Source organism: Stenotrophomonas sp. X (assembly GCF_055721025.1).
In genome coordinates, this window is the sequence record NZ_CM146756.1 from 874,666 (window position 1) to 989,452 (window position 114,787).

Below are 114,787 nucleotides of genomic sequence, written 5' to 3' on the forward strand. Positions count from 1 at the left end.
GCGACCGCGTGGTCGTCGCCAACGTGAACATCGTCAAGCGCCACACCAAGCCGAACCCGCAGGCAGGTGTTGCCGGCGGCGTGGTCGAGCGCGAAGCTTCGATCCATATCTCCAACGTGAACGTGCTGAACCCGGCTTCGGGCAAGGGCGAACGCGTTGGCTTCAAGGTGCTGGAGGATGGACGCAAACTGCGTGTGTTCCGCTCCAGCGGTGAGGCGCTCGACGCCTGAGGAATGTGAAGATGACTTCCCGTCTCGAAAAGATCTACAAGGAAGAAGTGGTGCCGGCGCTGATGAAGCAGTTCGGCTACACCAATCCGATGGAAGTACCGAAGCTCGTCAAGGTCACCCTGAACATGGGTGTCGGCGAGGCTGCCACCAACAAGAAGATCCTGGAAAACGCCGTCGCGGACATGACCAAGATTTCCGGCCAGAAGCCGGTTGTCACCAAGTCGCGTATCTCGGTTGCGTCGTTCAAGATCCGTGATGGTTGGCCGATCGGCTGCAAGACTACGCTGCGTCGCCACAAGATGTACGAGTTCCTGGACCGCCTGATCAACATCTCGCTGCCGCGCGTGCGCGACTTCCGTGGTGTTTCCGGTCGTTCCTTCGACGGCCGCGGCAACTTCAACATGGGTGTGAAGGAACAGATCATCTTCCCGGAAATCGACTTCGACGCCGTCGACGCGATCCGCGGTATGGATATCGCCATCACCACCACTGCGAAGACCGACGCGGAAGCGAAGGCGCTGCTGGCAGCGTTCAAGTTCCCGTTCCGTAACTGATCTGTCGAGGAAACCGAAATGGCAAAGACCTCCATGGTCAACCGCGACATCAAGCGGGAAAAGCTGGCCAAGAAGTACGCTGAGAAGCGTGCGGCTCTGAAGAAGATCGTGTCCTCCGTGGACGCGACCTACGAAGAGAAGATCGACGCCGCAACCAAGCTGGCCAAGCTGCCGCGCGATTCGTCGCCGAGCCGCCAGCGCAACCGTTGCGAGCTGTCGGGTCGTCCGCGCGGCGTGTACAGCAAGTTCGGCCTCGGCCGCAACAAGCTGCGCGAAGCCACCATGCGTGGCGACGTCCCGGGCCTGCGCAAGGCCAGCTGGTAATCCCAGCCGGCCCTGCGATCAGGAGCCCCCTCGGGGGCTTCTGAACCGGGGGAGGGAGGCGTTCAGCTTCCTTTCTGCGAAAAAACCCGAAGAGCCCGGCGCAAGTCGGGCTCTTTTGGCGTATACTCCCGCGTCTTGCCCTGCGCAAACGGGGTTGTAGGAGTGGGCCCCGGCCCGCTGCATCAAGGGACCTGGCCCGTTTCCAGGAGACAACAGATTTTCGCGAAAGCGGATATCGGTGCACTCAAAGGTACTCATATGAGCATGACTGATCCCATCGCCGACCTGCTGGTCCGCATCAAGAATGCGGCTGCGGTTGGCAAGCAGACGGTGAAAGCCCCGTCGTCCAAGATCAAGGTTGCGATCGCCCAGGTCCTGAAGGACGAGGGTTACATCACCGACCTGCGCGTGACCCAGCTGGAAAACAACAAGTCCGAGCTGGAAATCGTGCTGAAGTATTTCGAAGGCAAGCCGGTCATCGCGACCCTGAAGCGCTTCTCGCGTTCGGGCCTGCGCCAGTACCGCGGCAAGAGCGAGCTGCCGAAGGTCATGAATGGCTTGGGCATCTCCATCATTTCCACCTCCAAGGGCATCATGACTGATGCGCAGGCGCGCCAGCTGGGCGTCGGCGGCGAAGTCCTGTGCTTCGTGGCCTAAGGCGAAAGGAGTAGAACTATGTCCCGCGTAGCCAAGAAGCCCGTCACCCTGGGTAAGGTCGAACTGAACGTCCAGTCGGAAAGCATCACCGTCAAGGGCCCGAAGGGCACCCTGTCGCTGGTCAAGCCGGCCGGTATTGCCATCAACGTCGACAGCGGCGTTGCCACCCTGAGCACCGAGAGCGCCGACCTGGTCGCGCTGACCGGTACTGTGCGCGCGATCCTGGCCAACATGGTCAAGGGCGTGTCCGAAGGCTTCGAGCGCAAGCTGGAGCTGGTCGGCGTGGGTTACCGTGCTGCCATGCAGGGCAAGGATCTGAGCCTGTCGCTCGGTTTCTCGCATCCGGTCGTGTTCGTGGCGCCGGAAGGCATCACCATTTCCACCCCGACCCAGACCGAGATCCTGGTCCAGGGCGCTGACAAGCAGGTCGTCGGTGAAGTCGCCGCCAAGATCCGTGCGTTCCGCAAGCCGGAGCCGTACAAGGGCAAGGGCGTGAAGTACTCCGACGAAGTCATCATCCGTAAGGAAGCCAAGAAGGCCTAATTAGGCGCTTCCGCTTTCAAGGAAAAAACATCATGAACAAGAACATCGCCCGCCTGCGTCGCGCCAAGTCGACCCGCGCCCACATCCGTGAGCTCGGCGTCGCCCGCCTGTCGGTGCTGCGCACCGGCCAGCACCTGTACGCCCAGGTCTTCACTGCTGACGGTTCGAAGGTACTGGCTGCCGCCAACACCACCCAGACCGACGTCAAGGAAGGCCTGAAGAACGGCAAGAACGCCGATGCCGCTGCCAAGGTCGGCCGCATCGTTGCCGAGCGTGCCAAGGCCGCCGGCATCGAGAAGGTTGCCTTCGATCGTTCGGGCTACCGCTACCACGGCCGCATCAAGGCCCTGGCAGAAGCCGCCCGCGAAGCCGGCCTGCAGTTCTAAGGGATCAGGGCAGGGGGCCGATGGCCTCCTGCCCACCTGCTCGCCAGCCTGAGCGAGGCTGGACGGCGCCGCTCTTCTGCAGCGGCCCACCGGAACAACGCGTCACTCCACAACCATAAGCGGCCCCGAGCCGTACATACCCAAACAACCAAGGAATCAACATGGCAGAAGAGCGTCAGCAGCGGGGTCGCGATCGCGACCGTAACCGCGAAGAGAAGATCGACGACGGCATGATCGAAAAGCTGGTCGCGGTCAACCGCGTCAGCAAGACCGTCAAGGGTGGCCGCCAGTTCACCTTCACCGCCCTGACCGTTGTCGGCGACGGCGAAGGCAAGGTCGGTTTCGGTTATGGCAAGGCCCGCGAAGTGCCGGTCGCCATCCAGAAGTCGATGGAACAGGCCCGCAAGAACCTGGTCAGCGTTGACCTGAACAACGGCACCCTGTGGCACACCATCAAGGATGGTCACGGCGCAGCCCGCGTGTTCATGCAGCCGGCTTCGGAAGGTACTGGCGTCATCGCCGGTGGTGCCATGCGCGCCGTGCTGGAAGCCGTTGGCGTGAAGAACGTGCTGGCCAAGGCCACCGGTTCGCGCAACCCGATCAATCTGGTGCGCGCCACCGTGAAGGGCCTGACTGCTGCGCAGTCGCCGGCCCGCATCGCGGCCAAGCGCGGCAAGAAGGTGGAGGAACTCAACCATGGCTAATGAGTCCAACAAGACTGTGAAGGTCCGCCTGGTGCGTGGCCTGCGTGGCACCCAGTCGCGTCACCGCCTGTCGGTGCGTGCCCTGGGCCTGAACAAGCTCAACGATGTGCGTGAACTGAAGGACAGCCCGCAGGTGCGCGGCCTGATCAACAAGGTTCAGTACCTCGTCCAGGTTGAGGAGTAATCGACCATGACTCTGCGTCTCAATGAACTGAGCCCGGCACCGGGCGCCCGCACCGAGCGCACCCGCGTCGGCCGCGGTATCGGCTCGGGCCTGGGCAAGACTGCCGGCCGCGGCCACAAGGGTTCGTTCGCCCGCAAGGGTGGCGGCAAGATCAAGGCTGGCTTCGAAGGCGGCCAGACCCCCATGCAGCGTCGTCTGCCGAAGATCGGCTTCCGTTCGCCGATCGCCAAGGACACCGCTGAAGTGCTGCTGTACGCGCTGGACAAGCTGCCGGCCGGTGAGATCGACTTCGCCGCCCTGCGTGCTGCCAAGCTGGTCCCGAGCACTGCCAAGAAGGCCAAGGTCGTCGTCAAGGGCGAAGTGACCAAGGCGTTCACCCTGAAGGGTATTGCTGCCACGGCTGGTGCCAAGGCTGCGATCGAAGCTGCCGGCGGCAGCGTAACGGAGTAAGAAAATCATGGCGCAAGCTGGCATCGGTAACCTCGCGGGCGGAATGGGCAAGTTCACTGAACTTCGCCAACGTTTGCTGTTCGTCGTCGGGGCTTTGATCGTCTATCGCATCGGCTGCTACGTGCCGGTGCCGGGCGTCAATCCCGATGCCATGCTTGCCATGATGCAACAGCAGGGCGGCGGCATCGTGGACATGTTCAACATGTTCTCGGGCGGCGCCCTGCACCGTTTCAGCATCTTTGCGCTGAACGTGATGCCGTACATCTCGGCATCGATCGTGATGCAGCTGGCCGTGCACATCTTCCCCGCCCTGAAGGCGATGCAGAAGGAGGGTGAGTCCGGCCGCCGCAAGATCACCCAGTATTCGCGCATCGGCGCCGTGCTGCTGGCAGTGGTGCAGGGCGGTTCGATCGCGCTGGCCCTGCAGGGGCAGGTTTCGCCGTCGGGCGCTCCGGTCGTGTACGCCCCCGGTATGGGCTTCGTGCTCACCGCGGTGGTCGCACTGACTGCCGGCACCATGTTCCTGATGTGGGTCGGTGAGCAGGTCACCGAACGCGGTATCGGCAACGGCGTGTCGCTGATCATCTTCGCCGGTATCGTCGCCGGCCTGCCGGGTGCGGTCATCCACACCTTCGACGCCTACCGCGACGGTAACATCCAGTTCATCCAGCTCCTGCTGATCGCCATTGTCGTGCTCGCCTTCACCTTCTTCGTGGTGTTCGTGGAGCGTGGCCAGCGCCGGATCACGGTCAATTACGCGCGCCGCCAGGGCGGTCGCAACGCGTACATGAACCAGACCTCGTTCCTGCCGCTGAAGCTCAACATGGCCGGCGTCATCCCGGCGATCTTCGCCTCGAGCCTGCTGGCCTTCCCGGCCACCCTGGCGATGTGGTCCGGCCAGGCTGCCAACCAGAGCAGCTTCGGCCAGGTGCTGCAGAAGGTCGCCAATGCCCTGGGCCCGGGCGAGCCGCTGCACATGATCGTGTTCGCTGCGCTGATCACCGGTTTCGCGTTCTTCTATACCGCGCTGGTGTTCAATTCGCAGGAAACCGCCGACAACCTGAAGAAGTCGGGCGCTTTGATTCCGGGCATCCGTCCGGGCAAGGCCACCGCCGACTACATCGACGGCGTGCTGACCCGCCTGACCGCGGCCGGCTCGGCCTACCTGGTGATCGTCTGCCTGCTGCCCGAACTGATGCGCACGCAGCTGAATGCCTCGTTCTACTTCGGTGGCACGTCGCTGCTGATCGTGGTGGTGGTGGTGATGGATTTCATCGCCCAGGTGCAGGCACACCTGATGTCCCACCAGTACGAGAGCCTGCTGAAGAAGGCCAACCTGAAGGGCGGCAACCGCGGCGGTTTTGCCCGCGGCTGACAGGCCTGTTATACTTTCGTCTTCCTGACGTGATGGTCCCTCCGCTTCGCGGACTCCGGCCACACAAACGAAGGGCGGCCCCCGCAGCGGTTCCGGGTGGGGGTGTGATGAGGTGGTCCCGCGCTGGAGTAGCGCGGGCGGCCCCGGGGGAAACCCCAGGTCCAACCCCATCCGGCGCCGGAGCCTGGGCACACTCCCCAGGCCGGGTTCATGAAACCAATGGTTTCACGGGCTTCCATGTAAACCGGAATCTTGTTAGTATCGCTAGTTCACTTTTTTGATCCATCCTGCCGGATTGGCGTGCCCGAGGCGCGCTGTCGGCCATCACTCAGCTGGAGAACCGCGTCATGGCGCGTATTGCAGGCGTCAACCTGCCAGCCCAGAAGCACGTCTGGGTCGGGTTGCAAAGCATTTACGGCATCGGCCGTACCCGTTCGAAGAAGGTCTGCGAAGTCGCAGGCGTTGCTTCGACCACCAAGATCCGCGATCTGTCGGAGCCGGAAATCGAGCGCCTGCGCGCCGAAGTCGGCAAGTACATCGTGGAAGGCGATCTGCGCCGTGAGATCGGCATCGCGATCAAGCGCCTGATGGACCTGGGCTGCTACCGCGGCCTGCGTCACCGTCGTGGCCTCCCGCTGCGTGGCCAGCGCACCCGTACCAACGCCCGCACCCGCAAGGGTCCGCGCAAGGCGATCAAGAAGTAAGGGACTGAGAAATGGCTAAGCCCGCTGCTAAGACCAAGAAGAAGATCAAGCGCGTCGTCACCGACGGCGTTGCCCACGTCCACGCTTCGTTCAACAACACCATCGTCACCATCACCGATCGCCAGGGCAATGCTCTGTCGTGGGCGACCTCCGGTGGCGCTGGCTTCCGCGGTTCGCGCAAGTCGACCCCGTTCGCTGCCCAGGTGGCTGCTGAAAAGGCCGGTCGTGCTGCGCTGGACTACGGCGTGAAGTCGCTGGAAGTCCGCATCAAGGGCCCGGGTCCGGGCCGTGAGTCGGCCGTGCGTTCGCTGAACAACGTCGGCTACAAGATCACCAACATCATCGACGTGACGCCCATCCCGCACAACGGGTGCCGTCCGCCGAAGAAGCGTCGCGTCTAAAGGGAGCGATAAGAAATGGCTCGTTATATCGGTCCTACCTGTAAGCTCGCCCGCCGCGAAGGCGCCGACCTGTCCCTGAAGAGCCCGGCGCGTGCGCTGGACTCCAAGTGCAAGCTGGAGCAGAAGCCCGGCCAGCACGGCGCCACTGCCCGCAAGGGCAAGCTGTCCGACTACGCCACCCAGCTGCGTGAAAAGCAGAAGGTCAAGCGTATCTACGGCCTGCTGGAGCGTCAGTTCCGCAACTACTACAAGAAGGCCTCGACCAAGAAGGGCAACACCGGCGAGAACCTGCTGCAGCTGCTGGAAACCCGCCTGGACAACGTCGTCTACCGCATGGGCTTCGCCGTGACCCGTCCGGCTGCCCGTCAGCTGGTGTCGCACCGCGGCGTCACCGTGAATGGCAAGTCGGTCAACCTGGCTTCGTACCAGGTCAAGGCTGGCGACGCCATCGCTCTGTCCGAAAAGGCTGCCAAGCAGCTGCGCGTCCAGGAAGCCCTGACCGTCGCCGCCCAGCATGACCTGAGCCCGTCGTGGGTTGAAGTGGATTCCGGCAAGTTCACCGGCATCTTCAAGGCTGTTCCGGATCGTTCGGATCTGCCTGCGGACATCAACGAAGCGCTGATCGTCGAGCTGTATTCGAAGTAATTCACATTGGAGAGCCCCCGGCGACGGCCGGGGGTTCACTAGGAGAACCCGCAACATGACGGTTACCGCCAACCAGGTTCTGCGTCCTCGCGGTCCGCAGATCGAACGCCTTACCGACACCCGTGCAAAGGTCGTTATCGAACCTTTGGAGCGGGGTTACGGGCATACGCTGGGCAACGCCCTGCGTCGCGTGCTGCTGTCGTCCATCCCGGGCTTCGCCATCACGGAAGTCGAAATCGACGGCGTGTTGCATGAGTACACCACGGTCGAAGGTCTGCAGGAGGATGTGCTCGAAGTCCTGCTCAACCTGAAGGACGTGGCCATCCGTATGCACTCCGGCGACAGCGCCACCCTGTCCCTGTCCAAGCAGGGCCCGGGCGTTGTCACCGCTGCCGACATCAAGGTCGACCACAATGTGGAGATCCTGAACGGCGACCATGTGATCTGCCACCTGACCAAGGACACGGCAATCAACATGCGTCTGAAGATCGAACGTGGTTTCGGCTACCAGCCGGCTGCCGCGCGTCGTCGTCCGGACGAAGAAACCCGTGCCATCGGCCGCCTGGTCCTGGATGCCTCGTTCTCGCCGGTCCGCCGTGTCGCCTATGCCGTGGAAGCGGCGCGTGTCGAACAGCGCACCGACCTGGACAAGCTGGTCATCGATATCGAGACCAACGGCACCATCGACGCCGAGGAAGCCGTGCGCACCGCCGCCGACATCCTCAGCGACCAGCTGTCGGTGTTCGGTGACTTCACCCACCGCGACCGCGGTGCGGCCAAGCCGGCCAACAACGGCGTGGATCCGGTGCTGCTGCGCCCGATCGACGATCTGGAGCTGACCGTGCGTTCGGCCAACTGCCTGAAGGCTGAAAGCATCTACTACATCGGCGATCTGATCCAGAAGACCGAAGTGGAGCTGCTGAAGACCCCGAACCTGGGCAAGAAGTCGCTCACCGAGATCAAGGAAGTGCTGGCTCAGCGCGGCCTGTCGCTCGGCATGAAGCTGGAGAACTGGCCGCCGGCCGGCGTCGCCAGCCACGGCATGCTGGGTTGATATCGGCAATGCCTGAAGGCTCCACCGTTCGCGGTGGGGCCTTCAACGCAACACAACATGCCACGACGAACCCCAGGTTCGCGGGCAGGTCGTCCAGGACGGGCGGCCAGGACCATCCGCAGTCCGCGCAGCAACGCCAGGATGGCGACAACGATCCGCACAGCCTCATCATTAACCAAGGAATATCACCATGCGTCACCAGAAGTCTGGCCGTAAGTTCAGCCGCACCAGCGCCCACCGCGAAGCGATGTTCAAGAACATGGCCGCCTCGCTGTTCAAGCACGAGCTGATCAAGACCACCCTGCCGAAGGCCAAGGAACTGCGCCGCGTTGCCGAGCCGCTGATCACCCTGGCCAAGGTCGACTCCGTCGCCAACCGCCGTCTGGCCTTCGCCCGCCTGCGCGACAACGAAGCCGTGGGCAACCTGTTCACCATCCTGGGCCCGCGCTACGCGAACCGTCCGGGCGGCTACCTGCGCCTGCTGAAGTGCGGCTTCCGCGCTGGCGACAACGCGCCGATGGCCTACGTCGAGCTGGTTGACCGTCCGGTCGTGGCCGAGGAAGTGGCCGAGTAATCGGACCGCTCCAACGCGACACAGCGAAAGCCCGGCCTCTGCCGGGCTTTTGCGTTTCTGCGGGATCTGACCCGCACCGTTCCGACAGGCGTCACCTGTGGCGGTTCGAATGGCGCGCACTCTCGGTTACGCTTGGCGCCTTGATCCATTCGAGCGTTGACGATGAATCCACTGCGCTGGCCCTTCCGCGCCCAGTTCCTTCTGGGCTTCCTGATCTGCGCGGGCCTGCTGGGCTACGCGATCTTCCTGCAGCTGAAGATGGGCCTGGAGCCGTGTCCGCTGTGCATCTTCCAGCGGCTGGCGTTCGCCGCGCTGGGCCTGCTGTTCCTGATCGGTGCACTGCACGGGCCCTGCAACCGTCCTGGCCGGGCAACCTACGGCGTGCTCGCCTTCATTGCCGCCGCGGTCGGCGTAGGCATCGCTGCGCGCCACGTCTACGTGCAGATGCTGCCACCGGAGATGGGTGCGACCTGCGGCCCGCCGCTGAGCTTCCTGCGCGAGACCATGGGGCCGCTGGAAGTGTTCCGCACGGTGCTGACCGGTACCGGCAACTGCGGCAATATCGACTGGACGTTCCTGGGCCTGACCATGCCGATGTGGTCGGGCGTGTGGTTCGTGCTGCTGGCGCTGTGGGCGCTGGTGGTGTCGCTGCGCAAGGTCAAGCGCTGAACTAAGGCGGGGTCGGAGCCCTCTCCTGCGGAAAGGGGGGCCGACCCCAGGCACCCTGGCGTCCTCAGAAATCCTGCTGCAGGCTCAGGTAGGCGCCACGGCGCGGTCCCCACTGCGGGGCGAACACGCCGACGCCACCGCCATCGCGCAGTTGGTAGCTGCGGTCCAATGCATTGATGACCGCCAGCTGCACATGCAGCGGATGGTCGCTGTCGGCATTGAAGTCATGCCCGGCGCTGAGGTTCACCTGCAGGTAGGACGGCAGCTCGCCGCCGTTGGGCACGCCCTCGATGTCCGAACGCAGGCCGCTACCGAACACGTAGTTGGCGCCGACCCGGTTGTGGCCGGCGAAGGCGTAGCTGAAGCCGCCCGATGAGGTCAGCTTCTGGTCGTGGTCGAGGTGGATCCAATGGTTGGCCACATAGGCCAGCGCGTCCGGATCGAGGTTGTACTGGCCGGTGACGACCTGGGTGCCGATGGCCTTGTTGTACGCCGCGTTGACGTAGGCGCTGAACGGACCGTCGCTGTAGTCGGCACTGAACTCCAGGCCATGGATATGGCCGCGGCGGTAGTTGAACGTCGAATAGATGTAGGCGGCACCGAACTGGCCTTCGTCCTGCAGGCGTGCGACGCGTCGGTCATAGGCATCCAGGCCCAGGGTCAGGTGTTCGCCCACCTGCTGCGACACGCCGACGTCGTAGTAGTCGCTGCGTTCGGCCAGTGGCGTGTTGTTGCCGCCGCTCGGCTGCTGGTTGGTGGTGCCGTCGTACAGCGCGATATCGCTGCTGGCGATCAGCTCACTGGCCGGTGGCGTGAAGTAACGCGAATAGCCGGCATGCACGGTGGTGCTGTCGCTGGCATTCCAGGCCACGCCCACGCGGGGGCTGAGCTGGCCCTCGGTGTGGCCAAAGGCCTTGTAGCGATCTCCGCGCAGGCCGTAGTTGACGGTCCAGTCGTCGCCGATCTTCCATTCATCCTGCACGTACAACGCCTGCGTGCTGGCATGGAAGGCACTGTGGTCAGGTATCAGCAGCGGCGTGGTGCTGGACTGCTGGCCGGCGTCATCGACCGGGAACACCCAGCTGCTGTTGCTGGCCCGCGCGTTCTCGTAGTTGCCATACAGGCCATAGCGCAGCGTGTGGTCGCTGCCCAGTGGGGTGGAGAAATCGGCCTGCAGCGTGTTGGCGCGGTTGCTGCGCTGCACCTGCGAGGCGACGCCACTGAATACCAGGTCGCCGATGACATCCGGGATGAACGCCACATCGCTGTAGCGCTGCCCGGCTGACAGTTGGTAGGCGGTGCTGCCCAGCGCGCCCTGCAGCACCAGCATGCCGAAGCGGGTGGTCTCGCGCTGGGTTTCATCCAGCTGGCTGGAGTCGAAGGTGGTGGTGTCCAGGTAACCGAACTGCGGGGTCTGCCCGGGGTTGACCGGGATCTGGAAGCGATTGTTGGCGAAGCCGGCGAACACGCTCAGGCGCGTGTTCTCGTTGACCAGGTAGGTGAGGTCAGCGAACGCTTTGCCCTGGTGGGTGTCGTCGTGCAGCGGCTTGCGCGAGCGGGTCGGGTTCTCCAGGCCAACCTCGTTCTGGTCGTAGTTGCCGGTCAGGAACCAGCTCCATCGCCCCTGGTTGCCCCACCACGAGGCATTCGGATTGATCTTGCCGAACGAGCCTGCGGTCAGACCGGCGCTGCCGCCATTGCCGAGCTCGGCGCCATTGCGGGTGCTGATGTCGACCACTGCAGCGGTGCGCTCGCCGAACTGCGCCGGCAGCGCGCCATCCATCAGGCGGATGCTCTTGATGGTGCGTGCATCCAGTGTCTGGCCGAAGCCGGAGATCGATTCGGGCAGCAGCACGCCATTGATGCGGTACTGCAGATTGGCGTGGTCGCCGCGCACGTGCACGCCGCCATAGGAATCCTGGACCACGCCCGGGGCCTGCAGCAGTACCTGGCTGAGCGGCGCGGAGGCACCCAGCGGCTGCTTCTGGATGTCCTCGGCGGTGATCTGGTACTGGCTGCTGCCGATGTCCGGCGACAGCGCGTTGCGGGCCTGGTCGAGCTGGGCGTGGACGGTGACTGCGTCCAGATCCTTGACGGAGGAAGAGGTGTCGTCGGTCGTTGCGGCGAAGGCGGGCAGGCTGGCCAAGGCCAGGGCGAAGGCAATGCCGGTAGCGAGGGGTGAGGGCTTCATGGTGAGAGAGGGGGCGGCTGGGTGTGGAAGGGGCCGGTCCATGACGTGGAAGTGTTACTCCGTAACAAATCATGCGCCTGTCCCGTGCGGCTGGCCATGCTGGATCTGGCTGCTGGCGTTGGCCTTTCCCTGCCGTTCAGGTGGCCGGGGCGGCGGGGATGGGCCTTTGCGTCGGCGGCTGGCTCTGCGACCATGACCGCCCCCCACCCCGGAAGTCTGCAATGAGCCTGTCCGCCGTTCCGCCCGTCTCCGATCCCGCCGCGACCACCGCTTGCGCTGCCTGGTCGCCGGAGAGCTGGCGTGGCAAGACCGCGCTGCAGATGCCGACCTACCCGGACCCGGTGGCATTGGACGCCGCTCTGCACGAGCTGAAGCGGCTGCCGCCGCTTGTCACCTCGTGGGAGATCCTGGCGTTGAAGCAGCAGCTGGCCGAGGCCCAGGAAGGCAAGCGCTTCCTGCTGCAGGGCGGCGACTGCGCCGAGAACTTCAGCGACTGCGAATCGGGCACCATCTCCAACCGCCTGAAGGTACTGCTGCAGATGAGCCTGGTGCTGGTGCACGGCCTGCGCCAGCCGGTGATCCGCGTGGGCCGCTTCGCTGGCCAGTACGCCAAGCCGCGCTCGGCCGACACCGAGACCCGCGACGGCGTGACCCTGCCCAGCTACCGCGGTGATGTGATCAACGCACCGGCGTTCACCGAAGCGGCGCGCCTGCCGGACCCGAAGCGGATGCTGCAGGCCCACGCGCATTCGGCGATGACGATGAACTTCGTGCGTGCGCTGATCGACGGCGGTTTCGCCGACCTGCACCACCCCGAATACTGGAACCTGGAGTGGGTAAGCCACTCGCCGCTGGCGGCCGAGTACCAGAAGATGGTGGCCTCGATCGGCGATGCGGTGCACTTCATGGAGACCCTGGCCGGGGCCCGCGTGCACAACCTCAACCGCATCGACTTCTACACGTCGCACGAAGCGCTGCTGCTGCCCTACGAGCAGGCGTTGACCCGCCAGGTGCCGCGCCAGCAGGGCTGGTTGAACCTGAGCACGCATTACCCGTGGATCGGCATGCGCACGGCCGCGCTCGATGGCGCGCACGTGGAGTACCTGCGTGGCGTGCGCAATCCGATTGCGATCAAGGTGGGCCCGTCGGTGACGCCGGACCAGCTGCTGCGCCTGATCGATGTGCTCAACCCACATGACGAGCCGGGCCGCCTGAGCTTCATCCACCGGATGGGCGCAACGCAGATCGCAGAGAAACTGCCGCCGCTGCTGGACGCGGTCAAGCGTGATGGTCGCCGCGTGCTGTGGGTGTGCGATGCGATGCATGGCAATACCGAAAGCACCGCCAACGGTTTCAAGACACGCCGCTTCGACAACGTGCGTGGCGAGGTGGAGATGTCGTTCGATCTGCATGCGGCCGCCGGTACGCGCCTGGGCGGTGTGCATCTGGAACTGACCGGCGAGGACGTGACCGAGTGCATCGGCGGCGCGCGCGAACTGACCGAGCGCGACCTGGAGCGTGCGTATCGTTCGACGGTGGACCCGCGGTTGAACTACGAGCAGTCGCTGGAGATCGCGATGGCGATCGTGCGCAAGCAGGAGCAAGTGCGTTAAGTGCGTTGCGGCAGGGCTTGCAGCCCTGCACCTGCGGAATCAACGTCAACTGCAACGTCAAACGCGGGCATTCCGTGGGAAGGCGGGGCGGTATCGGAGTGCGGGGACGCCGCAAGTACGTCCTTGTAGGCTTGGCAGCCGCATCCATGCGGCTGACGCCCCGCACTCCGACACCGCCCCGCCTCTGACGAATTCCGGCGGCTGCGGGTAAGTGTCGACCTTGGTCGACACGGTAGATCCACGCCATGCGTGGATGCTTTTGGAATCCAATTCGAAATATTCGATTCCGATGGAGATTCATCCACGCATGGCGTGGATCTACTGCAGATCGCGGAGATCTGTCGTAGGCGGGGTGGGTCCGGTTGCGGGGGCGTGAGCCGCATGGATGCGGCGACCGAGCTTACATGGACGTACTTGCAGCGCCCCCCGCAACCGGACCCACCCCGCCATCCCACAGCAAACCCGCTTCTGCTTCGGCTGTTGCTGTTGCCGTTGCTGTTGCTTCGGCTTCTGGGCAGGTGCAGGGCTGCAAGCCCTGCCGATCAACACCCTCCTTACGAACGGCTGACGTGACGCTCATGTGCCATGCGCGAGGCTGTCCGTTCACGCTTTCACGTGGAGGTGGCAAGAGTGCCTTGGGAGCACATGCAGGCCTATGCATGGCCATTGGGTTTGGCCGCATTGGTGGGCGGCATCGGCGCGTGGCTGATCCTGTGGATCTACCATCGGCTGAAAGAGCGTGATCGGCGGCGCGCGCGCATCGGGCGTGTGCTCGGGCTGCCAATGGCCACCGCATGGCCGCTGCTGCTGTTGATCCCTGCATTGCAGGCCACGCCGCTGCAGGATCCCCTTCTGGGCAACCTGCAACGGGTGCTGCATATCGCACTGACCGCCTGCTTCATCTGGTTGCTGGTACGCGCAGTGGCAGCGGGTGAGCGGGCCATCCTGCGCAGCCATCCCATCGATGTCTCCGATAATCTGGAAGCGCGCCGCATCCAGACCCAGACGCGGGTGCTCAGCCGTGTGCTGATGGGCGGCATCATCGTGCTGGGTGCTTCGCTGGTGCTGTTGACCTTTCCCATGGTGCAGAAGATCGGCACCGCGCTGCTGGCCTCGGCGGGCCTCATCGGCCTGGTGGCCGGTATCGCCGCAAAGCCAGTGTTCGGCAATCTGATCGCTGGCCTGCAGATTGCAGTGACCCAGCCGATCCGACTGGACGATGTAGTGATCGTCGAGGGCGAGTGGGGACGCATCGAGGAGATCGGCAGCAGCTACGTGGTGGTACGCATCTGGGACGAGCGGAGGATGGTGGTGCCGCTGACCTGGTTCATCGAGAACCCCTTCCAGAACTGGACCCGGCGCAGCGCCGATCTGCTCGGTACGGCGTTTCTGTGGCTGGACTATCGTGCCCCGATCGCGGCGATCCGCGCCGAGCTGGAGCGCATCTGCCAGGGCGAGGCATTGTGGGATGGCCGGGTCTGCGTGGCCCAGGTGACCGAAACCAGCGAGCGTGCGATCCAGGTGCGCCTGCTGGTGAGTGCGCGCAGCTCTGGCGACGCGTTCGACCTGCGTTGCCTGGTACGCGAGCGCATGCTCGATTTCCTCGCGCGTGAGCATCCGCAGTCGCTGCCGCAGCTGCGTGCGCGGATGCAGCATGCTGACGAGCTGGACATGCCGCGTGGTCCACGTGCACGTACTGCAGATGTGCGTTCGCCGGGGGCTGAAGACGGTGAGGCGGCAATCGTGCCAGCGGAGCCCGACCAGCCGCTGTAGAGCCGAGCCATGCTCGGCTGCTTTCGATTTTCCGTTGAAGCCGAGCGTGGGCTCGGCTCTACAGAAACACGATCACGGCTCGCCGGCGTCGATCAGCGTGTCGGTGCCGAAGTGCGGTGGCCGCCGCGCGCGGGTGCGCTGTTCGTAGGCGTACGCCATTTCGATCAGCTTCGGTTCGCTCCAGGCGGTGCCCATGAACAGCAGGCCGACCGGCAGGCCATCGATCTGGCCCATCGGCACGCTGAGGCTGGGATAGCCGGCGACGGCGGCGGCACTGTAGCTCTCGCCGGGGAAGTCGTCGCCTTCGCTGCGGATCGGCCACGCCACGCCGGTGGTCGGCGCGACCAGGGCGTCGAGCTGGTGGGCGGCGAGGGCGGCATCGATGCCTTCCGGGCCCGCCAACCTGCGCGCATCGCTGCGTGCGCGGATATAGGCGGGGTCGGCCAAGCCGGCGGTAGCGTCGGCCTCCACCAGCAGTTCCTGGCCGAACAGGCCCAGTTCCTGCTTGCTGTGCGCCTGGTTGAAGGCGATCAATTCGGCCAGGCTGTGCAGGGGAGCGCGGTGGGCGCTGAAGTAACGCTCCAGCCCGGCCTTGAACTCGTACAGCAGTACCTTGAGTTCGGCGTCGGCCCAGGCGCCCTGGTTGGGCAGCTCCACCGGCACCACGACGGCGCCGGCCCGACGCAGCTCGGTGGCGGCGTGTTCGATCAGTGGCGGCATGCCGCGGTATTTCAGCAGCGGCGTCTGCAGCAGGCCGATGCGCTTGCCACGCAGTCCCTGCGGATCCAGCCGCGCGGTGTAGTCGTACACCGCACGGCCGGGCATGGTTGCGGTGGCCGGGTCGGCATCATCGCGGCCGGCAATTGCGGTCAGTACGGCGGCAGCGTCGGCGACGCTGCGTGTCATCGGCCCCGCAGTGTCCTGGCTGAAGGAAATCGGGATGATCCCATCGCGGCTGACCAGGCCAACGGTCGGCTTGAGGCCGACGATGCCATTGATCGCCGCAGGGCAGACGATGCTGCCGTCGGTTTCGGTGCCGATCGCCACGCTGGCCAGGTTGGCGGCGACCGCTACCGCGCTGCCGCTGCTGGAACCGCAAGGCGAGTGGCTGAGGCGATAGGGATTGCGGGTCTGGCCACCGCGCGCGCTCCAGCCGGACACCGAATCGTTGCCGCGGAAATTGGCCCATTCGCTGAGATTGGTCTTGCCCAGCACCACGGCCCCGGCCTCGCGCAGGCGCCGCACCAGATACGCATCGTCAGGGCGGAACCCCTGCAGGGCCAGAGAGCCGGCACTGGTGGCCATCGGCGCAGCGTTGATGTTGTCCTTCAGCAGTACCGGGATGCCGTGCAGCGGGCCACGCAGGCGTCCATCGCGGCGCTCGCGGTCGCGCGCCGCGGCTTCCTTCAGGGCATCGGGGTTGAGCTCGATCACCGCGCGCAGGCGGGGCCCGGCCCGATCCAGGGCGGCGATGCGCTGCAGGTAGGCCTGGGTCAGGGTGGTGCTGTCCAGTTCACCGGCGGTCATCCGCGCCTGCAGGTCGGTAACATCGGTTTCAGCGTACGGGAACGGCACGTTGCGGCTCGCAGGTTCGGCCGCATGCGCGCTGGGCGTGGCCGGGCTGCAGCCAGCCGAAAGCAGCGCAGGCAGCGCGGCGAGCAGGCAGGTCAGCAGAGGCGGCAAGGACGGGCGCATGGGGCGGCTTGGTCGGCTCCAATCCCCAGTGTAGCCGGTGCTCAGCGGTGGCGCTTGCGCAGGTCGCGGGCGAGAACGTAGACCACGATCAGGTTGATCGCCAGGATCGTCCACGACGGCCAGCCGGGGTGGCGGATGATCGCGAAGATGTCGAAGGGCAGGTACAGCGAGGCAGTCAGGCAGCCCAGCCAGGAGGCCCAGGCCTTGGCCCGCCACAGGCCCCAGGCTTCGACCAGGTGCAGCAGGCCGTAGCCGATCATCCCTGCCGCGGCCAGGTGGACCGCGTCGGGGTTGATCATATGCAGCAGCGAGGGCAGGGTGCCATGGTCCGGATCCAGGCTGAAACGCCGGATCAGGACCATGATGCCGTGCCGAAGCGGCTGCGGTCCGAGCACTTCCAGCCCGGTGGCGGCCAACAGCGCCAGCATCGCCTTGCTCGCTTCGAGCAGGGCGATGACGTGCAGACCCGGATGCCGGTGTGGATCCGGGTTGTAGCCGCTCTGGTTCACGGGGTGCTGGCTCAGCCGCCGCGCGAAGCCTTCTTGCGGTCGCTCTCGGTCAGGAACTTCTTGCGCAGGCGGATCTCCTTCGGGGTGATCTCGACCAGCTCGTCGTCTTCGATGAAGTCCAGGGCCTGTTCCAGCGAGTACTTGATCGCCGGGGTCAGCTGGATCGCATCGTCCTTGCCGGAAGCGCGCATGTTGGTCAGGGGCTTGGTCTTAATCGCGTTGACGGTCAGGTCGTTGTCCTTGGAGTGGATGCCGACCAGCTGACCTTCATACACGTTGTCGCCTTCGGCAGCGAAGAGCTTGCCGCGTTCCTGCAGCGGGCCCAGCGAGTAGGCCGGGGTGACGCCCGGCGCATTGGCGATCATCACGCCGTTGATGCGCTTGGCGATGGCGCCCTGTTCCTTCGGGCCGTAGTGGTCGAACACATGGAACAGCAGGCCCGAACCCTGGGTCAGGGTCTTGAACTCGTTCTGGAAGCCGATCAGGCCACGGGCCGGGATCTGGTACTCCAGGCGCACGCGGCCCTTGCCGTCCGATTCCATGTTCTTCAACTGGCCCTTGCGGGTGCCCAGCTTTTCCATCACGCCGCCCTGGTGGACTTCTTCGATGTCCACCACCAGCTGCTCGATCGGCTCCATCAGCTGGCCGTCGATTTCCTTGATGATCACTTCCGGGCGCGACACGGCCAGCTCGTAGCCTTCGCGGCGCATGTTCTCGATCAGCACCGACAGGTGCAGTTCGCCACGGCCGGAGACCAGGAACTTGTCGGCGTCTTCCAGCTGCTCGACCTTCAGGGCCACGTTGTGGACCTTTTCACGGTCCAGGCGGTCCTTGATCTGGCGGCTGGTCAGGAACTTGCCACCGGACAGGTCCTTGTTGCCGGCGAACGGTGAATTGTTCACCTGGAAGGTCATCGAGATGGTCGGCTCGTCGACGGTCAGCGCAGGCAGGGCTTCCGGGAAGTCCGGTGCGCAGATGGTGTCGGAGATGGTCAGCTCCTGGATGCCGGAGATGGCCACGATGTCGCCGGCCTCGGCCGAATCCTGCTCGATGCGCTCCAGGCCCATGAAGCCCAGCACCTGCAGCACCTTGCCGTTGCGCTTCTTGCCTTCACGGTCGATGACCGCGACCTGCATGTTCTTCTTCAGGGTGCCGCGCTGGATGCGGCCGATGCCGATCACGCCCACGAAGTTGTTGTAGTCCAGCTGGCTGATGCGCATCTGGAACGGGCCTTCCGGGTCCACTTCCGGCTTCGGCGCGTGCTGCATGATCGCTTCGTACAGCGGGGTCATGTCGCCGTCGCGCACGGTGTCTTCCAGGCCCGCGTAGCCGTTCAGGCCCGAGGCGTAGACGATCGGGAAGTCCAGCTGCTCGTTGGTGGCACCGAGCTTGTCGAACAGGTCGAAGACCTGGTCGATCACCCACTCCGGACGGGCGCCCGGACGGTCGACCTTGTTGACCACGACGATCGGCTTGAAGCCCATCGCGAAGGCCTTCTGGGTCACGAAGCGGGTCTGCGGCATCGGGCCGTCCATCGCATCGACCAGGATCAGCACGGTGTCGACCATCGACAGCACGCGCTCGACCTCACCGCCGAAGTCGGCGTGACCGGGGGTGTCGACGATGTTGATCCGGTTCTTGATGCCGGTCTTCTTGTCTTCCCAGGTGATGGCGGTGTTCTTGGCCAGGATGGTGATGCCGCGTTCCTTTTCCTGGTCGTTGCTGTCCATCACGCGCTCGGCGAGGACGGTGCGCTCGGACAGGGTGCCGGACTGCTTCAGCAGCTGGTCGACCAGGGTGGTCTTGCCATGGTCGACGTGGGCGACGATGGCGATGTTGCGAAGATTTTCGATGGACATACGAAAGGGGGCCAGTCGGCGCCGGATTTGGAAAAAGAAGTCCAACATTATACGTCGAACTTGACGATTCGCGAAAAGATGGATTTCACGCCGGCCAAACGGCCCATTCAGCTGGCTGTCCACCGCTTCGGCCGAGGTCGCCAGGACGGCCCCTCGGCTCACTTCCCCTGGCTGAAGGCGGGGGCTCCACCGATGGTCGAAGGCACCGCCGCCACGAGGCAGGTGTAAACTAGGTGGCTAGACGCATTCCCCTTTGCACCAAGGATCTTCATGTCCCTCATCGCCACTTTCGACACCACCCAGGGCCCGATCAAGGTCGAGCTGTTCGCCGACAAGGCGCCGCTGACCGTGGCCAACTTCGTGAACCTGGTCAAGCACGGCTTCTATGACGGCCTGATCTTCCACCGCGTGATCGCCGACTTCATGATCCAGGGCGGCTGCCCGCAGGGTCGTGGCACCGGCGGCCCGGGCTACAAGTTCGAAGACGAGAAGAATGGCGTGAAGCACGAGGTCGGCTCGCTGTCGATGGCCAACGCCGGCCCGAACACCAACGGCAGCCAGTTCTTCATCACCCACATCAAGACCGATTGGCTGGACGGCCGCCACACCGTCTTCGGCAAGGTCCTGGAAGGCCAGGCCATCGTCGATTCGGTCAAGCAGGGCGACGTGATCCATTCGATCACCCTGGAAGGCGACGTCGACGCCGTGCTGGCCGCCCAGGCCGACCGCGTCGCGGAGTGGAACAAGCACCTCGCCGCCTGACCCCCTTTCGAAACGGCCACCCACGGGTGGCCGTTTCCCTGTTCCCCGCCGCCCGCCCGGCCTGCGTGGCCATGCCCGCGGCGCCCCATCAAACGCTTGCAAGCAAGAGGAAACCCCCATGAAAGCACCCGTTCGTGTTGCCGTGACCGGCGCCGCCGGCCAGATCGGTTATGCCCTGCTGTTCCGCATCGCCTCCGGCGAAATGCTGGGCAAGGACCAGCCGGTCATCCTGCAGCTGCTGGAACTGCCGGTCGACAAGGCCCAGGCCGCCCTGAAGGGCGTGATGATGGAGCTGGAAGACTGCGCGTTCCCGCTGCTGGCCGGCATGGTTGGCACCGATGACGCCGAAGTCGCGTTCAAGGACGCCGACATCGCCCTGCTGGTCGGCGCACGTCCGCGTGGCCCGGGCATGGAGCGCAAGGACCTGCTGCTGGAGAACGCCAAGATCTTCACCGCCCAGGGCGCCGCGCTGAACAAGGTCGCCAGCCGTGACGTGAAGGTGCTGGTGGTCGGCAACCCGGCCAACACCAATGCCTACATCGCGATGAAGTCGGCTCCGGACCTGAAGCCGGAGAACTTCACCGCCATGCTGCGCCTGGACCACAACCGCGCGCTGAGCCAGCTGTCGGCCAAGCTGGGCAAGCCGGTCGGTGGCATGGAGAAGCTGGTGGTGTGGGGCAACCACAGCCCGACCATGTACCCGGACTACCGTTTCGCCACCGCCGACGGCGCCTCGATCGCCGATGCGATCAACGACCAGGAGTGGAACGCCAACACGTTCATCCCGACCGTCGGCAAGCGCGGCGCGGCGATCATCGAAGCCCGTGGCTCGTCCTCGGCCGCTTCGGCGGCCAATGCCGCCATCGACCACGTGCGTGACTGGGTGCTGGGCAGCAACGGCAAGTGGGTCACCATGGGCGTGCCGTCCGACGGTTCCTACGGCATTCCGGAAGGCGTGATCTTCGGTTTCGCGGTGACCACCGAGAACGGCAAGTACACCCTGGTCAAGGATCTCCCGATCGACGACTTCAGCCAGAAGTACATCGACAAGACCCTGGCCGAGCTGGAAGAAGAGCGCGCCGGCGTCGCCCACCTGCTGGGCTGATGCAGGCGGTACCGGCCACGGCCGGTACCTCCACCGCGATGGTGGGTACCGACCGTTGGTCGGTACGCTCACCGCAGAAGACGGGGAGGCTTCGGCTTCCCCGTTTTCATTTGGAATTCCTGGAATCGCATGATCCACCTGCACTACATCGACGACGCGCTGCTGGTGGCTGAAAAGCCCGCCGGCCTGCTGTCCGTGCCCGGCCGCAGCGCCGAGAACCAGGACTGCGTCGTCGCGCGCCTGCAGGCGCTGTACCCGGATGCGTTGACCGTGCACCGCCTGGACCAGGTGACTTCCGGGCTGCTGCTGCATGCGCGTGGCAAGGACATGCAGGCGGCGTTGTCGATGCAGTTCGAGCAGCGCCGGGTTGGCAAGCGCTATGAAGCGATCGTGGAGGGACTGCTTGAAGGCGATGCCGGCGACGTGGATCTGCCGCTGATTGTGGACTGGCCGAACCGGCCGAAGCAGACGGTCGATCACGAACGCGGCAAGCCGGCGCTGACGCGCTGGCGCGTAATGGCGCGTGATGTGGAAGCGCAGCGTACCCGCGTGGAGCTGGAACCGATCACCGGCCGCAGCCATCAGCTGCGCCTGCACACGGCCAGCCTCGGCCATCCCATCGTCGGTGATGTCCTGTATGGCGCGGCACCGGCGCAACGCGTGCACCTGCATGCGCGCAGCCTGCGGTTCACCCATCCGGTGACGGGCGAAACACTCGCGTTCGAGTCCGCGACTCCGTTCTAGGGGGCCGGCAGGGCTTGCAGCCCTGCACCCGCAGAATCAACGTCAACGTCAACGTCAAAAGCGGGCTATCCGTGGGTTGGCGGGACGGTGTCGGAGTGCGGGGACGCCGCAAGTACGTCCGTGTAGGCTTGGCAGCCGCATCCATGCGGCTGACACCCCGTACTCCGACACCGTCCCGCCTCTGACAGATTCCCGCGATCTGATGGATCCATGCTATGCGTGGATGGAATCTGTCAGATATCGAAATACATCCGGGGTCAGATCCGGCATGGCGGGCGTCGGATCGTGTCTGGGGCAGAGCCCCCTGGGTCAGGGGGCGGCCGCGAAGCGGCGGGGGTTTGGGTGTTGGTAAGTGGGGCCCGCGGTTCGCGCAGCGAAGCGTGGGAGCGGCAGCGCGCATGCGATGGCGCGTACCGAGGTGCAGGGCTGCAAGCCCTGCACAACAAACCCCACCCCCTACCAAGGTAGGGCGGCCCGCGCGCCAGCGCCGGACTATCCTCGAACCCATGACTTTGTCTGGGAGGGCTGCGTCATGAACTACGAGGAAACCTACCGTCGCTCGATCGACGAGCCGGAGGCGTTCTGGGGCGAGGAAGCCAAGCGCATCCATTGGCACAAACCGCCGCAGCAGGTGCTCGATTACAGCAACCCGCCGTTCCGGCGCTGGTTCGTCGGTGGTGAAACCAATCTCTGCTACAACGCCGTCGACCGCCACCTGGCAACGCGCGCCGACCAGCTCGCGCTGGTTGCGATTTCCACCGAAACCAACAGCACCCGCGAGATCACCTATCGCCAGCTGTATCGCGAAGTGAGCGACTTCGCCGCCGTGCTCAAGCATCTCGGCGTCGGCCACGGTGACCGCGTGGTGATCTACATGCCGAACATGGCCGAAGCCGTGTTCGCGATGCTGGCCTGCGCGCGCATCGGTGCGGTGCACTCGGTGGTGTTCGGTGGCTTCGCCGCGCACAACCTGGCGCTGCGCATCGACGATGCGAAGCCGAAGTTGCTGATCGCAGCGGATGCCGGCATGCGCGGCGGCAAGCTGATTCCATATAAGCCGATGGTTGACGCGGCCTGCGCCGAAGCAGCTTCGCCGCCACCACACGTGCTGATCGTCTCGCGTGGGCTGGATGCCGCCGAACCCCGCGTGCCGGGTCGCGACGTGGACTACGCCGCGCTGCGTGCACAGGTTGGTGAAGTCGATGTGCCGGTGCAGTGGCTTGAAGCGAGCGAGCCGAGCTACCTGCTGTACACCTCCGGCACCACCGGCAAGCCGAAGGGCGTGCAGCGCGATGTCGGTGGTTACGCGGTGGCGATGGCGCAGTCGATGGAGACCGTGTTCGACTGCAAGCCGGGCCAGGTGATGTTCTCCACTTCCGACGTCGGCTGGGCGGTGGGCCACTCGTACAACGTGTACGGCCCGCTGATCGGTGGCTGCACCTCGTTGCTGTACGAGGGGCTGCCGACGAATCCGGACCCGGGTATCTGGTGGGCGCTGTGCGAACAGTACAACGTGCGCACCATGTTCTCCTCACCCACCGCCATCCGCGTGCTGAAGAAGCACGACGCGGACTTCATCCATCGCCACGACCTGCGCGCCCTGAAGTACCTGTTCCTGGCCGGCGAGCCGCTGGACGAACCCACCGCGCACTGGATCAGCGAAGCGCTGGGCAAGCCGATCATCGACAACTACTGGCAGACCGAAACCGGCTGGCCGGCACTGACCCTGCTGCCGGGCCTGGAGATGAAGCCGGTGCGCTTCGGTTCACCGGGCTTCCCCAATCTCGGCTATCGGATGAAGGTGATCGACGAGAACACCGGCGAGGAAGTGGCGCCGGGGCAGAAGGGCGTGCTGGTGGTGTCGCCGCCCTTGCCGCCGGGTTGCATGAGCACGGTGTGGAACGACGACAGCCGTTTCCTGCAGAGCTACTTCAGCCACTTCAAGGAACTGCTGTACAGCTCGCTGGACTGGGCGATCCGCGATGACGATGGCTATACCTTCATCCTCGGCCGTACCGACGATGTGATCAACGTGGCCGGGCATCGTCTGGGTACGCGCGAGATCGAGGAGGCCATCTCCAGCCACCCGCGCGTGGCCGAGGCTGCCGTGATCGGGGTCAAGGACGAGCTGAAGGGGCAGGTGCCGCTGGTGTTCGTCACCCTCAAGCAGGGGCTTGAGGGCGAGGATCCGGCGCCGGTGGTGGCCGAGATGATGGCGACGGTGACGACTTCGCTTGGTGCGGTCGCGCGCCCGGCGCATGTGCACGTGGTCAACGCGCTGCCCAAGACCCGTTCGGGCAAGCTGCTGCGGCGCTCGTTGCAGGCGTTGGCCGAGCAGCGTGACCCGGGCGACCTGTCGACGCTGGATGATCCCAGCGCGCTGGAGGAAATCCGCCGCGCGCTGGGCCGCTGACCTGCTTCTGTAGAACTGAGCCGATACTCGGCTCCGCATGCCTTGCCAAAGCAGCCGAGCATGGGCTCGGCTCTACAGGGGAGGCCGTTGCTGCACCGCAGCTTCCTCCCTGCAACCGGTGCGCTAAGCTCGGTTGCAGGGGAGCGTGCCCGCCAGGGTGCGCCGGCATTGCGCATCGAGGGAGGGGGAGGCAATGGCATTGCTGCACGCCAAGACGGCGGCTGGCCGTCAGGAAATCGAAGACCGTGGCCGGCGCCTGCCGGCGGCACTGCGTTCAATCCTGCTGATGGTCGATGGCCATCGCGATGACACCGAACTGCGTGGCCTGTTCGATGGCCTGCGCGCACCTCCGGATGCACTGGAGCAGCTGGCCGCACAGGGACTGATCGAGGTGATCGGCGGGAGCGTAGAGGCCGCTCCGGCGCGTGGCATCAGCACCGGCCGCGAACAGGACCCGGCGCTGTACCAGCAGTTGTACGACGCGATGAGCGAGGCGGTGCGGCGCCATCTGGGGCTGAAGGGCTACTTCATGCAGTTGAAGATCGAACGCTGCACCGATGCGCTGGCGCTGGAACGCCTTTGCCCGGAACTGCTGGCGGCGGTGGGCAAGGCGCGCAGCCCGGCGCTGGCCCAGCGCTGGTGGCAGGAAACCCAGTCCGCCGTAGTAAACGCTGGCAAAGAGGTCGTGCAGGCCTGAGCCACCGCGTAAAGTGATCGGTTCACTTTCCCACAAGGAGTCCCGCGTGCAGGACGACCACGATGACACCGACACCCCCGGCTGGGACGCGATCAATGCGGCGCTGGCGCCGCTGTATGCCGGGCAGGAGCCGCGACACTACGGCACCGCGCTTCCCTACACGCTCGGCGGCCAGGATCCGCTGGATGGCATCAGCGTGTACTGGGCGGATGCGCCGGTTCCGCATTGGCACTACATCACCTACGGTTTCTCCGAGCTGTATGCCAAGGAGAGCAGTGATGCTGCCGCCAGCGGCTATGGTTTCGAGCTGACGTTCCGTCTTGCTGCCGAAGCCGCTGAGAACGCCGACAGCACGCCGCCGGTGTGGCCGATGAACCTGCTGCAGAACCTGGCGCGCTATGTGTTCGGCAGCGGCAACGTGTTCGAGGATGGCCACCATCTGAATGCGAACGGCCCGATCGCACTGGAGACCGACACGCGGTTGTGCCACTTGGCCTTCATTGCCGACCCGCAGTTGCCGGCACGCGACACCGCCAATGGCCACCTGCAGTTCCTGCAGCTGGTCGGGCTGACCGATGAGGAGATGGAGGCGGTCAAGCGCTGGTCGACGCGTGGCGTGCTGCAGGCACTGCAGCCGGCGATGCCGCTGTGGATCAGCGACCTGCATCGCGGCAACCTGCTGGAAGATCCGGCATTGGCCGAACGGGTGAGGGCCGGCAGCGAGCGCGAGGGCTCCAGCACCGGCATGCTGTTCGTCGAGACGTTGGACTGGCGGCAGGAGGCGGGCGTCACCACGCTGGTGCTCGGCGCGGGCCAGGTCGCCAGCGTGTGCGAACTGCTGCCGCTGCGCCTGCGCCACGGAAAGTCGCTGGAACTGGTCAGTCGCGAGCGGCAATGGGCGTTCATTCCAGCCGGGCATGGCGACGTGGGCGAACTGTCGGCGGACAGCGCGCGCTGGGCGCTAAGCGAGGCGGGGCTGCGGGCCCTGGCCGGCGTGCGTGCCGAACGTGGCATCTACCCGTTGACGGAGGCGCTGCGCATCGACGTGGTGCCGACCTATCTGCGCGATGCCAAGGGCGAAGTGATCCGCCAGATCGGCTGAGTGTGAGGATGCAACGGATGGGGTCAGAGCCGCCTGCGGTACAGGCGGATCCGACCCCGCGTTTGGCAACCAGCGGGGTCAGATCCGTTCGACACGCAAACGGCCCTGACCCCCGGGTCATCCTCAGGCCAGGCCTTCGGCCTTCAGCGCGGCCTGCACGCCGGCATCGGCGTCCATGCGTGCCTTGTAGGCGGCCAGGTTGTCCAGGCCGGACAGATCAACCTTGGTACCGGCGGCCCAGCGCAGGGTGATGTAGAAGTACGGGTCGGCGAAGCTGCGGAAGCCGGCCAGCCAGGGCTTGTCGGCCAGCTGCTTGTCGGCGGTCTCGAACAGGCCACGCAGGCGCTTGTGCGCGGCGGCGCGGATCGCATCGAACTGGCTCTCGTCGGCGATGAACTTGCTCGGCGCGAACAGCGGCGAGAAGGCCGGGTGCACGTCGGAATTGACGAAGGCCAGCCAGCGGGTGGCTTCGGCGCGCTGGCGCGGACTGCCATCACCGCCGAGGCCGGCCTGCGGGAAGCGGTCGGCGATGTAGCCCATGATCGCGGCGTTCTGCAGCAGCACGAAGTCGCCGTCGACCAGTGCGGGAACGGCACCGGCCGGGTTGATCTTGAGGAATTCCGGACCCTTCAGGGTGTCCTTGTTCAGCAGTTCAACCTCGAACGGCTGGCCGGTCCACTGCAGGGCGATGTGGTCGGCGGTGGAACAGGCACCGGGCTTGCTGTACAGCTTCATGGGAACTCCAGGTGATGCGGGCGGGAAACGCCCACTATCCCAGAGCCCGGCGGCGGCCGGCAACGCTGCCGCCAGCACGGATCGTTACGACTGCCGCGGCTTGAGGTTCTGCACCTTGTAGAAGGTGTGATCGCCGATGGTCGCCACCTGGTAGGCGTTGCGCCAGTTCGGGCTGGCGATGGACAGCGCGGCGAAGTGGCTGGCACCGGGCACGATCTCGCGGCGTTCGCCGGCCGGCAGCGCCCAGTTGCGCTCGGCGTCGAAGGCCACGTTCATCGCTTCGCTCCACGCCGCGTCATTGCCCAGCTGGGTGCCGGGGGAGACGATGGTCGGTGCGAACTGCTTGCGCGCGGTGACCACTTGGCACATCGAGTCGCCCCACAGGCCACTGTCGAGACGGCGCAGGGCAACCTCGGCAACGGCCTGCTGGCCGCGCAGGGTCTGGTCGCGGGCTTCCAGGTAGACGGTGGTGCTCAAACACAGTGAATCAGCGGCCGGCTGAGGCAGCAACTGCGACAGCCAGAGAATCCAGGCCAGTTTCATACAACTAACTCCTTGCTCCGTATGGGCCGCACCCTCCGGTTCCGGCCGCGGGGCGGCAGGAGGCGGGGGACGACTTGGCGTCATGGGGAGGCGGCCATCGGGGCCGCCCCGTGGGCAGCCCCAAAAGAAACGATCAGTACCGATCGTGGGGACTGCGCCGGCTCACCGGAAACTGGCTGGTGAGCGGAAAGATGGCGCAAGGTAGGGGGGCATAGCCGAACGCATCATGAACCGCTCGGCTTGACATTCAGGTTCAACCGGGGTGACGGAAATCACATTCCGTCCCCCATTCAGGCGCTCATCAGAGCGCGGCGGCGACCCGGCTGCCCTGGTCGATGGCGCGTTTCGCATCGAGTTCGGCGGCCACGTCGGCACCACCGATCAGCTGCGCGTTGATGCCGGCCGCCTGCAGTTCGGCCTGCAGCGTGCGGTTCGGTTCCTGCCCGGCGCAGATCACCACATGGTCGACCGGCAGCAGCTGTTCGCTGCCGTCCACGCGGATGCGCAGGCCCTCGTCGTCCACCCCCAGGTACTCGACGCCACCGAGCATGCGCACGCCCTTGGCCTTCAGTGTGGCGCGATGGATCCAGCCGGTGGTCTTGCCCAGCCGCGCGCCTGGCTTGCCCGGGCTGCGCTGCAGCAGCCACAAGCGCCGCGGTGACGGCTTGACCTGGGGCCGGCCCAGCGAGCCGCGTGCCTCGAAGCTGGCATCCACGCCCCATTCGGCCATCCAGCGCTGCGGATCCAGCGAGGGGGATTCACCGGCGTGGCTGAGGAATTCGCCGACATCGAAGCCGATGCCGCCGGCGCCCATGATCGCCGCATTGGCGCCCACTTCGACCCGTCCCAGCAGCACGTCCAGGTAGCTCACCACCTTGTCGTGATCGGCACCGGGGAAATCGACCTTGCGCGGGGTGATGCCGGTGGCCAGCACCACCTCGTCGAAGCCAGCCAGTTGGGAAGCCTCGACGCGGGTACCCAGGCGCAGCTGTACGCCGGTCTCCTGCAGCGCGTGGCGGAAGTAGCGCAGGGTCTCGTGGAACTCTTCCTTGCCGGGGATGCGCTTGGCCACGTTGAACTGGCCGCCGATCTCATCATTGGCATCGAACAGGGTGACCTGGTGGCCACGCTGGGCAGCGACAGTGGCGCAGGCCAGGCCGGCGGGGCCGGCACCGACCACCGCAACCTTCTTCGGCGTAGCCGTGGGACGATAGACCAGCTCGGTCTCGTGGGCGGCGCGCGGATTGACCAGGCAGCTGGCCAGCTTGTTCTCGAACACGTGGTCCAGGCAGGCCTGGTTGCAGGCGATGCAGGTGTTGATCGCCTCCGCGCGGCCGGCACGGGCCTTGTTCGGCCACTGCGGGTCGGCCAGCAGCGGGCGTGCCAGCGACACCATGTCGGCGCCGCCACCGGCCAGGATGCGTTCGGCAACGTCGGGCATGTTGATGCGGTTGGTCGCCACCAGCGGTACCTTCACATGCGGCTTGAGCTTGGCGGTGACGCCGGCAAAGGCCGCGCGCGGCACCGAGGTGGCGATGGTCGGAATGCGCGCTTCGTGCCAGCCGATGCCGGAATTGATGATCGTTGCGCCAGCCGCCTCGATCGCCTGCGCCTGCTGAACGATCTCGTCCCAGTCGCTGCCGTCGTCGACCAGATCCACCAGTGACAGGCGGTAGATGATGATGAAGTCCGGGCCGCAGGCCTCGCGGATGCGGCGCACGATCTCGACCGCGAAGCGCATGCGCTGGCGCGCGTCGCCGCCCCAGGCATCGGCGCGCTTGTTGGTGCGCGGGGCGATGAACTCGTTGATGAGGTAGCCCTCCGAGCCCATCACTTCCACGCCGTCGTAGCCGGCCTCGCGGGCCAGCTTGGCACTGCGAGCGTAGTCGGCGATATGGCGCTCTACGCCGCTGGCCGACAATGCGCGCGGGGTGAACGGGTTGATCGGTGCCTTCAGCTTCGACGGTGCCACCGACAACGGGTGGTAGGCATAGCGGCCGGCATGCAGCAGCTGCAGGCAGATCTTCGCGCCGTGCTGGTGCGCGGCGGCGGTGAGCTGGCGGTGCGGCCGCACTTCCCAGGGCCAGGACAGCTTGCCACCGAATGGCTTCAGCCAACCGACCACATTGGGCGCGAAGCCGCCGGTGACGATCAGGCCGACGCCGCCCTCGGCGCGCTCGGCGAAGTAGGCCGCCAGCCGCGGGAAGTCGCGGGCGCGATCTTCCAGGCCGGTGTGCATCGAACCCATCAATACGCGGTTGCGCAGCTGGGTGAAGCCCAGGTCCAGCGGGGCGAACAGGTGGGGATAGGCGCTTTCGTTGGCTGGCGACATGGTCGATACGCTTGCGTACGGAAGCGCGAAGCGTGCCGCGAAACGGCGGCCGGGGCAAGGGCCGCTTCTTTGGGAGGGCTGGCCGCTGTCTGACGGTTTGGCAGTGCCGGCCGCTGGCCGGCATTCCGGTCAACTCAGGGCGATTGCGGTTGCCGGCCAGCGGCCGGCACTACCGGCGCGGGCCGACCGATCCCGAACCAGCCCAGCGTCATTCCGCACAGCGGCCCGATCAGCAGGGCGAAGGCGAGGGTGCCGAGGCCGACATTGCCGCCCAGGCACCAGCCCAGCAGCAGTACGCTGCCTTCGATCAGGCTGCGCACCTTCCAGATCGGCCAGCCGGTACGGGCATGCAGACCGGTCATCAGACCATCGCGTGGCCCCGGGCCAAGGCGGGCACCGATGTACAGGCCGGTGGCCAGCGCCACCAGCAGCATGCCGCCACAGAACATCGCCAGCTGCCAGCCAAGGCCGACGGCCGGCGGCAGCAGCCACAGCCCGAACTGTGCGGAGGGGCCGATCAGCATCACGTTGAGCACGGTGCCGACGCCCGGCTTCTGCCGCAGCGGCCACCACAGCAGCAGCACCAATGCACCGATGGCATTGGTTGCCAGGCCGAATGACAGCGGCGTCTGCGCAGCGATGCCCTGCGACAGCACATCCCAGGGTGCCACGCCGATGGCGGCACGGATCATCAGCGAGGCGCCGAAGCCGTACAGGAACAGGCCGGTGATCAATTGCAGCAGGCGCAAGGGCAGGGCGGTGGGCATGGCGGTCCGGGGGGGCGAGGATCTGTTTCCACCGTATCGCTGTTTCTGCATCATCCATAGATACAGATGCCGGCCAATTCGTTGCTACAGGTAGCGTCGATCCTGCATGCGGGCGGTTGTTCAGGGCCGAGCCCGTGCTCTGCGGGTGGCGGCAGGCACAGCAGCCGAGCGTGGGCTCGGCTCTACATCACCGCGTCAGTCGTCCCAGCCGACCAGCGCCAGCTTGCCTACCGTGCGCCCGCTGGCCAGGCGCTGATGCGCGATGTCCAGGTTGGCCGCATTGATCGTGCCCAGCGTCTCCTTGAGCGTGCCACGCAGCTGGCCGGCATCGATCATGCTGGCCGCACGGCTGAGGATGCGGTGCTGTTCGATACAGTCGGCGGTGGCGAAGCGCGAACGCGCGAACATGAATTCCCAGTGGATGCCGATGCATTTGGCCTTGTAGGGATCGCCGATGCGCAGCGCATCCCGCGGCTCGACGATCAGGCCGACGTGGCCCTGCGGTGCCAGCAGCTGGCCCAGTTCATCCCAGTAGTGGTCGGTGTCGGCCAGATTGAGCGCGACCTGCACCGCATCGATGCCCAGCGCCCGCAACTGGGGCTGCAGTGGCTGCCGATGGTCGATCACATGCGTGGCCCCCATCTGCCGGCACCAGTCGATCGAGGCCTCGCGCGAGGCGGTGGCGATCACCTCGAAACCGGCATGGCGTGCCAGCTGGATCGCCATCGAGCCGACGCCGCCGGCGCCGCCGATCACCAGCAGGTGCTGGCCCACGTGGCGGCGGCCATCGAGCTGCAGCGGCATGCGCTGGAACAGCATTTCCCAGGCTGTGAGAGTGGTCAACGGCAGCGCGGCCGCTTCAGCGAAATCGAGCGTGGTCGGCTTGCGCGCGACCAGGCGCTCATCAACCCACTGGTACTGGGCGTTGCAGCCCGGCCGGGTAACGTCACCGGCGAAGTAGACCTCGTCACCGGAGGCGAACAGGCTGGCCTCGTCACCGATGGCTTCGACCACGCCGGCTGCGTCCCAGCCGAGCACCCGGGGAACCTCAAGGGTGGCCGGATCGGTGGCGGCCCGCTGCTTGCCATCGACGGGGTTGACCGAAACCGCTTCGATTCGCACCAGCAGATCGCGGCCGCGAGGAGGCAGCGGCGGCGGCAGCAGGACATCACGCAGGGCGGGCGCGTATTCACGACTCAGGGCGACGGCTTTCATCACGGCTCCCGCTGGGTTCGTGATCCCATCATAAGGTTCCTCACGTTTCCTCAGACGCGCTGAACCGTGTGATGCAGCACGTTGCGCAATATGTCGCTTCTCGCGCCTAAACCCCGTCAAACCCTTGCAGCGTGTGGGTCTTGCGGATTTTCATCATCCTGTATAGGGTTTCAACGTCGGACCGGTGGACGGTCGGGCGCAACACTTCACATGTTACGGGACTGTTAACATGGCCTTCACCCGCCTGAGCATAATGTTCGCGGCGGTGGCGTGCTGAATCGGCTGTCGAACATCGACGCACTAGTGCTGGCCCATGCCTCTACCGGTTTCATACCCCCGAAATAGGAGCTGTACTCAATGAACAAGAAGATCCTTACTGCCGCGCTGCTGGGCGGCCTGGCTTTCGCCCAGGCAGCTTCGGCGCAGGAGTTCGATGACCGCTGGTACCTGACCGGTTCGGCCGGCTTCAACTTCCAGGACAGCGACCGTCTGACCAATGACGCTCCGTTCGTGACCCTGGGCCTGGGTAAGTTCATCAGCCCGAACTGGTCGCTGGACGGTGAGCTGAACTACCAGAACCCGAACTTCGACAGCAACCAGGACCTGAACTGGTCGCAGTACGGCGTCTCGCTGGACCTGCGTCGCCACTTCATCAAGGAAGGCCGCGGCTGGAACCCGTACATCGTCGGTGGCCTGGGCTACCAGAAGTCGGAAGAAGAGTACGCTGCGCTCGACAACAACGGCCCGCGCCAGCGTAAGGACGGCAATGTTGCCGCCAAGCTGGGCGTCGGCCTGCAGACCACCTTCGAGAAGCGTGTTGCTGTCCGCGCCGAAGTGGCCTACCGCGCTGACTTCGACGACCAGAGCATCGCCGCACGTGACGAGAGCTGGTTCGGCGACGTGCTGGCTTCGGTCGGCGTCGTGATCCCGCTGGGCCCGGCTCCGGTCGCGGCTGCTCCGGCTCCGGCTCCGGTTGCCCCGAGCTGCGCCGACCTGGACGACGACGGTGACGGCGTCAACAACTGCGACGACAAGTGCCCGAACTCGCAGCCGGGTCAGACCATCGGTCCGGACGGTTGCCCGGTTCCGGTCTCCATCGACCTGAAGGGCGTCAACTTCGACTTCGACAAGTCGAACCTGCGTCCGGACGCCGTGGCGATCCTGAGCGAAGCCACCGAGATCCTGAAGCGTTACCCGGATCTGCGCGTTGAAGTTGCCGGTCACACCGACTCGAAGGGTACCGACGCTTACAACCAGAAGCTGTCGGAGCGTCGTGCTACCGCCGTGTACAACTACCTGACCAAGAACGGCGTTGACGCCGGTCGCCTGGTCGGCCCGATCGGCTACGGCGAGAGCCGTCCGATTGCTCCGAACACCAACCCGGATGGTTCGGACAACCCGGAAGGTCGCGCCAAGAACCGTCGTACCGAGCTGAACGTCCAGAACTAAGTTCTGACGCTCTGCCCGTAGGACACAGCAGGACCCGGCTTCGGCCGGGTCTTGTTGTTTCTGCGGCCAGGAAGCTCGCCTGTGACGCGGCAACACAACCGTTCGTCGGTCTTTTGTCCGTAAAACCAACAAGTTGTCGTATTCATTGAAAGTGGCGCTTGAAAGCTGACGCGGCATTGCTAAACTCGCCGCGTCACTTCCTTCCGTGGATGCCCCTCATGCTGCGTTCTGCATCGGCCGCCGTCCTGGCGCTGGCCCTGGTTCCCGCCGCCCACGCTGCGGTCGATTGCTCGGTCAACACCAGCGCCTCGCCGCTGCCGTTGCCGGCCACGACCATCGCGCCAGTGGCCGACGAGCTGTACATCCGTGGCAACCAGCTGGGCATGCCGGCCGGTGTGCTGAGCAGCAACTACGACCCGTCGCAGTCGCTGGACCAGGTGCTGCAGCGCCTGCGCATCGACGGCTGCCAGAACATCGCCAAGGCCATTCCGAGCGCACCGGCGGTGAAGCCGAACGATCCGGCGGCCTACAAGCCGCAGACCGAATTCGACAACACGCCCTGGCGCTTCGACATGAGCCAGAACGGCAAGCGCATGACCGCCGAAGAGTTCGACGCCTGGATGAAGGCGCGCGGCGTTCGCGTGGTCAAGGCGCGTCCGGCTCCGGCCGCCACTCCGGCCCCGGCCGAAGCACCGGCTGAGACCAAGCCGGTCGACAAGAAGTAAGCGCCGCGGGGAGCAGAGGCTTGCGCACGCGCCGCCCGCCTGCCGCCCCCGCCGCCCGCTCCCGCGCACCGCGTGGGCGTGCGACTCCGAATGTATCCAGTGGCGTGCGCCATGGCCTGGCGCGCGTGCTGTCCAAGGCGGGTGTGTGCTCGCGCAGCGAGGCCGCGCGCTGGATTGCCGAAGGCCGCGTACGGGTGTCCGGCCGCATCGTGCGCGACCCGGAATTTCCGATTGGCCAGCCGGTGCCGCCGATCGAGGTCGACGGCCAGCCGATGGGGGCGCCGCAGCGCCTGTACCTGATGCTCAACAAGCCGCGCGGGGTGGTCACCACGGCGCAGGACGAGCGTGGTCGCGACACCGTGTACCGCTGCTTCGATGGTGCCGGCCTGCCGTGGATCGCGCCGGTCGGGCGCCTGGACAAGGCCAGCGAAGGCTTGCTGTTGTTCAGCAATGATCCGCAGTGGGCGGCGCACCTGACCGATCCGGAGACCGGCCCGCAGAAGACCTATCACGTGCAGGTGGATCGTCTGCCCGATGAGGACACCCTGGCCGCGCTGCGCGCCGGTGTCGAAGACGCGGGCGAGTTCCTCGCCGCCCGTGCCGTGCGCGTACTGCGCAGTGGCGACAAGACCGCATGGCTGGAGGTGGTCCTCGACGAGGGCCGCAACCGCCATATCCGCCGCCTGTTGGCGGCCTTCGACCTGCAGGTGCTGCGCCTGGTCCGGGTCGCGATCGGTGGGCTGCTGCTCGGCGATCTCGGCAAGGGCCAGTGGCGGGTTCTGCAGGTCAGCGACCAGCAGCGGCTGGGGGCCGCTGCACCGGGCTGATCATCGCCCGTGGCCGGCAGTTGCCGGCCGCCGTTCCAGGCGTAGGGGGCGCCTGGCTGTCGACTTTCCCGAACGGAGCCTGCCATGTACCACCCGACCCTCAATCAAACCCTGCGCTGTGCAGGCCTGCTGCTGCCGATGGTGCTGCTGGCCGCCTGCGGCGGCCACAAGAAGGTGGCCAAGGCGGAAACGCCTGCCGAGACCCCGGTGGTGGAAGTGAAAACCCCGGAGCTGGATGGTCGCGGCAGTTACCGCTTCCTGATGAGCAACGGCGACAAGAAGATGACCGCCGATGAGTTCGATGCCTGGATGAAGGCCAACGGCATCCGCGTTGCCAAGGGCAATGGCCAGGACGCTGCCGCCAAGCCGGTAGTGGTTGCCAGCAAGGAAGAGCCGAAGGGCAAGAAGAAAAAGAAGTGACGCCAGTGGGTGCCGACCTTGGTCGGCACGCTTTGACCGTGCGGGGTCAGAGCCCTTTCCTGCGGAAAGGGATCCGACCCCGGCCGTGATCAGCCCTTGACCACGCCCAGTTCGACACCGATGCGGGTGAAGGCGTCGATTGCCCGGTCCAGGTGCTCGCGGCTGTGCGCAGCGCTGATCTGGGTACGGATGCGGGCCTGGCCCTTGGGCACCACCGGGAAGAAGAAACCGATAGCGTAGATGCCTTCTTCCAGCAGGCGCTCGGCGAACTTCTGCGCCAACGGTGCGTCATACAGCATCACCGGGCTGATCGGATGCACGCCCGGCTTCACGTCGAAACCGGCGGCGGTCATCTTTTCGCGGAAGTAGGCGGTGTTCTCGGCCAGGGTGCTGCGCAGGTCGTCAGCGGCCGCCAGCATTTCGAACGCCTTGATGCCGGCGGCTACCACGTGCGGCGGCAGCGAGTTGGAGAACAGGTACGGGCGCGAGCGCTGGCGCAGCAGTTCGATCACCTCGGCGCTGGCGCAGGTGAAGCCGCCCAGTGCGCCACCCATGGCCTTGCCCAGAGTGCCGGTGATGATGTCGATCTTCTCCAGCACGCCCTTGACCTCGGCCGAGCCGCGGCCGGTGGCACCGAGGAAGCCGGTGGCATGGCATTCGTCGATGTGTACCAGGGCGTTGTACTTCTTTGCCAGCGCGGTGATCTCGTCCAGCGGCGCGATGAAGCCGTCCATTGAGAACACGCCGTCGGTGGTGATCAGCTTGGTTTTGCAGCCGGCGGCATCGGCGGCCTGCAGCTGGGCTTCCAGATCGGCCATGTCACAGTTGGCGTAGCGGAAGCGCTTGGCCTTGCACAGACGCACGCCGTCGATGATCGAAGCATGGTTCAGTGCATCGGAAATGATCGCGTCGTTCTCGCCAAGCAACGGCTCGAACAGGCCGCCGTTGGCATCGAAGCAGGCCGCGTACAGGATGGTGTCCTGCTTGCCGAAGAAGTCGGCGATCTGCTTCTCCAGCTGCTTGTGCAGGTCCTGGGTGCCGCAGATGAAGCGCACCGAGGCCATGCCGAAGCCGTGGGTATCGAGTGCGTCCTTGGCGGCCTGGATCAGGTCCGGATGGTCGGCCAGTCCCAGGTAGTTGTTGGCACAGAAATTCAGCACCTTGCGGCCGTCGTCGAGGGTGATCTCGGCCGACTGCGGGCTGGTGATGATCCGCTCGGACTTGAACAGGCCCTGGGCGCGGATGGCGTCCAGTTCCTCGGCGTAGTGGCGGGTCAGGGCGGAGGAGGCGTCGGTCATGGCGTGGGCACGGCTCTGAACGGGAAACCGCCAATTCTACCGGGCATCGCCGCTTGCCAACCGACCCGGGCGGGGCATCGCCACGGCGGACACATGTTGCATCGCAATAGCAAACGGGTTAAAAATTCGTGAACCGGCGCTGTCCCGCTCCGGCCGCTCCCGCCTTCCGCGCCACGCCACCGCCCCCACCGGAGACGCTCATGAAGCACGCCCGTGCCTGCCTCGCCATTGCCGCTGCCTTGACCCTGGCCGCCCCGTTCACCGCCAGTGCGCAGGAAAACGAATCGCCGTACAGCTGGAACGTCACCGCCGTTTCCGATTACCTGTTCCGTGGTGTCTCGCAGACTGACGAAAAGCCGACCCTGCAGGCCGGTTTCACCTACACCTCGCCGGTCGGCCTGTATGCCGGTGTCTGGGGTTCGGGCGTCGACTTCGGTCCGGGCGACCCGAGCACTGAGGTGGACTACCAGATCGGCTACGGCGTTGACGTCACGCCCCGCGTCAATTTCGACGCGCTGCTGAACCGCTACACCTACCTCGGTGCCAGCGAGCTGAACTACAACGAGCTGATCACCACCACCACGCTGGACGAGACCTACAAGCTGACGGTGGCCTACACCAACGATGTCTGGAACAGCAGCACCGATGGCTGGTACTTCGGCCTGGGCGGCAGCTGGGGCCTGCCGAAGGACTTCACCCTGAATGCCAACGTCGGCCGCAGTACATTCGAGGACGGCATCGCCAAGGACTACACCGACTGGAACGTCGGCGTCGAACGCCAGTTTGGCCTGTTCAACGTCGGCCTCGGCTACTACGGCACCGACGGCAACGGCCGCGACAACTCCGGCAAGCTGGCACACAGCCGCGTGCTGCTGACCGTGGCCGTCGGCAAGTAACCCTTGCTTCGGTAGGTGCCAGGCTTGCCTGGCACGTTGTACGAAAAAGGCGCCCATCGGGCGCCTTTTTCAGTTCCGCGATGTTCTTGATCCCATCTGGGGAAGAGCCCCCTTGTTGTTCAAGGGGGCGCGCCAAAGGCGCGGGGATAAGGAAACATGCGGGGGAATTGACCCTTCGGGTCAATTCCAGCTGAGCACGACCTTGCCGGCCTTGCCTTCTTCCATCAGGTCGAAGCCCTTCTGGAAGTCGTCGATCGGCAGCTGGTGGGTCATCACCTTGCCGAGCGGGAAGCCGGACAGCACCAGCTGGGTCATCTTGTACCAGGTCTCGTACATCTTGCGGCCGTAGATGCCCTGCACGGTCAGGCCCTTGAAGATGATCTTGTCCCAGTCGCAGCCGGCACCCTTGGGCATGATGCCCAGCATGGCGATCTTGCCACCGTGGTACATGCAGTCGAGCATGTCGTTGAACGCACGCGGGTTGCCGCTCATTTCCAGGCCCACATCGAAGCCCTCCATGTGCAGTTCCTTCATCACGTCCTTCAGCGACTGGTTGGCGACGTTGACCACGCGGGTGGCACCCATGTCGGCGGCCAGCTTCAGGCGGAAGTCGTTGACGTCGGTCACCACCACGTTGCGCGCACCGATGTGCTTGCAGATGCCGGCGGCGATGATGCCGATCGGGCCCGCGCCGGTGATCAGCACGTCCTCACCGATCACGTCGAATTCCAGTGCGCAGTGCGCAGCGTTGCCGTACGGGTCGAAGAACGCGGCCAGCTCCGACGGGATCTGGTCCGGGATCGGCCACAGGTTGCTGGCCGGCATCACCATGTATTCGGCGAAGGCACCATTGACGTTGACGCCGATGCCGACGGTGTTCGGGCACAGGTGCGGGCGACCGCCACGGCAGTTGCGGCAGTGGCCGCAGACGATGTGGCCCTCGGCCGAGACGCGCTGGCCGATCTCGTAGCCGGTCACGCCCGGGCCGATTTCGGCAATGCGGCCGACGAATTCATGGCCGATGGTCAGGCCCGGCTTGATCGTGCGCTGGCTCCACTCGTCCCACAGGTAGATGTGCAGGTCGGTACCGCAGATCGCGGTCTTCTCGAGCTTGATCAACACCTGGTTGGGGCCCGGAGTCGGCACCGGAACCTCTTCCATCCAGATGCCCTTGGCTGCTTCGCGCTTGACCAGGGCCTTCATCGTTTGCTGCGCCATCGGGGTGGAACTCATCAGGGGGAAAGCGCGGATTATAGGGTGCCGCGCGGATTTCCCATGTTGCGCTGCGGGTGCTTTGGCGGAACGAAAGGCGTGCGCCGGCGGGCGTTTCGAATGTGGCCGCTGCACTCGCCGGGCATGGCCCGGCGCTACCGTCCGAGGCCAGGAAATTGTCGGGAGACGGGAGGCCAGGCCGATGCAGGACCGTGAGCGCCATGGATGGCGCGACCGAGCCCCCATGGGTGAGGGCGCTTTGCTTGCGAAGCACTGCTTCGCAAGCGCCAGAACGCACAGCCGCCAGCGGCTGGGTCGGGCCGCGGAGCGGGGTTTACGGCGTGTCCTGCATCGGCCTGGCCTCCCGCCTCCGTCCGATCGCAGTGGAGACGCTGAACGGTGGAAGCATCCGATTGCATGACTTCCGGGGTTCGGGCCGGGGCAGGGCGGCGGGCTACAATCGAGGGTTCCACTACCAGGGGCCGCTCCATGCGCTCGAACCTGCTTGCATTTTCCATCGTCGCCAGCCTTGGGCTGGTCCAGGTCGCCCACGCCGCAGAAGGCATGTGGGTGCCGCAGCAGCTGCCGGAAATCGCCGGGCCGCTGCAGAAGGCTGGCCTGAAGCTGTCCCCGGAGCAGCTGGCCAACCTGACCGGTGACCCGATGGGTGCGGTGGTTGCGCTGGGGGGCTGCACCGCCAGCTTCGTCTCGCCGCAGGGCCTGGTGGTCACCAACCACCACTGCGCGTATGGCGCCATCCAGCTCAATTCGACCGCGCAGAAGAACCTGATCAAGGACGGCTTCAACGCACCGACCCTGAAGGATGAACTGAGCGCCGGCCCGAACGCCCGCGTGTTCGTGCTCGACCAGATCACCGACGTCACCGCCCAGGCCAAGGCCGCCATCGCCGCCGCCGGCAACGACCCGCTGGCCCGCAGTCGCGCGCTGGACGCCTTCGACAAGGCCCAGGTTGCCGCCTGTGAAGCCGATGCCGGCTTCCGCTGCCGCCTGTACAGCTTCTCCGGCGGCAACACCTATCGCCTGTTCCGCAACATGGAAATCAAGGACGTGCGCCTGGTCTACGCGCCTCCGGGCAGCGTCGGCAAGTTCGGCGGCGACGTCGACAACTGGATGTGGCCGCGCCACACCGGCGATTTCTCGTTCTACCGCGCCTACGTCGGCAAGGATGGCAAGCCGGCCGCCTTCGCCGCCGACAACGTGCCGTACCAGCCCAAGCACTTCCTGAAGTTCGCCGACCAGCCGCTGGGCGCCGACGACTTCGTGATGGTGGCCGGCTACCCGGGCCGCACCAACCGCTATGCGCTGGCCGGTGAGTTCAACGAAACCGCCAGCTTCACCTACCCGACCATCGCCAAGCACTACAACGCCGTGCTGAAGATGATCGCCGACGCCGGCAAGGCCGACGCCGACGTCAAGGTGAAGTACGCCGCCACCGCCGCCAGCATGAACAACGTGGCCAAGAACTACCTGGGCCAGCTGGAAGGCTTCAAGCGCATCGACGCCGCCGGCCAGAAACAGGCGGAAGAGGCCGCCGTGCTGGCGTGGCTGAAGAAGCAGGGCGCTGCCGGCAAGCCCGCGCTGGCCGCACATGCGCAGCTGCTCAAGCATCTGGATACCAGCAAGTCGACCCGCGAACGCGACCTGTTCGTTGGTCAGTTCAACAACACCTCGGCCGTTGGCGCGGCAATCACCCTGTACCGCCTGTCGATCGAGCGCAGCAAGCCGGATGCCGAGCGCGAAGCCGGTTACCAGGAACGCGACCTGACCACCATTGAAGGTGGCCTGAAGCAGATGGACCGCCGCTACGTGGCGAAGATGGACCAGCAGCTGCAGGCCTACTGGCTGGAGCAGTACGTGGCTCTGCCGGCCGCGCAGCGCGACAATGAAGTGCTGAACAAGTGGCTGGCCGGTAGCGATGCCAACGCAGTCAAGGCGCTGGTGGGCAAGCTGTCGGGCACCGAGCTCGGCAGCCTGGACGCACGCCTGAAGTGGTTCAAGGCCGACCGTGCCGCGTTTGAAGCCAGCAGCGATCCGGCCATCCAGTACGCCGTGGCTGTCATGCCGGCACTGCTGAAGCAGGAAGAGCAGAAGAAGATCCGCGAAGGTGAATCGCTGACCGCGCGTCCGCTGTACCTGCAGGCCGTGGCCGACTACAAGAAGAGCCAGGGCGAGTTCGTCTACCCGGACGCCAACCTGTCGCTGCGCATCACCTTCGGCAACGTCATGGGCTACGGCAAGGACGGCGTGAAGTACACCCCGTTCACCACCCTGGAAGGCGTGGCGGCGAAGGAAACCGGTGAAGATCCGTTCGATTCGCCGAAGGCGCTGCTCGATGCGGTCAAGGCCAAGCGTTATGGCGGCCTGGAAGACAAGCGCATCGGCTCGGTGCCGGTGAACTTCCTGTCCAACCTGGACATCACCGGCGGCAACTCGGGTTCGCCGGTGCTGGACGCCAACGGCAGGCTGGTCGGCCTGGCATTCGACGGCAACTGGGAATCGGTCAGCTCCAACTGGGTGTTCGACCCGGTGATGACCCGCATGATCGCCGTCGACAGCCGCTACATGCAGTGGATCATGCAGGAAGTGGCGCCCGCGCCGCAGCTGCTGAAGGAACTGAACCTGGCGAAATAAACCGGTTGCGGTAGTGCCGGCCGCTGGCCGGCAACCTCGACCAGACAGCCGGAGTTCTCGAAACCCCGCGACCCACGTCGCGGGGTTTTTTCATGCCCGCCCCGACCCGGCGCGCCGAACAGGTATCATCCGTGTTCCGCGCACTTCACAGGATGTGAACGAAACGCGGGAACCTCCTCCCCCCAGGACCCCTTGCACGCATGCGCATCCTGCTTGCCCGCCACGGTGAAACGCCGTGGAACGCCGAAGGCCGCTATCAGGGCCAGATCGACATCCCGCTGTCGCCGATCGGCGAAGCCCAGGCCCAGGCACTGGGTGCCCGCCTGGCCTCGGTCGACATTACCCGTGCCGTCGCTTCGCCGCTGTCGCGCGCGCAGCGCACCGCGCAGCTGGCGCTTGGCGCCGCACGTGCCGACATGCTGCTGACCGAGCCGGAACTGCAGGAAATCGCCCACGGCGAATGGGAAGGGCTGCTGGCCAGCGAGATCCACGAGAAGGATCCGTCGCGCCTGCAGGCCTGGCGCGAGGAGCCGGATACCGTGCTGATGCCCGGCGGCGAATCGCTGCGCCTGGTGCTGGAGCGCAGCTGGCGCGGCCTGGCCCGCGCCACCGACGGCCTCGGCGAGCACGACACCCTGCTGGTGGTCGCCCACGACGCGGTGAACCGCGTGATCCTGTGCAAGGTGCTGGGCCTGCCGATCTCCCGCCTGTGGACCTTCCGCCAGGCACCGACCACGCTCAACCTGCTCGAAGGCGCCGACCTTGACAGCCTGGAAGTGGTGCGCCTGAACGACTGCGCCCACCACACGCCGTTCTTCGGCGAAGCCAAGCACCGCGCACTCTGATCGATCCCCTCGCACCAACTGCTTCTGCTGGAACCGCTGCCGTGACGAACACCCCGACCACCCTGGCCGACTGGCTGGACTACATTGAACGCCAGCATCCGGCGAGCATCGACATGGGCCTGGAGCGCGTGCGCGCCGTGGCCACGGCGATGGGCCTGGGGGCGCCGGGCAAGCGCACCATCGTGGTCGGTGGCACCAACGGCAAGGGCTCCACCGTGGCCTTCATCGAAGCCATTGCACGTGCCGCCGGCTGGAAGGTCGGCGCGTACACCTCGCCGCACCTGCTGCGCTACAACGAGCGCGTGCGCATCGACGGCCAGGACGTGGACGATGCCGCGCTGGTCGCTGCGTTCAGTGCGGTCGAGGCCGCGCGTGGCGAGACCACGCTGACCTATTTCGAGTACGGCACGCTGGCTGCGCTGCAGCTGTTCGCCGACGCCGGGCTGGACCTGGCGGTGCTGGAAGTGGGCCTGGGCGGCCGCCTGGATGCGGTCAACATCGTCGACGCCGACGTGGCGGTGATCACCACCGTGGACATCGACCACGCCGAATGGCTGGGCGAGGACCGCGAGGCGATCGGCACCGAGAAGGCCGGCATCATCCGCGGCTGGAAGCCGGTGATCCTGGGCGAGACCGACCCGCCCTCGAGCGTGCTCGCGCGTGCCTACCTGGTCGGTGCCAACGCGATCCGCGGCGGCAGCGATTACTTCTACGAGCCGATCGACGCCCAGCGCTGGCGCTGGCGCGATGTCGGCCTGCGCATGGAACTGCCGACCCCGGCGCTGGCCGGCCCGATCCAGCTGGCCAATGCCGGTGCGGCCATCGCCGCGCTGCGCGCGCTGGACAAGCCGGTGCCGCGCGCGGCGTGGGCCGCCGGTATCGCGGCGGCGCGCATTCCGGGCCGCCTGCAGGCGTTCGAGCGTGGCGGTGTGCAGATCCGCGTCGACGTCGGGCATAACCCGCAGGCGGCGGGCCAGCTGGCGCGCGCGCTGAAGGCCGAGGCGTCGGCCGGGCGCACCTTGGCGGTGTATGCCGCATTGCAGGACAAGGACGCGGTGGGTGTGGTGCAGGCATTGCAGGGCGTGGTTGCCGAGTGGACCCTTGCCGGCCTGGACGGCCCGCGTGGCCAGAGTGCCGACCAGTTGCAGGCGCGCCTGGCCGAGACCGCTGCTGGCTGCGCGCAGCTGGCCGCTTCGGTCGAACAGGCGCTGGCGCAGGTACTGGCCCGGGCCGAGCGCGGTGACCGCGTACTGGTGTTTGGCTCCTTCCATACCGCTGCCGCCGCATTGCAGTGGTTGCAGGGCAGCGCCTGAGCCACGTTCAGCCAATCCCGACGCCGTCCGGTCCGGCACCCGTATAATCGACCGCAACCTCCGGACAGTTGCCGCCTCACGTGGATACGCCTCTGAAACAGCGTCTGATTGGTGCCATCGTGCTGGTTGCACTGGCCGTGATTTTCCTGCCGATGCTGGTCAAGGGGCCTGCACCGGACAGCGGCGTGGCCTCGGTGCCGATCGCCGCGCCGGATGCACCGGCCGATGGCCAGTTCGAAACCCGTGAACTGCCGCTGGTGGCCCCGGCCGGTGGGGCTACCGGCCTGCAGACCGGGCAGGCCAAGCCGCTGCAGGAAGCCGCCACGCCGGCCACGCCACCGACCGTGGACACGTCCCCGGCGGTTGCCGCCGGCAACTACGCCGTCACTTTCGGCGCATACGGCAGCAAGGCCGACGCCGATGCCGTGATCGCCTACCTGCAGCGCTCGCAGCTGCCGGGCTTCGCAGAAGCGACTACCATCAACGGCCGTCAGGCATGGCGTGTGCGCGTGGGGCCGTATGCCGACCGTGCACAGGCCGAGGCGGCCCGGCTGCAGGCGGTGAAGATCCGCGCCGATGTGAAGGCCGAAGTGATCACCCTGGATGCCGCAACGGGCAGCAGCGCCCCTGTGGCAGCTACCCCGGCACCGGCACCGGCACCGGCTACGCCAAGTGCCAGTACCCCGTCCGCAGCCACCTCGCCGTCCGCCAGCAGCAACCCGGTGCGCAGCGAAAGCCTGCCGCCGACTGCGACGGCCACTCCGGCGGCCAAGCCCGAGCCGCCGAAGCCGGCGCCGAAGCCGGAGGCCACCGCCAGCAAGCCGGCGACGGCACCGACCACGCCGGCTGCACCGGCGGCCAGCGGCGTCGGCTTCGCCGTGCAGCTGGGCGCGTTCGGTCAGGCCAGCGATGCCAATGCGCTGCGTGACAAGGTCCGTGCTGCCGGCTTCAGCGCCTTCGTCGAGCAGGTGCGTACCGAAAAGGGCACCCTGCATCGCGTCCGTGTCGGACCGGTGGCCAACCGGGCTGACGCCGAACAGCTGAAGGCGCAGGTCGCCGCCAAGGTTGGCGTCGCCGGCATGGTCCGACCGCACCCATGACCGACGCGCAGGCCCGTTGCCAGCGCCGCCGAAGGAGCGGGGCGCCATGATCGACGTGGTGCTGCTGATCGTGATCGCCGCCTCGACCCTGCTCGGGATGCTGCGTGGCTTCGTGGGAATCGTCATCGGCACGTTGTCGTGGCTGCTGGCCGCGTGGGCGGCCTTCGCCTTCGGCAACGATGCCGCGCGCTGGTGGGCGGCGCCCGCCGCACCTGGCGGCGAACATTTCGTCGGCGGCTACCTGGGCGTGGGCATCGGCGTGATGATCGTGGTCGCGGTGATCGGCATGGTCATCAAGGCGATGATCCACCGCAGCATGCTGACCAGCCTGGACCGGTTGCTGGGCGGTGTACTGGGGGCCGTGCGAGGTGGCCTGATCGCGGCGATCCTGGTGCTGCTGGCCGGCTTCACCCCGCTGACCGCCGAGCCCTCCTGGAAGCGCTCGGCGGTTCGCCCGGTGCTGAATCCGGCCGTGACCTGGATGAACGGGAAGCTGCCGCGCTGGCAGGTACCGGGCGCCGATATGCTGCCCAAGGCCTTGCCGACCGACATGCTGTCCCCATCTGCATTGATGGAATTGGGGAAGAACGCAGGCGCCGGGTTGGGAAAGCCGGGCGCGGCAGGCGATAATGGCATCCTCAACCAGGTAGTGGCAGGCAGCGGATGGCTGCGGCCTGCGAAAGCGGAACAGGGCGATGCATACGATCCGGCCGAAGTGCGCCCGGACGCCCCAGCACTGCCGGACAGTATCGAGCCGGACGATCCGGCCAATGTCGACCGCAGGCGCGGCGACCACCGCGGCCAGGTACGGCCACCTTCCTTGTAACTGGGCACAGCCCAGCGGAGACCTCGCACCATGTGTGGCATCGTCGGAATCGTCGGCAACCAGAACGTCGCCGGGCAGTTGTATGACGGCTTGACCGTTCTCCAGCACCGCGGCCAGGACGCGGCAGGTATCGCCACCGCCAACGGCAGCCGCCTGCGGGTGCAGAAGGCTACCGGCCTGGTCCGCGATGTGTTCGACGCCCGTACCATGTCCACGCTGGAAGGCAGCGTCGGCATCGCGCACGTGCGCTATCCGACGGCAGGTTCGGAAGGCATGGACGAGGCACAGCCGTTCTACGTGAATTCGCCTTACGGCATCGCGCTGGCCCACAACGGCAACCTGATCAACACCGAGGCGCTGCGCCAGCAGGTGTTCGAACAGGACCGGCGCAACGTCAACACCGATTCGGACAGCGAAGTGCTGTTGAACGTGTTCGCCTACGAACTGGAGCAGCAGCGCCAGCTCAGCCCGGAAGCCGCGATCCGCGCGGTGGCCGGCGTGCACCGCCGCTGCAAGGGCGGCTATGCAGTGGTCAGCGTAGTGCTGGGCCTGGGCCTGGTGGCCTTCCGCGACCCGCATGGCATCCGCCCGCTGGTGCTGGGCAAGCGCAGCCACGCAGAAGGCGACGAGTACATCGTGGCGTCCGAGTCGGCCGCACTGGACGTGCTGGGTTTCCAGCGCGTGCGTGACGTGCAGCCGGGCGAAGCGCTGGTGATCACCGCGCGCGGCGAGCTGTTCTCGGAAATCTGCGCCGAGCCGGCCGAGCACACACCATGCATCTTCGAATACGTCTACTTCGCGCGCCCGGATTCGATGATCGACAACGTCTCGGTGCACAAGGCACGCATGCGCATGGGCATCAAGCTGGGCGAGAAGATCCTGCGCCTGCGCCCGGACCATGACATCGACACCATCATCCCGATCCCGGATACCTCGCGCGATGCCGCGCTGGAGATCTCCAATGTGCTCGGGGTGAAGTACCGCGAAGGCTTCATCAAGAACCGCTACATCGGCCGCACCTTCATCATGCCGGGGCAGGGTGAACGCGTGAAGTCGGTGCGCCGCAAGCTCAACCCGATCCACCTGGAGTTCCGCAACCGCGTGGTGCTGCTGGTGGACGATTCGATCGTGCGTGGCACCACCAGCCAGCAGATCGTGCAGATGGCCCGTGATGCCGGCGCGCGCAAGGTCTACCTGGCCAGCGCCGCACCGCCGGTGCGTTACCCGAACATCTACGGCATCGACATGCCGGCGGCCGAAGAGCTGGTCGCGCACAACCGCACGGTGGAAGAGATCGAGGCCCACCTGGGCTGCGACTGGCTGATCTACCAGGACCTGGAAGACATGGAAGCGGCGGTGAGCGAAGGCAACCCGGCGCTGCGCAGCTTCGATTCGTCCTGCTTCAACGGCCACTACCCGACCGGTATCGAGCCGGGCTACTTCGAGCGTATCCAGCAGTTGCGTTCGGACGATGCCAAGCACAAGCGTCGCGCCTGAGGATCAGGCGTGGTGGATGTGCCCGACGTTGGTGGCGACCTGCTGCGCGCTGCGCAGCAGTGCCTGGCTGAAGCCGATCCGCTGCGCAAGGTCGCATTGACCCGGGCGTATGCGGCCGCGTTCCGTGCCGGTCGCCTGAAGGTGGCCGCGGATGCGCCGCCGCCGGATCCGATCTGCATGCCGGGTCGTCCGGGACGACTGGTGCTGGTGCATCCGCGCGAGGTGCCACGGCGTGGACTGGGCGGCGTGGAAGGGCGGGCTGCCTTCATCCACGCGATTGCCCATATCGAGCTCAACGCGATCGACCTGGCCTGGGACGCGGTGTACCGGTTCCGGGGCCTGCCGTCGGCGTTCCATGCTGATTGGGTCAGCTGTGCCGATGACGAATCGCGGCATTTCATGCTGCTGCGCGAGCGCCTGCAGGTGCATGGCCACGACTATGCGGATTTCCCCGCACACAACGGTCTGTGGGAAATGTGCGAAAAGACCGCGCATGATGGCCTGGCGCGCATGGCGCTGGTGCCGCGCGTGCTGGAAGCGCGTGGCCTTGACGTCACCCCGGGCATGATCGAGAAGCTGCGCAATGTCGGCGATGGCGAAACCGCCGATGTGCTGGAGGTGATCCTGCGTGAGGAAGTAGCGCATGTTGCCGCCGGTTCGCGCTGGTATCGCTGGTACTGCGACCGCGCCGGTGTCGAGCCGCGCGCGCGTTTCAAGGAGCTGCTGGTGGAGTACGCCGGCGGCTACCTGCATGGGCCGTTCAACATGGAAGCGCGCCTGCTGGCCGGATTCGATGCGGACGAACTCGCCAACCTGGTCGAGCAGGCCGGTTGAAGAAAAGGGGACGGAGGGATCAAGTCGTTTGTGCCAAAACGACTTAATCCCCTCCGTCCCCTTTTTCATGCGTTGGGCAGCACCACGCGCTTGCCATCCACGGTGGGCCGGTTGATGTAGAACAGGCCGGGGCCCGGCCGGTACGGCAGCTCGCTGACGCCGGCGTCGGCAGCGTAGGTCAGTGCGGTGTCGCCCAGCGCGTCGAAGTTCCAGTGCGCCGACTGCATCAGGTAACGCCGTCGCAACAGCGCCTCCTGGGTTTGCGTCAGTGGCTGTCCGGCCACCAGCCGTCGTGCGATCGGTTGCAGGGCCGACGGCAGCTCCCAGCCGGGGACTGCGTTGGCATTGGCCGTCCATTGCACGCCGGCATCGATGGCATGCTGCTGCATCACCTGAAGCGCGATCAGCTGGTAGCGCCAGTCGATGCGCCGGCGCAACACCACGGCCGCCGTCACGTACAGCACCGGTGACAGCACTACGCTGCGGCTGCCGGCGCGACGCTGTTGCTGCCACTGGTGCCAGACATCCACCCAGACTTCCCTTTGGTCCAGGCCCAACTGCTGCCGCCAGCGCTCGGCGTCGGCCTGTGCCTCGGCGTAGGCCGTGGTCGCCTGCAGGATCGCCAGCGGTGGCGTCTGGTACTCGGCCACGCTCGGGCGGCGCAGCAGCTGCCGGCGCGGGCGACTGAGCAGCTTGGGCCCTTCTTCGAGCTGGTTGTAGCCGCCGCCGATGTTGGCGTGTACGCCGGGCAGGGCGATCTCGGTGAACGCTGGCGCCACGCTGGTCAATGGATAGTGCTGGCGATGCTCGTCACGCGCGCTCAGTTGCAGCACCTGCCTGGCAACGCCTGCATGCAGCGCGAGATGAGGTTGTTCGTCGGCACGGCCACCGCTGACCGCAACCACCGTGTCGAACAGGCCGATGAAGCGCAGCGGCGGATCGGCCGGGGCGAAGTCCGTTGTGCAGGACAGGCCAGCGGCCTGCAACAGCTGCCGCCAGCGGGTGCGATCCCAGGCCTGCAACTGGTTGGCCACATCGCGCGCGGCGGCCGCACCCCGTGAAAAGCCGAACAGATCCAGCTGCACGCCACGCAGTGGTCGCTGCCAGCGCGTAGCGAGTGCACCCAGTGCTGCCGGCAGCAGCACCTGCAGCGCGCGTCGCACTTTGGCGCGCACACCGCTGGCGCCAATGCCGAACGCCAGTCCGATCAGGTCGTCGTCGGCGTCATTGCGGGTACCGACACCTTCCACGTAGATCGACAGCGAGGGGGCCGCCGATGTCCCGCTGCGGCTGTCCGGGTACAGCTGCTGCAGGCGGGCGATGTTGGTCAGGCCATTGTCGTAGCTGCTGGTCAACCGGCTCTGGTAGGTCGAATCGTCATCCGCACGCAGCTGCGCCGGGCGCGGCTGCGGCGGCTGGGGCCTGCCACGGGCCAGGTTGTGTGCGTTGTTGCGGGTGCCATCGAAGAACAGCCCGATCCGCAGCAAGCCGACATCTTCGTCCGTGTCCAGCGATGGTGCCATGTGCATTCCCCGTCGTGGCTGCGTCACGGTAGCGCGAAAGCGGTGTATTGGCGACGTGTAGTGGCGCTTTTGACCTTACTTAACCCAGATGCGGTCGATCACAAATCCTGATTTTCACTTCTCTCGCCTATTGAATTCACACGCCCCGCGCAGGCCATATGGCCAAACCCGGCAAACCGGGTCGTGCTGCATCAACGCTGTTCACATCATTCAAGGAGCGACGCAATGTTGTCCAGATCGATTGGCAAAGCGGCAGGTGGCCTGGTGTTGGGTTTGTCGGTGGCAGCGGCCGCGCATGCGGCACCGTTGTTCGAGCCGGTGACGGTCATCAGCCGCGCATCGGCAAACAGCGAGCCCGCACTGGGCAAGCTGCTGGCCACCCCGTCCACGGCGACGGTACAGGAAGTGCGTGTCGATGCAGCCGCCACTGCACAACCGCAGCTGGAATTCGAACTGCTCGGCCAGCGGGTGCAGGCGGTGCGCAGCAGGGTCGAAGCACTGCCCGATGGCGGCAGCATCTGGTACGGCCAGTTCCGTTCGCCCTCGGACAAGCTGACCGCGGCCACCTCCAACGGCCAGGACGACCCCGGCAATTCGCTGATCCTGGTGCGCTCGGGCGACACCATCACCGGCTCGATCCGCAAGGAGGGAAAGCTGTATCGCCTGCGCCCGTTGGGCAACCGCCACGTGCTGGTGGAAGTGGATGAATCGCGGATGCCGGCCGACCATCCGGCCGACTACAACCAGCTGCCGAAGATCCCGATGGGCAACAACGATCGCATCGGCATCGCGCAGGCTTCGTCCGGTACGCCGGCGACCATCCGTGTGCTGGTGGTGGCGACCAATGCCGCCGTCGCCGCCTATGGTGGCAACATGCAGTCGCTGGTGCAGCTGGCGGTGGCCGAGTCCAACCAGGGCTACGGCAACAGCAATGTCGGCCTGACGCTGCAACTGGCCGGTTACGAGACCACCAACTACAGCGAGTCCGGCAACTTCACCACCGACCTGTCGCGTTTCCGTGGCACCAGCGACGGCTACATGGACAGCATCCACACCAGCCGCAACACCACCGCGGCCGATGTCGGCGTGCTGCTGATCAACAACAGTGCCTACTGCGGCCTGGCCTCGGGGATCGGCTCGACCGCGTCGACGGCGTTCGCGGCGGTGTACTGGGATTGCGCGACCGGCTACTACTCATTCGCGCATGAGATCGGCCACCTGCAGAGCGCGCGGCATGACATCGCTACCGACCCGAGCACATCGCCCTACGCCTATGGCCACGGCTACCGCTATGAGCCGTCCAGCGGCACCGGCTGGCGCACGATCATGGCCTACAACTGCACCCGCAGCTGCCCGCGCCTGAACTACTGGTCCAACCCGAACATCAGCTACAACGGCATCCCGATGGGCAATGCCAGTACCGCTGACAACCAGCGCGTGCTGGTCAACACCAAGGCCACCATCGCGGCCTTCCGCTGAGTCTGTACTGTCCGCGGCCGCCTTGTGCGGCCGCGGATTTCCTGCCGGCGGGAATTACCCGCGGGGCAGGGTATCCAGCGACCAGCCACTGGCATCCACACGCAGCACCGAACCCTGTTCGTACCAGTCACCCAGCACGATACGGATGCGGTCGCGGCCGCCGGCCTGCAGCGTATGGATGGCCGGGCGGTGGGTATGGCCATGGATCATGGTGTCCACGCCGTGGCGGACAAAGGTGGCATCGACTTCGGCCGGAGCCACGTCGGTGACGGTTTCGAACTGTGCACGATCGCCCTGCTTCATTTCCGACTGGCGGGCCTGGCTCGCCTCGCGCGCCTTCTGCGCGAAGGCGATGCGTGCGGCCAGCGGCTGCGACAGGAACTGCGCCTGGAACACCGGGTCGCGGGTCTGCGCACGGAACTGCTGGTAGGGGATGTCATCGGTGCACAGCAGGTCACCATGCTGCAGCAGCACCGGGCGGCCGTACAGCTCGATCACGCACGGGTCGGGCAGGATGCGCAGGCCGGCACGGCGCGCATAGTCCTCGCCAAGCAGGAAATCGCGGTTGCCGCGGATGAAGTACACGGGCACGCCGCTGTCGGACAGCACCTTCAACGCATCGGCCACCGCATCGGCGGCCGGAGAGGGCGTGTCGTCGCCAATCCAGGCCTCGAACAGGTCGCCGAGAATGTACAGCGCATCGGCGTCGGGCGCCTGCTCGCGCAGGAAGCGCAGGAACAGGTCGGTGATCTCCGGACGGCTGGGGTCCAGGTGCAGGTCGGAAATGAACAACGTGGTCATGCCTGCATTCTAGGCCATCAATGATGATGGTAGCGCCGCGGGAGCGGCGGGGTCGGATCCCTTTCCGGCGGAAAAGCGATCTGATCCCTGGGCTACACCGGCAGCGGCAGCCAGGTCAGGCTGGCCGAAGCCAGCAGGACGGCGATGCCCGTGGCAGCGAGCACGTCGGAAGGATAGTGCAGGCCCAGCACCACCCGCGACAGCGCGACACCGAGGGTGAACGGTACCAGCAAGGGTGCCAGCCAGGGGTAATAGGCCAGTGCGACGATGGTGAACGACACTGCGTGCAGGGTGTGCCCGGAGGGGAAACTGAACTCGTCCAGCGGCGCCACCCAGGCGCGGATGCGCAGGTCGGCCGCGTAAGGCCGCGGGCGCCGCGTCCAGCGCTTGAGGCCCTTGTACAGCAGCAATGCGGCCAGGCCGGTGGCGGCCATGTGCACCGAGGCGCGCAGGCCATCGAAGCCATCCAGCACCACCAGCGCGGCCATCAGCACATACCAGAACACGCCATCGCCGAGACGGCTGATGACCGAGAACAGGCGGCGCACGCGGCGGCGCCGGCAGTAATGGTTCGCCCGCCGGCACAAGCGCGCCTCGCGCCCTGCCAGCAGTTCAAGCGGCGTGGTGCGCATGGCCGCTCCTCCGCGACTGCGCAAGCTCGGCCAGCAACGCATCGAACTCGGCCACCACCTGCTGTGGATGCAATCGCTTCATCGCGCGTGCAGCATTGCCGCCCAGTTCGTGGCGTTTCGCGTCATCGGCGGCCAGTTGCACGGCGGCCTCGATGAACTGCTCGTCGCTGTCCACCGCTGCGCCGTTCTCGCCGTTGCGCAGGTACTCACGCGCGGCGCCGTAGTCGAAGGCCACGGTGGCCACACCGCTGGCCATGCTTTCCAGAGTCACGTTGCCGAATGTCTCGCTGCGGCTGGGGAACAGGAACAGATCGCCGCTGGCGAAGTGGCGGGCCAGCGCATCGCCGCGCTGGATGCCACAGAAGATGAAATCGGGATTTTCATGTGCCAGCTTCTCGCGGGCCGGGCCGTCACCCACCCATACAAAGCGTGCCTTGGGCCGGATCTGCTGCAGGCGGCGGAATGCCTTCACCGCCAGGCCGAGGTTCTTCTCGGCAGCAATGCGGCCGACATAGATCGCCACCAGGCCGTTGCCATCCACGCCCCATTCCTCGCGTAGTGCAGGGTCGCGCCGGCCTGGATCGAACTGCTGGCTGTCCACCGCACGGGCCAGCAGGCGCACGCGTTCGAAGCCCTGTTCGCCGAGGAACTGCTGCAGTTCGCGGGTCGGCACCAGGGTAGCGTCCGCCTGGTTGTGGAAGCGGCGCATCCAGCGCATGGCCGCGGCCTGCAGCCATGCCACGCCATAGTCGGGCAGGTACTCGTCGAAGCGGGTGTGGAAGCCGCTGGCGACCGGAATGCCGAGGCGACGTGCGGTACGCAGTGCCGACCAGCCGAGTGGACCTTCTGTGGCGATGTAGACCGCATCCGGACGCTGATTCTGCCAATGGCGGCCCAGCCGGATCGGGGCTGGCAGGCCGAAGCGCAGGCCGGGGTAGCGGGGCAGGGCAGCGCCGGGAACCAGCAAGGTGCCGGGTGCCGAATCCAGCGCTTCGGTGGACTGGCGGGGGCGGACGAGGTCGATCTCGTGTCCGGCTGCACGCAGACCCTGCTCCAGGCCCTGTACGGTGAGGGCGACGCCGTTGACTTCCGGCGGATAGGTCTCGGTGACGATGGCATAGCGCATGGCGGGCCTCCCGGTTTCCGGCATGCTCGGGCCTGGCGATGTAGCCGACATGACCGCTTTGCGACCGTCAGATGACGGGGGCGCCGGCCACCGCAGGGGCGCTGCGGCCAACAAAAAACCACGGCCCCGAAGGGCCGTGGTCCTGGTGCTTCATGTCACAGCGCGATGGATCAGAAGCGCTGCTGGTACTTCATGTAGACGAAGCGGCCGATGTCGTAGCCACCGTAGTACGAGAAGGCCGAGTTCGGCTTGCTGTACATGATCGGGCCGGTCTTTTCGAACACGTTGTTGGCACCGACCGACACGGTGGCATCCCACGGCAGCGAGTAACGCACCTGCACGTCGTGGAAGGTGACCGCACCACGCTCGTTGTAGTTGCGGGCGCCCTTGTACCACGGTGCATACACACCCGGATCCGAGCATTCGTCCGGGTACAGCGCGATGTTCGAGCAGGTTTCCTTCACGCCCGAGTAGTAACGCGCGGTCCAGCTCGCGCCGAAGTTGCCCCGCTCGTAGCCCAGCACCAGGTTGGAGCGGACGCGGAAGGCGCTGCCGATGCCGTTGGTGACGATCGGAACGATCGAGTTGTCGTTGGAGGTGCGGTAGGTCGCACTGGACACGTAGGTGGTGGCCGAGTTCACGTTGAACTTGCCGAACCGGGTGTCCAGACGGTAGCTCACGTCCAGGTCGTAGCCTTCGGTTTCCATGAAGCCCGCGTTGCGGTTGCCGAACTTCAGGTTGGTTACGATGCCGGTCACCGGGTCACGCTGGAAGCGCGAGCAGCGCGCTTCGATGCCCGACTCGTAGCAGTCCTGCAGGATCTGGGTCGGCGTGTCGGCGATGATCGTGTTGTCGATGCGGATCTTCCACCAGTCCAGCGAGGCGTTGAAGCCCTGGATGAAGCTCGGGCTCCAGACCAGGCCCAGGGTCTTGCTGGTCGAGGTTTCCGGCGTCAGCAGCGGGTTGGACCCGGAGGTGAACGGCACCGGCGTCGCGTCCGTCGACGTGTTCACCGGGGTGCCGCCCTGGCGCAGCTGGCGGAAGGTATTCGCATTGGCGATGTCGCGTGCGCAACGTGCACGGACTTCGGCGCTGGAGGCCGAGGAACCGAAACGGGTGTCGCACGGATCGCTGAACTGCGCGAAGGTCTCCGAGCCACCACCGAACAGGTCGCTGATGGTCGGTGCACGGAAGCCCTCGGCCCAGGTGCCACGCACCATCAGCGAGTCGATCGGCTTCCACTTGAAGCCGAACTTGCTGTTGAGCGTGTTGCCGAAGGTGTTGTAGTCCGAGAAGCGGGTTGCGCCATTGAAGGTCAGTTCCTTCGCGCCCGGCAGGTCGGCCAGCACCGGAACGTTCACTTCCAGGTAGGCCTCGTTGACGGTGTAGTCACCGCCGGTCGGGCCTGCGGCCAGGTTGGTGGTAGCGCCGGTCTGGGCCAGGGCATCCGGGGTGTATTTGCCTTCTTCCTTGCGGCTTTCCACGCCGAAGGCGAAGCCGAGATCGCCAGCCGGCAGGGTCACGATGCTGCCAGCGATGTTGGCAAAGAAGTTCTTGGAGGTGGTGCGGCCCTTGGTGATCTCTTCCGGGAACAGCCACGCCTGCAGCTCTTCGTTGCCGTACAGGCCATCGGCAGCCGTCGTGCCATACGGAACCAACGGGTTCCACGGCTTGCACACGTCATAGGAGATCGGTGCAGCTGCGGTACCGCACTGCACCTTGCCGGTGGCGGCGTTGTAGAACGACGGGCCGACGCCGCCGGCGACGCGACCCTTGTGCAGGTTGCCGGTGGCCACCGATTCCAGCTCATTGCGGTTGTACTGGTAGCCCACTTCCCAGTCGAAGTAGCGGCTGCCGATCTCGAACGAACCGTCGAACGACGCCACCGCGCGGTAGGTCTTCAGCTCGCTGGTGGTCACGCGCGGCACTTCCCAGGTGCGGCGGTTCCAGGCCACGGCGGTCGGGTTGGCGTAACCGTGCTGGCGGCCGAACGGGTTGAAGTAGCTGTTGATCGACATCGAGCCGACACCGGCGGTGCTCGACTGCAGCGGATAGCCCGCGATCTGGCGGGTGGACTCACGCTGGTTGTAGCCCAGCTCGGTGCGGAAGTTGACGTTGTCGGTGATCTTGAACCGGCCGTCGAAATAGACCGAGTCGCGCTTGACCGGATACATCACATGCATCTGGTCGTTGGCATTGCTCACGTCACCGGTGAAAGGCGTGGTATCGGTGAGGTGGTAATTGGCCGGGTTGGTGGGATCCGCGCCGCGGTTGAGGGAATAGCCGCAACCCGCAGTGGCGGTACAGCCCGGGCCGCGCAGACCCGTGAACTGGCCGTACTGGCTGATCGTGGTCCAGTTGCTGCTGTCGTAAGGATGGCGATCGGTCATGCCGTATTTGCTGAAGCCGCGATCGCGCGCCCACACGCCCTTCTCTTCGGCATGCTCGGCCGACAGGGTCAACGACACGCGCTCATTGCTCCAGCCGGCGACCACGTCGAAGCGGTCGCGTGCACCGTCGCCCTGGCTGTACTGGCCGTGGTAGACGTTGGCAGTCACACCAGTGACATTGGAACGGGTGATGATGTTCACCACACCGGCCATGGCGTCGGAGCCATAGATCGCAGAGGCGCCGTCCTTCAGCACCTCGATGCGTTCCACGGCGGACACCGGCAGCGTGGAGATGTCCTGGTAGCCGGACGTGCTGATGCCCAGGCGCTTGCCGTTGACCAGCACCAGGGTGCGCTGGGTGCCCAGGTTGCGCATGTCGATGTAGGTGCCGCCCGCGTTCTCGCCTGCGGTCAGCGCATTGGCGCGGCTGATGGTCGGGCTGCCCATCGCGGTGACGTTCTGCAGGATGTCGGCAACCGAGCTGAACCCCTGCTTTTCGATGTCGTTGCGGCTGATCGCGAACACCGGCTGTGCGGTTTCCACGTCCACCTGGCGGATGCGCGAGCCGGTGATCTCGATGCGGTCGAGGTTGGTCGGGTTGGCGTTGCTGCCTTCCTGGGCAAACGCGGGCAGCGCCGCCAGCGCTGCAGTGGTAGCCAGGGCGTAGCGGATGGCCTGCCCCAGTGCGGTGGTGCGTGAAGTCATGGCGAGCTCTCTCTCTCTCAGGTCGTGCACAGGACGCCAAAGCGGGCGTCGAAGGAGCCAGCAGGGTCGATGACCGAGCCGGTGACCCGATAGTAGTCTCGTTAGTTAATGCTCTGTAAAGAGTTCGTATCCATTTATGTCACGCGGCCGCGCCAGTCTTCACAAAACGTGAACAAAAGCAGGTGCTTACGTGATGGCAGCGATTGCCCACAGCACACCGTTGTGTTGCGGAGCAGCACAAAAAACCGCCAGACTGCGCAAAGTGGGAGTGGGAAATGCGTCACCCCAGTTGTCCTGTGGACAACAGCGGACAGCGTATTCAGGCCACGAACGGACGGAACTGGATGCCCAGCCCGGCGATGCCATCGGTCTCGCCGATCAGGTCCGCGCGCAGCAGCGGGCGGGCATCGATGAAGGCCTGCGGCACGATCAGCGACAGCCGGTTGTCGTCGGCGGTCAATTCCAGTGCCGGCAGCGGATCGTCTTCGTGGGCGCGGTTGAGCAGCACCGCCAGCCGCAGCAGGGCCGCCAGCCGGCGTGCGGTCAGCAGCAGTCGCTCGGGCAGGGCGTCGAAGGCGGTCTTGGTCACGCTGCGGCGGTGGCTGCGCACCAGAGCCGCCAGCATCTGCTGCTCCTGGCGCGAGAAGCCGGCGATATCCGAGTGTTCCAGCACATAGCTGCCATGCACGTGGTAGCCGCTGTGCGCGATCATCAGGCCCAGCTCGTGCAGGCGCGCGGCCCAGCCGAGCATGCGCGCATCGTCGGCATCGAGCCTCCAGCGCTCCTGCACCTGTTCCAGCAGGGACAGCGCGGTGTCCTGCACGCGCTCGGCCTGGACGGTATCGATACCGTAGCGCTGGCTGAGCGCAGCCACCGATTCGTCACGCAGGTCGTTTTCGCCGGCGCGGCCGACGATGTCATACAGGATGCCTTCGCGCATCGCCGCCTTGCTGACCAGCAGCTTCTGCAGGCCCAGCGCCTGGAAGGCCGCTTCCAGCACCAGGATGCCGCCGGCGATGATCGGGCGGCGGTCGCTGGACAGGCCCGGCAGCTGGATGTCGTCGATCTTCTTGGCCTTCAGCAGTTCATCGCGCAGCTGCGGCAGGGCCTCGGCGGTGATGGCGCCCTTGCTCAGCTTCATCGTCGCGCAGATCTCGCTGATCGCCTTGTGCGTGCCCGAAGAGCCCAACGCTTCCTGCCAGCCCAGCGCGCGGTACTTGCTGGCGAAAGGCTGGAACTCGCGGCCAATCTCGGCCAGCGCGTCCTTCCAGCGCTTCTTGCTCAGCTTGCCGCCGGGGAAAAAGCGCCGGGTGCTGGCGATGCAGCCGGCCTGCAGGCTTTCGCGCTCCAGGGTCTGCATGCCCATGCCGATGATGAACTCAGTGGAGCCACCGCCGATGTCGATCACCAGCCGGCGCTGGCCGGGCTTGGGCGGTTGCGCGTGGGCCACGCCCAGGTAGATCAGGCGCGCTTCTTCGCGCCCGCTGACCACTTCGATGGCATGCCCCAGTGCGGTTTCGGCCGGTACCAGGAACGACTGCGGCGAGCGCAGCTGGCGCACAGTATTGGTGGCCAGCGCGCGCACCCGGTGCGGCGGCACATTGCGGATGCGCTGACCGAAGCGGGCCAGGCATTCCAGTGCACGTTGGCGTGCAGCGGAAGAGAGACCACCCTTGCCATCCAGGCCATCGGCCATGCGCACCGTCTCGCGCAGGCGGTCGATCACCCGCAGCTGGCCGAGCGTATAGCGCGCGATGACCATGTGGAAACTGTTGGAGCCAAGGTCGATGGCGGCCAGCAGGTCGCCATCCTGCAATGCGGGCGGAGTCGTGGTGGTGTGCGGCATGGACGAATGTTAGCCGAAGGGGCGGTGTGCTCGTCACCGCGCGGCCTTCACATTTTGGAAGAGGGGAGCGCGGCGGGACTGCAAGGGGGGCGGCACCTCCCGCTCCTGGTAGGTGTCGACCCTGGTCGACACACCGGGTCAGAGCCCCTGCATCAACGCCATCTGTGCCGAATGCGGCGCTTCGTCGTGGGCCGGGGCACGCTTGTGGTAGATGCCGTCGGCATCCAGCTCCCAGGCGTTGAGGTTGTCGTCAAGGTAGTTCTGCAGGACTTCGCGGTAGACCCGCTTGGCCAGTTCCGGATCGAGGATCGGGAAGCAGGTCTCGACCCGGCGCAGCAGGTTGCGTTCCAGCCAGTCCGCGCTGGCGCAGTACATTTCCGGTGCGCCGTCGTTGCCGAACCAGTAGACGCGGCTGTGTTCCAGGAAGCGGCCGACGATCGAGCGCACGCGGATGTTGTCCGAGATGCCCGGCACGCCCGGTCGCAGCGTGCAGGCGCCGCGGATGATCAGGTCGATCTGCACGCCGGCCTGCGACGCGGCGTACAGCGCGCGCACCACCTGCGGTTCGTTCAGTGCGTTCATCTTGGCGATGATCCGCGCCGGGCGGCCGGCGGCGGCGATGCGCGTCTCGCGCTCGATGCGGCCGAGGATGCCGGTGTGCAGGGTGAAGGGCGACTGCAGCAGGCGCTTGAGCTTCATCTTCGACGCCAGCCCGGACAGCTGCTGGAACAGCAGGTGCACGTCATTGCCGATGTCCGCATCGGCGGTGATCAGGCTGATGTCGGTATACGCGCGGGCGGTGCCGCTGTGGTAGTTGCCGGTACCCAGGTGCACGTAGCGGCGCAGCTTGCGGCCCTCGCGGCGCACGATCAGCAGCATCTTGGCGTGGGTCTTGTAGCCGACCACGCCGTACACCACCTGCACGCCGGCTTCCTGCAGGCGATCGGCCAGGCCGAGGTTGGCTTCTTCGTCGAAGCGGGCGCGCAGTTCGACCACCACGGTCACGTCCTTGCCGTTGCGTGCGGCCTGGATCAGCGCGTCGACGATCAGCGAATCCTTGCCGGTGCGGTACAGGGTCTGCTTGATCGCCAGTACGTTCGGATCTATCGCCGCCTGCCGGATCAGGTCCAGCACCGCGGTGAAGGCATCGAACGGGTGGTGCAGCAGCAGGTCCTGGCGCGCCGTGGTCTCGAAGATGCCGTCGCTGTCGCGCAGCGTGCGCGGTGTCATCGGCGGGTACTTCAGGTCCGGCTGCGCGATCAGGTCGTACAGCTGGATGATGCGATTGAGGTTGACCGGGCCGTCGATGCGGTACACCGCGTTCTCGGTCAGGCCGAAGTTCTGCAGCAGGGTGCGCACGATGTCGCGTGGCATGTCCTGAGCGATCTCCAGGCGCACCGCCGGCCGGTAGCCGCGGTCGACCAGTTCATCGCGCAGCGCCAGCGCCAGGTTCTCCACTTCCTCCTCGTCCACCACCAGCTCGGAATTGCGGGTGACGCGGAACTGGTAGGCGCCCTGGACTTCCATGCCCGGGAACAGCTCATCGACGAAGGTCGACAGCACCGACGAGAGGAACACGAAGTTCTGGGGCCCGCCGAGCTTTTCCGGCAGCTGGATGATGCGCGGCAGCGAGCGCGGCGCACGCACGATGGCCAGGTGGCCGGCGCGGCCGAACGCATCGGTGCCCTTGAGCACCACCACGATGTTCAGCGACTTGTTGAGGATCTTCGGGAACGGGTGCACCGGGTCCAGGCCCAGTGGCGACAGCACCGGCATGATCTCGTTGCGGAAGTAGGCGCGCAGCCAGCGCTTCTGGCGGTCGGTCCAGGAGTGGCGGCCGAGCACGCCGATGCCGGCCTCCATCAGCGCCGGCCGCAGCGTCTCGTTCCAGCAACGGTACTGCTGGTCCACCAGTTCGGCGGCGCGGTCATGGATGGCGCTCAGGATGGCCTGCGGGCTCATCCCGTCCGGTGCGGGTGGCAGGCCGTACTCCTGCGCGTGGCGCACGGCGGCGGCACGGATCTCGAAGAACTCGTCGAGGTTGGTGCAGGAGATGCACATGAAGCGCAGGCGCTCCAGCAGCGGCACCTGCGGGTCCATCGCCTGGGCCAGCACGCGGAAGTTGAAATCCAGCTGTGACAGTTCGCGATTGATGTACAGCGCCGGGTCGCGCAACGGATCGTTGTCCGGGCTCACGGGGAGGGGAAGGGATCCGAGGCTGCTCATGGCGTCATTCTTCGATGGAGGTCAGGGGGGCGGACTCGCGCGGGCGCACGTGGTCGGCATCGAAATGGCAGGAGAACACCGAGCCCTTGCCGACTTCGCTTTCAATTTCCAGCCGTGCGTGGTGCAGGCCGAGGATGTGCTTGACGATGGACAGGCCCAGGCCGGTACCACCGCTTTCGCGGGAGCGGCTGCTGGAGACACGGTAGAAGCGTTCGGTCAGGCGCGGCAGGTGGGTGGCCGGGATGCCGTAGCCGGAGTCACGCACCGCCAGCACCGCACCGTCGCCCTCGCGGCGGAACTCCACCGCGATGCGGCCACCGGCCGGCGTATAGCGCACCGCATTGGTGACCAGGTTGGAGAACGCGCTGTGCAGCTCCTTGGTCGAGCCCTGAAGGTCAACGCCTGCCAGGTCGTCGATGCTGATCTGGTGGCGGCCCTGGCTGTGCGCTTCGGCTTCGCGGCGCAGGGTGGCCAGCATCGGCTGCATGGCCACGGTCTCGTCCTCGCTGTGTTCCTGCGATTCGAGGCGCGACAGGGTCAGCAGGTCTTCCACCAGCTGGGCCATGCGCTGGCTCTGCTTGCGCATTTCTTCCAGCATCGGTCCGGTTCCCGGGAAATCCTCCGGGTCCATCATGTCCAGGTAGCCGTGGACCACGGTGAGCGGCGTGCGCAGCTCGTGTGAAACGTTGGCGACGAAATCCCGGCGCACCTGCTCCAGGCGCAGCAGCTTGCTGACGTCACGCGCGATCAGCAGCCAGTAGTCCGACGAATAGGGAATCAGGCGCAGGTTCAGGCGGATCGCCGGATCGACCGGCGAGGGTACGTCCAGGATGGGCTCGGCATTGCGGCCACCGGCCAGCCAGTGCGCCAGCGGCATCGGCTGCAGGCGCTCGACCAGGGCCTCGCCAAGGTCGCCGGGATGGTGCAGGCCGAGCAGGGCGGTGGCCGCTTCGTTGAACCACTGCACGCGCTGGCTGTTGCGATCCAGCACGACGACAGCATCGGGCAGCGCGGCGGCGGCGGCGCGGTAGCTGCGCAGCATGTCCAGCAGGCGGCGCTTGCGCACGCGCATTTCCACCTGGTTGCGGTACAGCAGGCGGTCCAGTTCGTTCCAGACGCCGGTGCCTTCTTCGGCGGTGTCCCAGCGCTGGCGAGCGGTCAGCCGGCGCAGAACGCTGCGCAGGCGCCAGTAATGCCAGGCCAGGGTCGCCAGCGCGCCCAGTGCGATGCACAACCACAGATGGCCCGTGAACCACCCCACCAGTCCGGCGAACAGCAGCACCGCGGCAACGGTGGCCAGGGTCTTCAACCAGGCAGAGCGGATGTGGCGGGGCATTGCGATCTCGTCGTTGAGGTGCGGCGGTTCACTGGGGTGAATCGAGGGTTATAGCAGAGTTGCCGGCACCGGCACCTGTAAGTGCGCGGTGCCGGCACGACGAGACTCAGGTGGCAGTGGAGAAGCGGTATCCGGCGCCGCGCACGGTCTGCACCATGTTCTCGGCGTTGAACGGCTCCAGCGTCTTGCGCAGGCGGCGGATATGCACGTCGATGGTGCGTTCCTCCACGTAAACGCTGCCGCCCCACACATGGTCCAGCAGCTGCGCGCGGGTGTAGACGCGCTCCGGGTGGGTCATGAAGAAATGCAGCAGGCGGTATTCGGTCGGGCCGATCGGCACCGGCTGGTCGTTGGCGAACACGCGATGGGCGGCGCCGTCGATACGGATCGGGCCGACGGCTACGCTGCCGTCCTCGTCATCTTCGCGGGCGCGGCGCATGACCGCGCGGATGCGGGCCAGCAGTTCGCGTGCCGAGAACGGCTTGACCACATAGTCATCGACACCGGCCTCGAGGCCACCGACGCGATCGTTCTCCTCGCCGCGGGCGGTCAGCATGATGATCGGCACTTCGCGGGTCAGCGTTTCCTTGCGCCAGCGACGGGCCAGGTCCAGGCCGCTGGTGCCGGGCAGCATCCAGTCCAGCAGGATCAGGTCGGGAACGCGATCGGCGATCGCGGTCTGGGCCTCCCGGGCATCGCCGGCGTGGACCGGTTCGTAATCGCCCTTGCGAAGGGCGAAGGCGACCATTTCACGGATCGCGGGCTCGTCATCGACGATCAGGATGCGTTTCTGCACGAGGACACCGTAGGGCTCGGTTACTGGACTGGTGCCAGTAGACTACGGTTTGATGACATGTTTGTGACTACCCGGCCGGAACCGGCCTGGATTGCCATCGGCCGGTCATGCGGTGCTCAGCGACGGTCCAGATCCGGGTCCTGCACGCCCTGCCGGCGCAGTTCCAGCACCGTCGGGGTGATCGATTCGATGCGCGCGTCAACCCGCGCGCGGCCGATGTAATCCAGCGCCGGGTTGCGCTTGAGCGCCTGCAGCTGCATCAGCGCCTGTTCTGGCCGCCCGCTGAGGAAGGCGGCCTCGGCATAGGCCTCGCTGGCGCGCACGCTGTCGCCAGCCAACTCACTGGCGCGGGCGAAACGCTGCTGGAAGACCGGATCGTTACCACTTTGCGACAGCAGGGGGCGCAGCATCGCCTGCGCACGCTGGCCGGCTTCGCGGCTGCCTTGTTCGTTCAGGATCTCGGCATAGGTCAGTGCCACCGGGCGGCTGTTGGGGTGTTCGCGCAACAATTGCTCGAAGCGGCTGTTGGCCTGGGCCGCCTGGCCTGCGCGCGACTCCGCCTCGCCCAGGCCCAGCGCCAGCCACAGGTTGCCGGGGTGGGTCTGCAGCAGGCCGGCCAGGGTCTGCCGGGCCTGGCCGGCACCGGCACGGCCACCGCGCATCACCGCCAGCGCCTGGCCGTAGCGCTGCGCATCGTTGAGGCCGTCCTTCTGCCGCTTGGCCAGGTCGGCGTACTCGCGCTCCAGCTCGGGGGTGGAGTCCGCGCTGAGCACGCGCAGGCGCTCACGCGCCCACTCGAAGTCACCGCTGGCGCCACGGTTGAGCTGGCCGATCGGCAGGCGCAGCACACTGCCGGGCAGCAGCGGGTTGTTGCCGCGCAGCAGCGGCTCGCCCAGGCTGGGATCGGCCGGGTCCACCCGCTCCTTGCGCTCGCCGGTGGGGGTGCTGGTGGTGAGAAGCACCGTATCCTTCTTCATCTGCTGGGCGCGGGACTTGGCCTCGCTGATGCGGGTGATGTTGACCGGGTGGGTGCGCAGGAACTCGGGCACGCTGTAGCCGCCTTCGTTGCCGCGCATGGCTGCCGACATCCGCTCGAAGAAGCCGGCCATGGCATCCACGTCGTAGCCGCTGCGCGACAGGGTGCGGATGCCGAGGCGGTCGGCCTCGGACTCGTTGGAGCGGGTGTAGTTGATCTGCCGCTGCTGCATCAGGCCCATGCCCGAGCTGATCGCCGCCATCGTCGCGTTGCCGGACGACGTGCTGTTGCTGGCCTGGGCGGCCACTACCGCCGCCAGCATGCCCAGCAGGATCGGGATCTGGTCGCGCTGGGCGCGCTCGACACCGCGCAGCACGTGCTGCTGGGTGACGTGGGCGATTTCGTGGGACAGCACCGCAGCAACCTCGTCCTCGCGCTCGGCGGTCAGCACCAGTCCGGCATTGACCCCGATGTAGCCGCCCAGCGTGGCGAACGCGTTGATCTGGCGGTCGTTCATCACGAAGAAGGTGTACGGCTGCCGCGGCTGGTCACTGTTGGAGCCGAGCCGGGTACCCATGGTCTGCAGCCAGTCGTTGACCAGCGGATCTTCCAGCAGGTAGCCGTAGTTGCGCAGCTCGCGCAGCATCATCGCGCCGTACTCGGCCTGGCGGGCCGGGGTCAGCAGCTCGCCGGCCGAAGAGCCGATGTCGGGCAGCTTCTCCTGGGCCTGGGCCAGCGGCATGGCCAGGGCCAGGGTGACGGCGGTAGTCAGCAGCAGGGCTCGCAAGCAGAAGGTCCTCGGGCGGGGCGCGCCAAGCGTGGCAGGGCGGGGGGCAACCATTCGTTAATCCACAGTGTTGCGGCCGTGGCGTGGAAATTCCAGCGCACCGGTACCATATGTAGACCGTCGATCCATCGTGGAGTTTCCCGTGACAGCCCAGACCGCCGGCGGTGCCCCCGCCATCACCATCTATTCCACTGCCGTCTGCCCGTACTGCGTGGCCGCCAAGAACTTCCTGAAGAGCAAGGGCCAGCAGTGGACCGAGGTCCGCATCGACCTGGACCCGGCCGAGCGCGAGAAGATGATGGCGCTGACCCGCCGCACCAGCGTGCCGCAGATCTTCGTCGGCGACGTCCATGTCGGCGGCTACGACGACATGATGGCCCTGCACCGTGAAGGCAAGCTCGAGCCGCTGCTGGCCGGGCAGGGCCAGGCATGAGCGCGGCCGACGACGGCAGCAAGGACCGCATCGCCGAGTTCACCGAGTTCCGCAAGCGCATGAACGAGCGCATCCTGGGCGAACCGAACCAGGTGGTGCGCCGCTTCTTCGCGCTGGATACGCAGACCTACCAGGCCGGCGCGCTGGACGTGAAGACCAAGGAGCTGCTGGGCCTGGTGGCCTCGATGGTGCTGCGCTGCGACGACTGCATCAGCTACCACGTGGCCCAGTGCAAGGACGCCGGGGTGACCCGTGAGGAGTTCTTCGAGACCTTCTCGGTCGGCCTGGTGGTGGGCGGCTCCATCGTGATCCCGCACCTGCGCCGCGCGGTCGACTTCCTCGACCAGCTCGAAGGCGGCGCCGCCGCGCCAGCCGCGCACGAGCACTGAGGGTCGTGCCGGCCAGCGGCCGGCATCCCCTGAACCCGACATGGCCGGGGTTGCCGGCCAGCGGCCGGCACTACCGGGCCGGCGAGGGGGCCTGTCCCGCGATCCAACAGCCCAGGAGCCCCTTCTTGTTGAAGGGGCGCGCCGACAGGCGGGGGTAGAGGAGGGATGCGCGGGCAATTCTGCCTGAGCCGGGGACTGGGACCATGGTCTATTTGGGACCTCGGCCCCGGCTCAGGCATAATTGCCGGTGAAACTTCCTTTGCGCCGGCGTTTCCGGGCACGTCCGGACGGCGTTTTTCCCCCTGTTCGGAACATCGATCAATGACGCAGAAAATTACGGTCATCCGCGGCGACGGCATTGGCCCGGAAATCATGGACGCCACCCTGTTCGTGCTCGACCAGCTCAGGACTGGCCTGGAGTACGAAGACGCCGACGCCGGCCTGGTGGCCCTGGAAAAGCACGGCGACCTGATGCCGGCGGTTACCCTGGAATCGATCGCGCGCAACAAGGTCGCGCTGAAGAGCCCGCTGACCACCCCGGTCGGTGGTGGCTTCACCTCGATCAACGTCAGCCTGCGACGTCATTTCGACCTGTACGCCAACGTGCGTCCGGCCCACACCTTCCCGAACACCAAGTCGCGTTTCGACAACGTCGACCTGATCACCGTCCGTGAGAACACCGAAGGTGCCTACCTGGCCGAAGGCCAGGAAGTGTCGGCCGATGGCGAGACCGCCTTCTCCGGCACCCGCATCACCCGCAAGGGCTCCGAGCGCATCGTGCGCTACGCCTTCGAGCTGGCCAAGAGCACCGGCCGCAAGAAGGTCACCGCCGTGCACAAGGCCAACATCATCAAGTCGACCTCGGGCCTGTTCCTGAATGTCGCCCGTGAAGTCGCCGCGCAGTACCCGGACATCGAGTTCCAGGAAATGATCGTCGACAACTGCTGCATGCAGCTGGTGATGCGCCCGGAACAGTTCGATGTGATCGTCACCACGAACCTGTTCGGCGACATCATCTCCGACCTGTGCGCCGGCCTGGTCGGCGGCCTGGGCCTGGCTCCGGGCGCCAACATCGGTAAGGATGCGGCGATCTTCGAAGCCGTGCACGGCACCGCGCCGGACATCGCCGGCCAGGGCAAGGCCAATCCGTGCGCGCTGCTGCTGGCGGCCGCGCAGATGCTGGACCACATCGGCCAGCCGGAAAACGCCGAGCGCCTGCGCAAGGCCATCGTGGCGACCATGGAAGCCAAGGATTCGCTGACCGGCGACCTGGGTGGCACCGGCACCACCATGAGCTTTGCCAAGGCAATTGCCAGCCGCCTGTAAGCGGCCGGCCGACCTCGGTCGGATCCACAGCGGGGCGCCTTCGGGTGCCCCGTTGCGTTTTTCCGCCTCTGTAGAGTCGAGCATGGCTCGACTCTACAGAGGCGGTCTGTGCTGATATCGCACAGATCATGTGCTGTTACACGGCTGGTTCGTGCACCATCCGCTCCGCATCCTGTGCCCACTTCCCAACGCACCGGAGCTTGAACATGAACCTCACCGCCTTCGGCCTGGCCAGCTTGATCGGCATGACAGCCACCATCCCGGTGGCTGCTGCCGAGCCGGCCCATCCCACCATCCGCCATATGGCGGGTGCGCCGGTCGCGACCTCGCTGGATGCGGCGAAGACTGCCGTGCTGGTGATCGACTTCCAGAACGAGTACTTCGATGCCAAGGCCGTACCGGGCTTTGCGGGTGGCCGCATGGTCATTCCCGATGGCGTGGCCGCACTGCGCCAGGCCAGGCGGGTAGTCGAATTCGCCGATGCCCACGGCATCCGCGTGATCCATGTCCAGCACGTGCTGCCGGCCGGCGCACCCCTGTTCGCGCAGGGCAGCGTCAATGCCGCCTTCCATCGCGACCTGCAGCCGCGCCAGGGCGAGACCGTGGTGCAGAAGGACAATGTCAGCGTGTTCGCCGGCGCGTCCGCAGCCGTGCTCGACCCGATGCTGAAGAATGCCGGTATCGATACCCTGATCGTCACTGGCCTGCAGACCCATGCCTGTGTGGCCGGTGCCGCGCGCGACGCAGCGGCCGCACCACGTGGCTACCGGGTGATCGTCTCGTCCGATGCCAGCGCCAGCCGTGACCTGGATCTGGCCGGCGGCCGTCGCATCGATCATCGCGCGCTGCATGAGGCCTCGCTGGCGCAGATCGAAGACGCCTTCGGCGATGTCATGAGCACCGACGCGATCCTGGCGCTGCCGGTACGCAAGGCCGGTGACGGCGCTTGATAAGCTGGCGGGGCCCGCATGCCGTGGGCCCCGCCACGTGGAGCTGCCCGCCGATGGATCACTTCGCCGCCCTGCGCGCGCTGCGCGCCATCGTTGACGCGGGCAGTTTCACTGCGGCCGCCGAGCGCCTGGGGACCACCCACTCGGCGATGTCGCGGCAGCTGCGGCAGCTGGAAGAACACCTGCAGGTACGCCTGCTCGATCGCAACAGCCGTCGGCTGTCGTTGACCGAGGCCGGGCGCGATTACTACCGCGAGGCGGCAACGCTGCTGGACCGCCTGCAGGAGGCGGACGATCGTGCCCGCGCCGGGCAGGCGCAACCCAGTGGCAGGGTGCGGATCAGCGTGCCGCAGGTAGTGGCCAGCCAGGAACTGCCGCATTGGCTGCCCTCGTTCCTGCAGCGTTACCCGCAGGTCACGCTGGACCTGTCGGCGGATGATCAGCTGGTCGATGTGGTGGGCGGTGGTTTCGACCTGGCGCTGCGCATTGCAGCTTCATTGCCGGACAGCCAGCTGGTCGCGCGCGAGCTGGCCAGCTGCCCGCGCATCCTGGTCGCCGCACCGGCCTACCTGGCGCGCCATGGCCTGCCACGGCACGCAGCGGATCTGGAGCAGCACACGCTGCTGGGTTTCAGTCCCACGCCGTCAATGCCGCCCTGGCGGTTGCAGGGGCCGCGCGGCGCCAGCGTGAGCGTTGAAGCCGGGCAGCGCCTGCGCGTGGATGCCACGCCTGCGCTGTACGCCGCCGCGCTGGCCGGAATGGGCATCAGCCTGTTCACCGCGTTGACGGTGCAGGAGGACCTGCGCGCCGGTCGTCTGATCCGCGTGCTGCCGGCCTGGAATGCCGGCCAGCGGCGCTACTTCGCGTTGTACCCGCATGCACGTGCGCTCGCGCCCAAGGTGCGCGCGCTGGTCGAGCACCTTGCGGCGCACTACGCTGCACAGGCCGGCGTGGCTGGCTAGCCGGGAAATGCAGCAGCCACGCGTTACAAAGAGAAAAGGGCGCCCCGAAGGCGCCCTTTGTCGTTTATGGCTCTGTCCGGTTCAGCGCTGCTGGATCTTCGACAGCAGGCGCAGGAACTCCACATACAGCCAGACCAAGGTCACCATCAGGCCGAATGCGCCATACCACTCCATGTACTTCGGCGCGCGCTGGGCGACGCCGGACTCGATGAAATCGAAGTCCAGCACCAGGTTCAGCGCGGCCACAACCACCACGAACAGGCTGAAGGCAATGCCCAGCCAGCTGGAGTCGTGGATCACCGGCACGTTGATGTTGAAGAAGCCCAGCACGAACGAGGCCAGGTAGAGCAGGGCGATGCCGCCGGTGGCGGCGACCACGCCCATCTTGAAGTTCTCGGTGGCCTTGATCAGGCCGCTGCGGTATGCGAACAGCAGGGCGGCCAGGGTGCCGAAGGTCAGCAGCACCGCCTGGAACACGATGCCCGGATACTTCATGTTGAACAGGGCCGACACGGCGCCCAGGAACAGGCCTTCGACCAGCGCGTACATCGGCGCGGTGACCGGCGACCATTCCTTCTTGAAGATGGTGATCAGTGCCAGCACCAGGCCGCCAATCGCGCCGCCGATGGCGTACAGGCTCGCGCTGCCGGAAATCTGGCCGTACTCGTCGACCGCCTGGCTCCAGGCGAACGCCGCGGTCAGCACGGTCAACAGCAGCAGGATGCCGGTCTTGTTGGCGGTGCCATTGAGGGTCATGACCTGGTCGGGGCTGGTCACTACCGAGCCACTGGCGAGGTCGAGGAAAGTCGACTCGGAAAGAGCCGGGTTGCCGCTGCGCATGCGTGTTCTCCGTGCGAATGAAGGTCGGGACGGCCATCCGGCCGATGGGCGTGAGCATAGCCGATGACTGCTTTCGGCGTTGTGGCAGGCCCGGGATCTGTGCATCCTTCGTTGACAGTTCCCAACGCGCTTGGCGACAATGACCAACTCCCCGGGCCCAACCCGAGGGGATTGCAAGACCGGGGTATAGCGCAGTCTGGTAGCGCGCCTGCTTTGGGAGCAGGATGTCGGGGGTTCGAATCCCTCTACCCCGACCAATCCCACGCCACGTCGGATTGGACACCGTTCCGGTTCGGGCGCCCGTAGCTCAACTGGATAGAGCACCGGCCTTCTAAGCCGGCGGTTACAGGTTCGATTCCTGTCGGGCGCGCCATTGGCGAGCGCCGGGATCGCATCGACGGATGTGAAGAAGTGCTTGCAAAAGCGCAAGGACTCCACCAGAATATCGGACTCGCTTCGGCGGACCGCAACTTCGGTGACAGTCCCCAGGCAATGTTCAAGGTTCCGGCGTCAGTGGTATCGGCGATGGGGCGAAAGTTTCAGTGGTGGCTGTAGCTCAGTTGGTTAGAGTACCGGATTGTGATTCCGGTGGTCGGGGGTTCGAATCCCCTCAGCCACCCCACTGATTCAACCGCATCGGCGCAGCCGAAACGGTATTGCAATAAACAGAAAGCACGCTACAATGTGCGTCTGAGTTTCACGGGCCGTTAGCTCAGTTGGTAGAGCAGTTGACTCTTAATCAATAGGTCCAAGGTTCGAATCCTTGACGGCCCACCAAGACAGAAGCCACCTGGTACGCCAGGTGGCTTTTTTCTTATAGGTGTGACTCCCATCGTTCCGATGGATCACGCGTTGCAGAACCCGTTCGGCGTGGATCTGCAGCAGGAGCGGGGCCCGCAGTGCTGGTTTCAACCACGTTGAAAAAAGTGCTTGCACCCACCGAGCGGATCGGGTCATAATTCGCGCCCCGATTTCGGGCTGTTAGCTCAGTTGGTAGAGCAGTTGACTCTTAATCAATAGGTCCAAGGTTCGAATCCTTGACAGCCCACCAGACGAAAGCCACTTGGTTCGCCAAGTGGCTTTTTTCTTGCCTGTTCGCTGGGGGGGGGGCATTTCATCCGCGCATGGCGTGGATCGACTGAAGCAATGCTGAAATCAGGGTCATACGCGTCATCAGTGTTATCAATGCTGTGCGCTGCATCTCACCGCATCGCATCCTGCATCGCACCCAATGGATCTTCCGCGCCGACGGCGCATGCACGAAGGAAGATGTTGATGGCTCAAATCAATCGATTGCACCGCACGCTGTGGGTTTCCTTCGCGTTGCTGGCACTGGCGGCCTGCGCGCCCGCCGACGATCCCGCGCAGACTGTCGAACGCGATGCTGGCACTGAAAGTGCTCCTGCGCGCCTGGTCGGTGAGGCCATGCAGATGCAGCCGGCTCAGCCGGCAGAGCGGGAGGCCCTGCCCGATGCGGTGGACGTGCAGCGCAATGCGGATGGTTCGGTGGATGTGCGCAAGGCGCCGGAGCCGGCGGCCCTGCGGCGCACCGGCGACGGGGGCGTGGAGATCCGCAAGGTGGATCCTGCAGCCGGGCAGGGTGCCGATACGGCGTCGGCCAAGGCCAGGCCGCAGCAGTGAACCCCGCCACCCCGGATGAGCTTGCGCTCGCCGGGGTGGTTCAACGCGCGGGCTGCGCGCAATTGCCATGTTCAGTTTTGTGCAGGCCTTCCGCTTCCCGCCATCGCCTGCGACAATGAACACCTGCGCCGGCCACGCGAAAGTGGCGGAATTGGTAGACGCCCTGGATTTAGGTTCCAGTGCCGCAAGGCGTGGGGGTTCGAGTCCCCCCTTTCGCACCAGTGCCGGCCTGTCCCCGCCCTGATCGGGCCATCTGCGCCCCCTTGACCGGCACGCGCTGGCAGTGCAAGCCGAATTGGGCGAAACTAAAGGGCTGCGGCAAGCAGGCGCGTCCCAGACGTCGCGTCCTTACAACCGTTTCATCCCAATCATCGAGCCGGGGGCCTGGGCCACCGGTGGCAGGAGTCAACATGCAAGCTTCGATCGAATCCACCGGCAACCTGGAACGCCGCCTGAGCTTCTCGCTGCCGGAAGAGCGTCTGCAGAGCCACATCGTCGGCCGCCTCGGCGAAATCGCCCGTACCACCCGCATCAAGGGCTTCCGCCCGGGCAAGGTGCCGGCCAAGGTGATTGAGCAGCGCTTCGGCGCGCAGGTCCGTGGCGAGGCGCTGGACGGCCTGCTGCGCGAAACCTTCGATGCGGCCGTGCGCGAGCACGACCTGCGCATCGTCGGCAGCCCGCGCATCGACAAGGGCGACGAGGGTGAGTTCTCCTTCGTGGCCACCGTGGAAGTGGTGCCGGACTTCGGCGACATCGACGTCAGCAAGCTGACCGTCGTGCGCCATACCGCCGAGATCACCGACGCCGACATCGACCAGATGATCGAGAACCTGCAGAACCAGCGTCGTACCTGGGCCCCGGTCAGCCGTGGCGCGCAGGACGGTGACCTGGTCGCGGTGGAAACCTGGTCGCAGGCCGGCGAAGAGCGCCTGCCGGCCGAGGGCACCGAAAAGGGTTCGATCGTACTCGGCCAGGGCATGATGTTCGACACCATCGAGAAGGGCCTGGTCGGCCTGGCCAAGGGCGAAGAGAAGACCCTGGACGTCGAGTTCCCGGCTGACTGGCGCGTGCCGGTGCTGGCCGGCAAGACCGTGCAGGTCACCGTCAAGGTCACCGAGGTCTCCGAGCCGGTCGTGCCGGCGGTCGACGAAGCCTTCATCAAGAGCTTCGGCGTGAAGGGCGGCGATGTGGAGCAGTTCCGCAGCGACATCCGCGCCAACCTGGAGCGCGAGCTGAAGGGTGCGTTGATGAACCGCCTGCGCCGCGAAGTGGGCGAGCAGCTGATCGCGGCCTACTCCTCGGTCGAAATGCCGCCGCGCCTGGTCGAGAACGAAGCCCGCGCCATGCTGGCCCAGCAGGTTGAGCAGCTGCGTCGCAACGGCCAGAACGTCGGCGAGATCCCGGCCGATGCCCACGAAGGCTTCAAGGACGCTGCCGCCAAGCGCGTGCTGGTCGGCCTGCTGGTCGGTGAAGTGGCCCGCATCAACGACCTGCGCCTGGAAGCCAAGCGCCTGAATGAAACGATGCGTCTGATCGCTTCGACCTACGAAGAGCCGGAGCAGGTCATTGAGATGTACCGCAACGACCCCCAGTTGATGTCTGGCCTGCAGAACCGTGTGATGGAAGAGCAGGTGATCGACTGGATCGCCGAGCGTGCCCAGCACACCGAAGAGAAGCTGTCGTTCCAGGACGCGATCCGCCAGTAAGCCCGGGCGGATCACCGGATGCCCCGCGCCTTTGCCGGCGCGGGGTTGTTGCCCCCCAAGATAGGTACCTCACGTAATGGACAACCGAACCAAAGCCCTGAACCTGGTTCCGATGGTGGTCGAGCAGACCAGCCGCGGCGAGCGTGCCTACGACATCTATTCGCGCCTGTTGAAGGAGCGCCTGATCTTCCTCGTGGGCCCGATCGACGATCACATGGCCAACGTGGTGGTGGCGCAGTTGCTGTTCCTGGAATCGGAAAACCCGGAAAAGGACATCAACATCTACATCAACTCGCCGGGTGGCGTGGTCACCGCCGGCATGGCGATCTACGACACCATGCAGTACATCAAGCCGAATGTGAGCACTACCTGCATCGGCCAGGCCGCCTCGATGGGCGCCCTGCTGCTGGCCGCGGGCGAAGCCGGCAAGCGCTATGCGCTGCCGAACTCGCGCGTGATGATCCATCAGCCGCTGGGTGGCTACCAGGGCCAGGCCACCGACATCGACATCCACGCGCGCGAGATCCTGACCCTGCGTTCGCGCCTGAACGAGGTGCTGGCCAAGCACACCGGCCAGTCGCTGGAGACGATCGCCCGTGACACCGAGCGCGACAACTTCAAGAGCGCCTTCGAGGCGCAGGCCTACGGTCTGGTCGACCAGGTCCTGGAGCGTCGTCCGGATGAGTCGATCCAGGCCGGTTGACCGGCCTTCACGGGGCCAGGGAGGCCTCGTTCCTGCAGGGTCGGGTGGGACTGGTGTCCCCTCGGCCCTGTGCTATTCTCGAATCGAACCCCCGTTCAGCGGGTGGGGTAACTGGGTAAGCGAAGCATGAGCGAAGACCGCCAAGGTCGTTCCACGGACACCGGCAAGATCCTCTACTGCTCTTTCTGCGGCAAGAGCCAGCATGAAGTGCGCAAGCTGATTGCGGGTCCGAGCGTGTTCATCTGCGATGAGTGCGTGGAGCTGTGCAACGACATCATCCGTGAGGAACTTGAGGAAAAGGCGCAGTCGGCGCGCAGTTCGCTGCCCAAGCCGCGCGAGATCCTCGAGGTCCTCGACCAGTACGTGATCGGCCAGAACCGTGCCAAGCGCACGCTGGCAGTGGCCGTGTACAACCACTACAAGCGCATCGAGAGCCGGCAGAAGAACGACGACGTCGAACTGGCGAAGTCGAACATCCTGCTGGTCGGCCCGACCGGTTCGGGCAAGACGCTGCTGGCCGAGACCCTGGCCCGCCTGCTCAACGTGCCGTTCACCATGGCCGACGCCACCACGCTGACCGAAGCGGGTTACGTGGGCGAGGACGTGGAGAACATCATCCAGAAGCTGCTGCAGAAGTGCGACTACGACGTCGAGAAGGCGCAGCAGGGCATCGTCTACATCGATGAAATCGACAAGATCTCGCGCAAGAGCGAGAACCCGTCGATTACCCGCGATGTGTCCGGCGAAGGCGTGCAGCAGGCCCTGCTGAAGCTGATCGAAGGTACTGTGGCCAGCGTTCCGCCGCAGGGCGGCCGCAAGCACCCGCAGCAGGAATTCCTGCAGGTGGACACCAAGAACATCCTGTTCATCTGCGGCGGCGCGTTCGCCGGGCTGGACAAGGTGATCCAGGCGCGTTCCACCGACGTCGGCAGCATCGGCTTCGGCGCCAAGGTGAAGAGCAGCGAGCGCAAGCAGGAAGTGGGCAAGGTGCTGGCGGAAGTCGAGCCGGAAGACCTGATCAAGTTCGGCCTGATTCCCGAGTTCGTCGGCCGCCTGCCGGTGGTCGCGACCCTGGAGGAGCTGGACGAGCCGGCCCTGATCAAGATCCTGACCGAGCCGAAGAACGCCATCACCAAGCAGTTCAAGAAGCTGTTCGAGATGGAAAACGTGGAACTGGAGTTCCGTCCGGACGCGTTGTCGGCCATCGCCAAGAAGGCGCTCAAGCGCAAGACTGGCGCCCGTGGCCTGCGCACCATCGTCGAATCGGTCCTGCTGGACACCATGTATGACCTGCCGTCGCAGGAGAACGTCAGCAAGGTGGTCGTGGACGAATCGGTGATCGAGCACAAGTCCGAGCCGTACCTGATCTACCAGACCCCGGCCGCCCCTGAACAGAAGGCCGCAGGCGCCGAGTGATCCTTCCAGGTTGTTGATTGGAAAGGATTTTAAAGGAATGCCTTGCATCTGAAAGCCGATGGCCCCATAACGGGGCCATCGGCTTTTTTTGTCTCCGGAAGATGCCCTCCCGGAGGCGGTTTTCCCCCTTCCCTGGAGCCCCCATGGCCCGTTCCCCAAGTGAAACCCTCGACCTGCCGGTCCTGCCGCTGCGCGACGTAGTGGTGTTCCCGCACATGGTCATCCCGCTGTTCGTCGGCCGTGACAAGTCCATGCACGCGCTCGAACAGGCAATGGAGGCGGACAAGCGCATCCTGCTGCTGGCGCAGAAGTCGGCCGAGACCGACGACCCGCATGCGGCCGACCTCTACCAGGTCGGTACGCTGGCGCAGGTGCTGCAGCTGCTGAAGCTGCCCGACGGCACCATCAAGGTGCTGGTTGAAGGCCTGTCGCGCGTGCAGGTCACCCACGTCGACGAGCGCGACGGCTCGCTGCATGGCCAGGCCGTGGAGATCGACGCCACCGACGAGCGCGAGGCGCGCGAGGTCGAGGCGATTGCCCGCTCGCTGATGTCGCTGTTCGAGCAGTACGTGAAGACCAACCGCAAGCTGCCGCCGGAGCTGCTGCAGACGCTGTCGGGCATCGATGAGCCGGCGCGCCTGGCCGACACCATCGCTGCGCACATCAGCGTGCGCCTGGCCGACAAGCAGCGCCTGCTGGAAACGCTGGCCGTCGGTGACCGCCTGGAGATGCTGGTCGGGCTGGTCGACGGCGAGATCGACGTGCAGCAGATGGAGAAGCGCATCCGCGGCCGCGTGAAGTCGCAGATGGAGAAGAGCCAGCGCGAGTACTACCTCAACGAACAGATGAAGGCCATCCAGAAGGAACTGGGTGACCTGGACGACGCGCCGGGCGAGCTGGAAGAACTGGCCCGCAAGATTGCCGAGGCCGGCATGCCGAAGGCGGTTGAAGCCAAGGCGCGCAATGAACTGAACAAGCTCAAGCAGATGTCGCCGATGTCGGCCGAAGCCGCCGTCGTGCGCAACTACCTGGAGTGGCTGCTGGGCGTGCCGTGGAAGAAGCGCAGCAAGGTGCGCAAGGACCTGAAGGTCGCGCAGGATACGCTCGATGCTGACCACTACGGCCTGGAGAAGGTCAAGGAGCGCATTCTTGAATACCTGGCGGTGCAGTCGCGCGTGAAGCAGATGAAAGGCCCGATCCTGTGCCTGGTCGGGCCGCCGGGCGTGGGCAAGACCTCGCTGGGCCAGTCGATTGCCAAGGCCACCAACCGCAAGTTCGTGCGCATGTCGCTGGGCGGCGTGCGCGACGAGGCCGAAATCCGTGGCCACCGCCGTACCTACGTCGGTTCCATGCCGGGCCGCATCGTGCAGAACCTCAACAAGGTCGGCAGCAAGAACCCGCTGTTCGTGCTCGACGAGATCGACAAGATGTCGATGGACTTCCGTGGCGATCCGTCTTCGGCGCTGCTGGAAGTGCTCGATCCGGAGCAGAACAACGCATTCAACGACCACTACCTGGAAGTGGACCTGGACCTGTCCGAAGTGATGTTCGTGGCCACCTCGAACTCGCTCAACATTCCCGGCCCGCTGCTGGACCGCATGGAAGTGATCCGCATCCCCGGCTACACCGAGGACGAGAAGCTCAACATCGCGACCCGCTACCTGGTGCCGAAGCAGGTCAAGGCCAACGGCCTGCAGCCGGAAGAACTGGAAATCGGCAGTGACGCCATCCAGGACATCGTGCGGTACTACACGCGCGAATCGGGCGTGCGCAACCTGGAACGCGAGATCGCCAAGATCTGCCGCAAGGTGGTGAAGGAGATCGCGCTGGCCGGCCCGCAGCCGGTGAAGGCGAAGAAGGGTGCGAAGAAGCCCAAGGCGCTGGTCAATGTGTCCAGCAAGAACCTGGACAAGTACCTGGGCGTGCGTCGCTTCGACTTCGGCCGTGCCGAGGAAGAGAATGAAATCGGCCTGGTCACCGGCCTGGCCTGGACCGAAGTCGGTGGCGACCTGCTGCAGATCGAATCGACCCTGGTGCCGGGCAAGGGCCAGCTGATCCTTACCGGCCAGCTCGGCAACGTGATGAAGGAATCGGCGTCGGCCGCGCTGTCGGTGGTGCGTTCGCGCGCCGTGGGCTTTGGCATCGACAGCGACTTCCTGCAGAAGCACGACGTGCACCTGCACGTGCCCGATGGCGCCACGCCGAAGGATGGCCCGAGTGCCGGCGCGGCGATGGTCACCTCGCTGGTGTCGATGCTGACCAAGGTGCCGGTGCGCGCCGACGTGGCGATGACCGGCGAGATCACCCTGCGTGGTCGCGTCACTGCCATCGGTGGCCTGAAGGAGAAGCTGCTGGCCGCACTGCGTGGCGGCATCCGCACGGTCATCATCCCGGAAGAGAACCGCAAGGACCTGGCCGACATCCCGGCCAACGTCACCCGCGATCTGAAGATCGTGCCGGTGAAGTACATCGAAGAAGTCCTGGACCTGGCGCTGGAGCGTCCGTTGGCACCGAAGAAGGCGCGCAAGAGTGCGCAGCGTGTCACGGTGCGCAGCAAGGCCAAACCGAGTGGAAACGCGCGCGTCAAGCATTGACGCGCGCTGTCCAATGGCCCGAAACCCGCGTCGTTGCTGGCTTTCCAGCTTGCGTGGGGGTAGGGCCACTGGTATAAAAGCAGCACTCGCGAATGAGTGGTCGCAGTCTGGTGATCGCTGGATTCGGCGAACCGTTTCCACATGGCGGCCGCATGCAGATGGCGTGCGGTTGCTTCCCTGTCGAATAAGCGGAACCCACCGCCAAAGGAGTTGTAGAGAATGAACAAGACCGAATTGATCGATGCCGTTGCTGAAGCTGCCGACCTGACCAAGGCAGAGTCCAGCCGCGCTGTCGATGCCGTCGTTGCTGCCATCACCAAGGCGCTGAAGGACGGCGATGCGGTCACCCTGGTTGGCTTCGGTACCTTCCAGGTCCGCGACCGTGCTGCCCGCACCGGCCGCAACCCGAAGACCGGCGACACCATCAAGATCGCTGCTTCGAAGAATCCGTCGTTCAAGGCTGGCAAGGCCCTGAAGGATGCTGTAAACTAAGCGGCTCGCTGGGGTGCTTAGCTCAGCGGTAGAGCGTCTCCTTTACACGGAGAGGGTCGGGGGTTCGAAACCCTCAGCACCCACCACAGCACCGCGGTAAAAGTTTGAGTGTGGAGCGGTAGTTCAGCTGGTTAGAATGCTGGCCTGTCACGCCGGAGGTCGCGGGTTCGAGTCCCGTCCGCTCCGCCATTCAACGAGGCCTCCGGCCAAAAGCTGGAGGCTTTGTTTTCTCCCCGGTCCAGGCCGGCTGAAAGCAAAAAGGTAACAACGCGGAGCGGTAGTTCAGCTGGTTAGAATGCTGGCCTGTCACGCCGGAGGTCGCGGGTTCGAGTCCCGTCCGCTCCGCCATTACATCCAGGCCCCCGGTTCAAGGCTGGGGGCCTTGTCTTCTCACCGAGAGGTACGGGAGGAAGGCGAAAAAGTCTTTGCAAGAACGGAGCGGTAGTTCAGCTGGTTAGAATGCTGGCCTGTCACGCCGGAGGTCGCGGGTTCGAGTCCCGTCCGCTCCGCCATTGCAGACTTCTTAAGTCCCTGTGAAAAAACTTTGAAAAAAGTGTTCATCGGGCTGGGTTTCCAGAGAGTCTTCGGATATACTGGGCACCTGCAAAGTTCAAGCGCGGAGCGGTAGTTCAGCTGGTTAGAATGCTGGCCTGTCACGCCGGAGGTCGCGGGTTCGAGTCCCGTCCGCTCCGCCAACTCTAAAAGCCCTCGGCGCAAGCCGGGGGCTTTTTCTTTGCGCCAGGATGGAGTTGGCCGATGCACTGATGATGCGTGCCTGCGCAAGTGGGCGCAGGCCGCGTCAGTGCTGCTTTTGGTCCCTGCGGCGAAGCGGGTTACACTGCCGGGCTCGCCAATCAGGCCTTGTGATTCCTCACCATGCTGCAGAAACTCCGCGACAAGACCTCAGGCTGGATCGTCACCGTGATCCTGGGGCTGCTGATGATTCCGTTCCTGTTCGTGATCGACAACAGCTACCTCGGTGGCGTTGGCGCACAGAACGTGGCCAAGGTTTCCGCACCGCCTACCTGGTGGCGTTCGGCGCCGTCGTGGTGGCCGGTGCGCATGCTGTGGCAGCACCATGAGATCAGCTCGCAGGATTTCCGCACGCGTTTCGAGCAGGAGCGCATGCGTGAGCGCCAGCAGCAGGGCGACAACTTCGACCCGCGCGCGTTCGAGAGCACCGAGAACAAGATGGCCGTGCTCGATCAGCTGATCGACGAACAGGTCGTGCGCCTGGTCGGTGAACAGGCGGGCGTGGTGATCGGCGATGGCGCGGTGCGCGAGTACATCGCGACCATGCCGGCGTTCCTCGATTCGAACGGCAAGTTCAACGAGAACAACTACCGCCTGGCATTGGCCGGTGGCAATCCGCCGCGTACCCCGACCCAGTTCCAGGAACTGGTGCGTGAGAGCCTGCAGCAGTCGGTGATCCCATCGGGCCTGCAGAGCTCCGGCTTCGTCACCCAGGCCGAGACCGAGCGCCTGTTGAAGCTGCTGGGCGAAACCCGCGACGTCGAGCTGGCCGCGTTGCCGCCCGTACCGGCCGATACCGCGCCGGTCACCGATGATCAGATCAAGAAGTGGTACGACAGCCACGGCAAGGATTTCCGCCAGGCCGAGAGCGTGTCGCTGGAGTACGTCGAGATCAACGGTGCGAACCTGCCGGCACCGACCCCGGCCGATGAAGCGACCCTGCGCAAGCGCTATGAAGAGGAAAAGGCAAAGTTCACCTCGCCGGAGCAGCGCCAGGCCTCGCACATCCTGATCACCGGTGACGGCGCCGAAGCCAAGGCGAACAGGATCGCTGCCGAAGCCAAGGCGGCCGGTGCCGACTTCGCTGCGCTGGCCAAGGCCAATTCGGAAGATCCGGGCTCCAAGGACCAGGGCGGTGACCTGGGTTGGGTCGAGCGCGGTGCGATGGTCAAGCCGTTCGAGGACGCGCTGTTTGCGGCCAAGGCCGGTGACGTGATCGGCCCGGTCAAGACCGAGTTCGGTTACCACATCATCAAGGTGGCCGCTGTGCGCGGTGGCCAGGGCAAGTCGTTCGAGGAAGTGCGTGACACGCTGGCTGCCGAGCAGCTGAAGGCCGACGGCGAGCGCGGCTTCAACGAACTGGCCGGTCGCCTGGTCGATGCCATCAACAAGAGCCCGAGCGACCTGGCGGCCGCCGCCAAGGAAGTGAACCTGCCGCTGCAGACCCTGGGCCCGATCACCCGCGCGACCGCCAGCGGCATCGCCGCTGACCCGGCCGTGCTGCGTGCCGCCTTCTCCGACGTGCTGGTGCAGGACGGTACCGCCAGTGACCCGATCGCCCTGGGCGGCGCGACCAACCACAGCGTGGTCATCCGTGTGGCTGCACACACCCCGGAACAGGCCCTGCCGCTGGACAAGGCCCGCGAACAGGTGATCGCTGCGATCCGTGCTGATCGCCAGCGCCAGGCCAGCGACAAGGCGGCCGATGCCATCCTGGCCAAGCTGAAGGCGGGCGCCACCCTGCAGTCGCTGGCTGCCAGCGAGAAGCTGCAGCTGAGCCCGATGCCGGGCCTGCCGCGCAGCCAGCCGGTGCCGACCCCGGAAATCAACCGCGCGATCTTCAGTGCGCCGGTGCCGGCTGAAGGCAAGCCGAGCTATGGCAAGGTCGACGTCAATGGTCACGCGCTGCTGTTCGCGGTGAACAAGGTCAATCCGGGCGACATCAAGGAAGTGACCGCAGAGCAGCAGAAGCAGCTGAAGGAACAGCTGAGCCAGATCGACGGCATGGCCGCGGCCAAGGCCTACATCGAGGCGATGCGCAAGAAGTTCATGATCCAGACCACCGAAGCGAACCTGTAAGCCTCGCGGCGAGCAGATCGAAGAAGGCCCGGCATTGCCGGGCCTTTTTTTCGTGCGGGCGCTGCTGGAAATTGAATTGTAGAGCCGAGCCCATGCTCGGCTGGTCATGAACCCCGACAAGTCGCAGGCAAGAAAAAAGCCGAGCAGGGGCTCGGCTCTACAGGAGGGCTTGGCCTGCGCGTCAGTCTTCGACGCGCAGCACCGCACCCGGCTTCAGCACGCTGCTGCCGCTCAGGCCGTTCAGCGACAGAAGCGCCTTGACCGGCATGCCATAGCGGCGGGCGATGGTCCAGGCCGATTCACCATTACGCACGGTGTGGCGACGGCTGCGCGGACGATCGGCGATCGCGGCCACGGTCTTGGCGACCTGCGGCGCTGGCGAGGCGGCGGCAACAGGTACGCTACTGGCCACCAGCGCGGTGGCGGTGTCCGCCACGGTCGCGTTGGCGGCCGAGACCGGCGCCAGCACGCGGGTGGTGCCGGACGAGACGCGTCCACCGCCCGCCAGGGCGGGGTTGAGACGGACGATCCTGGCCGGGTCCAGTGCGCGCTGTGCGGCCCATTGCTGGACGCTGGTGCCGGCGGGCAGGGTGTGGTCCTTCAGTACAGGCACGGTGCGGTCCAGCGAGGCCATGACCCCTGGCTGGTCTTCCACGTCTTCCAGCACGCAGGCCAGGGCATGCAGCTTCTCGACGTAGGCATGGGTGACCGGCGACAGGCCGGGCAGCGCCGAGGGCTTGGCGTTCTGCGCGTTCATGCCGGCCTTTCGCATCGATTGCAGCACGCGGTACTCGCCGGCGTTGTAGGCCATGGTGGCCAGGCGCCAGTCACCGCCGAACATGCCGTGCAGGGTCTTCAGGTAGCGCACTGCGGCCTGGGTGGAATCGACCGCCGACAGGCGGCCGTCGTAGCCGTTGGCCATGGGCACGCGGTGATTGCGCGCTGTGGTGGCGATGAACTGCCACAGGCCGGTTGGGCCGCTGCCGTTGCGGGCATTGGGCCGGTAGCCGCTTTCCACGAAGGGAATCAGTGCGAACTCGGTGGGCAGGTTGGCCTTGCGCAGCTCTTCGACCACATAGCCGAACAGCACCAGTGCATCGTCATCCTGGTTGGCCAGGCGCGACGGGGCGTGGGCGAACTGCTTCTGCCAGCGCGGGCTGGTGGCCTCGGCATTGCAGGTGGGCTCGGCCAGGCCATCGCGGAAGCTGGAGAAGATCTCCTGGCCGTTGCGGACCGACGCGGCCGGCAACGCGGCCGGATCCAGCGGCAGGGCGGCGGCGGCGGTCAGGTTCTGGCCGATGCCAGCGCCCAGCGACTGGGCGCTGGCGGTTCCGGCCAGCCCCAGGATCAGGCCCAAGGCCAGCGGCAGACTTCGGCGCATCATGCGCGGAAGCCGTCTTTCCAGTGCCGGAGACCGGCCATCACGTCGACGTCGTCAACGACGTCACGGCCCAGGTGTGCCGACACCGACGCGCGGATCGGCGCAGTGTGCACACGCAGGAACGGATTGCAGTCGAATTCGTTGGCCAGGGTTACCGGCAGGGTGGAACGGTCATCGCGGCGCATGGCCAAAGCCTCCTCTTGGCGCTGCCTCAAGGCAGCGTTGGCGGGGTCGACATGCCGCGCGAAGACGGCATTTGACACGGTGTACTCATGAGCGCAACAAAGCAGCAGTTGCGCGGGCAAGGTACCCAGCTTGCGCATCGATGCCAGCAGCTGGGACGGCGTACCTTCGAACAGGCGTCCACAGCCCAGGCTGAACAACGAATCTCCGCTGAAAAGATGTTCAGCAGTGTGAAACGCGATGTGGCTGCGGGTATGCCCGGGCACGGATAGTACGTGGAACGCCCGGCCCAGTGCCTGAACGCGTTCACCTTCGCCGACCCGTTCGGTTGCCGTAGGGATGCGCTCCTCGGCGGGCGCGATCACCCGGACTCCGGGAAAACGTGCCTGCAGCACGGGCACGCCACCGATGTGGTCATCGTGATGATGGGTGAGCAGGATCGTGTCCACGCGCAGGCCCTGATCGGCGAGCGCAAGCACCGGCGCGGCATCGCCAGGATCGACGACCACGGCGGCGCCGTCGTCGTCGATCAACGTCCAGATGTAGTTGTCCGCAAATGCGGGCAGGGCAGTCAGTCGCATAGAATTGGACCATGCCCGCGCTGCAGAGCACCCGTCAAGCGAGCCAGACCCCGTGGTTCGACAGCGAACCGGCGGAAGCCCTGCGCGTTCTGGAGCGGCAACTGCTGCTGCCGCAGCTGTCGTTGCTGCCGGTGCAGCCCTGGCTGTGGATCGCGCCGAGTGCGGCATGGCTGGACGATGCGCAGCTTGGCGGGCGCGGCCTGCGCCTGTACCGGCAGGGGCACGGCTATGCCGGCGACACCCGCTGTGCGTTGCCGCTGCCGCTGGCCAATGAAAGCGTCAATGCGGTCGTGCTGCAGCATGTCACCGCAGCCGACGCTGATCGGTTGCTCGATGAGTGCGAGCGCGTGCTGATGCCGGGCGGCCACCTGTGGCTGAGCAGCCTCAACCCGTTCAGCCCTTACCGCACGCACTGGCGCCAGCACGGGCTGGTGGTGCGCACGCCGCAGCGGATCCGCCTGCTGCTCGGCCGCCACGGGCTGGAGTGCGACGATATGCGTTTCCTCGGCCCGCTCTGGCGCGGCGCCGGCAGCCGTCGCGCGGGCGGTTGGTCGCCACTGCGCGCGGCCTGCCTGTTCCATGCTGAAAAGCGAACGCTGGCCCTGCCCGGGCCGAAACCGTTGCCGGTGCGTTGGCACGGCACCGTTGCTACCTGATCTGGAGTTGTATTGAAAACCATTGAAATCCACACCGACGGTTCCTGCCTTGGCAATCCCGGCCCCGGCGGCTGGGCTGCGCTGCTGCGCTACAAGGGCCACGAGCGAGAACTGAGCGGCGGCGAAGCGCACACCACCAACAACCGGATGGAGCTGATGGCGGCCATTTCCGGTCTGGAAACGCTGACCGAGCCGTGCAACATCGTGCTCTACACCGATTCGCAGTATGTGCGGCAGGGGCTGACCCAATGGATGCCCGGCTGGATCCGCAAGAACTGGAAGACCGCCGGCGGCGACCCGGTGAAGAACCGCGAGCTGTGGGAGCGCCTGCATGCGGCGACGCTGCGGCACCAGATCGACTGGCGCTGGGTGAAGGGCCACTCCGGCGATCCGGACAATGAGCGGGTGGATACCCTGGCCCGCAACGCGGCCATCAAGATCCGCGACGCCAGCCCGGTAAACTGAGCCCATGCGTCAGATCATCCTCGATACCGAAACCACCGGCCTGGAGTGGAAGAAGGGCAACCGCATCGTCGAAATCGGCTGCGTGGAGCTGTTCAAGCGCCGCCCGACCGGCAACAACTACCACCAGTACATCAAGCCGGACTGCGAGTTCGAACAGGGCGCGCAGGAAGTCACCGGCCTGACCCTGGAGTTCCTGGCTGACAAGCCGGATTTCGCGCAGATCGCCGATGAATTCCTGGCCTTCATCGATGGCGCCGAGCTGATCATCCACAACGCGGCGTTCGACCTGGGCTTCCTCGACAACGAGCTGTCGTTGCTGGGCCCGCAGTATGGAAAGATCACCGATCGCTGCACGGTGATCGATACCCTGGTGATGGCGCGCGAGCGCTTCCCGGGCCAGCGCAATTCGCTGGATGCGCTGTGCAAGCGCCTGGGCGTGGACAATTCGCACCGTGCGCTGCATGGCGGCCTGCTCGACGCGCAGATCCTGGGTGACGTCTATATCGCGCTGACCTCGGGCCAGGAAGAGATCGGCTTCGGCATGGGCGACGATGACGGCGGTGGCGCCGGTGCCGCGCTGCAGGCCTTCGATACCAGCAAACTGCTGCCGCGCCCACGCGTGGTGGCCACCCCGTCTGAGCTGGAAGCGCACAGCGCGCGTCTGGAACGACTGCGCAAGAAGGCCGGCTACGCCTTGTGGGATGGCCCGAAGGTGGAAGAGCCCGCCAGCGCATAAACATCCACGCATGGCGTGGATCTACTGTAGAGCCGAGCCCATGCTCGGCTCATGCACCAGGTTCAGTGGCAGCGCACCAGGATGACGCTGATGTTGTCGCGGCCACCGCCGTCGAGCGCGGCGGCGACCAGCGTGTCCACGCATTCCTGCGCGCTGGCATCGTCGAAGGCGAGGGTGCGGGCGATGCTGCGGTCGTCCACTTCCTCGGTCAGGCCGTCACTGCACAGCAGCAGTTGCATGCCTGGGCGCAGCTCACCGCTGGTGGTGGCCACGTTCAGATGTGCAGGATCGGTCACGCCCAGCGCCTGGGTGACCACGTTGCGATGCGGATGCGCGCGTGCCTGCTCGGCCGTCAGGTTGCCCTGCGCGACCAGCTCCTGCACCACGCTGTGGTCCTGGCTGAGCTGAGCCAGCTGGCCATCGCGCCACAGATACGCACGGCTGTCGCCGACCCATGCCACTTCGTAGCGATTGCCCTGCACGCGTGCTGCGACCACGGTGGTGCCCATCGGCAGGGTGTCGTTGCGCCTGCGCGAGGCGCGGATGATCTCTTCGTCGGCGGTGCGGATGGCGTGGACCAGCGGCGCACCACGGCGGATCTCGCGCACGATGGTTTCGCGGGCCAGCGCGCTGGCCACCTCGCCGCAGGCGTGGCCGCCCATGCCATCGGCCACCAGCCACAGGGCCAGCTCGCTGTCACCGTAGTAGGTGTCTTCGTTGAGCTCGCGGCGCAGGCCGGGATGGGTGAGGTGTCCGAATTCGATCATGGTGTGCGGGGGCGGGGTATTGCTGGGGAGACAGGCATCATCAGGGGGCTGCAGGCATCCGGCAAGGCATGCACTCAGGAAATTTTCACTTCGTTGACCGGAATGGCTTGTCGCCGGCCTCACTTCCTCGTATGATGCGCGTCCCCGGTTCGCCGGGGACCACCCGGAGAGGTGGCAGAGTGGTTGAATGTACCTGACTCGAAATCAGGCAGGCGTTTATAGCGCCTCGGGGGTTCGAATCCCCCCCTCTCCGCCAGACAAAGAAGAAAGCCGCCCACTGGGCGGCTTTTTTCTTGGCCAACGTTCGGGAGATGCAGGCGGTTGTTGTAGTGATCGACACCCCTGATGCGAGGGGATGAGAACCCCCGACGGGGTTCGACGGTTCTGCAGGAGCAGAACCGGACAGCCGCAGGCTGGCCCTGGAGCGCGTAGCGCGGAAGGGGCGGGTGCATGGATGCACCCGACAATCCCCCCCTCTCCGCCAGATAAAGAAAAAGGGCTGCCGAAAGGCAGCCCTTTTTCTTTATCTGGCGCGGGACGCGACGCGCTCTGCGCGTCGCCCCACACGTTGCTGCGCAACGTGTGGGGCCCTCCCTTTGCCGGCCTCTCCCCGCCCCTGTCGGGGCAGCCCCTCAACAGAGGGGCTTGTTCCACCAGATTGCCTCCGTGAATCCACGCCATGCGTGGATGCACATCGGGATTTGCGGCGTATTGACCATGTCCTGATCTGGCGCGGGACACGACGCGCTTTGCGCGCGTCGCCCCACACGTTGCTGCGCAACGCGTGGGGCCCTCCCTTTGCCGGCCTCTCCCCGCCCCTGTCGGGGCAGCCCCTCAACAGAGGGGCTTGGTCCTCCAGATGCATCATGGGAGATCCGCGCGGTGCGTGGATGCTGTTCCTGCTGGCAGGCTCATCCACGCATGGCGTGGATCTACCCGGGATATCCGTGCGGACGCTGCGGGTTACCATGTACGCATCACCTGCTGGAGCTTTCCCCGATGACCGCTGAAATCCTCGTCCCCGTTTCCTTCGGCGAGCTGCTGGACAAGATCTCGATCCTGCAGATCAAGTCCGAGCGCATCAGCGACGAGGGCAAGCTGGCCAATGTGCGCAGGGAGCTGTCGGCGCTGGAGCAGACCTGGATGGCACACCCGGCCGCGGTGAAGGACATCGCCAGGCTGCGTGCCGAGCTGAAGGCGGTCAACGAGCAGCTTTGGGACATCGAGGACGACATCCGGCTGAAGGAGAAGGCGCAGGCGTTCGACCAGGGCTTCATCGACCTGGCGCGCAGCGTCTACCTGCGCAACGACGAACGCGCACGCATCAAGAAGGCGATCAACCTGGCGCTGGGTTCGGCGTACGTGGAAGAGAAGTCCTATCAGGATTACGCGCAGCGCACGTGATCCCGGGCAGGCCGCCGCTCACCCCAGGTGGTCGGCGACGTAGCGTTCGAAGGCAGCGATACCGTCTTCGACGGTGATCAGTTCCATCACATCGTCGAATTCGATCTTGGTGCCCCACTTCAGATCGGTGGCCTGCTTGGCCAGGTACTTGCGCGCTGCGTCGTCGTAGCGGTCCACGCAGTAGCGGCGGTCCGAGTACGGGCCACTACGGTTCGGGTTGCTGGCCGCATGCAGTCCCAGCACCTTGGTGCCCATTGCGTTGGCGATGTGCATCGGGCCCGAGTCCGGGGTCATCACCAGGTTGGCGCGGGCCAGCAGGGCGGGCAGCTGCTTGAGCGTGTCCTTGCCGACCAGGTCCAGTGCCGGCGTCTGCAGCTGCGCCTGGATCGCATCGGCCATGTGGCGCTCCAGTTCGCTGCGGCCACCGCACAGCACCACCCGCCAACCGCGCAGTGCGGCGTGGTTGGCCACCGCTGCATAGCGGTCCGCATACCAGTTGCGCCGCACGTGGCTGGAACAGGGTGAGATCATCAGCACCGGGCGGCCATCGTCCTGCCACTGTGCGGCGGCCCACTCGAAGGCGGACGGCGGCACCGCCAGATCCCAGCTGACTTCGGTCTGGCGCAGGCCCAGCGGCTCGCAGAAGCTGCCGATGGCATCCAGCGCGTGGATGCCGGGGCGATCGGGAATACGCTCGTTGATGAAGAGCCCGTGCAGGTCCTTGGAGCGGCTGCGGTCGTATCCGATGCGGCGCTCGGCCGGAATGAAGGCCGACAGCAGGTTGGCGCGGAACGCGACCTGCATCTGCAACAGCGCTTCAAAGCGCCCCGGTGGCAGTTGCCTGCGCAGTTCCTTGACCCCGGCCATGCCGCTCTTCTTGTCGTAGGCATGGAAGGTGACGCCGGGCAGGCCGTCAAGCAGCTTGTGGCCAACCTTGTCGATGATCCAGTGGATCGGCGTGTCCGGGCGCGCAGCCTGCAGGGTGCGCACCAGGGGCACCACGTGGGTGACGTCGCCGAGTGCGGACAGGCGCAGGAGGCACAAGGAGGAGGACGCTGATGCCATGTGTTGTAGACTCAATGAAATGGTCGCATTCGACGCCAATGAAGCGCTGACGCCATGCCGCGAGGGTCGCGGCATCGGGGCCATTCTGTTCGACCGCGAGCGGCTGCGGCAAGCCGATATTGGCCTGTTCTCGCCCCAGCACTGGGGCAGCAAGGCCCGCCCGGTGGGCGAGGGCGGCCGCGGCAGCGCCTGGTTCGTCGATGCGCCGTTCGGTGCCAGCGTGCTGCGCCACTACCTGCGCGGCGGCATGGCGGCCCGGATCAGCCTCGACCAGTACCTCTGGCGCGGCTCGGACCGGACCCGCAGCTTCGCCGAATTCCGCTTGATGCGCGCGCTGCGCGAGAAGAAGTTGCCGGTGCCACGGCCGATCGCCGCGTTCTACATGCGCGAGGGCCTGCGCTACCGGGCCGCGATCCTGATGGAACGGATCGAGGGCGTGCGCTCGCTGGCCGACCGCGCACTGGTTGCGGGCCGGGGCGCGCCCTGGGAAGAGACCGGGCGGCTGATCGCCCGTTTCCACCGTGCCGGCCTGGACCATGCCGACCTCAACGCGCACAACATCCTGTTCGATGGCAGTGGCCATGGCTGGCTGATCGATTTCGACCGTGGGGTGATCCGCATCCCGGCCACTGGCTGGCGCGAACGCAACCTCAAGCGGTTGCTGCGCTCGCTGGTCAAGCTGCGCGGCGAGCGCAGCGTGGAAGATGTGCAGAAGGACTACGCACGGCTGCGCCGTGCCTATGACATGGCCTGGAACCGGGGCACCTGATGGACTGGTCGTTGCGTTTCCTCGGCGTCGGCAACGCGTCGGCGGTCGAGCTGGGATCGCCGATGTCGGTGATCGAGCGCGGTGGTCGCCCGTGGCTGACCATCGATTGCGGCGGTGAAGGCCTCACCGCGTTCAAGGCGCACTACGGGCACATGCCGCAGGCGCTGTTCGTCACCCATGTGCACCTGGACCATGTAGCCGGCTTCGAGCGCCTGTTCGTGGACACTTTCTTCAATGCGCACCGGCGCGGCAAGGTGCGATTGTACGTGCCTGCCACGGTGGTGCCGCTGCTGCACAAGCGCATTGGTGACTATCCGAACGTGCTGGCCGAGGGCGGTGCGAACTTCTGGGATGCCTTCCACCTGATCGTGGTGGGCGAGGCGTTCTGGCATGAGGGGGTGCGCCTGGAGGTGTTTCCGGTGCGCCATCACTGGCCGGAGACGGCCTATGGCCTGCGCCTGCAGGGTGCGCTGACCTGGAGCGGCGATACCCGGCCGATTCCGGAGATGCTGGCGCGCTACGCCAACGACAACGAACTGATCGCCCACGACTGCGGCCTGCACGGCAACCCGTCACACACGGGCGTGGACGACCTGGAGCGCGAGTACAGCATCGAACTGCAGGCGCGGATGATGCTCTACCACTACGCCAGCGTGGCCGATGGCCAGGCGCTGGCCGCGCGCGGGCACCGCGTGGCGCAGCCGGGGCAGTGCGTGCCGCTGGCTGACCCGACCGCGCCGGACGTACTGGTGCAGGATCCGCCGTGAGCAGGACCGGCCAGCCCGCCGATGCGGCGCTGGCCGCCGAACTGGAGGCGCTGGAGCGCGCGCTGCAGTAGTGCTGGGCCATGCCCGGCGAGGGGCGCCAACCAAGGGTGGCGGCTGCCAGGGCCGTGGGTCGCCCGAAAAGGCGGTGGCCCCGCCGGCTGGCCTCGGCGCCCGCGTCGATCGATACCGTTGCTGCCTTCCGGCCCTGGCGGGGTTTTCGACCTAGCGTCGCGAGGGGCCGACGGGGCCACCATAGAGACGTTGGCCGCCCGGTGGGCGGCCAGTTCACGGATCAGGGGAAGCAGCGCGCGATGCGCTGGAGACCACAGCCGGACCGCACATCGGATTACCGATGGCAGGCCCTCATTCTAGCGCAGGCGGGGCCATCGACGCCAGCTTCACGCACTGAACTGGCTGTAACCCGTTCCTGGCCACGGCGGCCGGGCGTGGCCCCCGTTGCTAGAATGCCGGCCAGGAGGAACGACCTCCCCCACATCGGGAATCAAAGACCAGGACGGCCTGGCCCTACCAAGAGGAGGGCCGTCATGGCCTGGATCTATCTATTGTTTGCCGGCCTGCTGGAAATCGTCTGGGCCGTGTCCATGAAGCAGTCCGAAGGCTTCACCCGGCTCACCCCCACCGTGGTCACCATCATCGGCATGATCGCCAGCTTCTGGCTGCTGGCGGTGGCCATGCGCAGCCTGCCGCTGGGCACCGCCTACACGATCTGGACCGGTATCGGCGCGGTCGGCGCGTTCGTGGTCGGCATCGTATTCCTGGGTGAGCAGGTCAGCCCGATGCGGATCGGTGCAGCGGTGCTGATTGTTTCCGGCCTGGTGCTGATGAAACTCTCCAGTAGCTGAATTTATTTACTCATGGCGGGGACGGATTCCCCGCCACATACAACGATATGCATTTTCGGCAAAACCATTCTGCCGGCCCCTTTTATTTGACGTGCGTCATGAAAATGGCGCGCGTGATTCACATGCCGCTGGCACCGCCGGTCGCACAGTGCCGCCATTCGTCGGGCGAAATCGGGGAGTTTTCGTCTTGATGGACACGCTGACGTACCCGTCCCGGGGTGCGGTCACGTGAAGATGTGAAGATTTTCAGGAGTTAATGCCTTCAGGCCTTGTCCCCGTATCGGGAGCAGGGGCGGCCCGCATTGTCTCCAAAAAAAACCTGCCAGCTGTGCCATCCGGTCTTTTCATGGAGATTTACCGATGAACCGCATTTACCGTCTGGTTTTCAATCGTGCCCTTGGGGTAATGCAGGTTGCTTCGGAGGTCGCCCGGAATCCCGGGGGAAGCGCGGTCAGCGCAGGGCGGGTACCGCGATTGCGGGCGCACCAGTTGGCGGCGGCATTGGCCGCCACACTGGCCAGTGGATCGGCATTCGCGGCGTGTACGGGTACCACGACCGTAAACTGCGACAGCACCACCACCATCAACAATTACTCCAACGCGACCAACGGCCTCACGCTGAACATCGCCGCGGGTGCGTTGCTGCGTACGCCGCCGGTTGTAGGTGGAGGCAACGCAGCAACGCTGACCGGCGACAACGTGACGGTCAACAACAATGGCACGATCGATCCGAGCTCGATCGTCCTCGCCTCGCCCGGCCTGGTCATCGGCAATGGTTCTGCCAACAACAGCGCGATCGTCGTCAACAACAACGCCAGCGGACAGATCAAGGGTGTCGTCAACATCGCAACGCTGCTGGGCTTCGGTGGACAGGCGCTGGTGGCACAGAACGTCAACGGCACCACCACCATCAACAATGCCGGCCTGATCAGCACGTCCTTGATCGGTGTGGGCAGCGTTTCCGACGCGACCACGGTGGTGACCTATGGTGGCGCGGCAGCGAATGTGACCAACACCGGTACCATCGACGGACGCGTCGGCCTGGGCGCTTCTGGCGGTAATACGTTCCTCAATGCGGGGGCGGTCAACGGTAGCGTTCATCTGGGTGATTCAACCGGCGGCAATACCTTCACCGCAGTGTCGGGTTCCAGCGTTGCGGCCGGCGGTGGCACCGCCCTTGCCGGCGTGATTACGGGTGTTACCGGGGTGAAGGTTGCGGCAGCGGGAACGGTCGACGCGGGTACTGGCAGCGGTGCGGGCAACAACGCGCTGGTGCTGCAGAACAGTTCCGCCGGTCCCGGGTCAGGCACCGGCGGAGCGGTGACCACACTGGGCTGGAACCAGTACCTCAACTTCCAGAAGCTCACCGTCAACAGCGGTACCTGGACCCTGCAGGGCGCATGGGGCGCATCCGGCCCGACGACGCTCAATGATGGCCTGGTCAATTTCAACAATGCCGGTTCATTCGGCACCGGGCTGTTCACGGCCAACGGCGGTGCCATCGCATCCTCCACGGCCGGTCTGAATCTGGCCAATGCGTTCAACCTCGGCGGCAATCTATCCCTGGCCGGGACCAATGCGTTCGGCTTGAATGGCGTGCTTTCAGGCGCTGGTGGGCTGACGGTCAACAACACCGGCATTGTTACTCTCGGCGGCGCAAACCTGTTCTCCGGGGGCGTCAACCTCAATGCCGGCGGCCTGCTGCTGGGCAATGCCGGTGCACTCGGCAGCGGCAACCTGACCGTCGGTGGCAGCGCCTCGCTGGATACGACGGCGGGCTTCACCCTGGGCAACAACCTGGTGGTCAATGGCGGGGGCTCGCTGAACCTGCTGGGCAGCAATGCGCTGACATTGAGTGGCTCGATATCCGGTGCCGGCAACGTGACCAAGAACGGTGCCGGCACGCTGACCTTGAACGGTGCCAATTCGCTGAGCGGCAGCTTCAACCTGGCCGGGGGCGCGTTGGCGCTGGGCGCGGGCGGCAGCCTGTCGCCCACCGGTGCGATCACGCTGGGCGTCGGCACCAGCCTGGATCTTTCGGCGGCGGCCGACCAGACCATCGGCTCGCTGGCCGGGCTTGGTGGTTCGGTCAACCTCGGCAGCCACACCCTGACCCTGGGCGGGCTGGGCAATACCAGCTACAGCGGCACGTTCGCCGCAGGCACCGGCGGCCTGATCAAGCTCGGCACCGGCGTGCAGACCCTGTCGGGCGTCAACAGCCTCACGGGCGGTGTTGCGCTCAACGCCGGTGGCTTGTTGCTGGGCAATGCCGCCGCGCTGGGCAGCGGTACGCTCTCTGTCGGCGGCAACACCACCTTCGACGGCACCACGGCGCTGGCGCTGACCAATGCTGTCAGCCTCGGATCGGGTGCCAGCCTGAATCTGCTTGGCGGGCAGGCGCTCACCTTCAACGGGGTGATCAGCGGCGCTGGCGGCCTGATCAAGGATGGTGCATCGTCGCTGACCCTCAACGGCGCCAATACGTTCGGCGGTGGTCTGGCACTCAACGCGGGCAGTCTGGTGCTGGGCAACGGCGGTGCACTGGGAACCGGGGCACTGAACGTCGGCGGTGCGGTATCGCTCGACGCCAGCGCCGAGCTCGCCGTGGGCAATGGCATCACGCTTGGCGCCGGTGGTTCGCTCAATGTGCTGGGCTCGAATGCGCTGACGCTGGGGGGTGTCATTGGTGGGGGCGGCAGCCTGGTCAAGAACGGCGCTGCCACGCTGACGCTGGGCGGCGCGAACATGTTCACTGGTGGGCTGGCGGTAAATGCCGGAACGGTGGCATTGGCCAGTGGTGGCAGCCTGGCGGCGACCGGCGCGGTCAGCCTGGCCGGCGCTGGCAGCGCGCTGGATATCTCGCTGGGTGGCAACCAGACCATCGGTGCATTGTCCGGTGTGGCGGGCAGCACCCTGGCGCTGGGCAGCAGCACGCTCACCTTCGGTGATGCCACCAACCAGACCTTCGCCGGCGTGATCGGCGGCACCGGTGGGCTGATCAAGCAGGGTACCGGCGTGCAGACGCTGACCGGTGCCAATACCTTCAGCGGTGGGGTGAATCTTGCGGCCGGTGGCCTGGTGCTGGGCAACGCCGGTGCGCTGGGAAGCGGTGCGCTGACGGTCAGTGGCAACGGCTCGCTGGACGCCACTGCGGCGCTGAACCTGGGCAATGCGATCAACCTCGGTGCGGCCCTGACCCTGCCGGGCAGCCAGAACCTGACCCTGGACGGCAACATCACGGGCACCGGCAGCCTGGTCAAGAATGGCGCATCGACACTGACCTTGAACGGCACCAACACCTTCAGCGGTGGACTGAATGCAAACGCCGGCAGCCTGCTGCTGGGTAACAGCGGCGCGCTCGGTACTGGAGTACTGGGCATCGGCGGCAACGTCACGCTCGATGGCAGCGCCCCGTTGAGCCTGACCAACAATGTTGACCTGGGCGCGGGTGCGGCGCTGTCGTTGCCGGGCTCGCAGGCGATCACGCTGGGTGGCGTGGTGTCCGGTACCGGCAGGCTGGTGAAGAACGGTGCCAGCACGTTGACCCTCAACGGCGCCAACAGCTTCGGTGGTGGGCTCACCGTCAACGGCGGCGGCGTGTTCCTGGGGAACGCCGCCGCACTGGGCACCGGTGCACTGTCGGTGGGCGCCACTGCCACGCTGGACAGTTCAGTAGCGCTGAACCTCGCCAACAACGTCAACCTCGGGGCAGGCGCGGCGCTGGATCTGCTGGGCAGCCAGGACGTGTCACTGGGCGGTCTCATCAGTGGCACTGGCAGCCTGGTCAAGAATGGTACGGCCACGCTGGCGTTGAATGGACCCAACACCTTCAGCGGGGGTGTCGGCCTCAACGCGGGCCTGCTGCAGCTGGGCAATGCGCAGGCACTGGGTACCGGCCAGCTGGACGTGGGCGGCAACGCTTCGCTGGATGCAACGTCTGCACTCACCATAGGCAACCTCATCGGCCTGGCCGCCGGTGCGAATCTCTCCGTGCTGGGCGGCAATGACCTGACGCTCACCGGTCCGGTATTCGGTGCCGGTGGGTTGATCAAGGACGGCGCGGCCCGCCTCACCCTGTCCGGCGCCAACCTCTACACCGGTGGCACCACCATCAACGCCGGCACGCTGGCGCTGGGGGCGGGCGGCAGTCTTGCCGCGGCCGGCGCGGTGGATCTTGCCGGTGCCGGTGCGACGCTGGACATCTCCGCAGCCGGTGCGGCGCAGACCATCGGCGCGCTGAACGGCGTGGCAGGCAGCCAGCTGGTGCTGGGCGCGCAGTCGTTGACCTTTGGCGGCGCCAGCAGTGGCAGCTTTGCCGGCGTGATCGATGGTACCGGCGGTCTGATCAAGGCAGGCGCGGGCGTACAGACGCTGTCCGGTGCCAATACTTTCAGCGGTGGCCTTGCACTCAACGACGGTGGCCTGGTTCTCGGCAACGCCAGCGCACTCGGTACCGGTGCACTGGGCATTGGTGGCACGACTACGCTGGACAGCACCGTGGCGCTGAACCTGGCCAACGCAGTGAACTTCGGTGCCGGTACGCAGCTGACCCTGGGTGGCAGCAACGATCTCACTCTCGGTGGCGTGGTGGCCGGCAATGGCAGCCTGATCAAGAACGGTGCGGGCCTGCTGACCCTCAACAACACCAATACCTTCAGTGGCGGCCTGACCTTGAACGGCGGTGGCCTGGTGGTGGGTGCGAATGATGCGCTCGGTACCGGCGCGCTGGCGGTGAATGCCAGTACCACGCTTGATGCGAGCGCTGCGGTGGCACTGGGCAATGCGGTCACGCTGGGCTCGGGCGTCGTACTGACGTTGCCGGGCAGCACTGCGCTGACGCTGTCGGGCGTGGTCGGTGGCAATGGCAGCCTGGTCAAGAATGGTGCCACCACGCTGACGCTGTCCGGTGCCAACACCTATACCGGCGGTACCACGATCAATGCCGGCACGCTGGCGCTGGGCACGGGCGGCAGCCTTGCTGCAGCAGGTGATGTCACGTTGGGTGCAGGCGCTGGCTTTGATATTTCCGGTGCCGGCAGCAGCCAGACCATCGGCGCGCTCAACGGTGCGGGTGGCAGCACCCTGGCGCTGGGCGGCAATTCGCTCACCTTCGGTACGGCCGGCAACGCCGCGTTCGATGGCGTGATCAGTGGCGGCGGCGGTCTGATCAAGGCAGGCGCGGGCGTACAGACGCTGTCCGGTGCCAACACGTTTGGCGGCGGCGTAACGCTCAACGCGGGCGGACTGGTGCTTGGCAATGATGCAGCGTTGGGCACCGGCGCATTGACCGTTGGTGGTGCCGCCACGCTGGATACCACCGGCCTGGCAACGCTGGCCAACAACATCGCGCTCAACGCCGGGCTGACCGTGCTCGGGACCAATGCACTGACGCTCAACGGCGTCCTGTCCGGGGCCGGCAGCCTCACCAAGAATGGCAGCGCGACGCTGACCTTGAACGGCGCCAACACCTATACCGGTGGCACCAACATCAATGCCGGCACGCTGGCGCTGGGGGCCGGTGCCAGCCTGGCGGCGAGCGGTACCGTGAACCTCGCCACGGGTGCCACGCTGGATCTGTCTGCCGGCAGCGGCACGCAGCAATTCGGCACCCTGGTCGGCAATGGTACGGTGAACCTCGGTGCCAACTCGATCGAGGTCGGCGGCGCCACCAATGGCACCTTCAGTGGCTCGATCACAGGCACCGGTGGCCTGACCAAGGTGGGTACGGGCATCGAAACGCTGACCGGTGCCAACACCTACACCGGCGGCACCTTCATCAATGCTGGCACGCTGGCGATTGGTCCGGGCGGCAGCCTGGCCGCGACCGGCGCGGTGACGCTGAGCGCTGCGGGCACCGGCTTCGACATCTCCACCGCAGGTGCCAACCAGACCATCGGATCGTTGAACGGCGTGGCCGGCTCGACGGTGAGCCTGGGGGCACAGACGCTGACACTTGGTGGTGTGGGCAACAGCCTCTTCGATGGCACGATTTCCGGCACCGGTGGCCTGGTCAAGAATGGCACCGGCATCCTCACGCTGGGTGGCGCGAATCTGTTCAGTGGTGGCGTTGCACTGAACGGCGGTGGCCTGGTGGTCGGCAACAACGCTGCGCTCGGCAGCGGTGCGTTGACGGTCGGAAGCAACGCGACGCTGGATGCAACGACCGGCGTCAGCCTTGCCAACAACATCGGGCTGGCAGCGGGTGCCAGCCTCGATCTGCTCGGCAGTCAGGCGCTGACACTGGGGGGCGTAATTTCCGGCACGGGCGGGCTGATCAAGGACGGTGCGGCCACCGTAACTCTGAGCGGTGCCAACACCTACACCGGGGGGACCACCATCAACAGCGGCACACTGGCGATCGGTGCCGGTGGCAGCCTCGCCGCAACCGGCGCGGTGAACCTGGCCGGTGCGGGCACGCTCGACATCTCCGCGGGTAACCAGGCCATCGGTTCGCTGGCCGGCGTTGCAGGCAGCACGGTGGCGCTGGGCGGCAGCACACTGACCCTGGGCGGCACCGTGGACAGCACCTTCAGCGGTGTGATCGGCGGCAGTGGCGGCCTGATCAAGAACGGTGCGGGCGTGCAGACGCTCAATGGCGCCAACACTTTCAGCGGTGGCGTGGCGCTCAACGCCGGTGGCCTGGTGGTCGGCAACAATGCTGCGCTGGGCACCGGTACGGTGACGGTCGGAGGCGCTGCGACGCTCGATTCGAACACTGCGGTCATCCTCGGCAACAACTTCATCCTCAGCAACGCGTTGACCGTCCTGGGCAGCAACAACCTCACCCTCAACGGCAACCTGAGTGGTACCGGTAGCCTGACCAAGGAGGGTGCCGCGACGCTGACCTTGAACGGCACCAACACCTATACCGGCGGCACCAACATCAACGCTGGTACGCTGGCACTGGGTGCGGGCGCGAGCCTGTACGCCAGTGGCATCGTCAACCTGGCCTCGGGGGCGACCTTCGATCTGTCGGCAGGCAGCGGCACGCAGCAGTTCGGTACCCTGATCGGCAACGGCACGGTGAATCTGGGCGCCAACACGCTGACGATCGGAGACGCCACCAATGGCACGTTCAGTGGTTCGGTGGCCGGCTCCGGTGGGCTGATCAAGGAAGGCTCCGGTACCCAGACGTTGACCGGCACCAACACCTTCACCGGTGGCACCACCATCAACGCCGGCACGCTGGCGATCGGCGCCGGTGGCAGCCTCGCTGCGACCGGTGCGGTGAACCTGGCCAACGCCGGTACCACCTTCGACATCAGTGCGGGGGGCGCGCAGGCGATCGGTTCGCTGGCAGGCGTGGCAGGCTCTTCATTGGCGTTGGGTGGCAGCACGCTGACCCTCAATGGCGTGGGCAATACCACGTTCGCCGGCACCATCGGAGGTGCAGGGGGGCTGGTAAAGAACGGCGCAGGCATCCAGGGCTTGACTGGCGTCAACGTCTTCACGGGCGGCGTGACCCTCAATGCCGGTGGCCTGCTACTGGGCAACGACGGTTCGCTGGGAACCGGTGCGCTGACCGTAGGCGGCAACGCCAGCCTGGATGGCACCAGCGCGCTGACGCTGGCCAACACCGTACAGCTGGCCAGCGGCACGCTGACTCTGGGCGGCAGCAACGCACTGACCTTGAACGGCCCGATCAGCGGCGCTGGCGGCCTGCTGAAGGATGGCGCGGCGACGGTCACCCTCGGCGGTGCGAGTACCTATACCGGCGCCACCACCATCAACAGTGGCACGCTGGCGGTGGCGGCCGGTGGCAGCCTGTCCGGTGCCAGTACGGTCAACCTGGCCGGTGCCGGTACGCTGGATATCAGCGCCGGTGGCAGCCAGAGCATCGGAGGCCTCGCTGGCGTGACCGGTTCCAGCGTGGTGCTGGGCGGTGCAACGCTGACCACCGGCGGCAACAACGCCAGCACCACGTTCGCCGGCGTCCTCAGTGGCACCGGCGGCCTGGTGCAGAGCGGTACCGGCACGCTGACCCTCAGTGGCAACAACACCTACACCGGTGGCACCACCATCAACGGTGGCAGCACGCTGCAGATCGGCAACGGCGGCAGCACCGGCTCGGTGCTGGGCGACATCACCAACAACGGCAGCCTGGTCTACAACCTCGGCACCACGGCAACCGTGGGCGGTGTAGTCGGCGGCAGTGGCAGCCTGACCCAGGCCGGCAGCGGCACGCTGGTGCTGACCGGCAACAACACCTACACCGGCGGTACCACCATCAATGCCGGTGGCACATTGCAGATCGGCAACGGCGGTGCGACCGGCGCGATCGTCGGCGACATCACCAACAACGGTGCGCTGGTATCCAACGTGGCCGGCAACACCACGCTCGGTGGCACCATCAGCGGCAGTGGCGGCCTGACTCAGGCCGGCAGCGGCACGCTGACCCTGACCGGCAACAACACCTATACCGGCGGCACCACCATCAATGCCGGTGGCACGTTGCAGGTGGGCAATGGCGGTGCGACCGGCGCGATCACCGGCAACGTTGCCAACAACGGCAGCCTGGTGTTCGACGTTGCGGGCAACACCACGGTCGGCGGTGCGATCAGCGGCAGTGGTGGCCTGACCCAGGCCGGTAGCGGTGTGCTGACCCTGGTGGGCAACAATACCTACACCGGCGGGACCACCATCAATACCGGCGGCACGCTGCAGGTGGGCAACGGCGGCGCGACCGGCGCCATCGCTGGCGACATCACCAACAATGGCGCGTTGATTTCCAACGTGGCCGGCAACACCGCGCTGGGCGGCACCATCAGTGGCAGCGGCGGCCTGACCCAGGCGGGCAGCGGTACGCTGCTGCTGACCGGGACCAACACCTATACCGGCGGCACGACCATCAACGCCGGCAGTGCGCTGCAGCTGGGCAATGGCGGGGCAACGGGCTCAATCGTCGGTGATGTCACCAACAATGGCACGCTGGTGTCCAACCTGGCGGGCGATACCACGCTGGGCGGCACCATCAGCGGCAGTGGCGGCCTCACCCAGGCCGGCAGCGGTACGCTGACCCTGACCGGCAACAACACCTATACCGGCCCGACCACCATCAACACGGGAGGCACGCTGCAGGTAGGCAATGGCGGTGCGACCGGCGCCATCGGCGGCAGCGTCACCAACAACGGCAACCTGGTGTTCAACGTGGGTGGCACCACCACCGTCGGCGGCGCCATCAGCGGCAGCGGTGGCCTGACCCAGGCGGGCACCGGCACCGTGATCCTGACCGGCAACAACACCTATACCGGCGGCACCACCATCAACACCGGCGGCACGCTGCAGGTCGGCAATGGGGGCGCAAGCGGTGCGATCACCGGTAATGTCAGCAACAACGGCAGCCTCGTGTTCAACGTCGGCGGCAACAGCACGGTGGGCGGCACCATCAGCGGCAGTGGCGGCCTGACCCAGGCCGGCACCGGCACCCTCACGCTGACCGGCAACAACACCTACACCGGGGGTACCACCATCAATGCCGGTGGCACCGTGCAGGTCGGCAACGGTGGGGCTAGCGGCTCAATCATCGGCAACATCACCAACGACGGCGGCCTGGTCATCAACACCGGTGGCACCACCACGCTTGGCGGCAGCATCACCGGCGGTGGCAGCATCGTGCAGGCCGGCCCGGGCACGCTGAATCTGGGCGGCAACAGTGGTGGCTTCAGCGGCACCGGCCAGGTCACCGGCGGCGGCCTGAATGTCACCGGCAACATCGGCGGACAGTGGACCATCGGCAGCGGCACGACCCTGTCCGGCACCGGCACCATCGGGGGTACCGGCGGTGGCGTGACGGTGTCCAGCGGCGGCGTGCTGTCGCCAGGCAATGGCCCGGGCAATGGCGGTGGTGCAGGCAACAGCACCGGCACGATCACGGTGGGCGGCAATCTGAACCTGTCACCGGGCAGCACGCTGGGCATCGACCTGGGCGCCACCGGCAGCGACACGGTGCAGGCCGGCGGCAGCGCGAATGTGGGCGGCAGCACCGTGCGGGTGAATACCATTTCGCCGAGCACCAGCTACCAGCAGGGCCAGCAGTACACGGTGGTCAGTGCGGGCGGTGGCGTGAGTGGGCAGTTCGCCTCGGCAACCTCGCCGTCGGCCTTCCTGACCATCACCCCGGTCTACACCGCCAACACGGCGAACCTGCAGATCGACGTGGCGCAGACCGCAGCGTTCACCACCGTGGCCAACACGCGCAACCAGTACAACACCGCCGCGGCGCTGGACAGCCTGCCGCAGAGTGGCGGGGCCCTGGGCCTGTACAACACGGTACTGATGTATGACGCCGGCACTGCGCGCAGCGCATTCGAACAGCTCTCCGGTGAAGTGCACGCGGCCAGCCGCGCGGTGCTGCTGTACGACAACTACCTGGAAGAAGGCATCCGCCAGCGACTCGGCAGCGAGTTGCCGACCGTGCGTGGCGAGCGCGCTTCGGCCTGGTTGGCCGGCAGCGGCAAGGTGTTCAGGCAGGATGGCGACGGCAATGGCGATGAGATCCGCGCCAATCGCAATGCGCTGATGGCCGGTGTCGACTGGCAGCTGGGCGAGCATGTGGTGCTGGGTGCAGCGGCCGGCAACGAACGGCTGGATACGCGGCTGTATGATCGCAGCTCGCGGGCCCGCCTGCGTGGCCACACGTTCGGCCTGTATGCACAGGGACAGTGGAACAACGGCTTCGCGGTGGGTGGCAGCGTGTCGCGCGGTGACTACCGCACGCGCACCACGCGTGAAGTGCCGTTGTTGGGCCAGACCCTGTACAGCCGCCAGGATGCCGATGTGACCATCGCCCAGGTGGAAGGCAGCTGGACATGGACCCACGGCAGGACCCAGCTGCAGCCCTATGTGCAGTTCACCAAGCACTGGGTCGACAGCGATCGTGCGGTGGAGCAGGGTGGCAGCGCGGCACTGGTGCTGGAAGGCGGCAAGGACACGCTCAATGTCAGTACCGTGGGCGTGCGTGGGCGCTGGGACGTGGGCAGCGGCGAGCGCTTCCCGGCGCAGCTGACGGTCGGCCTGGGTTGGCAGCATGCGTCGGGGGATACCGATGTAGCCAGCCGCAACCGCTTTGCGGTGGGCGGCGACGCCTTCGATGTCTACAGCGCGGTGATGGCACGCAATGCCCTGGTCAGCCAGGTGGGTGTGGCGGTCGGCCTCGGTCGCAACAGCCAGCTGTCGATGTTCGTGCAGGGCCAGCATGGCGATGGCCGCCGCGATGTGGGTGGGCAGATCAACCTGCGCGTCGGGTTCTGAGGGAGCAGGCGGGCGGTAGAACCACGCCCTGCGCGGATGGCACCGGGGCGGGAGCGCTAGAGCTCCCGCTCCATTTCAACGGCGTCGATCCCGGCGCCATGCCCATCGGGCACGATGCGCGCCACCTGGAAACCCAGGCCGGCATAGAAGCCCTGGGTGTGCTGGCTGGTGCTGAGCGCGATGCGGTCGATCGACGGATCGCTTTCAGCCTGGTGCAGGCGCGCGAGTGCCAGTGTGCGGCCCAGTCCCTGGCGGTGCAGCGCGCGCTGCACCATGCCCCAGCAGAAGCCGGCGCTGCCGTCGCTACGGCGCGAGAGGCCACCACAGGCGACGACGTTTCCATCGCGCTCGATCACCTGGAATGCACAGCCCGTGGCCTGCTCGCGCAGGAAGCGTTCGAAGTCGCTGCGCTCTTCGGGCGCGAAGTAGGTGGGTACGTTGCTGTCGAAAATCGACAGGCAGGCGCTGGCATCGGCGGGGCGGTAGAGGCGGAGATTCATGGGAAATGCCATGGAGTTGCCCGGCTGCATTTCAACCGTCCAGACCTTGGGAGGGGGCGAAGCGTTCCAGGGTACATGGAGCGATGCCGATCCTTTTACAGGTGACTTCTCCCCCACTCGAACGACCGTGCGGAATGCAGGCGCCTGTACCAGGCGGGTGCGTCGGTGGCGGGTAATGGCGAGGCGCATCCGGTCGCGATGGCGTGCAGTGGGGCGCAGTGGCTTCTGGGCTATGCTTTCCACACGTGGGAATGACCGCGCGGCAGGATCCGCCGGCCCCATTCGTCTTGCCGGAGTGGCTGGCCGTAGTCGGCGCTGCTCAACGAATCGGCCAAGTTGTTCCGTCGCAGGTACTACACCAACGGCTCGCACGCCGGGTTCATCCTCTACATGACCGATCCGCAGCCGGAGGGCATGGACGTAGACGCCTTGCAGGAGGCGCTGCGAGACTCGCGTGGGCCGGGCAACTTCCGCAACCTGTTCGTGCATTCGCCCAATGGCAAGAAGGATGGCTTGCAGCTGATCCCGATCAGCGAAGTGGCGGCCAAGGATGAGTTCACCGGCATCAAGCGTGTGACTCGTGATGACATTCTGGCCGCGCTGCGCATCCCCCCGCAGCTGTTGGGTATCGTCCCGCAGAATGCCGGTGGATTCGGCTCGATTCGGGATGCGGCCACCGTGTGGGCGTCGATGGAACTGGCTCCCTTGCAATCGCGCTTGGCCATGGCCAACGAATGGATCGGCGAGGAGGTCATCACTTTTGCCCCCTTCGAAATAGAACGTTCAGCGAGCTAAATGCCTACCCCTGCAGGGGCGAGGTCAAACTACTGCCTCAGTCGAAACAGGGGCGATCCCAGTGCGAGTAGCGGCTGCTGCATCGAACTTAGTTCCAGATCACGATAGTTCCATCTGGACTATTCAACTGCATCGCCTCTGGGCCAGAGTAGCCATCGTCACTTAAGTCGACTGTGAGTGTGACCCCTCTAGAAAACTGCACAACCATTGTCTCGTGATCGAAACGGCAATCCTCCAGCACCAAGCTCAGCGTTGAGCGCGGAGGGTTCTCCGCAATGCCATCGCTAAGGAGGCTGAAAGAGTTGTAGATATGCAACTCCCAGCCATCGTGCGTACCTATCGTGGCCATGCCATGTTCAATCCCCAGTGTCACATTTTTCCCGATCAATGGCCGGAGGGCTTCCGCTTGGTGCTCGATCATGTTCAGGCCTATCTGACTGGGAAGTGAGACTTCGAATTAGGTAGCGTTTTCCCGGAGAGCGGATCTACGCCTTGCTTTCCAGCATTCTCGTACTTGATATAGCCAGCTGGATATCCAGGACTGTTTCCCCTGGGAGGGGTTGGGTCCATCATCCGCATGGTGGCTACTTGCCCATTACTGCCTCCGGCACCCCCAGTAAATGCGACGCCGGTCTGTTTTCCTGCGGGGTTGATGACCGGAGTTGGTCCGCTCGCGCCTGCGGGCACCGGGAATGCTGTTCCGTTCGACGAGACGACATAGCTCGGGCCAGAAGGTGTCGCCGGGGCAGCGGCAGGAGTTGGCGCAGAGGGCGCTGCAGGTGCTGGTGCTGGCAGGGCCAGTGGTTGCGCCGAATTAATGGAGCCAGACATTGCCGATGCAGCAGCAGGCCCAATAACTGGCGTCGCGCGCACAATCGCTGTTGTTACCGCAAGTGCTGCGGGGCCGAACGTATCATATGCAGAGGGTGAGCTCGCCACCGAGTCGGCATGTCTCTCCGCCGCCCGTTCCTGGCGACCATCAGGATCAACGAATCTGTAGGGATTGCCCGCAGCGTATCGATAGCGGTTGACGGCGGAGCCCGGTTTGTCGTTTGGTGAGACGGGATCTACAGAGAGAAAGAGTCCCAGCTGGGGATCGTAGTAGCGCTGCTGCATGTAACTCAGCCCCGTGGCAGCATCGCTCACGTGCCCAGTGTAGCCAGGCCCATCCTTAACCGGTCCGTCCACGACACCCCCGTAGGGCTCATAGTCGTACCGTTTGATCACCTTGCCAGCTTCATCGGTTTCGGCAACGACCGAGCCAAGTGCATCGGTATGGATGTAAGTGACCGTCTGAGCAGTTGCGATTGGCGGCAGTGCCAGGCCCACCAACAGCAGCCAGCAGAGCCAAGCGCCCAAGACGCTCAGCTTGCCAAAATGCGTTCTCATCCCCTTTCGGCGCGCAGACGCGCGGCACGCAATTCCCCCAAGCCGTTCCATCCTTCCAATCCCTTTGAAAGAGCCTTTCGCCAAGACCCCATCGTCATATCTCATATCACAGTCCCCGATGGCTTGACCACCGAAGTCGGCGCCAGGAGCGAGGCGGGCAGGTCTTCGAGGGGGCGTCGCGGCGGGTAGGCTGTAACACCGGTAACACCTGTGTTACACCGTGGCCGGAATCGGCGATGGTGCCGTAACTAATTGATTTAAATTGCATATTAGACTTGCGCAACACCTGCCGCACTTGAAACACCAAAAAGCATCAATGTCGGAAACTGTTGCTGGAATGTGGGTGTCAATCTGAGAGCAGAGATGGCTGAAAAGCACTGCGCTACAAGGCATTCCAAGGAAACTGTTGGCAAATCTGCCAGTGCGATGCTCGCCACACGTTTTCTGTTTCAGACCCTCATTCATAGCCTTCCTGAAACACTGTAAGTAGTGGGAGTTTTCTTCTTGGACACTGTTGGACGCCTTGTTTTCGCTTCTTCCTGGTGTCTGCGAATCTGGCTCCCACTTGGTGGCTGATGCCCCTGCCAGATATCCCTTTGGCGCAGGGTTTCGCAGGTAGTTGGATGCCCTCTCAACGTCATCCATAGCCTTGCTGGGCCTGTTCCTGGCCTTTGTGCAGGTGATGCAGAAAAAGCACCCTATGAAGTGCGCAGGCGTGGCGGGGAGACGAGTGCGCACGCCGGGGTACGCACGGCGCTGGACTGCCTGCGCCCTCCCATCTGCTCAACTGCCTCTCAACTGCTTCTACGGGCCGCTGACGCGCAGCGCGCAGCAGCTCTTGGTGTTGGTCGCTTGCCTGGACGCTCATGCTGCTACGCGCGCTCAGGACCTTGCGCATGCGGCACCTCATTTCGTTACGGCTGTCAGAGGCGGTGGCGAGGGAGCGGCGTGCTTCGCGATGCACGCAGGTCGGTCATCTGAAACTGCTTGCGTGCACTCTCGCGTCCCAGGAATCAACGAATTGACGAAGTATGGGTCGGGGTATGGGGCCACATACGAACCCAAGAAAAAAGCCCCTGAAATCAGGGGCTTAGTTCGTAACTTGGCGGGGAGAGGGGGATCCAGTTGAGACCGACCCAACCCCTTGAACCGCTTGGCATTCACAATTCGGGAGTGTGCCCTGTTTTGTGCCCCGGGCATTGTAGCCGTTCGCTCTGCCGGATGGCACCTTGAGTTCTGTGTCCTACGGCGGCAGTGAATCTTTGAGGGCGTCCAGGTCGGACGGGCTTGTCGAGGTGCGCAGGGAACTCTGATAACGGCCGTGCCATCAGTGGTCCAGCGATACCGGACCAGCCCATTCCTGTGCTATCAATGCAAAGCCTTGCTGGAAGGCTCTTTCAGGGAGTGGAAGGATGCTCAGGTTCGGAGCGGCAGGTGGGGGGCTTACCCACGTCAGGGAATGGAAGAAGTATTTTCGGCAGCTGACGGCCCTAGGTGCTTGGCTTTGCTGTGTGCTGTTGGTGGGGCTGTCCATCGTGCCGCCCGTAAGCGCGCAGACCGTCACTTACATTCATACCGATGCGCTTGGTTCTGTTGTTGCAGAGACCGATGCCAATGGCAAGGTGATCAAGCGCTATGACTATGAGCCCTATGGGGCGGTGGTCGGTGGCCAGGTCACGGATGGGCCTGGATACACAGGACATGTGAGTGATGCGGCTACCGGGCTAAGTTACATGCAGCAGCGGTATATGGATCCGCAGTTGGGTGTCTTCCTGTCCGTAGACCCGGTGACGGCGTATGAGCAGCCTGTGGGGCAGTTCAATCGGTATCGGTATGCGAACGGAAATCCATACAAATTCAAAGATCCGGACGGTCGCATCGTCGAAACCGTGTGGGATGTTGCGAACATAACCTTGGGGGCAACCAGCGCCTACTCAAACTTTAGCGAAGGCAATGTTGGTGCAGGTGTCGTTGATTCGATTGGCGTGGCCGTCGATTCTCTGGCAGCTGCTGTCCCATTTGTGCCAGGCGGCGCCGGGGCAACGATCAAGGCCGTCAGGATGGCCGAGAACGCGGCGCAAGGCGCTCGGGCTGAAAAGGCTGTAGCCCAAGCGCTTGGTGAAAAGGTGGCAGGGCAGCGCGTTACACTGGAAGCATCTACCGGTCAACGAAGCGTGGCGGACATCGTGACGAAGGATAAGGGTGTTGTGGAAGTAAAGAGCGGTGGTGCTCAACTAAGTTCGGGGCAAAAGGCTATCAAGGCTGATGTCGATGCAGGTCGTCCGGTGACGCCTAGGGGAGCGAACGCGGAAAAAGCGGGGCTTGAGCCAGGAAAGCCGACGCAAATGAAGTGCTATGACGTGAAGCGTTGCTGATGAGTGCTACTGGACATTGCGATGCGGCCTTCAAGAAGGCTGTTCTACTCAAGTGCTATGAGGCGCTTGAGGTGGAAGGATTTACGCGCTATCGAATGCAGGATGTGGACTGGCCGATGGAACATGGCTTCCATTGCTGGGTTGGGCTCAATACTGGCTTGGAAAGAGAGTATCTCGATATCAATCCATTCGTCGGCGTTCATGTGGTGCCTATCATGAAACTTTATACCTCCCTTGAGGGGCGGAAGTACAGCCGAAGCACATCCACCTATGCGGTTCACATGGGAGAGCTGGCACCTAAGGAGCAGGCTTTTCGTTTTACTCGGGAAACTGATGTTGCAGCGCAAGCGGCTCGGCTGGCGCGTTTGTATTCGGATGCCGGCTTGTCGTATGCGTTGTCCATCGGCACCTATGAGCGGCTACTTCCCTTGTTGCAAGAACGCGTGCCGATGCTCGGTGCCTATCCGGAACGGGTGGCATCTTGCCTGTATCTGATGGGCCGTAAGGAAGAAGCGAGGTTGTTCGCTGAAGAGTTCTTGCAGGATCATCGAGATTACTTTGAAGGCTTTGCAGTTCCGTTCTTGAGGATTTTGAACGGCCAATGACAGCCAGGTCGGGTCGGGCAAACGCGGGCCGCACGCCTGCATGTCCGACAGAGTGCAATTTGAGGTGCACTGGAGTGAAGCGCCGGGGATGTGCCCTGTATTGTGGGTAGCGCCTTGTAAGCGGTTGCCGCCTCGGGCAGCTGCTGCAAGGATTGAAAAGAAAAGCCCCCACTTGCGCGGGGGCTTTGAAGTGTCGATGCTCCAAACCTGATATAGCCCAAGGCGTTGTCAACCCATCGATCGGCGAGCGAGGCTGCCACGCATTTCCCCCGTTTTCTTGCCTTGCTTAGCGGCATTGGCGGATTTGCGCTTTTTCTTCATGGTTCGGCGCAGGCTCTTGCCGCTTGTGTTGTAACCAGCGGCCTTCAGCAGTTTTTCGGCAGCGCGTGCCGCTGCCAGGCGGGTGAGTTTGTCCATCCCCAGTGTTTAACGCGTTTCGCTGATGCGCAAGCCCGGCGGCGCAGGAGCGCCGCCTCTTGCCTTTACCCTGCAAGGGGAGCCGAGCGGCAGCGAGGCCAGAAGGGCGGCGCAGCCGCCCGTGGTTTGGCTGTTGAGCCCAAGCGCAGCCCGCCCAGCGACGAAGCCCGTGCGCGTGTTTTCCTGGTAGTGTCCCCTCGGCCGCGAAAGGCGCCAACGGCGGTCTTGAGCAACGGGGGGGCGCTGGCAGCGCGCCCCCCTGCGACCCGTTTTGCGGGTCGCAAGGGCACGAGCCCCCCACCCGTGAGGGTCAGGAAAAACGAGATGGTCGGCCCGCGGTTGAAGTGCCTTGCGGCTGCGGGTGTACCGGTGGGATGCGACCCCACGACGGCCCAGCATGGTTCACAGCGTCGCCGCTGCTGCCCCCGGTCCACGCCGCCCACGGTCTGTTGCGGGCGTCTCTCTCGGGCTGCGGCTGAGCCAGCGTTCGCCTACGGTCTCACGTAGACCCAAGTTACGCGGGTGCTTTACTCCTTGCCCGCAGTCCTCGGTTGCCGCGCGTTTGCCCAATGATGGGCTGACCAGCAGAACCGTTTGATGGCTACGAACCATCCCCGCCTAGTGCTGATCACGCAGGCCGTCCAAGCGGGAGTGAAGGGAAGGCGAGAGGGAGGGCTTGCCAGATGGCCGAGGCTTGTTACGCTGACCTCAAGGGGCCATTGCCTGGGCTTGTGTAGCTGCCTTCTACCTTGCTCGCCTCCGCGCCGGTCAAGCTCGGGGGCCATGAATTCAAACTATGGCACCCTTGGCCGTTGTCAAGCCAAGGGTGTCTTTGTATCCAAGGAGGACGCGTGAACCCAGCAACCTACATCTCTATGTCGACGGTCCGGCTACTGTGTGGGAGCAACGGTGTGTCAGTGTCGGTGGGCACCGGATTCTTCTATCTAGTCGAAATTGATACGCCGGAAGGGAAAGGGAGCTTCCCCCTAATTTTCACGAATAAGCATGTCGTAAACGGGCACAACGAGATCCGTATAACTGTGACAACCCGTAGTTCATCGGACGATGTTAGCGAGCTGGTGGTTGCGCCGGGCGATGTGCACCGGACATTCCTCATTCCAAGCTGCCAGCAACGAATAGTGTTCCACCCAGATGCGGACGTCGATCTGTGTGCATTTTATGTCGGCGATGTCTTCGAGGCCGTACAGAACATTGGGTTATTCATTAGGAATACGTTCCTGCACAAGAATTTCCTTGTCCCACATGATGAAAGGAAAAACGTCCGCGCAATCGAGCCCATTATGATGATTGGCTACCCTAACGGACTTTGGGATGAACATAACAATCGCCCGCTGGCGAGGCGAGGAAGCACGGCGTCACATCCATTTTTGAAATGGAATGGACGGCAAGAATTTGTTATTGATGCAGCCTGCTTTCCCGGGTCGAGCGGGTCGCCCGTTTTTCTTTTCGAAGATATAATGTTCAGAACAAAAGATAATTCATACACGCCTGGAACGCGCGCTCAGTTGCTCGGCGTATTGGCCTCAGGACCGCTCTTTACCAACGAGGGCACGCTCGTTCAACGGGACATCCCTACGGCGACGGCAATAGTTCCAGTGGTTCCGTCGATGATGAATTTGGGTAACGTAGTGCATGCGGACGCACTCCAGAAAGTTATTGATTTAGCTTCCGCGGGCACAGTGGAAGGTCGGACCTTTGCGCGGGCCATCAGTGTTTAGGGTTAGTTCCTCCCGCCCTCGGAATTCTGGTCGAGCGAACAACACGGTAGGCGCACCCGCCTAGAACAGGAAAAGCCACGTGAACGGGCAACAGAAACAGCCCTACCACCGCTGCCAGGCCCCGGACTTGCGTGGGATTGGGAAGCACATCGGCAAAGCCAGCGACTAAAAACACTAGCACTTGGGCCGCGATGACCGCAGCCCAAGTCCAAAGGAAGCCCCGCCAGAAGCCCCCGCGGGGAGACCCTGTTCTGCGTGATGGGGGACAGGCTGGCGGTTGATCCACGTCCGTCGTCGGTTGGCCCGGTGGGTGATCCAGAAGAGGAAGGCCAGCACCAGCCAGGTGCCAATGCCTCCCAAGACCGCCAGCCACCCAAATGAGCTTCCGTTCTGGAGCATCTCCAAGCCGCCACCGACGAAGACGAGGCCGGCTCCCCCGAGAAGAACCGACGCGCAACCCACGTTTGCGTAGGAGTTCATGCGGTCAGGGCCTGTGCGCCGTCCAAATGCCATTGGCCTTGCTGAAACGAACCGGCTCGATGATGGGACGCACCAGCTCGGTGCCCGAGATATTCAGGACCACGTCGCCTGCCAAGTCGCAAACGACCCCATCGGCCGGGGCCGCGTCTCGGCAATCCGAAAGCGTGAAGTCCCGATAGCCGGTCACGGTCATCGATCCGCTGGAAACCTGAATGAAAGTGGCCCCGATGGCAGCTTGGGCTTCTTCGACGGACGGCTGATTGCTGCTGCATCCAGAAAGGCTCACAGCAGCAATCACCGATGCGAACACGGTGCGAACGGTCTTCATGATCAATTCCTTGGCTGTCCGCCGGATGGCGGCATCTGCCATATTGGCAGATGCGTGCCTTATCATGCCAGTGCGTGCAGACTAAGGAGCTGATCCGTTGCCCGTCCCCCATGCCCGCTCCGTTGCCCGCAATCTCTGTCTTCGGCCTTCGCCTCCGTGCAGCGCGTCAGGCCGCCGGGTTGTCGCAGGTCGAACTGGGGGCGTTGATCGGCATGAGTGAGAAATCGGCTTCGTCCCGCCTGTCCCGCTACGAACGTGGGGAGCGAGAGCCCGACGGCGAGACCCTAGAAGCACTAAGCAAGGCGCTCGGCGTGCCGCCGGCCTACTTCCACGCCAGCTCGGATGTGTTGGCGGAAGTCATCTTGTTGGTGGCCCGACTGCCCGCTGAGCGGCAGAAAGAGGTGTTGGGCCTCATCAAGGCATACACGGGCGACAGCGTCACACCCTGACAGGACCTGCACTTGCGTTCTTAACGCGGTGCGGACCGTCGAAAGCGCGGGGGCTCCAACCGCGGAGGCAGAAAGCCGGTGCCGGCCCCAGGCTGCTTGCTGGGTGACTGCTCAGTTGTGGGCGACGGCGCCACTGGCGGCCACTGGCCCGGGAACCGGAAGTCCTCGGTGGGGTGCGCCTTGTGGAACGCTTGCAAGAGCCGCTGGCGTTGCCGCTCGGCTTCCTTCGTAGCCTTCTCATGGGCGGCTATAGCGAAGCGCTCGGACTGCTTGGCCATGGCCACCTGGTCCTCGGAGAGCTTGGCCGCGTCCTGCAAGTCGCGCAGGGACTTGGGCGTCCAGCCCAGGCGGTCAGCCAGCTTGCCGGCGCCCTTCAACCCCGCCTGGCCTTTGTCCCGGTAATGGCGCGCATCGTGCCTATCGCGACGGGCCTGTTTGAGCTCGGCGGTGGCTTGGTCCCGCAACACGGTCGCGATCTGGGCTTCGCCTTCGGCGTGCAGGTAGTCTCGGGCCAGGGCACGGGGCAGTGGATCCCGGTGGGCCTGCCCCCAGGCCAATGCCTTGTTCAAGAGGTCAGCCAAATCCTTCTCTAGGGTGGCCAGCCAGGCGTTGGCCACACGCGCCACCTGCTCGCTCTCCTTGGAACCGTTGCCGATCACTCTTGTGTGGACGTGCGGAGCCAGCCGGGGCGCTGCGCCTCCCACCCGATGACCGGCCACCTTGGTGGCGCGCCGGGCCATGGTCGACCCGGTCTGGCGGGAAGCCGGGCGCTGCGCAGTGGGCGGAACGGCGGTCTTTGGTGGGACGGCGGGGATGGTTTGGGCCAGCTTGGCCCGGCCTGCCTCGCTGCGTTCCAAAAAGGCGCGGGCATGCAAAGCCTGCTCGTCCACGTGCTGAAGCCGCCCATCGACGGCAGCTTGGGCTTTGAGTTCGCGGAAGCGGTCGGCCTGGGCTTGGGCGTGATGGGCGTTCTCGGTGCGCACCCGCTGGACGCGTTCGGCGCGGGGGCTGCGTTTGCCCCGACGAGCGGCGGCGGTCGCCGTGCGGCCCACCTTGGGTTCCGGCTGGCGGTCCAACTTGGCGGCGCGGGCAAAGTCCCCCGCGTTGGCGGCCGCCACCTGCTGGTCCAACAGGCTGCGGTGGTCCACGCGTGCGGACAAGCCCGCACGTTCCAGGTGCTGGTTGATGGTACTGGCCACTTTTGCACGAACTTCTTCCACAGCACCGGTTTTGCGGTCGTCCAGTTCACGGGTTTTCGCGCCCAGTCCGGTGGGCTCCATGCGCCGGGTCGTGACGAGGATGTGCACGTGATGGTTGCGCTCGTCCGCGTTCTTGTCCGGCGCGTGAACGGCGAACATGGCCGCAAAGCCAAACCGGCCCACCAGGTGGGCGGTGAGGTCGCGTGCCAAGTCGGCGCGCTGGTCGTCGGTGAGTTCGTGCGGCAACGACACCAGGAACTCCCGCGCCACCACGCTGTTCTTGCGTGTCTCGGCGGCTTCGGCCGCGTTCCAGAGTTGGGCCGGGTCCTGGGCCCACTCGGGGGAACCGGCCGGGGCAAGAATGCCAAAGGCGACCACCCCGTTCTTGCGCGTGTAGTCGTGCCGTTCACCAGTGCGCAGGTCGGTGAGATCCAGACCCGCGCGATAGGCCGCGCCGGCCACGGCGCTGGCGCCCTGGCTTCGACTGACAGTTTTGATTTCGCAACGGTAAATGGCCACGCGGTCCCCAGGGGTTGGAAAGCCCGCCAGCCCCCACTTGTGGGGGCGTCCGGCGGAAGGGGGCAGCGAGTGCGTAAGCGCTCGCGGGGTGTCGGGGGCGAAGCCCCTGACCGCGGGCAAACTCCGAAGGAGTTTGCATAACCGCGCTCTTGTTGTTTTCTTCGGGCGCTTCGCACCCTCTGAAAACCGCAGGAGAACCGGGCTGCTCGCTGCGCTCGCTGGCCCCTGTATCCAGCGTCCCATGCACGCAAAAACTGTCAACTTTTTAGCCAAGATCAAAAGCGGCGCTCGCTGCTTGCTCGCGCTAAATACTGGGGCGGTGCCCCCTTGCCTTCGGCCAACTTTCTGGTTGCATTGGTTATCAAGGCTATTTTTGAGTGTGTCGTGGCAAATGTTGAAAAGCAAAAACTGAAAATCTCCAAGTTGCTGGAGGTGGCTGCAAAGGAGCAGGCCAAACTCCTCCTGGTGGAGCGGCAACAGAAAGAACGGGAGGCCCGCCAAGTGGCCCGGGAAAAAGCCAAGGAGCGCGCCAAGCTGTTCCGTTCGGCGGACGCCCACCGAAAAATCGTGCTAGGCGGATTGACCATCGCCGCTGAAGCAGATGGCTGGGATCCGGCGGAAATCATCGGTGCGTTGCTGGTGATCAGTGAGCGATTGGCTACCCACCCAACTCTGCGATCTCAGCTCCGTGAAAAAGGCATAGCCCACCTCGAAGCGCGTGCGATTGCACGCGATGGTGGGCGTCCGTGAATTCCATCCAAAGGCTCAGCTTGGTTGGTTCAGAGAGATCGAGGCCCGCTATTTGGCTCGGTTGCTGGGCTTGCTGTCGGGCAGTTCGGTCAACAAGGGGCGCAAGGCGTCCAGGCTGAGCCCATAGGCCAGCACCGAAAGGCCGGGGGATTTGCCGGCACCGTGTAGCTTCTCGGTGGCGGTGAACTCCCGGCTGTAAGTCGCATGGTGTTCGTCGTCCAGTTCGTGGCCGACGATTTGGGCCCGCATTTCCGAGGCGACGCCAGCGGTCTGCATCTCCTGGATGACGCTCTTGCGAAGGCTGTGGAAGCCGCGTTTGGCTTTCGGCCAATCAGCCGAAAGCTTGCCCAGGTAATAACCGAACGCTTTAGAAATCCAGTTTCCGGGTCCGTTCTTGGCGTTGGTGGCTGCTTGGTCCGTTCTTGGCGTTGGTGGCTGCTTGCGGGAACAGGCGGGTATCGCCACGGTCCCGCAGCCGCTGCACATAGTCGAGGAAGCCCAGCGTCAGCAGGTCGGCATGGATCGGCACCGCCCGTTTGGAAACCTCGCTTTTAACTCGCTGGTTTTCGCCTTCGTCGGTCACGTGAAGGACGGGCACGCCGTCGGCCTGCGCCACGTCCGTCAGCAGCAGTTGCCCGACTTCACTGGCCCTGCCGCCGGTGTAGAGGCCCAGCAGTGCAGCCCAACGTGCGCCGGGGGAAAGCCTAACGAAGTGCACTGGGGCGAAGAGCACTTGGGCCTGGGACACCGTGAAGGCACGGAAGCCCAGCTTTTTCCGTTGGCGTTTTTCTTTCGCCGTGTAACGCACGTGGCCTTTGGCCGGGTTGTCCACGGCAGGGTAGTGGCCGGACTTGGTGGCCCAGTCAAAGAAGCCGCCCACGCCGCCGAGGTAGGACTGTTTGTTGTAGACGGAGGGGGGCTGTTGCCCTTGTCGCGCAGGTGTTGATAAAAGCGAGCCATGTCCGGCCGGCCGATGGTGTGCACCTGACGGCTGCTGCCGATGTAGTCCACCAGCATGTTGATGGCTGTGCCTTTGATGGTGAGGGTCTTGGGCGTGGTGGATCCCTCAAGGCTTTTCAGCCATGCGTCGCGAGCCTTGGCTACGGAAATGGCTTCCGCCACGGGGCTGGGCGGAGAAGGCATACGCGCCGATGCCGGTGCCGGATTGGGGGCCGGGGGCTCGTAGCCGTCCAACATGGCCATGAGTGGATCCTTTTCATACAGCGCCGCCAACTCGGCCTGTCGACCGCGTGGGGCGGTAGCCTGACGATAGAGCTGGACGTCATCGTCATTGTCCATCTGCCAACGCTCGACGATGGTGCCGTCGGCGAGTTGCGTGCGCTCCAACGTCAGTTCTGGCAATCGGCCCTTGCGCAGTTGTGCAACCAGCGCATCTACGTCTTCCTTGCTCATCCCCATTTCCTGCATGGCGGTGAAAACCGCAGCATAGCGGGCGGATAGGGCCAACGCTGCTACCCGAGCGGGCAGCAGATCCATGCCCAGCGAGCGTTTCAGGAAGGTCCGCCCCACCTTGGCCCTCAAAGGGGAAGGAACGCGAATGCGGAAGACGTAACGGCCGGAGGCGGCCTGCATTAGGTAGTGAGGAAGTGCCATCGGAGTTGTGACCCGATTTGTGCCCTGCCTGCGATTTCTCCGCCAACAAAAAAGCCCCTGTAAAACAGGGGCTTGGATGCATTTGGCGGAGAGAGGGGGATTCGAACCCCCGAAGCGCGGTTTAGACGCTTACACACTTTCCAGGCGTGCTCCTTCAACCACTCGGACACCTCTCCGGATCCCTGCCATCGGCAAACGCCTCAGCAGGGGCGCAGATTCTAGCGGGCGGCGCGGCCGGACACAAGCGCCCAGATCAGGGACGCATCCGGGGGCATTGTTGGCGAAGGGGCTGGACAGGCATGGCACAATGGAACATCCGATGGAAAACGGTGGCCTGATGTCCTATCTCGTCCTTGCCCGCAAGTGGCGTCCGAAGCGTTTTGCTGAGCTGGTGGGCCAGGAACACGTGGTCCGTGCGCTCAGCAACGCGC

General features: G+C 65.4%; 95 protein-coding genes, 13 tRNA genes, 1 other RNA gene and 2 pseudogenes (2 of these 111 running past the window's edge). 76 read left to right on the plus strand and 35 right to left on the minus strand.

Annotation, left to right across the window (positions count from 1 at the left end; all coding sequences use genetic code 11):
• The 16 genes from rplX to ACZ75I_RS04005 all read left to right on the plus strand — a co-directional run.
• Positions 1–230: the 3' portion of a 50S ribosomal protein L24 gene (gene rplX / locus ACZ75I_RS03930; RefSeq protein ID WP_004154490.1), read on the plus strand. It extends 88 nt beyond the left edge of the window; only the last 230 of its 318 coding nucleotides appear in the window; its start codon lies beyond the left edge, outside the window; the stop codon is at positions 228–230.
• 11 nt (positions 231–241) lie between these two features.
• On the plus strand, positions 242–784 hold the full coding sequence (gene rplE, locus ACZ75I_RS03935) for a 50S ribosomal protein L5 (protein ID WP_005415416.1): 543 nt from the start codon (positions 242–244) through the stop codon (positions 782–784).
• Between the two features lie 18 nt (positions 785–802).
• Positions 803–1,108 (plus strand): 30S ribosomal protein S14, encoded by a 306-nt coding sequence (gene rpsN / locus ACZ75I_RS03940; protein WP_005408209.1) that lies wholly within the window; start codon positions 803–805, stop codon positions 1,106–1,108.
• Positions 1,109–1,366: 258 nt separating this feature from the next.
• Complete coding sequence (gene rpsH / locus ACZ75I_RS03945) at positions 1,367–1,765, plus strand: 30S ribosomal protein S8 (protein WP_005408210.1); 399 nt, start codon at positions 1,367–1,369, stop codon at positions 1,763–1,765.
• Between the two features lie 18 nt (positions 1,766–1,783).
• Positions 1,784–2,308: a 50S ribosomal protein L6 gene (rplF, locus tag ACZ75I_RS03950; RefSeq protein WP_049416175.1), complete on the plus strand. Its 525-nt coding sequence runs from the start codon at positions 1,784–1,786 to the stop codon at positions 2,306–2,308.
• A 32-nt stretch (positions 2,309–2,340) separates the two neighbouring features.
• Positions 2,341–2,694: a 50S ribosomal protein L18 gene (gene rplR, locus ACZ75I_RS03955; RefSeq protein ID WP_004154495.1), complete on the plus strand. Its 354-nt coding sequence runs from the start codon at positions 2,341–2,343 to the stop codon at positions 2,692–2,694.
• Positions 2,695–2,855: 161 nt separating this feature from the next.
• Positions 2,856–3,398 carry a 30S ribosomal protein S5 gene (gene rpsE, locus ACZ75I_RS03960; RefSeq protein ID WP_005415419.1) on the plus strand — a complete coding sequence of 181 codons (543 nt, stop codon included), beginning with the start codon at positions 2,856–2,858 and terminating at the stop codon, positions 3,396–3,398.
• Positions 3,391–3,582, plus strand: coding sequence for a 50S ribosomal protein L30 (gene rpmD / locus ACZ75I_RS03965; RefSeq protein WP_005408214.1), 192 nt, complete (start codon positions 3,391–3,393; stop codon positions 3,580–3,582). The genes rpsE and rpmD overlap by 8 nt, the downstream gene beginning before the upstream one ends.
• A gap of 6 nt (positions 3,583–3,588) precedes the next feature.
• Complete coding sequence (gene rplO, locus ACZ75I_RS03970; protein WP_004154498.1) at positions 3,589–4,032, plus strand: 50S ribosomal protein L15; 444 nt, start codon at positions 3,589–3,591, stop codon at positions 4,030–4,032.
• A 7-nt stretch (positions 4,033–4,039) separates the two neighbouring features.
• Positions 4,040–5,407, plus strand: a complete 1,368-nt coding sequence (secY, locus tag ACZ75I_RS03975; RefSeq protein WP_005415420.1) for a preprotein translocase subunit SecY — start codon at positions 4,040–4,042, stop codon at positions 5,405–5,407.
• A gap of 347 nt (positions 5,408–5,754) precedes the next feature.
• Positions 5,755–6,111, plus strand: a complete 357-nt coding sequence (gene rpsM / locus ACZ75I_RS03980) for a 30S ribosomal protein S13 (protein ID WP_004154500.1) — start codon at positions 5,755–5,757, stop codon at positions 6,109–6,111.
• 11 nt (positions 6,112–6,122) lie between these two features.
• Positions 6,123–6,512 carry a 30S ribosomal protein S11 gene (gene rpsK, locus ACZ75I_RS03985; RefSeq protein WP_004145443.1) on the plus strand — a complete coding sequence of 130 codons (390 nt, stop codon included), beginning with the start codon at positions 6,123–6,125 and terminating at the stop codon, positions 6,510–6,512.
• A gap of 15 nt (positions 6,513–6,527) precedes the next feature.
• On the plus strand, positions 6,528–7,157 hold the full coding sequence (rpsD, locus tag ACZ75I_RS03990; RefSeq protein WP_004145446.1) for a 30S ribosomal protein S4: 630 nt from the start codon (positions 6,528–6,530) through the stop codon (positions 7,155–7,157).
• A gap of 55 nt (positions 7,158–7,212) precedes the next feature.
• On the plus strand, positions 7,213–8,211 hold the full coding sequence (locus ACZ75I_RS03995; protein ID WP_005408216.1) for a DNA-directed RNA polymerase subunit alpha: 999 nt from the start codon (positions 7,213–7,215) through the stop codon (positions 8,209–8,211).
• Between the two features lie 190 nt (positions 8,212–8,401).
• On the plus strand, positions 8,402–8,785 hold the full coding sequence (rplQ, locus tag ACZ75I_RS04000; RefSeq protein ID WP_005408217.1) for a 50S ribosomal protein L17: 384 nt from the start codon (positions 8,402–8,404) through the stop codon (positions 8,783–8,785).
• A gap of 162 nt (positions 8,786–8,947) precedes the next feature.
• Entirely contained in the window at positions 8,948–9,454 is a 507-nt protein-coding gene (locus ACZ75I_RS04005; RefSeq protein WP_061480557.1) for a disulfide bond formation protein B, read from the plus strand.
• A gap of 64 nt (positions 9,455–9,518) precedes the next feature.
• Here the strand turns inward: ACZ75I_RS04005 and ACZ75I_RS04010 are convergent, their stop codons facing one another.
• On the minus strand, positions 9,519–11,645 hold the full coding sequence (locus tag ACZ75I_RS04010) for a TonB-dependent receptor (protein ID WP_472958729.1): 2,127 nt from the start codon (positions 11,643–11,645) through the stop codon (positions 9,519–9,521).
• A 221-nt stretch (positions 11,646–11,866) separates the two neighbouring features.
• Between ACZ75I_RS04010 and ACZ75I_RS04015 the strand changes: the two genes are divergently transcribed.
• Positions 11,867–13,258: a class II 3-deoxy-7-phosphoheptulonate synthase gene (locus ACZ75I_RS04015; RefSeq protein ID WP_472958730.1), complete on the plus strand. Its 1,392-nt coding sequence runs from the start codon at positions 11,867–11,869 to the stop codon at positions 13,256–13,258.
• 585 nt (positions 13,259–13,843) lie between these two features.
• Positions 13,844–15,031, plus strand: a complete 1,188-nt coding sequence (locus tag ACZ75I_RS04020) for a mechanosensitive ion channel family protein (RefSeq protein ID WP_472958731.1) — start codon at positions 13,844–13,846, stop codon at positions 15,029–15,031.
• A 72-nt stretch (positions 15,032–15,103) separates the two neighbouring features.
• On the opposite strand, the gene ACZ75I_RS04025 is transcribed toward ACZ75I_RS04020, so the two are convergent.
• The 3 genes from ACZ75I_RS04025 to typA are packed head-to-tail and all read right to left on the minus strand — an operon-like array spanning position 15,104 to position 19,094.
• Positions 15,104–16,726 carry an amidase gene (locus ACZ75I_RS04025; RefSeq protein WP_472958732.1) on the minus strand — a complete coding sequence of 541 codons (1,623 nt, stop codon included), beginning with the start codon at positions 16,724–16,726 and terminating at the stop codon, positions 15,104–15,106.
• A 41-nt stretch (positions 16,727–16,767) separates the two neighbouring features.
• Positions 16,768–17,235, minus strand: a complete 468-nt coding sequence (locus tag ACZ75I_RS04030; RefSeq protein ID WP_061480553.1) for a DUF2127 domain-containing protein — start codon at positions 17,233–17,235, stop codon at positions 16,768–16,770.
• An 11-nt stretch (positions 17,236–17,246) separates the two neighbouring features.
• Positions 17,247–19,094: a translational GTPase TypA gene (typA, locus tag ACZ75I_RS04035; RefSeq protein ID WP_061480552.1), complete on the minus strand. Its 1,848-nt coding sequence runs from the start codon at positions 19,092–19,094 to the stop codon at positions 17,247–17,249.
• A 270-nt stretch (positions 19,095–19,364) separates the two neighbouring features.
• Here typA and ACZ75I_RS04040 point away from each other — a divergent pair, with 270 nt between their 5' ends.
• From ACZ75I_RS04040 to ACZ75I_RS04065, 6 genes are all read left to right on the plus strand, one after another.
• Positions 19,365–19,856 carry a peptidylprolyl isomerase gene (locus tag ACZ75I_RS04040; protein WP_005408225.1) on the plus strand — a complete coding sequence of 164 codons (492 nt, stop codon included), beginning with the start codon at positions 19,365–19,367 and terminating at the stop codon, positions 19,854–19,856.
• A 118-nt stretch (positions 19,857–19,974) separates the two neighbouring features.
• Positions 19,975–20,961 (plus strand): malate dehydrogenase, encoded by a 987-nt coding sequence (locus tag ACZ75I_RS04045; RefSeq protein ID WP_005415428.1) that lies wholly within the window; start codon positions 19,975–19,977, stop codon positions 20,959–20,961.
• Positions 20,962–21,090: 129 nt separating this feature from the next.
• Positions 21,091–21,705, plus strand: coding sequence for an RluA family pseudouridine synthase (locus tag ACZ75I_RS04050; protein ID WP_346476635.1), 615 nt, complete (start codon positions 21,091–21,093; stop codon positions 21,703–21,705).
• Between the two features lie 532 nt (positions 21,706–22,237).
• Entirely contained in the window at positions 22,238–24,118 is a 1,881-nt protein-coding gene (gene prpE, locus ACZ75I_RS04055; protein ID WP_180868734.1) for a propionate--CoA ligase, read from the plus strand.
• 193 nt (positions 24,119–24,311) lie between these two features.
• On the plus strand, positions 24,312–24,815 hold the full coding sequence (locus tag ACZ75I_RS04060; protein WP_005415431.1) for a hypothetical protein: 504 nt from the start codon (positions 24,312–24,314) through the stop codon (positions 24,813–24,815).
• A gap of 46 nt (positions 24,816–24,861) precedes the next feature.
• On the plus strand, positions 24,862–25,917 hold the full coding sequence (locus ACZ75I_RS04065) for a suppressor of fused domain protein (protein WP_061480596.1): 1,056 nt from the start codon (positions 24,862–24,864) through the stop codon (positions 25,915–25,917).
• Positions 25,918–26,040: 123 nt separating this feature from the next.
• Here the strand turns inward: ACZ75I_RS04065 and ACZ75I_RS04070 are convergent, their stop codons facing one another.
• The 5 genes from ACZ75I_RS04070 to ACZ75I_RS04090 all read right to left on the minus strand — a co-directional run bounded on the left by ACZ75I_RS04070 (position 26,041) and on the right by ACZ75I_RS04090 (position 31,509).
• Positions 26,041–26,652, minus strand: coding sequence for a glutathione S-transferase N-terminal domain-containing protein (locus ACZ75I_RS04070; RefSeq protein ID WP_180868736.1), 612 nt, complete (start codon positions 26,650–26,652; stop codon positions 26,041–26,043).
• Between the two features lie 84 nt (positions 26,653–26,736).
• Positions 26,737–27,195 carry a cell wall hydrolase gene (locus tag ACZ75I_RS04075; RefSeq protein ID WP_004154513.1) on the minus strand — a complete coding sequence of 153 codons (459 nt, stop codon included), beginning with the start codon at positions 27,193–27,195 and terminating at the stop codon, positions 26,737–26,739.
• A 301-nt stretch (positions 27,196–27,496) separates the two neighbouring features.
• The gene (locus tag ACZ75I_RS04080; protein WP_472958733.1) at positions 27,497–29,527 is read right to left on the minus strand and encodes an FAD-dependent oxidoreductase; all 2,031 of its coding nucleotides are present in this window, start codon (positions 29,525–29,527) and stop codon (positions 27,497–27,499) included.
• A gap of 134 nt (positions 29,528–29,661) precedes the next feature.
• Positions 29,662–30,294: a membrane protein YczE gene (yczE, locus tag ACZ75I_RS04085; protein ID WP_061480599.1), complete on the minus strand. Its 633-nt coding sequence runs from the start codon at positions 30,292–30,294 to the stop codon at positions 29,662–29,664.
• Between the two features lie 195 nt (positions 30,295–30,489).
• Complete coding sequence (locus ACZ75I_RS04090; RefSeq protein WP_180868740.1) at positions 30,490–31,509, minus strand: zinc-binding alcohol dehydrogenase family protein; 1,020 nt, start codon at positions 31,507–31,509, stop codon at positions 30,490–30,492.
• Between the two features lie 357 nt (positions 31,510–31,866).
• Here ACZ75I_RS04090 and ACZ75I_RS04095 point away from each other — a divergent pair, with 357 nt between their 5' ends.
• The 4 genes from ACZ75I_RS04095 to ACZ75I_RS04110 all read left to right on the plus strand — a co-directional run bounded on the left by ACZ75I_RS04095 (position 31,867) and on the right by ACZ75I_RS04110 (position 34,930).
• Positions 31,867–32,958 carry an OmpA family protein gene (locus ACZ75I_RS04095; RefSeq protein WP_049416163.1) on the plus strand — a complete coding sequence of 364 codons (1,092 nt, stop codon included), beginning with the start codon at positions 31,867–31,869 and terminating at the stop codon, positions 32,956–32,958.
• 218 nt (positions 32,959–33,176) lie between these two features.
• Complete coding sequence (locus tag ACZ75I_RS04100) at positions 33,177–33,683, plus strand: hypothetical protein (RefSeq protein ID WP_005408235.1); 507 nt, start codon at positions 33,177–33,179, stop codon at positions 33,681–33,683.
• Positions 33,684–33,703: 20 nt separating this feature from the next.
• Positions 33,704–34,510, plus strand: coding sequence for a pseudouridine synthase (locus tag ACZ75I_RS04105; protein ID WP_195763115.1), 807 nt, complete (start codon positions 33,704–33,706; stop codon positions 34,508–34,510).
• 84 nt (positions 34,511–34,594) lie between these two features.
• Positions 34,595–34,930 carry a hypothetical protein gene (locus tag ACZ75I_RS04110; protein WP_005415439.1) on the plus strand — a complete coding sequence of 112 codons (336 nt, stop codon included), beginning with the start codon at positions 34,595–34,597 and terminating at the stop codon, positions 34,928–34,930.
• An 89-nt stretch (positions 34,931–35,019) separates the two neighbouring features.
• Here the strand turns inward: ACZ75I_RS04110 and kbl are convergent, their stop codons facing one another.
• Positions 35,020–36,228 carry a glycine C-acetyltransferase gene (gene kbl / locus ACZ75I_RS04115; protein WP_005415440.1) on the minus strand — a complete coding sequence of 403 codons (1,209 nt, stop codon included), beginning with the start codon at positions 36,226–36,228 and terminating at the stop codon, positions 35,020–35,022.
• A 200-nt stretch (positions 36,229–36,428) separates the two neighbouring features.
• Here kbl and ACZ75I_RS04120 point away from each other — a divergent pair, with 200 nt between their 5' ends.
• Positions 36,429–37,124 carry a TorF family putative porin gene (locus ACZ75I_RS04120; protein ID WP_061480603.1) on the plus strand — a complete coding sequence of 232 codons (696 nt, stop codon included), beginning with the start codon at positions 36,429–36,431 and terminating at the stop codon, positions 37,122–37,124.
• Between the two features lie 180 nt (positions 37,125–37,304).
• On the opposite strand, the gene tdh is transcribed toward ACZ75I_RS04120, so the two are convergent.
• Positions 37,305–38,327: an L-threonine 3-dehydrogenase gene (tdh, locus tag ACZ75I_RS04125; protein WP_005415442.1), complete on the minus strand. Its 1,023-nt coding sequence runs from the start codon at positions 38,325–38,327 to the stop codon at positions 37,305–37,307.
• A gap of 498 nt (positions 38,328–38,825) precedes the next feature.
• On the opposite strand from tdh, the gene ACZ75I_RS04130 reads away from it, so the two are divergent.
• The 7 genes from ACZ75I_RS04130 (at position 38,826) to ACZ75I_RS04160 (ending at position 47,403) form a co-directional block, all read left to right on the plus strand.
• Positions 38,826–40,988 carry a S46 family peptidase gene (locus ACZ75I_RS04130; RefSeq protein WP_061480604.1) on the plus strand — a complete coding sequence of 721 codons (2,163 nt, stop codon included), beginning with the start codon at positions 38,826–38,828 and terminating at the stop codon, positions 40,986–40,988.
• 200 nt (positions 40,989–41,188) lie between these two features.
• On the plus strand, positions 41,189–41,833 hold the full coding sequence (locus ACZ75I_RS04135) for a histidine phosphatase family protein (RefSeq protein ID WP_005415444.1): 645 nt from the start codon (positions 41,189–41,191) through the stop codon (positions 41,831–41,833).
• A gap of 41 nt (positions 41,834–41,874) precedes the next feature.
• Positions 41,875–43,146 carry a bifunctional tetrahydrofolate synthase/dihydrofolate synthase gene (gene folC, locus ACZ75I_RS04140; protein WP_180868744.1) on the plus strand — a complete coding sequence of 424 codons (1,272 nt, stop codon included), beginning with the start codon at positions 41,875–41,877 and terminating at the stop codon, positions 43,144–43,146.
• An 80-nt stretch (positions 43,147–43,226) separates the two neighbouring features.
• Complete coding sequence (locus tag ACZ75I_RS04145) at positions 43,227–44,246, plus strand: SPOR domain-containing protein (protein WP_346476637.1); 1,020 nt, start codon at positions 43,227–43,229, stop codon at positions 44,244–44,246.
• A gap of 46 nt (positions 44,247–44,292) precedes the next feature.
• Entirely contained in the window at positions 44,293–45,072 is a 780-nt protein-coding gene (locus ACZ75I_RS04150; protein ID WP_061479936.1) for a CvpA family protein, read from the plus strand.
• Positions 45,073–45,102: 30 nt separating this feature from the next.
• On the plus strand, positions 45,103–46,569 hold the full coding sequence (gene purF, locus ACZ75I_RS04155) for an amidophosphoribosyltransferase (protein WP_049414284.1): 1,467 nt from the start codon (positions 45,103–45,105) through the stop codon (positions 46,567–46,569).
• Positions 46,570–46,578: 9 nt separating this feature from the next.
• The gene (locus ACZ75I_RS04160; RefSeq protein ID WP_061479937.1) at positions 46,579–47,403 is read left to right on the plus strand and encodes a ferritin-like domain-containing protein; all 825 of its coding nucleotides are present in this window, start codon (positions 46,579–46,581) and stop codon (positions 47,401–47,403) included.
• Between the two features lie 65 nt (positions 47,404–47,468).
• Here ACZ75I_RS04160 and ACZ75I_RS04165 read toward each other — a convergent pair whose 3' ends face one another.
• The gene (locus ACZ75I_RS04165) at positions 47,469–48,926 is read right to left on the minus strand and encodes a DUF2235 domain-containing protein (protein ID WP_346476638.1); all 1,458 of its coding nucleotides are present in this window, start codon (positions 48,924–48,926) and stop codon (positions 47,469–47,471) included.
• Positions 48,927–49,151: 225 nt separating this feature from the next.
• On the opposite strand from ACZ75I_RS04165, the gene ACZ75I_RS04170 reads away from it, so the two are divergent.
• Entirely contained in the window at positions 49,152–50,405 is a 1,254-nt protein-coding gene (locus ACZ75I_RS04170; RefSeq protein ID WP_061479939.1) for a M12 family metallo-peptidase, read from the plus strand.
• 54 nt (positions 50,406–50,459) lie between these two features.
• Here ACZ75I_RS04170 and lpxH read toward each other — a convergent pair whose 3' ends face one another.
• From lpxH to ACZ75I_RS04215, 9 genes are all read right to left on the minus strand, one after another.
• Positions 50,460–51,206: a UDP-2,3-diacylglucosamine diphosphatase gene (gene lpxH, locus ACZ75I_RS04175; protein ID WP_346476639.1), complete on the minus strand. Its 747-nt coding sequence runs from the start codon at positions 51,204–51,206 to the stop codon at positions 50,460–50,462.
• A gap of 92 nt (positions 51,207–51,298) precedes the next feature.
• A complete protein-coding gene (locus tag ACZ75I_RS04180; protein WP_005415455.1) occupies positions 51,299–51,838 on the minus strand; it encodes a phosphatase PAP2 family protein in 540 nt (179 codons plus the stop codon).
• Positions 51,819–52,964 carry a glycosyltransferase family 4 protein gene (locus ACZ75I_RS04185; protein ID WP_053500127.1) on the minus strand — a complete coding sequence of 382 codons (1,146 nt, stop codon included), beginning with the start codon at positions 52,962–52,964 and terminating at the stop codon, positions 51,819–51,821. The genes ACZ75I_RS04180 and ACZ75I_RS04185 overlap by 20 nt, the downstream gene beginning before the upstream one ends.
• 170 nt (positions 52,965–53,134) lie before the next feature.
• Positions 53,135–56,059: a TonB-dependent receptor domain-containing protein gene (locus ACZ75I_RS04190; RefSeq protein WP_111200656.1), complete on the minus strand. Its 2,925-nt coding sequence runs from the start codon at positions 56,057–56,059 to the stop codon at positions 53,135–53,137.
• Positions 56,060–56,378: 319 nt separating this feature from the next.
• Complete coding sequence (gene ppx / locus ACZ75I_RS04195) at positions 56,379–57,905, minus strand: exopolyphosphatase (protein WP_005415458.1); 1,527 nt, start codon at positions 57,903–57,905, stop codon at positions 56,379–56,381.
• A 138-nt stretch (positions 57,906–58,043) separates the two neighbouring features.
• Positions 58,044–60,131: a polyphosphate kinase 1 gene (ppk1, locus tag ACZ75I_RS04200; RefSeq protein WP_061479943.1), complete on the minus strand. Its 2,088-nt coding sequence runs from the start codon at positions 60,129–60,131 to the stop codon at positions 58,044–58,046.
• Positions 60,132–60,135: 4 nt separating this feature from the next.
• Positions 60,136–61,467: a phosphate regulon sensor histidine kinase PhoR gene (gene phoR, locus ACZ75I_RS04205; RefSeq protein WP_061479944.1), complete on the minus strand. Its 1,332-nt coding sequence runs from the start codon at positions 61,465–61,467 to the stop codon at positions 60,136–60,138.
• 106 nt (positions 61,468–61,573) lie between these two features.
• Positions 61,574–62,263: a phosphate regulon transcriptional regulator PhoB gene (gene phoB / locus ACZ75I_RS04210; protein WP_005408258.1), complete on the minus strand. Its 690-nt coding sequence runs from the start codon at positions 62,261–62,263 to the stop codon at positions 61,574–61,576.
• 116 nt (positions 62,264–62,379) lie between these two features.
• Positions 62,380–64,026, minus strand: a complete 1,647-nt coding sequence (locus tag ACZ75I_RS04215; protein ID WP_065197179.1) for a M48 family metalloprotease — start codon at positions 64,024–64,026, stop codon at positions 62,380–62,382.
• A gap of 142 nt (positions 64,027–64,168) precedes the next feature.
• Here ACZ75I_RS04215 and grxC point away from each other — a divergent pair, with 142 nt between their 5' ends.
• The 5 genes from grxC (at position 64,169) to ACZ75I_RS04240 (ending at position 68,086) form a co-directional block, all read left to right on the plus strand.
• Positions 64,169–64,459 carry a glutaredoxin 3 gene (gene grxC / locus ACZ75I_RS04220; RefSeq protein ID WP_004154541.1) on the plus strand — a complete coding sequence of 97 codons (291 nt, stop codon included), beginning with the start codon at positions 64,169–64,171 and terminating at the stop codon, positions 64,457–64,459.
• Positions 64,456–64,848, plus strand: a complete 393-nt coding sequence (locus ACZ75I_RS04225; protein ID WP_004154542.1) for a carboxymuconolactone decarboxylase family protein — start codon at positions 64,456–64,458, stop codon at positions 64,846–64,848. The genes grxC and ACZ75I_RS04225 overlap by 4 nt, the downstream gene beginning before the upstream one ends.
• Positions 64,849–65,169: 321 nt before the next feature.
• Positions 65,170–66,174, plus strand: a complete 1,005-nt coding sequence (locus ACZ75I_RS04230; RefSeq protein ID WP_180868759.1) for an isocitrate dehydrogenase — start codon at positions 65,170–65,172, stop codon at positions 66,172–66,174.
• 206 nt (positions 66,175–66,380) lie between these two features.
• On the plus strand, positions 66,381–67,124 hold the full coding sequence (locus ACZ75I_RS04235) for a cysteine hydrolase family protein (RefSeq protein ID WP_346477207.1): 744 nt from the start codon (positions 66,381–66,383) through the stop codon (positions 67,122–67,124).
• 53 nt (positions 67,125–67,177) lie between these two features.
• Positions 67,178–68,086 carry a LysR family transcriptional regulator gene (locus tag ACZ75I_RS04240; protein WP_180868760.1) on the plus strand — a complete coding sequence of 303 codons (909 nt, stop codon included), beginning with the start codon at positions 67,178–67,180 and terminating at the stop codon, positions 68,084–68,086.
• A gap of 81 nt (positions 68,087–68,167) precedes the next feature.
• Here ACZ75I_RS04240 and ACZ75I_RS04245 read toward each other — a convergent pair whose 3' ends face one another.
• The gene (locus tag ACZ75I_RS04245; protein ID WP_072168268.1) at positions 68,168–68,926 is read right to left on the minus strand and encodes a Bax inhibitor-1/YccA family protein; all 759 of its coding nucleotides are present in this window, start codon (positions 68,924–68,926) and stop codon (positions 68,168–68,170) included.
• A 180-nt stretch (positions 68,927–69,106) separates the two neighbouring features.
• Between ACZ75I_RS04245 and ACZ75I_RS04250 the strand changes: the two genes are divergently transcribed.
• From ACZ75I_RS04250 to ACZ75I_RS04335, 18 genes are all read left to right on the plus strand, one after another.
• Positions 69,107–69,183 (plus strand) — tRNA-Pro (locus ACZ75I_RS04250).
• A gap of 39 nt (positions 69,184–69,222) precedes the next feature.
• Positions 69,223–69,299: transfer RNA gene (locus ACZ75I_RS04255), tRNA-Arg, on the plus strand.
• Positions 69,300–69,471: 172 nt separating this feature from the next.
• A tRNA-His gene (locus tag ACZ75I_RS04260) sits at positions 69,472–69,548 on the plus strand.
• Positions 69,549–69,627: 79 nt separating this feature from the next.
• Positions 69,628–69,703: transfer RNA gene (locus ACZ75I_RS04265), tRNA-Lys, on the plus strand.
• Between the two features lie 198 nt (positions 69,704–69,901).
• Positions 69,902–69,977 (plus strand) — tRNA-Lys (locus tag ACZ75I_RS04270).
• Positions 69,978–70,201: 224 nt separating this feature from the next.
• On the plus strand, positions 70,202–70,567 hold the full coding sequence (locus ACZ75I_RS04275) for a peroxisomal membrane protein PEX16 (protein WP_180868761.1): 366 nt from the start codon (positions 70,202–70,204) through the stop codon (positions 70,565–70,567).
• Positions 70,568–70,703: 136 nt separating this feature from the next.
• Positions 70,704–70,788, plus strand: a tRNA-Leu gene (locus ACZ75I_RS04280).
• 189 nt (positions 70,789–70,977) lie between these two features.
• Positions 70,978–72,273: a trigger factor gene (gene tig / locus ACZ75I_RS04285; RefSeq protein WP_005415468.1), complete on the plus strand. Its 1,296-nt coding sequence runs from the start codon at positions 70,978–70,980 to the stop codon at positions 72,271–72,273.
• Between the two features lie 76 nt (positions 72,274–72,349).
• Positions 72,350–72,976 (plus strand): ATP-dependent Clp endopeptidase proteolytic subunit ClpP, encoded by a 627-nt coding sequence (gene clpP / locus ACZ75I_RS04290; protein WP_004146318.1) that lies wholly within the window; start codon positions 72,350–72,352, stop codon positions 72,974–72,976.
• A gap of 126 nt (positions 72,977–73,102) precedes the next feature.
• Complete coding sequence (gene clpX, locus ACZ75I_RS04295) at positions 73,103–74,392, plus strand: ATP-dependent Clp protease ATP-binding subunit ClpX (protein ID WP_472958734.1); 1,290 nt, start codon at positions 73,103–73,105, stop codon at positions 74,390–74,392.
• A gap of 143 nt (positions 74,393–74,535) precedes the next feature.
• A complete protein-coding gene (gene lon, locus ACZ75I_RS04300; protein WP_072168264.1) occupies positions 74,536–76,986 on the plus strand; it encodes an endopeptidase La in 2,451 nt (816 codons plus the stop codon).
• A gap of 219 nt (positions 76,987–77,205) precedes the next feature.
• A complete protein-coding gene (locus tag ACZ75I_RS04305) occupies positions 77,206–77,478 on the plus strand; it encodes an HU family DNA-binding protein (RefSeq protein WP_005408270.1) in 273 nt (90 codons plus the stop codon).
• An 11-nt stretch (positions 77,479–77,489) separates the two neighbouring features.
• Positions 77,490–77,564, plus strand: a tRNA-Val gene (locus ACZ75I_RS04310).
• Positions 77,565–77,590: 26 nt separating this feature from the next.
• Positions 77,591–77,667 (plus strand) — tRNA-Asp (locus tag ACZ75I_RS04315).
• A gap of 82 nt (positions 77,668–77,749) precedes the next feature.
• Positions 77,750–77,826 (plus strand) — tRNA-Asp (locus ACZ75I_RS04320).
• Between the two features lie 87 nt (positions 77,827–77,913).
• Positions 77,914–77,990, plus strand: a tRNA-Asp gene (locus ACZ75I_RS04325).
• A 106-nt stretch (positions 77,991–78,096) separates the two neighbouring features.
• Positions 78,097–78,173: transfer RNA gene (locus ACZ75I_RS04330), tRNA-Asp, on the plus strand.
• Positions 78,174–78,354: 181 nt separating this feature from the next.
• Entirely contained in the window at positions 78,355–80,310 is a 1,956-nt protein-coding gene (locus ACZ75I_RS04335) for a peptidyl-prolyl cis-trans isomerase (RefSeq protein ID WP_134972211.1), read from the plus strand.
• 181 nt (positions 80,311–80,491) lie between these two features.
• Here the strand turns inward: ACZ75I_RS04335 and ACZ75I_RS04340 are convergent, their stop codons facing one another.
• A complete protein-coding gene (locus tag ACZ75I_RS04340) occupies positions 80,492–81,694 on the minus strand; it encodes a lytic transglycosylase domain-containing protein (protein WP_472958735.1) in 1,203 nt (400 codons plus the stop codon).
• Positions 81,691–82,455 (minus strand): hydroxyacylglutathione hydrolase, encoded by a 765-nt coding sequence (gene gloB, locus ACZ75I_RS04345; RefSeq protein WP_472958736.1) that lies wholly within the window; start codon positions 82,453–82,455, stop codon positions 81,691–81,693. The genes ACZ75I_RS04340 and gloB overlap by 4 nt, the downstream gene beginning before the upstream one ends.
• Positions 82,456–82,466: 11 nt before the next feature.
• Here gloB and ACZ75I_RS04350 point away from each other — a divergent pair, with 11 nt between their 5' ends.
• Genes ACZ75I_RS04350 through dnaQ form a run of 3 tightly spaced genes read left to right on the plus strand, consistent with a single transcriptional unit; the run spans position 82,467 to position 84,312 of the window.
• On the plus strand, positions 82,467–83,111 hold the full coding sequence (locus ACZ75I_RS04350) for a methyltransferase domain-containing protein (RefSeq protein ID WP_061479955.1): 645 nt from the start codon (positions 82,467–82,469) through the stop codon (positions 83,109–83,111).
• Between the two features lie 12 nt (positions 83,112–83,123).
• Positions 83,124–83,576: a ribonuclease HI gene (rnhA, locus tag ACZ75I_RS04355; protein WP_472958737.1), complete on the plus strand. Its 453-nt coding sequence runs from the start codon at positions 83,124–83,126 to the stop codon at positions 83,574–83,576.
• A gap of 4 nt (positions 83,577–83,580) precedes the next feature.
• A complete protein-coding gene (dnaQ, locus tag ACZ75I_RS04360; protein ID WP_005415480.1) occupies positions 83,581–84,312 on the plus strand; it encodes a DNA polymerase III subunit epsilon in 732 nt (243 codons plus the stop codon).
• A 62-nt stretch (positions 84,313–84,374) separates the two neighbouring features.
• On the opposite strand, the gene ACZ75I_RS04365 is transcribed toward dnaQ, so the two are convergent.
• On the minus strand, positions 84,375–85,079 hold the full coding sequence (locus ACZ75I_RS04365; protein WP_061479956.1) for a PP2C family protein-serine/threonine phosphatase: 705 nt from the start codon (positions 85,077–85,079) through the stop codon (positions 84,375–84,377).
• Between the two features lie 165 nt (positions 85,080–85,244).
• Between ACZ75I_RS04365 and ACZ75I_RS04370 the strand changes: the two genes are divergently transcribed.
• Positions 85,245–85,335, plus strand: a tRNA-Ser gene (locus ACZ75I_RS04370).
• A gap of 743 nt (positions 85,336–86,078) precedes the next feature.
• Positions 86,079–86,483, plus strand: coding sequence for a DUF6165 family protein (locus ACZ75I_RS04375; RefSeq protein WP_061479957.1), 405 nt, complete (start codon positions 86,079–86,081; stop codon positions 86,481–86,483).
• Between the two features lie 18 nt (positions 86,484–86,501).
• Here the strand turns inward: ACZ75I_RS04375 and ACZ75I_RS04380 are convergent, their stop codons facing one another.
• On the minus strand, positions 86,502–87,548 hold the full coding sequence (locus ACZ75I_RS04380) for a glycosyltransferase family 9 protein (protein ID WP_180869539.1): 1,047 nt from the start codon (positions 87,546–87,548) through the stop codon (positions 86,502–86,504).
• A gap of 19 nt (positions 87,549–87,567) precedes the next feature.
• On the opposite strand from ACZ75I_RS04380, the gene ACZ75I_RS04385 reads away from it, so the two are divergent.
• Together ACZ75I_RS04385 and ACZ75I_RS04390 are read left to right on the plus strand one after the other, a co-directional pair.
• The gene (locus ACZ75I_RS04385) at positions 87,568–88,317 is read left to right on the plus strand and encodes a 3-deoxy-D-manno-octulosonic acid kinase (RefSeq protein ID WP_134972602.1); all 750 of its coding nucleotides are present in this window, start codon (positions 87,568–87,570) and stop codon (positions 88,315–88,317) included.
• Complete coding sequence (locus tag ACZ75I_RS04390) at positions 88,317–89,084, plus strand: MBL fold metallo-hydrolase (protein WP_472958738.1); 768 nt, start codon at positions 88,317–88,319, stop codon at positions 89,082–89,084. Before ACZ75I_RS04385 ends, ACZ75I_RS04390 begins: the two co-directional genes overlap by 1 nt.
• A 154-nt stretch (positions 89,085–89,238) precedes the next feature.
• On the opposite strand, the gene ffs is transcribed toward ACZ75I_RS04390, so the two are convergent.
• Positions 89,239–89,329, minus strand: an RNA gene (gene ffs / locus ACZ75I_RS04395) — signal recognition particle sRNA small type.
• 300 nt (positions 89,330–89,629) lie between these two features.
• Between ffs and ACZ75I_RS04400 the strand changes: the two genes are divergently transcribed.
• Positions 89,630–89,947 carry a DMT family transporter gene (locus ACZ75I_RS04400; RefSeq protein WP_005415486.1) on the plus strand — a complete coding sequence of 106 codons (318 nt, stop codon included), beginning with the start codon at positions 89,630–89,632 and terminating at the stop codon, positions 89,945–89,947.
• A 360-nt stretch (positions 89,948–90,307) separates the two neighbouring features.
• Positions 90,308–101,197 carry an autotransporter-associated beta strand repeat-containing protein gene (locus ACZ75I_RS04405; RefSeq protein WP_472958739.1) on the plus strand — a complete coding sequence of 3,630 codons (10,890 nt, stop codon included), beginning with the start codon at positions 90,308–90,310 and terminating at the stop codon, positions 101,195–101,197.
• A gap of 56 nt (positions 101,198–101,253) precedes the next feature.
• Here the strand turns inward: ACZ75I_RS04405 and ACZ75I_RS04410 are convergent, their stop codons facing one another.
• A complete protein-coding gene (locus tag ACZ75I_RS04410) occupies positions 101,254–101,697 on the minus strand; it encodes a GNAT family N-acetyltransferase (protein WP_472958740.1) in 444 nt (147 codons plus the stop codon).
• 287 nt (positions 101,698–101,984) lie between these two features.
• Here ACZ75I_RS04410 and ACZ75I_RS04415 point away from each other — a divergent pair.
• A pseudogene (locus ACZ75I_RS04415) lies at positions 101,985–102,492 on the plus strand (phage portal protein); the annotation flags it as partial.
• An 88-nt stretch (positions 102,493–102,580) separates the two neighbouring features.
• On the opposite strand, the gene ACZ75I_RS04420 reads toward ACZ75I_RS04415, so the two are convergent.
• Positions 102,581–102,913 carry a hypothetical protein gene (locus ACZ75I_RS04420; protein WP_242894218.1) on the minus strand — a complete coding sequence of 111 codons (333 nt, stop codon included), beginning with the start codon at positions 102,911–102,913 and terminating at the stop codon, positions 102,581–102,583.
• Between the two features lie 8 nt (positions 102,914–102,921).
• Positions 102,922–103,986 carry an RHS repeat-associated core domain-containing protein gene (locus ACZ75I_RS04425; RefSeq protein ID WP_472958741.1) on the minus strand — a complete coding sequence of 355 codons (1,065 nt, stop codon included), beginning with the start codon at positions 103,984–103,986 and terminating at the stop codon, positions 102,922–102,924.
• Between the two features lie 1,307 nt (positions 103,987–105,293).
• Between ACZ75I_RS04425 and ACZ75I_RS04430 the strand changes: the two genes are divergently transcribed.
• Positions 105,294–106,256, plus strand: coding sequence for an RHS repeat domain-containing protein (locus ACZ75I_RS04430; RefSeq protein ID WP_472958742.1), 963 nt, complete (start codon positions 105,294–105,296; stop codon positions 106,254–106,256).
• Positions 106,256–106,861 carry a hypothetical protein gene (locus ACZ75I_RS04435; RefSeq protein ID WP_472958743.1) on the plus strand — a complete coding sequence of 202 codons (606 nt, stop codon included), beginning with the start codon at positions 106,256–106,258 and terminating at the stop codon, positions 106,859–106,861. Before ACZ75I_RS04430 ends, ACZ75I_RS04435 begins: the two co-directional genes overlap by 1 nt.
• Before the next feature lie 228 nt (positions 106,862–107,089).
• On the opposite strand, the gene ACZ75I_RS04440 is transcribed toward ACZ75I_RS04435, so the two are convergent.
• A complete protein-coding gene (locus ACZ75I_RS04440; protein ID WP_472958744.1) occupies positions 107,090–107,278 on the minus strand; it encodes a hypothetical protein in 189 nt (62 codons plus the stop codon).
• Between the two features lie 851 nt (positions 107,279–108,129).
• Between ACZ75I_RS04440 and ACZ75I_RS04445 the strand changes: the two genes are divergently transcribed.
• On the plus strand, positions 108,130–109,017 hold the full coding sequence (locus tag ACZ75I_RS04445; RefSeq protein WP_472958745.1) for a S1 family peptidase: 888 nt from the start codon (positions 108,130–108,132) through the stop codon (positions 109,015–109,017).
• Between the two features lie 484 nt (positions 109,018–109,501).
• Here the strand turns inward: ACZ75I_RS04445 and ACZ75I_RS04450 are convergent, their stop codons facing one another.
• On the minus strand, positions 109,502–109,825 hold the full coding sequence (locus tag ACZ75I_RS04450) for a hypothetical protein (protein WP_472958746.1): 324 nt from the start codon (positions 109,823–109,825) through the stop codon (positions 109,502–109,504).
• 110 nt (positions 109,826–109,935) lie between these two features.
• On the opposite strand from ACZ75I_RS04450, the gene ACZ75I_RS04455 reads away from it, so the two are divergent.
• On the plus strand, positions 109,936–110,274 hold the full coding sequence (locus tag ACZ75I_RS04455) for a helix-turn-helix domain-containing protein (RefSeq protein ID WP_472958747.1): 339 nt from the start codon (positions 109,936–109,938) through the stop codon (positions 110,272–110,274).
• A gap of 20 nt (positions 110,275–110,294) precedes the next feature.
• Here the strand turns inward: ACZ75I_RS04455 and mobQ are convergent, their stop codons facing one another.
• Complete coding sequence (gene mobQ, locus ACZ75I_RS04460) at positions 110,295–111,992, minus strand: MobQ family relaxase (protein ID WP_472958748.1); 1,698 nt, start codon at positions 111,990–111,992, stop codon at positions 110,295–110,297.
• Between the two features lie 327 nt (positions 111,993–112,319).
• Between mobQ and ACZ75I_RS04465 the strand changes: the two genes are divergently transcribed.
• Positions 112,320–112,742, plus strand: a complete 423-nt coding sequence (locus ACZ75I_RS04465; RefSeq protein WP_472958749.1) for a conjugal transfer protein TraD — start codon at positions 112,320–112,322, stop codon at positions 112,740–112,742.
• A 48-nt stretch (positions 112,743–112,790) separates the two neighbouring features.
• On the opposite strand, the pseudogene ACZ75I_RS04470 reads toward ACZ75I_RS04465, so the two are convergent.
• A pseudogene (locus tag ACZ75I_RS04470) lies at positions 112,791–114,356 on the minus strand (DUF6538 domain-containing protein).
• A gap of 83 nt (positions 114,357–114,439) precedes the next feature.
• A tRNA-Ser gene (locus ACZ75I_RS04475) sits at positions 114,440–114,532 on the minus strand.
• 143 nt (positions 114,533–114,675) lie between these two features.
• Between ACZ75I_RS04475 and dnaX the strand changes: the two genes are divergently transcribed.
• On the plus strand, positions 114,676–114,787 hold the 5' portion of the coding sequence (gene dnaX, locus ACZ75I_RS04480; protein ID WP_180869527.1) for a DNA polymerase III subunit gamma/tau. Its footprint extends 1,937 nt past the window's final position; only the first 112 of its 2,049 coding nucleotides appear in the window; it begins with the start codon at positions 114,676–114,678; its stop codon lies off the right edge, out of view.

Coding starts and splice junctions, on each gene's coding strand:
- rplE (WP_005415416.1), top strand. CDS start 242: ATGACTTCCCGTCTCGAAAAGATCTACAAGGAAGAAGTGGTGCCGGCG.
- rpsN (WP_005408209.1), top strand. CDS start 803: ATGGCAAAGACCTCCATGGTCAACCGCGACATCAAGCGGGAAAAGCTG.
- rpsH (WP_005408210.1), top strand. CDS start 1,367: ATGAGCATGACTGATCCCATCGCCGACCTGCTGGTCCGCATCAAGAAT.
- rplF (WP_049416175.1), top strand. CDS start 1,784: ATGTCCCGCGTAGCCAAGAAGCCCGTCACCCTGGGTAAGGTCGAACTG.
- rplR (WP_004154495.1), top strand. CDS start 2,341: ATGAACAAGAACATCGCCCGCCTGCGTCGCGCCAAGTCGACCCGCGCC.
- rpsE (WP_005415419.1), top strand. CDS start 2,856: ATGGCAGAAGAGCGTCAGCAGCGGGGTCGCGATCGCGACCGTAACCGC.
- rpmD (WP_005408214.1), top strand. CDS start 3,391: ATGGCTAATGAGTCCAACAAGACTGTGAAGGTCCGCCTGGTGCGTGGC.
- rplO (WP_004154498.1), top strand. CDS start 3,589: ATGACTCTGCGTCTCAATGAACTGAGCCCGGCACCGGGCGCCCGCACC.
- secY (WP_005415420.1), top strand. CDS start 4,040: ATGGCGCAAGCTGGCATCGGTAACCTCGCGGGCGGAATGGGCAAGTTC.
- rpsM (WP_004154500.1), top strand. CDS start 5,755: ATGGCGCGTATTGCAGGCGTCAACCTGCCAGCCCAGAAGCACGTCTGG.
- rpsK (WP_004145443.1), top strand. CDS start 6,123: ATGGCTAAGCCCGCTGCTAAGACCAAGAAGAAGATCAAGCGCGTCGTC.
- rpsD (WP_004145446.1), top strand. CDS start 6,528: ATGGCTCGTTATATCGGTCCTACCTGTAAGCTCGCCCGCCGCGAAGGC.
- ACZ75I_RS03995 (WP_005408216.1), top strand. CDS start 7,213: ATGACGGTTACCGCCAACCAGGTTCTGCGTCCTCGCGGTCCGCAGATC.
- rplQ (WP_005408217.1), top strand. CDS start 8,402: ATGCGTCACCAGAAGTCTGGCCGTAAGTTCAGCCGCACCAGCGCCCAC.
- ACZ75I_RS04005 (WP_061480557.1), top strand. CDS start 8,948: ATGAATCCACTGCGCTGGCCCTTCCGCGCCCAGTTCCTTCTGGGCTTC.
- ACZ75I_RS04010 (WP_472958729.1), bottom strand. CDS start 11,645: ATGAAGCCCTCACCCCTCGCTACCGGCATTGCCTTCGCCCTGGCCTTG.
- ACZ75I_RS04015 (WP_472958730.1), top strand. CDS start 11,867: ATGAGCCTGTCCGCCGTTCCGCCCGTCTCCGATCCCGCCGCGACCACC.
- ACZ75I_RS04020 (WP_472958731.1), top strand. CDS start 13,844: ATGCGCGAGGCTGTCCGTTCACGCTTTCACGTGGAGGTGGCAAGAGTG.
- ACZ75I_RS04025 (WP_472958732.1), bottom strand. CDS start 16,726: ATGCGCCCGTCCTTGCCGCCTCTGCTGACCTGCCTGCTCGCCGCGCTG.
- typA (WP_061480552.1), bottom strand. CDS start 19,094: ATGTCCATCGAAAATCTTCGCAACATCGCCATCGTCGCCCACGTCGAC.
- ACZ75I_RS04040 (WP_005408225.1), top strand. CDS start 19,365: ATGTCCCTCATCGCCACTTTCGACACCACCCAGGGCCCGATCAAGGTC.
- ACZ75I_RS04045 (WP_005415428.1), top strand. CDS start 19,975: ATGAAAGCACCCGTTCGTGTTGCCGTGACCGGCGCCGCCGGCCAGATC.
- ACZ75I_RS04050 (WP_346476635.1), top strand. CDS start 21,091: ATGATCCACCTGCACTACATCGACGACGCGCTGCTGGTGGCTGAAAAG.
- prpE (WP_180868734.1), top strand. CDS start 22,238: ATGAACTACGAGGAAACCTACCGTCGCTCGATCGACGAGCCGGAGGCG.
- ACZ75I_RS04060 (WP_005415431.1), top strand. CDS start 24,312: ATGGCATTGCTGCACGCCAAGACGGCGGCTGGCCGTCAGGAAATCGAA.
- ACZ75I_RS04070 (WP_180868736.1), bottom strand. CDS start 26,652: ATGAAGCTGTACAGCAAGCCCGGTGCCTGTTCCACCGCCGACCACATC.
- ACZ75I_RS04075 (WP_004154513.1), bottom strand. CDS start 27,195: ATGAAACTGGCCTGGATTCTCTGGCTGTCGCAGTTGCTGCCTCAGCCG.
- ACZ75I_RS04080 (WP_472958733.1), bottom strand. CDS start 29,527: ATGTCGCCAGCCAACGAAAGCGCCTATCCCCACCTGTTCGCCCCGCTG.
- yczE (WP_061480599.1), bottom strand. CDS start 30,294: ATGCCCACCGCCCTGCCCTTGCGCCTGCTGCAATTGATCACCGGCCTG.
- ACZ75I_RS04090 (WP_180868740.1), bottom strand. CDS start 31,509: ATGAAAGCCGTCGCCCTGAGTCGTGAATACGCGCCCGCCCTGCGTGAT.
- ACZ75I_RS04095 (WP_049416163.1), top strand. CDS start 31,867: ATGAACAAGAAGATCCTTACTGCCGCGCTGCTGGGCGGCCTGGCTTTC.
- ACZ75I_RS04100 (WP_005408235.1), top strand. CDS start 33,177: ATGCTGCGTTCTGCATCGGCCGCCGTCCTGGCGCTGGCCCTGGTTCCC.
- ACZ75I_RS04110 (WP_005415439.1), top strand. CDS start 34,595: ATGTACCACCCGACCCTCAATCAAACCCTGCGCTGTGCAGGCCTGCTG.
- kbl (WP_005415440.1), bottom strand. CDS start 36,228: ATGACCGACGCCTCCTCCGCCCTGACCCGCCACTACGCCGAGGAACTG.
- ACZ75I_RS04120 (WP_061480603.1), top strand. CDS start 36,429: ATGAAGCACGCCCGTGCCTGCCTCGCCATTGCCGCTGCCTTGACCCTG.
- tdh (WP_005415442.1), bottom strand. CDS start 38,327: ATGAAGGCCCTGGTCAAGCGCGAAGCAGCCAAGGGCATCTGGATGGAA.
- ACZ75I_RS04130 (WP_061480604.1), top strand. CDS start 38,826: ATGCGCTCGAACCTGCTTGCATTTTCCATCGTCGCCAGCCTTGGGCTG.
- ACZ75I_RS04135 (WP_005415444.1), top strand. CDS start 41,189: ATGCGCATCCTGCTTGCCCGCCACGGTGAAACGCCGTGGAACGCCGAA.
- ACZ75I_RS04150 (WP_061479936.1), top strand. CDS start 44,293: ATGATCGACGTGGTGCTGCTGATCGTGATCGCCGCCTCGACCCTGCTC.
- purF (WP_049414284.1), top strand. CDS start 45,103: ATGTGTGGCATCGTCGGAATCGTCGGCAACCAGAACGTCGCCGGGCAG.
- ACZ75I_RS04165 (WP_346476638.1), bottom strand. CDS start 48,926: ATGGCACCATCGCTGGACACGGACGAAGATGTCGGCTTGCTGCGGATC.
- ACZ75I_RS04170 (WP_061479939.1), top strand. CDS start 49,152: ATGTTGTCCAGATCGATTGGCAAAGCGGCAGGTGGCCTGGTGTTGGGT.
- lpxH (WP_346476639.1), bottom strand. CDS start 51,206: ATGACCACGTTGTTCATTTCCGACCTGCACCTGGACCCCAGCCGTCCG.
- ACZ75I_RS04180 (WP_005415455.1), bottom strand. CDS start 51,838: ATGCGCACCACGCCGCTTGAACTGCTGGCAGGGCGCGAGGCGCGCTTG.
- ACZ75I_RS04185 (WP_053500127.1), bottom strand. CDS start 52,964: ATGCGCTATGCCATCGTCACCGAGACCTATCCGCCGGAAGTCAACGGC.
- ACZ75I_RS04190 (WP_111200656.1), bottom strand. CDS start 56,059: ATGACTTCACGCACCACCGCACTGGGGCAGGCCATCCGCTACGCCCTG.
- ppx (WP_005415458.1), bottom strand. CDS start 57,905: ATGCCGCACACCACCACGACTCCGCCCGCATTGCAGGATGGCGACCTG.
- ppk1 (WP_061479943.1), bottom strand. CDS start 60,131: ATGAGCAGCCTCGGATCCCTTCCCCTCCCCGTGAGCCCGGACAACGAT.
- phoR (WP_061479944.1), bottom strand. CDS start 61,467: ATGCCCCGCCACATCCGCTCTGCCTGGTTGAAGACCCTGGCCACCGTT.
- ACZ75I_RS04225 (WP_004154542.1), top strand. CDS start 64,456: ATGAGCGCGGCCGACGACGGCAGCAAGGACCGCATCGCCGAGTTCACC.
- ACZ75I_RS04230 (WP_180868759.1), top strand. CDS start 65,170: ATGACGCAGAAAATTACGGTCATCCGCGGCGACGGCATTGGCCCGGAA.
- ACZ75I_RS04235 (WP_346477207.1), top strand. CDS start 66,381: ATGAACCTCACCGCCTTCGGCCTGGCCAGCTTGATCGGCATGACAGCC.
- ACZ75I_RS04240 (WP_180868760.1), top strand. CDS start 67,178: ATGGATCACTTCGCCGCCCTGCGCGCGCTGCGCGCCATCGTTGACGCG.
- ACZ75I_RS04245 (WP_072168268.1), bottom strand. CDS start 68,926: ATGCGCAGCGGCAACCCGGCTCTTTCCGAGTCGACTTTCCTCGACCTC.
- ACZ75I_RS04275 (WP_180868761.1), top strand. CDS start 70,202: ATGGCTCAAATCAATCGATTGCACCGCACGCTGTGGGTTTCCTTCGCG.
- tig (WP_005415468.1), top strand. CDS start 70,978: ATGCAAGCTTCGATCGAATCCACCGGCAACCTGGAACGCCGCCTGAGC.
- clpP (WP_004146318.1), top strand. CDS start 72,350: ATGGACAACCGAACCAAAGCCCTGAACCTGGTTCCGATGGTGGTCGAG.
- clpX (WP_472958734.1), top strand. CDS start 73,103: ATGAGCGAAGACCGCCAAGGTCGTTCCACGGACACCGGCAAGATCCTC.
- lon (WP_072168264.1), top strand. CDS start 74,536: ATGGCCCGTTCCCCAAGTGAAACCCTCGACCTGCCGGTCCTGCCGCTG.
- ACZ75I_RS04305 (WP_005408270.1), top strand. CDS start 77,206: ATGAACAAGACCGAATTGATCGATGCCGTTGCTGAAGCTGCCGACCTG.
- ACZ75I_RS04335 (WP_134972211.1), top strand. CDS start 78,355: ATGCTGCAGAAACTCCGCGACAAGACCTCAGGCTGGATCGTCACCGTG.
- ACZ75I_RS04340 (WP_472958735.1), bottom strand. CDS start 81,694: ATGATGCGCCGAAGTCTGCCGCTGGCCTTGGGCCTGATCCTGGGGCTG.
- gloB (WP_472958736.1), bottom strand. CDS start 82,455: ATGCGACTGACTGCCCTGCCCGCATTTGCGGACAACTACATCTGGACG.
- ACZ75I_RS04350 (WP_061479955.1), top strand. CDS start 82,467: ATGCCCGCGCTGCAGAGCACCCGTCAAGCGAGCCAGACCCCGTGGTTC.
- dnaQ (WP_005415480.1), top strand. CDS start 83,581: ATGCGTCAGATCATCCTCGATACCGAAACCACCGGCCTGGAGTGGAAG.
- ACZ75I_RS04365 (WP_061479956.1), bottom strand. CDS start 85,079: ATGATCGAATTCGGACACCTCACCCATCCCGGCCTGCGCCGCGAGCTC.
- ACZ75I_RS04375 (WP_061479957.1), top strand. CDS start 86,079: ATGACCGCTGAAATCCTCGTCCCCGTTTCCTTCGGCGAGCTGCTGGAC.
- ACZ75I_RS04380 (WP_180869539.1), bottom strand. CDS start 87,548: ATGGCATCAGCGTCCTCCTCCTTGTGCCTCCTGCGCCTGTCCGCACTC.
- ACZ75I_RS04385 (WP_134972602.1), top strand. CDS start 87,568: ATGGTCGCATTCGACGCCAATGAAGCGCTGACGCCATGCCGCGAGGGT.
- ACZ75I_RS04390 (WP_472958738.1), top strand. CDS start 88,317: ATGGACTGGTCGTTGCGTTTCCTCGGCGTCGGCAACGCGTCGGCGGTC.
- ACZ75I_RS04400 (WP_005415486.1), top strand. CDS start 89,630: ATGGCCTGGATCTATCTATTGTTTGCCGGCCTGCTGGAAATCGTCTGG.
- ACZ75I_RS04405 (WP_472958739.1), top strand. CDS start 90,308: ATGAACCGCATTTACCGTCTGGTTTTCAATCGTGCCCTTGGGGTAATG.
- ACZ75I_RS04410 (WP_472958740.1), bottom strand. CDS start 101,697: ATGAATCTCCGCCTCTACCGCCCCGCCGATGCCAGCGCCTGCCTGTCG.
- ACZ75I_RS04420 (WP_242894218.1), bottom strand. CDS start 102,913: ATGATCGAGCACCAAGCGGAAGCCCTCCGGCCATTGATCGGGAAAAAT.
- ACZ75I_RS04425 (WP_472958741.1), bottom strand. CDS start 103,986: ATGAGATATGACGATGGGGTCTTGGCGAAAGGCTCTTTCAAAGGGATT.
- ACZ75I_RS04430 (WP_472958742.1), top strand. CDS start 105,294: ATGCTCAGGTTCGGAGCGGCAGGTGGGGGGCTTACCCACGTCAGGGAA.
- ACZ75I_RS04435 (WP_472958743.1), top strand. CDS start 106,256: ATGAGTGCTACTGGACATTGCGATGCGGCCTTCAAGAAGGCTGTTCTA.
- ACZ75I_RS04440 (WP_472958744.1), bottom strand. CDS start 107,278: ATGGACAAACTCACCCGCCTGGCAGCGGCACGCGCTGCCGAAAAACTG.
- ACZ75I_RS04450 (WP_472958746.1), bottom strand. CDS start 109,825: ATGAAGACCGTTCGCACCGTGTTCGCATCGGTGATTGCTGCTGTGAGC.
- ACZ75I_RS04455 (WP_472958747.1), top strand. CDS start 109,936: ATGCCCGCTCCGTTGCCCGCAATCTCTGTCTTCGGCCTTCGCCTCCGT.